104 protein-coding genes and 1 other RNA gene (2 of these 105 running past the window's edge) are annotated in these 114,110 nt (G+C 62.6%); 45 read left to right on the top strand and 60 right to left on the bottom strand.

The genetic code is table 11. From position 1 onward, the window contains the following. The 7 genes from JYG36_RS05790 to JYG36_RS05760 form a co-directional block, all read left to right on the top strand. Window positions 1-1,526 carry the 3' portion of a putative bifunctional diguanylate cyclase/phosphodiesterase gene (locus tag JYG36_RS05790; protein WP_045197401.1) on the top strand. The gene continues 526 nt to the left of window position 1, outside the view, so only the last 1,526 of its 2,052 coding nucleotides appear in the window; its start codon lies off the left edge, out of view; it ends in the stop codon at window positions 1,524-1,526. A gap of 149 nt (window positions 1,527-1,675) precedes the next feature. Further along, window positions 1,676-3,013: an imelysin family protein gene (locus JYG36_RS05785; RefSeq protein WP_093387302.1), complete on the top strand. Its 1,338-nt coding sequence runs from the start codon at window positions 1,676-1,678 to the stop codon at window positions 3,011-3,013. A gap of 220 nt (window positions 3,014-3,233) precedes the next feature. Beyond that, window positions 3,234-4,661 (top strand): di-heme oxidoreductase family protein, encoded by a 1,428-nt coding sequence (locus tag JYG36_RS05780; RefSeq protein WP_045197399.1) that lies wholly within the window; start codon window positions 3,234-3,236, stop codon window positions 4,659-4,661. 15 nt (window positions 4,662-4,676) lie between these two features. Then, on the top strand, window positions 4,677-5,741 hold the full coding sequence (locus tag JYG36_RS05775) for an imelysin family protein (protein ID WP_045197396.1): 1,065 nt from the start codon (window positions 4,677-4,679) through the stop codon (window positions 5,739-5,741). Window positions 5,742-5,743: 2 nt separating this feature from the next. After that, window positions 5,744-6,841 carry a DUF1513 domain-containing protein gene (locus tag JYG36_RS05770; RefSeq protein WP_045197394.1) on the top strand — a complete coding sequence of 366 codons (1,098 nt, stop codon included), beginning with the start codon at window positions 5,744-5,746 and terminating at the stop codon, window positions 6,839-6,841. Between the two features lie 125 nt (window positions 6,842-6,966). After that, entirely contained in the window at window positions 6,967-8,115 is a 1,149-nt protein-coding gene (locus tag JYG36_RS05765) for an efflux RND transporter periplasmic adaptor subunit (RefSeq protein ID WP_093379863.1), read from the top strand. A gap of 13 nt (window positions 8,116-8,128) precedes the next feature. Then, window positions 8,129-11,176: a multidrug efflux RND transporter permease subunit gene (locus tag JYG36_RS05760; protein ID WP_093379860.1), complete on the top strand. Its 3,048-nt coding sequence runs from the start codon at window positions 8,129-8,131 to the stop codon at window positions 11,174-11,176. A gap of 53 nt (window positions 11,177-11,229) precedes the next feature. On the opposite strand, the gene JYG36_RS05755 is transcribed toward JYG36_RS05760, so the two are convergent. The 5 genes from JYG36_RS05755 to colR all read right to left on the bottom strand — a co-directional run bounded on the left by JYG36_RS05755 (window position 11,230) and on the right by colR (window position 14,964). Then, on the bottom strand, window positions 11,230-11,457 hold the full coding sequence (locus JYG36_RS05755) for a hypothetical protein (protein WP_045197388.1): 228 nt from the start codon (window positions 11,455-11,457) through the stop codon (window positions 11,230-11,232). Continuing rightward, the gene (locus JYG36_RS05750; RefSeq protein WP_093379857.1) at window positions 11,457-12,170 is read right to left on the bottom strand and encodes a lipopolysaccharide kinase InaA family protein; all 714 of its coding nucleotides are present in this window, start codon (window positions 12,168-12,170) and stop codon (window positions 11,457-11,459) included. Before JYG36_RS05750 ends, JYG36_RS05755 begins: the two co-directional genes overlap by 1 nt. 7 nt (window positions 12,171-12,177) lie before the next feature. Continuing rightward, the gene (locus JYG36_RS05745; protein ID WP_045197385.1) at window positions 12,178-12,858 is read right to left on the bottom strand and encodes a class I SAM-dependent methyltransferase; all 681 of its coding nucleotides are present in this window, start codon (window positions 12,856-12,858) and stop codon (window positions 12,178-12,180) included. Window positions 12,859-12,995: 137 nt separating this feature from the next. Further along, entirely contained in the window at window positions 12,996-14,291 is a 1,296-nt protein-coding gene (locus tag JYG36_RS05740) for a sensor histidine kinase (protein WP_045197383.1), read from the bottom strand. Then, window positions 14,281-14,964, bottom strand: coding sequence for a two-component system response regulator ColR (gene colR, locus JYG36_RS05735; protein WP_045197381.1), 684 nt, complete (start codon window positions 14,962-14,964; stop codon window positions 14,281-14,283). Before colR ends, JYG36_RS05740 begins: the two co-directional genes overlap by 11 nt. Before the next feature lie 188 nt (window positions 14,965-15,152). Here colR and JYG36_RS05730 point away from each other — a divergent pair, with 188 nt between their 5' ends. Continuing rightward, window positions 15,153-15,881 (top strand): phosphatase PAP2 family protein, encoded by a 729-nt coding sequence (locus tag JYG36_RS05730; protein WP_213603344.1) that lies wholly within the window; start codon window positions 15,153-15,155, stop codon window positions 15,879-15,881. Window positions 15,882-15,943: 62 nt separating this feature from the next. On the opposite strand, the gene groL is transcribed toward JYG36_RS05730, so the two are convergent. From groL to JYG36_RS05705, 5 genes are all read right to left on the bottom strand, one after another. Further along, window positions 15,944-17,596, bottom strand: coding sequence for a chaperonin GroEL (gene groL / locus JYG36_RS05725; protein WP_045197377.1), 1,653 nt, complete (start codon window positions 17,594-17,596; stop codon window positions 15,944-15,946). A 47-nt stretch (window positions 17,597-17,643) separates the two neighbouring features. Next, window positions 17,644-17,937 carry a co-chaperone GroES gene (locus JYG36_RS05720; RefSeq protein ID WP_003260750.1) on the bottom strand — a complete coding sequence of 98 codons (294 nt, stop codon included), beginning with the start codon at window positions 17,935-17,937 and terminating at the stop codon, window positions 17,644-17,646. Window positions 17,938-18,194: 257 nt separating this feature from the next. Then, on the bottom strand, window positions 18,195-18,695 hold the full coding sequence (locus tag JYG36_RS05715) for an FxsA family protein (RefSeq protein WP_045197374.1): 501 nt from the start codon (window positions 18,693-18,695) through the stop codon (window positions 18,195-18,197). Between the two features lie 64 nt (window positions 18,696-18,759). Further along, window positions 18,760-19,491: a HugZ family pyridoxamine 5'-phosphate oxidase gene (locus JYG36_RS05710; protein ID WP_093379850.1), complete on the bottom strand. Its 732-nt coding sequence runs from the start codon at window positions 19,489-19,491 to the stop codon at window positions 18,760-18,762. A 108-nt stretch (window positions 19,492-19,599) separates the two neighbouring features. Beyond that, window positions 19,600-20,607, bottom strand: coding sequence for a DUF481 domain-containing protein (locus JYG36_RS05705; RefSeq protein WP_045197889.1), 1,008 nt, complete (start codon window positions 20,605-20,607; stop codon window positions 19,600-19,602). Between the two features lie 152 nt (window positions 20,608-20,759). Here JYG36_RS05705 and JYG36_RS05700 point away from each other — a divergent pair, with 152 nt between their 5' ends. Both JYG36_RS05700 and JYG36_RS05695 read left to right on the top strand, forming a co-directional pair. Further along, window positions 20,760-21,113, top strand: a complete 354-nt coding sequence (locus JYG36_RS05700) for an MGMT family protein (RefSeq protein WP_213603342.1) — start codon at window positions 20,760-20,762, stop codon at window positions 21,111-21,113. A gap of 43 nt (window positions 21,114-21,156) precedes the next feature. Further along, window positions 21,157-22,698: an AmpG family muropeptide MFS transporter gene (locus JYG36_RS05695; RefSeq protein WP_045197368.1), complete on the top strand. Its 1,542-nt coding sequence runs from the start codon at window positions 21,157-21,159 to the stop codon at window positions 22,696-22,698. 24 nt (window positions 22,699-22,722) lie between these two features. Here JYG36_RS05695 and JYG36_RS05690 read toward each other — a convergent pair whose 3' ends face one another. The 3 genes from JYG36_RS05690 to JYG36_RS05680 form a co-directional block, all read right to left on the bottom strand. Continuing rightward, entirely contained in the window at window positions 22,723-23,973 is a 1,251-nt protein-coding gene (locus JYG36_RS05690) for an MFS transporter (protein WP_213603340.1), read from the bottom strand. 166 nt (window positions 23,974-24,139) lie between these two features. Further along, window positions 24,140-24,982, bottom strand: a complete 843-nt coding sequence (locus JYG36_RS05685) for a mechanosensitive ion channel family protein (RefSeq protein WP_045197365.1) — start codon at window positions 24,980-24,982, stop codon at window positions 24,140-24,142. 116 nt (window positions 24,983-25,098) lie between these two features. After that, the gene (locus JYG36_RS05680; RefSeq protein WP_045197363.1) at window positions 25,099-25,584 is read right to left on the bottom strand and encodes a YajQ family cyclic di-GMP-binding protein; all 486 of its coding nucleotides are present in this window, start codon (window positions 25,582-25,584) and stop codon (window positions 25,099-25,101) included. Window positions 25,585-25,697: 113 nt separating this feature from the next. Between JYG36_RS05680 and JYG36_RS05675 the strand changes: the two genes are divergently transcribed. Genes JYG36_RS05675 through JYG36_RS05665 form a run of 3 tightly spaced genes read left to right on the top strand, consistent with a single transcriptional unit; the run spans window position 25,698 to window position 29,242 of the window. After that, complete coding sequence (locus tag JYG36_RS05675; RefSeq protein ID WP_213603338.1) at window positions 25,698-26,615, top strand: putative 2-dehydropantoate 2-reductase; 918 nt, start codon at window positions 25,698-25,700, stop codon at window positions 26,613-26,615. A 51-nt stretch (window positions 26,616-26,666) separates the two neighbouring features. Beyond that, on the top strand, window positions 26,667-28,679 hold the full coding sequence (locus JYG36_RS05670; RefSeq protein WP_213603336.1) for a sensor histidine kinase: 2,013 nt from the start codon (window positions 26,667-26,669) through the stop codon (window positions 28,677-28,679). Between the two features lie 2 nt (window positions 28,680-28,681). Further along, window positions 28,682-29,242, top strand: a complete 561-nt coding sequence (locus JYG36_RS05665; protein WP_093379841.1) for a cob(I)yrinic acid a,c-diamide adenosyltransferase — start codon at window positions 28,682-28,684, stop codon at window positions 29,240-29,242. 72 nt (window positions 29,243-29,314) lie between these two features. Here the strand turns inward: JYG36_RS05665 and JYG36_RS05660 are convergent, their stop codons facing one another. The 4 genes from JYG36_RS05660 to secA all read right to left on the bottom strand — a co-directional run bounded on the left by JYG36_RS05660 (window position 29,315) and on the right by secA (window position 35,046). Then, a complete protein-coding gene (locus JYG36_RS05660; protein ID WP_195884958.1) occupies window positions 29,315-30,259 on the bottom strand; it encodes a Nudix family hydrolase in 945 nt (314 codons plus the stop codon). After that, window positions 30,256-30,888, bottom strand: coding sequence for a glutathione S-transferase (locus JYG36_RS05655; RefSeq protein WP_093379836.1), 633 nt, complete (start codon window positions 30,886-30,888; stop codon window positions 30,256-30,258). Before JYG36_RS05655 ends, JYG36_RS05660 begins: the two co-directional genes overlap by 4 nt. A gap of 81 nt (window positions 30,889-30,969) precedes the next feature. After that, complete coding sequence (argJ, locus tag JYG36_RS05650; protein ID WP_045197349.1) at window positions 30,970-32,187, bottom strand: bifunctional glutamate N-acetyltransferase/amino-acid acetyltransferase ArgJ; 1,218 nt, start codon at window positions 32,185-32,187, stop codon at window positions 30,970-30,972. A 126-nt stretch (window positions 32,188-32,313) separates the two neighbouring features. After that, entirely contained in the window at window positions 32,314-35,046 is a 2,733-nt protein-coding gene (gene secA, locus JYG36_RS05645; RefSeq protein WP_045197346.1) for a preprotein translocase subunit SecA, read from the bottom strand. A 283-nt stretch (window positions 35,047-35,329) separates the two neighbouring features. Here secA and JYG36_RS05640 point away from each other — a divergent pair, with 283 nt between their 5' ends. Then, a complete protein-coding gene (locus JYG36_RS05640; RefSeq protein ID WP_093379832.1) occupies window positions 35,330-35,797 on the top strand; it encodes a DUF721 domain-containing protein in 468 nt (155 codons plus the stop codon). A gap of 127 nt (window positions 35,798-35,924) precedes the next feature. On the opposite strand, the gene lpxC is transcribed toward JYG36_RS05640, so the two are convergent. The 18 genes from lpxC to rsmI form a co-directional block, all read right to left on the bottom strand. Next, on the bottom strand, window positions 35,925-36,836 hold the full coding sequence (gene lpxC / locus JYG36_RS05635) for a UDP-3-O-acyl-N-acetylglucosamine deacetylase (RefSeq protein ID WP_028943297.1): 912 nt from the start codon (window positions 36,834-36,836) through the stop codon (window positions 35,925-35,927). A gap of 112 nt (window positions 36,837-36,948) precedes the next feature. Further along, window positions 36,949-38,136, bottom strand: a complete 1,188-nt coding sequence (gene ftsZ, locus JYG36_RS05630; protein ID WP_045197340.1) for a cell division protein FtsZ — start codon at window positions 38,134-38,136, stop codon at window positions 36,949-36,951. Between the two features lie 56 nt (window positions 38,137-38,192). Further along, a complete protein-coding gene (ftsA, locus tag JYG36_RS05625) occupies window positions 38,193-39,452 on the bottom strand; it encodes a cell division protein FtsA (protein WP_010220793.1) in 1,260 nt (419 codons plus the stop codon). Between the two features lie 15 nt (window positions 39,453-39,467). Next, window positions 39,468-40,337, bottom strand: coding sequence for a cell division protein FtsQ/DivIB (locus tag JYG36_RS05620; RefSeq protein ID WP_038998876.1), 870 nt, complete (start codon window positions 40,335-40,337; stop codon window positions 39,468-39,470). Between the two features lie 4 nt (window positions 40,338-40,341). Next, on the bottom strand, window positions 40,342-41,301 hold the full coding sequence (locus JYG36_RS05615) for a D-alanine--D-alanine ligase (RefSeq protein ID WP_093379827.1): 960 nt from the start codon (window positions 41,299-41,301) through the stop codon (window positions 40,342-40,344). Further along, complete coding sequence (gene murC, locus JYG36_RS05610; RefSeq protein WP_213603335.1) at window positions 41,298-42,752, bottom strand: UDP-N-acetylmuramate--L-alanine ligase; 1,455 nt, start codon at window positions 42,750-42,752, stop codon at window positions 41,298-41,300. Before murC ends, JYG36_RS05615 begins: the two co-directional genes overlap by 4 nt. After that, window positions 42,745-43,824, bottom strand: coding sequence for an undecaprenyldiphospho-muramoylpentapeptide beta-N-acetylglucosaminyltransferase (gene murG / locus JYG36_RS05605; protein WP_093379822.1), 1,080 nt, complete (start codon window positions 43,822-43,824; stop codon window positions 42,745-42,747). The genes murC and murG overlap by 8 nt, the downstream gene beginning before the upstream one ends. Next, window positions 43,814-45,028, bottom strand: coding sequence for a putative lipid II flippase FtsW (gene ftsW, locus JYG36_RS05600; RefSeq protein ID WP_045197333.1), 1,215 nt, complete (start codon window positions 45,026-45,028; stop codon window positions 43,814-43,816). The genes murG and ftsW overlap by 11 nt, the downstream gene beginning before the upstream one ends. Beyond that, window positions 45,025-46,371, bottom strand: coding sequence for a UDP-N-acetylmuramoyl-L-alanine--D-glutamate ligase (gene murD, locus JYG36_RS05595; protein WP_045197331.1), 1,347 nt, complete (start codon window positions 46,369-46,371; stop codon window positions 45,025-45,027). The genes ftsW and murD overlap by 4 nt, the downstream gene beginning before the upstream one ends. A 6-nt stretch (window positions 46,372-46,377) precedes the next feature. Next, window positions 46,378-47,460 (bottom strand): phospho-N-acetylmuramoyl-pentapeptide-transferase, encoded by a 1,083-nt coding sequence (mraY, locus tag JYG36_RS05590; protein WP_036996790.1) that lies wholly within the window; start codon window positions 47,458-47,460, stop codon window positions 46,378-46,380. Then, window positions 47,460-48,830: a UDP-N-acetylmuramoyl-tripeptide--D-alanyl-D-alanine ligase gene (locus JYG36_RS05585; protein ID WP_213603334.1), complete on the bottom strand. Its 1,371-nt coding sequence runs from the start codon at window positions 48,828-48,830 to the stop codon at window positions 47,460-47,462. The genes mraY and JYG36_RS05585 overlap by 1 nt, the downstream gene beginning before the upstream one ends. After that, window positions 48,823-50,286, bottom strand: a complete 1,464-nt coding sequence (locus JYG36_RS05580; RefSeq protein ID WP_213603333.1) for a UDP-N-acetylmuramoyl-L-alanyl-D-glutamate--2,6-diaminopimelate ligase — start codon at window positions 50,284-50,286, stop codon at window positions 48,823-48,825. Before JYG36_RS05580 ends, JYG36_RS05585 begins: the two co-directional genes overlap by 8 nt. After that, window positions 50,286-52,019: a peptidoglycan D,D-transpeptidase FtsI family protein gene (locus tag JYG36_RS05575; protein WP_176794319.1), complete on the bottom strand. Its 1,734-nt coding sequence runs from the start codon at window positions 52,017-52,019 to the stop codon at window positions 50,286-50,288. Before JYG36_RS05575 ends, JYG36_RS05580 begins: the two co-directional genes overlap by 1 nt. Beyond that, window positions 52,019-52,312 carry a cell division protein FtsL gene (gene ftsL, locus JYG36_RS05570; protein ID WP_045197313.1) on the bottom strand — a complete coding sequence of 98 codons (294 nt, stop codon included), beginning with the start codon at window positions 52,310-52,312 and terminating at the stop codon, window positions 52,019-52,021. Before ftsL ends, JYG36_RS05575 begins: the two co-directional genes overlap by 1 nt. Then, entirely contained in the window at window positions 52,309-53,256 is a 948-nt protein-coding gene (gene rsmH / locus JYG36_RS05565; RefSeq protein ID WP_371128635.1) for a 16S rRNA (cytosine(1402)-N(4))-methyltransferase RsmH, read from the bottom strand. Before rsmH ends, ftsL begins: the two co-directional genes overlap by 4 nt. Further along, complete coding sequence (mraZ, locus tag JYG36_RS05560) at window positions 53,253-53,708, bottom strand: division/cell wall cluster transcriptional repressor MraZ (protein ID WP_010220775.1); 456 nt, start codon at window positions 53,706-53,708, stop codon at window positions 53,253-53,255. The genes rsmH and mraZ overlap by 4 nt, the downstream gene beginning before the upstream one ends. A gap of 309 nt (window positions 53,709-54,017) precedes the next feature. Next, window positions 54,018-54,377, bottom strand: an RNA gene (gene rnpB / locus JYG36_RS05555) — RNase P RNA component class A. Between the two features lie 67 nt (window positions 54,378-54,444). Next, window positions 54,445-55,320 (bottom strand): 16S rRNA (cytidine(1402)-2'-O)-methyltransferase, encoded by an 876-nt coding sequence (gene rsmI, locus JYG36_RS05550; RefSeq protein ID WP_213603332.1) that lies wholly within the window; start codon window positions 55,318-55,320, stop codon window positions 54,445-54,447. Window positions 55,321-55,506: 186 nt separating this feature from the next. On the opposite strand from rsmI, the gene JYG36_RS05545 reads away from it, so the two are divergent. From JYG36_RS05545 to JYG36_RS05525, 5 genes are all read left to right on the top strand, one after another. Next, the gene (locus tag JYG36_RS05545; protein WP_093379809.1) at window positions 55,507-57,327 is read left to right on the top strand and encodes a penicillin-binding protein activator; all 1,821 of its coding nucleotides are present in this window, start codon (window positions 55,507-55,509) and stop codon (window positions 57,325-57,327) included. Next, entirely contained in the window at window positions 57,327-57,698 is a 372-nt protein-coding gene (locus tag JYG36_RS05540; RefSeq protein WP_213603331.1) for a YraN family protein, read from the top strand. Before JYG36_RS05545 ends, JYG36_RS05540 begins: the two co-directional genes overlap by 1 nt. A 134-nt stretch (window positions 57,699-57,832) precedes the next feature. Further along, window positions 57,833-58,426 carry a phosphoheptose isomerase gene (locus tag JYG36_RS05535; protein WP_026001179.1) on the top strand — a complete coding sequence of 198 codons (594 nt, stop codon included), beginning with the start codon at window positions 57,833-57,835 and terminating at the stop codon, window positions 58,424-58,426. Continuing rightward, the gene (locus JYG36_RS05530; protein WP_093379804.1) at window positions 58,423-59,001 is read left to right on the top strand and encodes a BON domain-containing protein; all 579 of its coding nucleotides are present in this window, start codon (window positions 58,423-58,425) and stop codon (window positions 58,999-59,001) included. The genes JYG36_RS05535 and JYG36_RS05530 overlap by 4 nt, the downstream gene beginning before the upstream one ends. Before the next feature lie 54 nt (window positions 59,002-59,055). After that, window positions 59,056-59,274: a YgdI/YgdR family lipoprotein gene (locus tag JYG36_RS05525; RefSeq protein WP_045197295.1), complete on the top strand. Its 219-nt coding sequence runs from the start codon at window positions 59,056-59,058 to the stop codon at window positions 59,272-59,274. A gap of 50 nt (window positions 59,275-59,324) precedes the next feature. Here JYG36_RS05525 and JYG36_RS05520 read toward each other — a convergent pair whose 3' ends face one another. The 7 genes from JYG36_RS05520 to rplM form a co-directional block, all read right to left on the bottom strand. Further along, window positions 59,325-59,753, bottom strand: a complete 429-nt coding sequence (locus JYG36_RS05520; protein ID WP_045197293.1) for a ClpXP protease specificity-enhancing factor — start codon at window positions 59,751-59,753, stop codon at window positions 59,325-59,327. A gap of 17 nt (window positions 59,754-59,770) precedes the next feature. Next, a complete protein-coding gene (locus JYG36_RS05515; protein WP_010220766.1) occupies window positions 59,771-60,388 on the bottom strand; it encodes a glutathione S-transferase N-terminal domain-containing protein in 618 nt (205 codons plus the stop codon). Window positions 60,389-60,506: 118 nt separating this feature from the next. Next, window positions 60,507-61,286 (bottom strand): cytochrome c1, encoded by a 780-nt coding sequence (locus JYG36_RS05510; RefSeq protein WP_010220765.1) that lies wholly within the window; start codon window positions 61,284-61,286, stop codon window positions 60,507-60,509. Beyond that, entirely contained in the window at window positions 61,286-62,497 is a 1,212-nt protein-coding gene (locus JYG36_RS05505) for a cytochrome b (RefSeq protein WP_045197292.1), read from the bottom strand. The genes JYG36_RS05510 and JYG36_RS05505 overlap by 1 nt, the downstream gene beginning before the upstream one ends. Next, window positions 62,497-63,090 carry a ubiquinol-cytochrome c reductase iron-sulfur subunit gene (gene petA, locus JYG36_RS05500; protein WP_010220763.1) on the bottom strand — a complete coding sequence of 198 codons (594 nt, stop codon included), beginning with the start codon at window positions 63,088-63,090 and terminating at the stop codon, window positions 62,497-62,499. Before petA ends, JYG36_RS05505 begins: the two co-directional genes overlap by 1 nt. Before the next feature lie 263 nt (window positions 63,091-63,353). Further along, complete coding sequence (gene rpsI / locus JYG36_RS05495) at window positions 63,354-63,746, bottom strand: 30S ribosomal protein S9 (protein WP_038998850.1); 393 nt, start codon at window positions 63,744-63,746, stop codon at window positions 63,354-63,356. Between the two features lie 14 nt (window positions 63,747-63,760). Beyond that, window positions 63,761-64,189, bottom strand: coding sequence for a 50S ribosomal protein L13 (gene rplM, locus JYG36_RS05490; RefSeq protein WP_010220758.1), 429 nt, complete (start codon window positions 64,187-64,189; stop codon window positions 63,761-63,763). A 252-nt stretch (window positions 64,190-64,441) separates the two neighbouring features. Between rplM and JYG36_RS05485 the strand changes: the two genes are divergently transcribed. Together JYG36_RS05485 and JYG36_RS05480 are read left to right on the top strand one after the other, a co-directional pair. Continuing rightward, a complete protein-coding gene (locus tag JYG36_RS05485; protein WP_045197290.1) occupies window positions 64,442-65,482 on the top strand; it encodes an NADP(H)-dependent aldo-keto reductase in 1,041 nt (346 codons plus the stop codon). 190 nt (window positions 65,483-65,672) lie between these two features. Then, window positions 65,673-66,593: a GlxA family transcriptional regulator gene (locus tag JYG36_RS05480; RefSeq protein ID WP_177329159.1), complete on the top strand. Its 921-nt coding sequence runs from the start codon at window positions 65,673-65,675 to the stop codon at window positions 66,591-66,593. A 137-nt stretch (window positions 66,594-66,730) separates the two neighbouring features. Here the strand turns inward: JYG36_RS05480 and zapE are convergent, their stop codons facing one another. The 3 genes from zapE to JYG36_RS05465 form a co-directional block, all read right to left on the bottom strand. Next, window positions 66,731-67,825 (bottom strand): cell division protein ZapE, encoded by a 1,095-nt coding sequence (gene zapE / locus JYG36_RS05475; RefSeq protein ID WP_045197288.1) that lies wholly within the window; start codon window positions 67,823-67,825, stop codon window positions 66,731-66,733. Between the two features lie 82 nt (window positions 67,826-67,907). Then, entirely contained in the window at window positions 67,908-69,257 is a 1,350-nt protein-coding gene (locus tag JYG36_RS05470) for a tryptophan--tRNA ligase (RefSeq protein WP_045197286.1), read from the bottom strand. Between the two features lie 24 nt (window positions 69,258-69,281). Beyond that, on the bottom strand, window positions 69,282-69,917 hold the full coding sequence (locus tag JYG36_RS05465) for an alpha/beta hydrolase (protein ID WP_045197284.1): 636 nt from the start codon (window positions 69,915-69,917) through the stop codon (window positions 69,282-69,284). A 138-nt stretch (window positions 69,918-70,055) separates the two neighbouring features. Here JYG36_RS05465 and JYG36_RS05460 point away from each other — a divergent pair, with 138 nt between their 5' ends. Then, window positions 70,056-70,490, top strand: coding sequence for a Z-ring associated ZapG family protein (locus JYG36_RS05460; RefSeq protein WP_038998843.1), 435 nt, complete (start codon window positions 70,056-70,058; stop codon window positions 70,488-70,490). Window positions 70,491-70,574: 84 nt separating this feature from the next. Here the strand turns inward: JYG36_RS05460 and mdeB are convergent, their stop codons facing one another. Continuing rightward, window positions 70,575-73,271, bottom strand: a complete 2,697-nt coding sequence (mdeB, locus tag JYG36_RS05455) for an alpha-ketoglutarate dehydrogenase (protein ID WP_176794219.1) — start codon at window positions 73,269-73,271, stop codon at window positions 70,575-70,577. Window positions 73,272-73,307: 36 nt separating this feature from the next. Beyond that, the gene (locus JYG36_RS05450) at window positions 73,308-74,504 is read right to left on the bottom strand and encodes a methionine gamma-lyase (RefSeq protein ID WP_213603330.1); all 1,197 of its coding nucleotides are present in this window, start codon (window positions 74,502-74,504) and stop codon (window positions 73,308-73,310) included. A gap of 128 nt (window positions 74,505-74,632) precedes the next feature. Here JYG36_RS05450 and JYG36_RS05445 point away from each other — a divergent pair, with 128 nt between their 5' ends. Further along, window positions 74,633-75,112, top strand: a complete 480-nt coding sequence (locus tag JYG36_RS05445; protein ID WP_045197280.1) for an Lrp/AsnC family transcriptional regulator — start codon at window positions 74,633-74,635, stop codon at window positions 75,110-75,112. Between the two features lie 275 nt (window positions 75,113-75,387). After that, on the top strand, window positions 75,388-75,522 hold the full coding sequence (locus tag JYG36_RS26740) for a bacteriocin immunity protein (protein WP_502937513.1): 135 nt from the start codon (window positions 75,388-75,390) through the stop codon (window positions 75,520-75,522). A gap of 98 nt (window positions 75,523-75,620) precedes the next feature. On the opposite strand, the gene cysN is transcribed toward JYG36_RS26740, so the two are convergent. The 3 genes from cysN to JYG36_RS05425 form a co-directional block, all read right to left on the bottom strand. Continuing rightward, window positions 75,621-77,522 (bottom strand): sulfate adenylyltransferase subunit CysN, encoded by a 1,902-nt coding sequence (gene cysN, locus JYG36_RS05435; protein ID WP_213603327.1) that lies wholly within the window; start codon window positions 77,520-77,522, stop codon window positions 75,621-75,623. Between the two features lie 14 nt (window positions 77,523-77,536). After that, complete coding sequence (cysD, locus tag JYG36_RS05430) at window positions 77,537-78,454, bottom strand: sulfate adenylyltransferase subunit CysD (protein WP_038998836.1); 918 nt, start codon at window positions 78,452-78,454, stop codon at window positions 77,537-77,539. Between the two features lie 136 nt (window positions 78,455-78,590). Then, window positions 78,591-79,349, bottom strand: a complete 759-nt coding sequence (locus JYG36_RS05425) for a Nif3-like dinuclear metal center hexameric protein (RefSeq protein ID WP_093379772.1) — start codon at window positions 79,347-79,349, stop codon at window positions 78,591-78,593. 229 nt (window positions 79,350-79,578) lie between these two features. On the opposite strand from JYG36_RS05425, the gene algW reads away from it, so the two are divergent. Then, window positions 79,579-80,736: a Do family serine endopeptidase AlgW gene (gene algW, locus JYG36_RS05420; RefSeq protein WP_213603325.1), complete on the top strand. Its 1,158-nt coding sequence runs from the start codon at window positions 79,579-79,581 to the stop codon at window positions 80,734-80,736. 82 nt (window positions 80,737-80,818) lie between these two features. Here algW and JYG36_RS05415 read toward each other — a convergent pair whose 3' ends face one another. The 4 genes from JYG36_RS05415 to JYG36_RS05400 form a co-directional block, all read right to left on the bottom strand. Further along, window positions 80,819-81,583, bottom strand: a complete 765-nt coding sequence (locus tag JYG36_RS05415) for an amino acid ABC transporter ATP-binding protein (protein WP_010220739.1) — start codon at window positions 81,581-81,583, stop codon at window positions 80,819-80,821. Between the two features lie 10 nt (window positions 81,584-81,593). After that, window positions 81,594-82,691, bottom strand: a complete 1,098-nt coding sequence (locus tag JYG36_RS05410; RefSeq protein ID WP_045197269.1) for an amino acid ABC transporter permease — start codon at window positions 82,689-82,691, stop codon at window positions 81,594-81,596. Window positions 82,692-82,701: 10 nt separating this feature from the next. Beyond that, complete coding sequence (locus JYG36_RS05405) at window positions 82,702-83,880, bottom strand: amino acid ABC transporter permease (RefSeq protein WP_045197267.1); 1,179 nt, start codon at window positions 83,878-83,880, stop codon at window positions 82,702-82,704. Window positions 83,881-83,947: 67 nt separating this feature from the next. After that, window positions 83,948-84,976, bottom strand: coding sequence for an amino acid ABC transporter substrate-binding protein (locus JYG36_RS05400; protein ID WP_038998832.1), 1,029 nt, complete (start codon window positions 84,974-84,976; stop codon window positions 83,948-83,950). A gap of 335 nt (window positions 84,977-85,311) precedes the next feature. Between JYG36_RS05400 and JYG36_RS05395 the strand changes: the two genes are divergently transcribed. The 5 genes from JYG36_RS05395 to JYG36_RS05375 all read left to right on the top strand — a co-directional run bounded on the left by JYG36_RS05395 (window position 85,312) and on the right by JYG36_RS05375 (window position 90,442). After that, the gene (locus tag JYG36_RS05395; protein ID WP_213603323.1) at window positions 85,312-85,968 is read left to right on the top strand and encodes an alpha/beta hydrolase; all 657 of its coding nucleotides are present in this window, start codon (window positions 85,312-85,314) and stop codon (window positions 85,966-85,968) included. Between the two features lie 102 nt (window positions 85,969-86,070). Continuing rightward, entirely contained in the window at window positions 86,071-87,504 is a 1,434-nt protein-coding gene (gene rhlB, locus JYG36_RS05390) for an ATP-dependent RNA helicase RhlB (RefSeq protein ID WP_401289051.1), read from the top strand. A gap of 146 nt (window positions 87,505-87,650) precedes the next feature. Then, the gene (locus tag JYG36_RS05385) at window positions 87,651-88,601 is read left to right on the top strand and encodes an ornithine cyclodeaminase family protein (protein WP_045197264.1); all 951 of its coding nucleotides are present in this window, start codon (window positions 87,651-87,653) and stop codon (window positions 88,599-88,601) included. Window positions 88,602-88,611: 10 nt separating this feature from the next. Continuing rightward, complete coding sequence (locus tag JYG36_RS05380) at window positions 88,612-89,742, top strand: NAD(P)/FAD-dependent oxidoreductase (protein WP_213603319.1); 1,131 nt, start codon at window positions 88,612-88,614, stop codon at window positions 89,740-89,742. Window positions 89,743-89,815: 73 nt separating this feature from the next. Next, on the top strand, window positions 89,816-90,442 hold the full coding sequence (locus JYG36_RS05375; RefSeq protein WP_045197259.1) for a helix-turn-helix transcriptional regulator: 627 nt from the start codon (window positions 89,816-89,818) through the stop codon (window positions 90,440-90,442). A gap of 29 nt (window positions 90,443-90,471) precedes the next feature. Here the strand turns inward: JYG36_RS05375 and aotJ are convergent, their stop codons facing one another. From aotJ to moaC, 4 genes are all read right to left on the bottom strand, one after another. Then, window positions 90,472-91,251: an L-arginine-binding protein AotJ gene (aotJ, locus tag JYG36_RS05370; protein ID WP_213603317.1), complete on the bottom strand. Its 780-nt coding sequence runs from the start codon at window positions 91,249-91,251 to the stop codon at window positions 90,472-90,474. Between the two features lie 200 nt (window positions 91,252-91,451). Continuing rightward, window positions 91,452-91,898 carry a molybdopterin synthase catalytic subunit MoaE gene (gene moaE, locus JYG36_RS05365; RefSeq protein WP_213603315.1) on the bottom strand — a complete coding sequence of 149 codons (447 nt, stop codon included), beginning with the start codon at window positions 91,896-91,898 and terminating at the stop codon, window positions 91,452-91,454. Window positions 91,899-91,900: 2 nt separating this feature from the next. Further along, window positions 91,901-92,146 (bottom strand): molybdopterin converting factor subunit 1, encoded by a 246-nt coding sequence (gene moaD, locus JYG36_RS05360; protein ID WP_213603313.1) that lies wholly within the window; start codon window positions 92,144-92,146, stop codon window positions 91,901-91,903. Further along, window positions 92,143-92,619, bottom strand: a complete 477-nt coding sequence (moaC, locus tag JYG36_RS05355; RefSeq protein WP_010220726.1) for a cyclic pyranopterin monophosphate synthase MoaC — start codon at window positions 92,617-92,619, stop codon at window positions 92,143-92,145. The genes moaD and moaC overlap by 4 nt, the downstream gene beginning before the upstream one ends. A gap of 192 nt (window positions 92,620-92,811) precedes the next feature. Here moaC and JYG36_RS05350 point away from each other — a divergent pair, with 192 nt between their 5' ends. Next, window positions 92,812-93,054: a hypothetical protein gene (locus JYG36_RS05350; protein ID WP_213603311.1), complete on the top strand. Its 243-nt coding sequence runs from the start codon at window positions 92,812-92,814 to the stop codon at window positions 93,052-93,054. Between the two features lie 63 nt (window positions 93,055-93,117). Here JYG36_RS05350 and JYG36_RS05345 read toward each other — a convergent pair whose 3' ends face one another. Then, window positions 93,118-94,512, bottom strand: a complete 1,395-nt coding sequence (locus JYG36_RS05345) for a PhoH family protein (protein ID WP_045197246.1) — start codon at window positions 94,510-94,512, stop codon at window positions 93,118-93,120. Between the two features lie 340 nt (window positions 94,513-94,852). Beyond that, the gene (locus JYG36_RS05340; protein ID WP_213603310.1) at window positions 94,853-95,980 is read right to left on the bottom strand and encodes a polysaccharide deacetylase family protein; all 1,128 of its coding nucleotides are present in this window, start codon (window positions 95,978-95,980) and stop codon (window positions 94,853-94,855) included. A 134-nt stretch (window positions 95,981-96,114) separates the two neighbouring features. Here JYG36_RS05340 and yaaA point away from each other — a divergent pair, with 134 nt between their 5' ends. The 14 genes from yaaA to JYG36_RS05270 all read left to right on the top strand — a co-directional run. Continuing rightward, complete coding sequence (gene yaaA, locus JYG36_RS05335) at window positions 96,115-96,894, top strand: peroxide stress protein YaaA (protein ID WP_045197242.1); 780 nt, start codon at window positions 96,115-96,117, stop codon at window positions 96,892-96,894. A gap of 750 nt (window positions 96,895-97,644) precedes the next feature. Further along, window positions 97,645-98,961, top strand: a complete 1,317-nt coding sequence (locus JYG36_RS05330; protein WP_045197240.1) for a nucleotide sugar dehydrogenase — start codon at window positions 97,645-97,647, stop codon at window positions 98,959-98,961. Between the two features lie 63 nt (window positions 98,962-99,024). Next, window positions 99,025-100,515: a glycosyltransferase family 2 protein gene (gene alg8, locus JYG36_RS05325; RefSeq protein WP_195884980.1), complete on the top strand. Its 1,491-nt coding sequence runs from the start codon at window positions 99,025-99,027 to the stop codon at window positions 100,513-100,515. A gap of 37 nt (window positions 100,516-100,552) precedes the next feature. Further along, entirely contained in the window at window positions 100,553-101,719 is a 1,167-nt protein-coding gene (locus tag JYG36_RS05320) for an alginate biosynthesis protein Alg44 (protein WP_093379721.1), read from the top strand. Between the two features lie 12 nt (window positions 101,720-101,731). After that, complete coding sequence (algK, locus tag JYG36_RS05315; RefSeq protein WP_249744401.1) at window positions 101,732-103,228, top strand: alginate biosynthesis TPR repeat lipoprotein AlgK; 1,497 nt, start codon at window positions 101,732-101,734, stop codon at window positions 103,226-103,228. Continuing rightward, a complete protein-coding gene (locus JYG36_RS05310) occupies window positions 103,225-104,706 on the top strand; it encodes an alginate export family protein (protein WP_093379717.1) in 1,482 nt (493 codons plus the stop codon). Before algK ends, JYG36_RS05310 begins: the two co-directional genes overlap by 4 nt. An 18-nt stretch (window positions 104,707-104,724) precedes the next feature. Beyond that, window positions 104,725-106,290: a mannuronan 5-epimerase AlgG gene (gene algG, locus JYG36_RS05305; protein ID WP_195884982.1), complete on the top strand. Its 1,566-nt coding sequence runs from the start codon at window positions 104,725-104,727 to the stop codon at window positions 106,288-106,290. 13 nt (window positions 106,291-106,303) lie between these two features. After that, window positions 106,304-107,713: an alginate O-acetyltransferase gene (locus tag JYG36_RS05300; protein WP_213603309.1), complete on the top strand. Its 1,410-nt coding sequence runs from the start codon at window positions 106,304-106,306 to the stop codon at window positions 107,711-107,713. A gap of 7 nt (window positions 107,714-107,720) precedes the next feature. Next, window positions 107,721-108,830 carry a mannuronate-specific alginate lyase gene (locus JYG36_RS05295; protein ID WP_213603308.1) on the top strand — a complete coding sequence of 370 codons (1,110 nt, stop codon included), beginning with the start codon at window positions 107,721-107,723 and terminating at the stop codon, window positions 108,828-108,830. A 139-nt stretch (window positions 108,831-108,969) separates the two neighbouring features. Then, on the top strand, window positions 108,970-110,427 hold the full coding sequence (locus JYG36_RS05290; protein ID WP_195884985.1) for an MBOAT family O-acyltransferase: 1,458 nt from the start codon (window positions 108,970-108,972) through the stop codon (window positions 110,425-110,427). An 11-nt stretch (window positions 110,428-110,438) separates the two neighbouring features. Next, window positions 110,439-111,596, top strand: coding sequence for an alginate O-acetyltransferase (locus JYG36_RS05285; protein WP_213603307.1), 1,158 nt, complete (start codon window positions 110,439-110,441; stop codon window positions 111,594-111,596). Between the two features lie 13 nt (window positions 111,597-111,609). Beyond that, window positions 111,610-112,266, top strand: coding sequence for an alginate O-acetyltransferase AlgF (locus JYG36_RS05280; RefSeq protein ID WP_045197222.1), 657 nt, complete (start codon window positions 111,610-111,612; stop codon window positions 112,264-112,266). Window positions 112,267-112,299: 33 nt separating this feature from the next. Continuing rightward, on the top strand, window positions 112,300-113,751 hold the full coding sequence (locus tag JYG36_RS05275) for a mannose-1-phosphate guanylyltransferase/mannose-6-phosphate isomerase (protein ID WP_045197221.1): 1,452 nt from the start codon (window positions 112,300-112,302) through the stop codon (window positions 113,749-113,751). 121 nt (window positions 113,752-113,872) lie between these two features. Continuing rightward, a protein-coding gene (locus JYG36_RS05270; protein ID WP_045197219.1) for a hypothetical protein crosses the window boundary here: on the top strand, window positions 113,873-114,110 show its 5' portion. Its footprint extends 227 nt past the window's final position; the window shows 238 of its 465 coding nt (coding positions 1-238); the start codon lies at window positions 113,873-113,875; the stop codon falls past the right edge of the window.

Raw genomic sequence — 114,110 nt, 5'->3', positions numbered from 1 at the left:
ACCTGGTCTATCACTGGATGCTGACCAAGCCGCTGTCGAAGATCATCGAGCACCTCACCCAGATCAACCCCGACCGTCCCAGCCAGCACCAGTTGCCGCTGATCAAGGGCCACGAAAAGAACGAGCTGGGCCTGTGGGTCAATACCGCCAACCAGTTGCTGGCCTCGATCGAGCGCAATACCCACCTGCGCCATGAAGCCGAGAACAGCCTGTTGCGCATGGCCCAGTACGACTTTCTCACCGGCCTGCCGAACCGCCAGCAACTGCAGCAGCAACTGGACAAGATCCTCGTCGACGCCGGGCGCCTGCAACGCCGGGTGGCGGTACTGTGCGTGGGCCTTGACGACTTCAAGGGCATCAACGAGCAGTTCAGCTACCAGGCCGGCGACCAGTTGCTGCTGGCCCTGGCCGACCGCCTGCGCGCCCACAGTGGCCGCCTCGGTGCCCTGGCCCGCCTGGGCGGCGACCAGTTCGCCCTGGTCCAGGCCGATATCGAGCAGCCCTACGAAGCGGCGGAGCTGGCCCAGAGCATTCTCGATGACCTCGAAGCACCGTTCGCCCTCGACCATCAGGAAATCCGCCTGCGCGCGACCATCGGCATCACCCTGTTCCCCGAAGACGGCGACAGCACCGAGAAGCTGCTGCAAAAGGCCGAGCAGACCATGACCCTGGCCAAGGCCCGCTCGCGCAACCGCTACCAGTTCTACATCGCCAGTGTCGACAGCGAGATGCGCCGGCGCCGCGAGCTGGAAAAAGACCTGCGCGAAGCGCTGCCGCGCAACCAGCTGTTCCTGGTCTACCAGCCACAGATCAGCTACCGCGACCATCGCGTGGTCGGTGTCGAGGCGCTGCTGCGCTGGCAGCATCCGGAACTGGGCATGGTCCCGCCGGACCAGTTCATCCCCCTGGCCGAGCAGAACGGCAACATCATCAGCATCGGCGAATGGGTGCTCGACCAGGCTTGCCGGCAACTACGCGACTGGCACGATCAGGGCTTCAGCGAACTGCGCATGGCGGTCAACCTGTCGACCGTGCAACTGCACCACAACGAGTTGCCGCGAGTGGTCAACAACCTGCTGCAGATCTACCGCCTGCCGCCGCGCAGCCTGGAGCTGGAAGTCACCGAGACCGGCCTGATGGAAGACATCAGCACCGCTGCCCAGCACCTGCTGAGCCTGCGCCGATCCGGGGCGCTGATTGCCATTGACGACTTCGGCACCGGCTACTCGTCGCTCAGCTACCTGAAGTCGCTGCCGCTGGACAAGATCAAGATCGACAAGAGCTTCGTCCAGGACCTGCTCGATGACGACGACGATGCCACCATCGTCCGCGCCATCATCCAGCTGGGCAAGAGCCTGGGCATGCAAGTCATTGCCGAAGGGGTCGAGACGGCGGAACAGGAAGCCTACATCATCGCCCAGGGTTGCCATGAAGGTCAGGGCTACCACTACAGCAAACCCTTGCCGGCCCGGGAGCTGACTGCGTTCCTCAAACAGGCCCAGCGCAACCAGGTTTCGATTCTCTAACCCCTGTACGCATTGCTCGAAGCGGTCAACCCACGCATTTGAATATTTACGTGACTGCCCCTTTACACAAAATGCAAATCTTTCGCATTATGTTGCAGTTTTGCGTGCCTCCGGTACGCCTGTCCAACCTCTCGACGCAGGAATTCGCCATGATTCGTATGCCTCTGGCCACCGCCAGTCTGTTGGCCATTGCCATCTCTCTCGCCGGTTGCGGCGACAGCAAGGACAAGGACAAAGCCGCCGCACCGCAAGCCCCGGCCACCACCTCGGCTACCGCCCCTGCTGCCGCTGGCGCCGTCGACGAGGCAGCGGCCAAGGCCGTGGTCAAGCATTACGCCGACATGGTCCACGCCGTCTACAGCGACTCGCTGAGCACCGCCAAGACCCTGCAAACCGCGATCGACGCCTTCCTTGCCAAGCCCAGCGACGAAACCCTGAACGCTGCCAAAGCCGCCTGGGTCGCTGCCCGTGTGCCATACCTGCAGAGCGAAGTGTTCCGCTTCGGCAACACCATCATCGACGACTGGGAAGGCCAGGTGAATGCCTGGCCGCTGGACGAAGGCCTGATCGACTATGTCGACAAGAGCTACGAGCATGCTCTGGGCAACCCTGGCGCGACCGCCAACATCATCGCCAATACCCAGGTTCAGGTCGGCGAAGACAAGGTTGACGTCAAGGACATCACCCCGGAGAAGCTCGCCAGCCTGAACGAGCTGGGCGGCTCCGAAGCCAACGTTGCCACCGGTTACCACGCCATCGAATTCCTGCTCTGGGGCCAGGACCTCAACGGCACCGGCCCGGGCGCCGGCGCCCGTCCTGCCTCCGACTACCTGGAAGGCCAGGGCGCTACCGGCGGCCACAACGAGCGCCGCCGTGCCTACCTCAAAGCCGTGACCCAACTGCTGGTCAACGACCTCGAGGAAATGGTCGGCAACTGGGCACCGAACGTTGCCACCAACTACCGTGCCACCCTCGAAGCCGAGCCAGTGGCCGACGGCCTGCGCAAGATGCTGTTCGGCATGGGCAGCCTGTCGCTGGGCGAACTGGCTGGCGAGCGCATGAAGGTTTCCCTGGAAGCCAATTCGCCTGAAGACGAGCAGGACTGCTTCAGCGACAACACCCACAACTCGCACTTCTATGACGCCAAGGGCATCCGCAACGTCTACCTGGGCGAGTACACCCGCACCGACGGCACCAAGCTGAGCGGCCCGAGCCTGTCGTCGCTGGTGGCCAAGATCGACGCCGCCACCGACACCACCCTCAAGGCCGACCTGCAAGCAACCGAAGCCAAGATTCAGGTGATGGTCGACCATGCCGCCAAAGGCGAGCACTACGACCAGCTGATCGCGGCCGACAACGCTGCCGGCAACCAGATCGTGCGTGACGCCATCGCCGCCCTGGTCAAGCAGACCGGTGCGATCGAACAGGCCGCAAGCAAACTGGGCATCGCCAACCTGGCACCGGACACCGCTGATCACGAGTTCTGATTCAGCGGCGGCTTGATAGAGGCGACCTTCGGGTCGCCTTCTTTATGCGCATCATCGCGGGTCGAGCCCGCTCCCACAGGATTGGTGCAGGCAGGTCCACTGGAGGAGCCGGCTTGCCCCGCGATAGATTTCATCGAGCAAACGCAAATCCCTCTTATTCAATTACCCCGAGCCTGCTAAGCTTGCACGCCGGTTTTTTGCCCAAGCCCCAGGATTATTGATGTCCTCGTTGCTTCCCCGTCTCAGCCCCCTGCTTCTGGTCGCCGTTCTGGCCGGTTGCGACGACGCCCCGCGATTCACCCAGGCCGAGCCCGGTGAAGCGCTGGCCGGTGGCAAGGCGACGGTGAACAAGCGCGACCAGAACGCCTATTCCATGCCTTCGGCCAACCTGCCGCCGAGCCGGCGCCTGGACTTCAGTGTCGGCAACAGCTTTTTCCGCAGCCCCTGGGTGATTGCCCCGTCGACCACCACCGCCCGCGACGGCCTGGGCCCTCTGTTCAATACCAATGCCTGCCAGAACTGCCACATCAAGGACGGCCGCGGCCACCCGCCCGGGCCCAACGCCGCCAACGCGGTGTCGATGCTGGTGCGCCTGTCGATCCCCGATCAGCCGCAGTACGCCAAGGTTATCGAGCAACTGGGCATCGTCCCGGAGCCGGTGTATGGCGGTCAGTTGCAGGACATGGCGGTGCCGGGTGTCGCCCCCGAAGGCAAGGTGCGGGTCGAGTACGATACGCAACAGGTCACCTTCAAGGACGGCACCCAGGTCGAACTGCGCAAGCCGCGCCTGCAGATCACCCAGCTGGGCTACGGGCCGATGCACCCCGATACGCGCTTCTCGGCCCGGGTCGCCCCGCCGATGATCGGCCTGGGTCTGCTCGAGGCCATCCCCGAGGCGGCGCTGCTGGCTAATGCCGACCCCGACGACCGCAACGGCGATGGCATCCGCGGCCGCGCCAACCGGGTCTGGGACGATGCCCAGGGCAAGACCGTGGTCGGCCGCTTCGGCTGGAAGGCCGGGCAGCCGAACCTCAATCAGCAGAACGTCCATGCGTTTTCCGGTGACATGGGCCTGACCACCAGCCTGCGGCCAATGGACGACTGCACCCCGGCGCAGACCGACTGCCTCAACGCCGCCAACGGCAACGGTGCCAACGGCGAGCAGGAAGTCAGCGACAACATCCTGCGCCTGGTGCTGTTCTATACCCGCAACCTGGCAGTGCCGGTGCGCAAGGACGTCGATTCGCCCCAGGTGCTGGCCGGCAAGAACCTGTTCCACCAGGCCGGCTGCCAAGGCTGCCACACGCCACAGTTCACCACCGCCAGCGACGCCGCCGAGCCGGAGCTGGCCAACCAGCTGATCCGCCCCTACAGCGACCTGCTGCTGCATGACATGGGCCCGGGCCTGGCCGACAACCGCAGCGAGTTCGCCGCCAGCGGCCAGGACTGGCGCACCGCGCCGCTGTGGGGTATCGGCCTGAACGAGACCGTCAGCGGTCACACCCAGTTTCTTCACGATGGCCGCGCCCGCAACCTGCTCGAAGCTGTGCTCTGGCACGGTGGCGAAGCCGAAGCGGCCAAACAGTACGTCTTGAGCTTCAACGCCGGGCAACGCACCGCGTTGCTGGCTTTCCTGAATTCACTTTAAGCAAAGGAGCCGGGCATGTTCCGTCCCAAACTGTTGTTCACCAGCCTTGCCGCCCTCGCCCTCGGCGCCTGCTCGCCGCAAGACCCGCAAGCGGTGACCTCGGCGGCGATCGCCAAACAGGTAATCCTGCCGACCTACAGCCGCTGGGTCGAAGCCGACCGCCAGCTGGCCGTCAGCGCCCTGGCCTTCTGTGAAGGCAAGGCGGACCTGGCCACTGCCCGCGCCGATTTTCTCCATGCGCAAAAAGCCTGGGCCGAGTTGCAGCCCCTGTTGATCGGCCCGCTGGCCGAAGGCAACCGTGCCTGGCAGGTGCAGTTCTGGCCCGACAAGAAGAACCTGGTCGGCCGTCAGGTCGAGCAACTGGTCAACGGTGACAAGCCACTCGACGCCGAAACCCTGGGCAAATCCAGTGTCGTCGTGCGCGGCCTGTCGGCCTACGAGTACATCCTCTTCGATAGCAAGCCGGATGCCGCCAACGCCGAACAGAAAGCCCGCTACTGCCCGCTGCTGGTGGCCATCGGCGAGCACCAGAAGGCCCTGGCCGAGGAAATCCTCAAAGGCTGGAACAGCACCGACGGCATGCTCGCGCAGATGACCAAGTTCCCCAACCAGCGCTACGCCGATTCCCACGAGGCCATCGCCGACCTGCTGCGGGCCCAGGTTACCGCCCTGGATACCCTGAAGAAGAAACTCGGCGCGCCCATGGGCCGCCTGAGCAAGGGTATCCCGCAGCCGCTGCAGGCCGAGGCCTGGCGCAGCCACTCCTCGCTGAAAAGCCTGGAAGCCAGCCTCAATGCTGCCCAGACCGTCTGGGTCGGGGTCGACAACAAAGGCCTGCGCGGCCTGCTGGGCAAAGACCAGCAAGCCTTGGCGGACAAGATCGACGCCGCCTACGCCAACGCCTCCAAGCTGCTGGCCGGCAACCAGAAAACCCTCGGCGAGTTGCTCGACGACGAAGCCGGCCGCCAGCAGCTGAACACTATTTACGACAGCCTCAACGCCGTTCACCGCCTGCACGAAGGCGAGCTGGCCAAGGCGCTGGGCATCCAGCTGGGCTTCAACGCCAACGACGGTGACTGATCATGTTGCGACGCCAGGCTCTCAAACTCGGTAGCGTTGTGCTCAGCGCCCTCACCCTCGGCGGCTGGACCCTGTTTCGCAACAAGGCCGGCACGCCGCTGCTGCTCTCGGCGCGTGACGATGGCGACGGCAAGCACTACGCCGTCGGCTACCGCCTGGACGGCACCCAGGTGTTCGCCACCGAGGTGGGCCAGCGTTGCCATGACATCATCAACCATCCCGAACAGCCAATTGCCCTGTTCGTCGCCCGCCGCCCCGGCACCGAGAGCTACCTGATCGACCTGCGCGATGGCCGCTTGCTGCAGACCATCACCTCGCAGCCGAACCGGCATTTCTACGGCCATGCGGTGATCCACAAGAGCGGCGAATGGCTCTACGCCACCGAGAACGACACCACCGACCCTGGCCGTGGCGTACTCGGTGTCTACCGTTTCGACGGCGAGCGCCTGAGCCATGCTGGCGAAATCTCGACCCACGGCATCGGCCCGCACCAGGTGTCGTGGATGCCCGATGGCGAAACCCTGGTGGTGGCCAACGGCGGCATTCGCACCGAGGCCGAAAGCCGGGTGGAGATGAACCTCGATGCCATGCAGCCGAGCCTGGTGCTGATGCAGCGCGACGGCACACTGCTGAGCAAAGAAGTGCTCAGCCAGCAGATGAACAGCGTGCGCCATTTGGCGATTGCCGCCGACGGCACCATCGTCGCCGGCCAGCAGTTCATGGGCGCCAGCCACGAGACTGCCGAGCTGCTGGCGATCAAGCGCCCGGGCCAGGCCTTTGAAGCCTTCCCGGTGCCCGAGCAGCAATTGCAGTCCATGGCCCACTACACCGCCAGCGTCGCCATTCACAACGAGCTGCGCCTGGTGGCCCTGACCGCGCCACGGGCCAACCGGCTGTTTATCTGGGACCTGGACAGCGCTCAGGTACGCCTTGACGCACCGATGCCCGATTGCGCCGGTGTCGGCGCGGTGGCCGACGGTTTTGTCGTGACCTCAGGCCAAGGCCGTTGCCGCCTGTACGATTGCCGCAAGCCCGAACTGATCGGCCAGCCCCTGCAATTGCCGTCCGGGCTCTGGGACAACCACCTGCACCTGGCCTGAAAATAGCCGGGAACACAGGCTTCCCAGGCCCGGTCAACAGAGTAATATTCGGCTACATCGCACGTGGGCAGGATCGCCCGTCGTCGTGCCAAGCGAACAACAATTCGTCTCCAAGGAACTGGACTATGCTGCGCCGCCGCATGCTGATCATGTTGGGTGTTGTCTTGCTGCTCGTGCTGATCCTGGGGGGCTACAAGGCCTTTGCCATCTATCAGCAGATCCAGATGTTCTCGGCCCCCAAGCCGCCGATCAGCGTGGCGGCGACCGAGGCCAGCGAACGTGCCTGGCAGAACCGCCTGCCGGCCGTGGGCAGCCTCAAGGCGCTGCAAGGGGTCGACCTGAGCCTGGAGATCGCCGGCACGGTCAAGGCCCTGCAGTTCGAGTCCGGGCAGAAAGTCAGCAAGGGCCAGTTGTTGTTGCAACTGGACAGCGATGTCGAAACCGCATTGCTGGGGACCGCCCTCGCCGACCTGGGCCTGGCCCAGGTCGACTACAACCGCGGCAGCCAGCTGGTCGGCAGCCAGGCGATTTCCAAGGGTGAGTTCGATCGCTTGAGCGCCCAGTTCAAGCGCAACAAGGCAGTGGTCGATCAACTCAAGGCGGCGCTGGCAAAAAAGAGCATCAATGCGCCCTTCAGCGGCACCATCGGCATCCGCCAGGTGGACGTTGGCGACTACCTGGCCAGCGGCACGGTGATCGCCACCTTGCAAGACCTGAGCAGCCTCTACGTCGATTTCTTCGTCCCCGAGCAATCGATTCCCAAGCTGAGCATTGGCCAGCAAGTGCTGGTCAGCGTCGCCGCCTACCCGCAAGAGCACTTCCCCGGCAGCATCAGCGCGATCAACCCAAAGGTCGAGGACAGCACCCGCAACGTGCAGGTCCGCGCCACCCTGGCCAACCCCGACGGCAAGCTGCTGCCCGGCATGTTCACCAGCCTGCAGGTTTTGCTGCCCGACCCGCAGCCACAGGTGGTGGTGCCGGAAAGCGCGGTGACCTACACCCTGTATGGCAACTCGGTGTATGTCGCCACGGCGAAAAAGCCTGAAGACGGCAAAGTGCCAGACAACGCCGACGCCCAGCCAACCCTGATTGCCGAACGCCGCTTCGTCGAGACCGGCGAGCGCCGCGATGGCCTGGTGATCATCAGCAAGGGGCTCAAGGCCGGCGAAACGGTAGTCACCGCCGGCCAGTTGAAACTCACCCACGGCGCGCCGATCAGCATCAGCCCGGACAAAGCCCTGCAAGCCCCCGACAGCCCGCCGCGCAGCAACTGATCAAGGAACCGTCATGGCCTTTACCGATCCGTTCATCCGCCGCCCGGTGCTGGCCAGCGTGGTCAGCCTGCTGATCGTGCTGCTGGGCTTCCAGGCCTGGAGCAAGTTGCCGATCCGCCAATACCCGCAAATGGAAAACGCCCTGATCACGGTGACCACCGCCTACCCCGGGGCCAACGCCGAAACCATCCAGGGCTACATCACCCAGCCGCTGCAGCAAAGCCTGGCCAGCGCCGAAGGCATCGACTACATGACCTCGGTGAGCCGGCAGAACTTCTCGGTGATTTCGATCTATGCGCGCATCGGCTCGGACAGCGACCGGCTGTTCACCGAGTTGCTGGCCAAGGCCAACGAGGTCAAGAACAAGCTGCCCCAGGACGCCGAAGACCCGGTGCTGAGCAAGGAGGCCGCCGACGCCTCGGCGCTGATGTACGTAAGCTTCTACAGCAGCGAGTTGAGCAACCCGCAGATCACCGATTACCTGTCGCGGGTCATCCAGCCCAAGCTTGCGACCCTGCCGGGCATGGCCGAAGCCGAGATCCTCGGCAACCAGCTGTTCGCCATGCGCCTGTGGATCGACCCGGTAAAGCTTGCCGGCTACGGCCTGAGCGCCAACGACGTGACCCAGGCGGTGCGCGGCTACAACTTCCTTTCGGCGGCCGGCGAGCTCAAGGGCGAGTACATCGTCACCAGTATCAACGCCACCACCGAACTGAAGAGCGCCGAAGCCTTCGCCAATATCCCGCTCAAGACCAGTGGCGACAGCCGGGTGCTGCTCGGCGACGTGGCGCGGGTTGAAATGGGCGCCGAGAACTACGACACCGTGAGCTCCTTCGACGGCACGCCGTCGGTGTACATCGGCATCAAGGCCACCCCCGGGGCCAACCCGCTGGAAGTGATCAAGGAGGTGCGCAAGCTCATGCCCGAGCTTGAAAGCCAGCTACCGCCGAACCTGAAATCCTCGATCGCCTACGACGCCACGCTGTTCATCCAGGCCTCGATCGACGAAGTGGTCAAGACCCTGGTCGAAGCGGTGCTGATCGTCATCGTCGTGGTCTTCCTGTTCCTCGGCGCCTTGCGCTCGGTGCTGATCCCGGTCATTACCATCCCGCTGTCGATGATCGGCGTGCTGTTTTTCATGCAGTTGATGGGCTATTCGCTGAACTTGCTCACCTTGTTGGCCATGGTCCTGGCCATCGGCCTGGTGGTCGATGACGCTATCGTCGTGGTGGAAAACATCCACCGTCATATCGAAGAAGGTAAATCGCCCTACGACGCGGCCCTGGAAGGCGCTCGCGAAATTGCCATGCCGGTGGTGTCGATGACCATCACCCTGGCGGCGGTGTACGCCCCTATCGGCTTTCTGCAGGGGCTCACCGGCGCGCTGTTCAAGGAGTTCGCCCTGACCCTGGCCGGCGCCGTGGTGATTTCCGGGATCGTCGCCCTGACCCTGTCACCGATGATGTGCGCCCTGCTGTTGCGGCACGAGCAGAACCCCAGCGGCCTGGCCCACCGTCTGGATGTACTCTTCGAACGGCTCAAACTGCGCTACCAGAAAACCCTCCATGGCACCCTCAACACCCGGCCGGTGGTGCTGGTGTTCGCGCTGATCGTGCTGTGCCTGATTCCGGTGTTTCTGATGTTCACCAAGAACGAGCTGGCGCCCGATGAAGACCAGGGCATCATCTTCATGATGGCCACCGCCCCACAGCCAACCAACCTCGATTACCTGAACAGCTACACCGACGAGTTCATCAAGATCTTCAAGGACTTCCCCGAGTACTATTCGTCGTTCCAGATCAACGGCTTCAACGGCGTGCAATCGGGCATCGGCGGCTTTTTGCTCAAGCCGTGGAACGAACGCGAGCGCACCCAGATGCAGCTGCTGCCATTGGTACAGGCCAAGCTCGAAGGCATCAGCGGCCTGCAGATCTTCGGCTTCAACCTGCCCTCGCTACCGGGCACCGGTGAAGGCTTGCCGTTCGCCTTCGTGATCAACACCGCCAACGACTACGCCTCGTTGCTGGAGGTGGCCGAACGGGTCAAGGCGCGTGCCCAGGCGTCGGGCAAGTTCGCCTTCCTCGACATCGACCTGGCCTTCGACAAGCCCGAGGTGGTGGTCGATATCGACCGCGCCAAGGCGGCGCAGATGGGCGTGTCCATGGACGCCCTGGGCGGCACCCTGGCGACCCTGCTGGGCGAGGCGGAGATCAACCGCTTCACTATCGACGGGCGCAGCTACAAGGTCATTGCCCAGGTCGAGCGGCCCTACCGCGACAACCCCGACTGGCTGAACAACTACTACGTGAAGAACCAGCAGGGGCAGATGCTGGCGCTGTCGACCCTGATCAGCATCAGCGACCGCGCCCGCCCGCGTCAGCTCAACCAGTTCCAGCAACTGAACTCGGCGATCATCCAGGGCTTCCCGATGGTCAGCATGGGCGAGGCGCTGGATACCGTGCGCACGATTGCCCGTGAGGAAGCGCCGGAGGGCTACGGCTTTGACTATGGCGGCGCGGCGCGTCAGTTCGTTCAGGAAGGCAGCGCCCTGTGGGTAACCTTCGGCCTGGCGCTGGCGATCATCTTCCTGGTACTGGCGGCGCAATTCGAAAGCTTGCGCGACCCGCTGGTGATCCTGGTGACGGTGCCGCTGTCGATCTGCGGGGCGTTGATTCCCCTGTTCCTGGGGATCTCGAGCATGAACATCTATACCCAGGTGGGCCTGGTGACCCTGATCGGGCTGATCAGCAAGCACGGCATCCTGATCGTCGAGTTCGCCAACCAGTTGCGCCAGCAAAAAGGCCTGAGCGCCCGCGAAGCGGTGGAAGAAGCCGCAGCCATCCGCCTGCGCCCGGTGCTGATGACCACTGCGGCGATGGTATTTGGCATGGTGCCGCTGATCCTTGCCACCGGCGCCGGCGCGGTCAGCCGCTTCGACATCGGCACGGTGATCGCCACCGGCATGTCGGTGGGCACCTTGTTCACCCTGTTCGTGCTGCCGTGCATCTATACCTTGCTGGCCAAGGCCGATGCGCCGCAAGCCGCCACGCAAACGGTATGAAATGCAAAGGCCTCGTCGATGACGAGGCCTTTGCCCGAACGCCTTGCAAGGTTTCAGCCGCTGGCGCGTACGCCCTGGCTCAACCCGAACAGCAACAACAGCAGATCGTGATCGGGTTTGGCATCGACCTGGGGCTTGACCACCCGGGGCAACGGACATTGCGCACCGGCGTCGACCTTGCTGACTATTTGCGGGCGTGGCTCTTCCCACGCGGCCACGGCGACAGTTGCCACGCCCAGCGCCATCAGCAGGAACACACCTCGAGCTATTTCTAGTTTCATTACTCTAAACCTTTGACAGCGCTGCCAAACGCCATCTGGTAAAAATAGAGCAGTTTTTGCCACTCTGCGTCAGTGAAAGACGAATGGCGGCGCAATTGTTTAAGGTCATTGGCGGCAGCGCGCTGGCAACTGATGCGCCGGCGGCATTTTTCCAGGTCCAGCAATGCCACCTCGGCCCTGGCTTCGGCGCCCTCGCCGACGACCTTGACGAACACGTGCTTGCCATACAGGCAACCATGCTGCCAGTGACCACGGTGCATACGCACCAGGTTCTGCGCCAGGTCCAGCAGGACCCGCTCGTGCAATGCCGGGTGATAGCGCTCACGGGCGCCGGCAGCGAACCAGCTGTCGATGTCCTCGAAACCTTCCAGCGCCTCGCTGACCAGCAACGCGCGCCACTGGTGCTCGGCATCGCGCTCGACGCCGCAATAGACGATATGCGGCACCCGCACGCCAAGCTGCTCGAAACTGTTCAGGGCCTCGTACTCACGGAGCACGGTGGGCCGGCCGAAGGGGTGCAAAAGGCTGCGGTAGATATGGCCGATCTGACGCTTGGCATAGAACGTATGGCCCGTGTCGTCGCTCAGGCGTTGTACACCACTCTCGCCGCCGCGACGCTGATTGGGCTCCTCGACCCATTCACCCTGCTGCTGCCAGAAATGATCGAACTGATCCTTGTTCGTCGTTGCTGCTGCTGTGCGCTCAAACCCCATGCCCCGCTCACCCCTTACGCAATAGATAGACTCGCCACATGGCATAGAACGGCAAGAAGTCCAATCGTTCCTGAATGCGGAACCCTGCGGCTTCGAATTCTTCTTCAACCGTAGCAGCTGGTAACACAAAACGATTCTGGTAACTGCCCTGCCCGCTTTCGGCGTAACGCCGTTGCTCGAGCTTTTTGCGCCGCCAGGCTTTGAAGTTGCCATCCACCCACAGCGAAACGATCACGCTGTCGCGGGTAACTCGTTGAAATTCCGAGAGTAATGTCTTGCGATGGGCGGCTTCACCGATGTGATGCATCAGCCGCATGCAAAAAATACTGTCGACCGAGTTATCCGGTAAATCGATGGCGAAGGCAGATGTCTGCAAGGTACGTACCCGTTCCACCACATGGGCCGGCTGCGAGGCGCGTGCAGTTTCGAGCATGGCTTCGGAGTTGTCGGCGCCGATGATCACCCGGTTGGGTTTTTCTGCCAGCAACGGCCAGAAACGCCCGGCGCCGCACGGCAGGTCGAGGACCAGCCCGGGCTCGCCAGCCAGCGCCAGGGCGCGACGGGCCAGTTGCTCGTCACGCTGGTGGGACATCCGCCGCGCCAGGCCATCCTGGTGCTTGAGGAAGTATTCCTGGGCGTGCTGCTGGTCGTACTTTTCCGAAAACTCGAGTTTGATAGGGCTACGCATTGTGCATCTCCTGACTCCAATGCACTCACCTTAGGCAGGCAAGCGTTGGCGTCAGGTCATGCTGGTGTGAAAAATTTGTTAGTTTTCACGGTAAAGGTTTCAACAAATTACAAACTTTCACACCGGCCAATGCCCTGTTACCCCTCGAGCGGCCGCTCGGGTGCCAGGCTCAGGTCGACATGGAAGCGGCAGCCATGGGGCACCATAGCGCTAAGGCTGACCGACCAGCCCTGATCGTCACAGATCCGCTGCACCAGCGACAAACCCAGGCCCAGGCCTTCGCCACGCCGTTCGTCGCCGCGCACGAACGGCCGGAACATGGCTTCGCGCTGCTCTTCGGGAATCCCCACGCCACTGTCCTCGACCAGAAACCCGGCAGGCTCCAGGGTCAGGCGGATAAAGCCTTGGTCGGTGTAGTGCGCGGCGTTGCGCAGCAGGTTGCCCATCACCGCCTGCAGAAAGGTGGCGTTGTACAAGGTCGAGGTTGCGGCCTTGGGGTCGTACAGCAAGGTCAGGCCTTTCTGCTCGATGGTGTCGCGCCAGACGCCAATCAGGTCATCGGCGACTTCCTTCATGGTTGCCTGCGAGGCCACTGCGCCTTCGTCGCGCTGGGCACGGGCAAGCATCAGGAAGGTTTTCACCAGTTCCTGCATCTCTTCAGTGGCGCGGGCGATACGTTCGACCTGGGAGCGCGCCCGGGGCTCCATGTTGGGGTTGACCAGCAACAGCTCGCAGGAGCTGGCCAGCACCATCAGCGGCGTGCGCAGCTCGTGGCTGACGTCGCTGGTAAACAGGCGTTCACGGGTCAGAGCATCGCGCAGACGCCCAAGGGTGTCGTCGAAGGCCACCGCCAGCTGGCCGACTTCATCCGCGGCGTAATCTGGTGCCAAAGGTGGTGCCAGGCCGAGCAACTGGTCGCGGTGACGAACCTGGCGCGCCAGGCGGATCACCGGCGCCATAACCCGGCGGGCCAGAACCCAGCCGAGGAACACTGCCAGCGCCAGGCTCAACACGAAGCCGACCACCACGACGGCGAACAGCACCCGCTCGCGTTCTTCGAAATCGCTCTGGTCCTGGAGCAGGACATAGCGCCGGCCATCAACGATTTCGACCATCGCGTGGTAGGACAAGTCTTCGCGAAACACTTCGTGAAAGCCTCGTTCGAGATGGCGCAAATCCTTGGGCAGTTCGAATTCGTCGCGCCCGCCGCTGAAATAGAACAGTTGGTCCGGCCGTGGCCGGTGGCTCCAGTCGCCGACGCTGTCCATGCGCAGCAAGCGCTGCAGATCGCCGCCCAGTACCGCGGAAATCAGCCGCTCTTCGACCAGGTGCACGGTGGCAACAATGCCAAAGGCAAACGCCCCGGCCACCAGTGCGCTCATCAGGGCAAAAGCAATGATGATGCGCTGGGCAAGGCTCTGTCTAAACTCCATCACGGCCCTCGGCCAGACGATAGCCGACGCCGTGGACGGTATGCAGCAGGGGTTTTTCGAAGGGTTTGTCGATCACCTGGCGCAACTGGTGAACATGGCTGCGCAGGCTGTCGCTGTCCGGGCAGTCATCGCCCCACAGCGCCTCTTCGAGCACTTCGCGGCGCAGTACGTGCGGGCTCTTCTGCATCAGCACAGCCAGCAGCTTGAGGCCCACCGGGTTGAGTTTGAGCAGCTTGCCTTCGCGGGTCACTTCCAGGGTGTCCAGGTCGTAGATCAGGTCGCTGATCTGCAAGGTCCGGCGACCGCCGCCCTGGGCCCGGCGCAGTACTGCCTCGATGCGCGCGGCCAGCTCCGACAGCGCGAACGGCTTGAGCAGGTAATCGTCAGCGCCAGAACGAAAACCCTGCAAGCGGTCATCGAGCTGGTCTCGGGCGGTGAGCATGATCACCGGGGTATCACGCCGGGCATCTTCGCGCAGACGCTTGCACAGGGTGTAGCCGTCGATGCCGGGCAGCATGATGTCGAGCACGATCAGGTCGTAGTGCTCGGTAGCGGCCAGGTGCAGGCCGGACAGGCCATCCTGGGCACAATCCACCGTGTAGCCCTTCAGGCCCAGGTAGTCGGCCAGGTTGGCCAGGATATCGCGGTTGTCTTCAACCAGTAGAATTCGCATTGGGGTGTCTCCGGTCCGACGCTTTTGCCTGCTTGGCAGGCGCAGCTTAAGGCCATCAGCGCCGCCAGGCTAGGTCGGCGCGACTTTATTGCAGGTTAACGTTTTTTTCACCGAGCCTTCACGGACAGGTGATGGCGGCTGCCCGAGAATTGCCGGTCGGACTCCCCTTTGACCTGCCTGGACTTGCCATGTCACTACCCGCCTACTCCCGTCCGCTGAATTTCTGGATCGCCCTGGGCATTCCCGCCATTACCGCAATCATATTGATCCTGCTGGAACTGACCTCGCTGGACATGGACCTGGCCAAGCTGGCGTTCGATCCGGTAGCCGGGCAGTTCATCGGCCGGCACAGCTATTTTCTCGAAGATATCCTGCACGACCGGGCCAAACAGGCGGTAATCGCCCTCGGTTTGCTGGCGATTGTCGCCTTCGCCGTGAGTTTCTTCTGGTCGCGGCTGTTCAGCTGGCGGCGGGAACTGGGTTGCCTGGTGCTGGCCATGGGTTTGTCGACCAGCTTTGTCACCCCGGTCAAGGCAGTAACTGCGGTGCAGTGCCCGTGGAGCCTGAGCGAGTTTGGTGGCAAGGAAACCTACAGCGAGCTGCTCAGCCCGCGCCCGGCTACCGACAAGCCCGGACGCTGCTGGCCAGGCGGCCATGCGGCAACCGGTTTTACCCTGTTTGCACTGTTTTTTGTTTTGCGTGATCGGCGCCCGCGCCTGGCCAGGGCCGCGCTGGTATTCGCCTTTGGCCTGGGTACGCTGTTTTCGGTGGGGCGCATGCTGCAGGGCGCGCACTTCTTTTCGCACAACGTATGGACGGCGGTGTTTTGCTGGCTGATCAGCCTTGGCTGTTACTACTGGGTGCTGTACCGCCGGCCGGTTGAGGTCAAGCAGGACGCGCTGGTGCCTGCAAAGTAAAAACGCAGGCATAAAAAAGCCCCGCACAAGGCGGGGCTTTTTATCGAGCGGGTAAGGCTGGCTTACATCATGCCGCCCATGCCACCCATACCACCCATGCCGCCCATGTCTGGCATGCCGCCGCCAGCACCAGCTTCCACTGGAGCGTCAGCAACCATGGCTTCGGTGGTGATCATCAGACCGCCAATCGAAGCTGCAGCTTGCAGGGCCGAACGGGTTACCTTGGCAGGGTCGAGGATACCCATCTCGATCATGTCGCCGTACTCGCCGGTCGCAGCGTTGTAACCGAAGTTGCCGGAACCTTGCTTGACCTTGTCGACAACCACGCTTGGCTCGTCGCCGGCGTTGGCAACGATCTGACGCAGTGGCGCTTCAACAGCGCGACGCAGCAGCTGAATACCGACGTTCTGGTCTTCGTTGTCGCCTTTGAGCTCGGAGATAGCTTGCAGCGAGCGAACCAGGGCAACACCACCGCCAGGCACCACGCCTTCTTCGACGGCTGCACGGGTAGCGTGCAGGGCGTCTTCAACGCGGGCTTTCTTCTCTTTCATTTCGACTTCGGTGCCAGCACCGACCTTGATCACGGCAACACCGCCAGCCAGCTTGGCCAGACGCTCTTGCAGTTTTTCACGGTCGTAGTCCGAGGAAGTCTCGGCAACCTGAGCGCGGATCTGGGTGATGCGCGCTTCGATATCGCCTTGAACACCAGCGCCGTCGACGATGATGGTGTTTTCCTTGGACAGGGTCACACGCTTGGCGTTACCCAGGTGCTCCAGGGTAGCGGATTCCAGGCTCAGGCCGATTTCTTCGGAGATCACGGTACCGCCGGTCAGGACGGCGATGTCCTGCAGCATGGCCTTGCGGCGGTCGCCGAAGCCAGGGGCCTTGACTGCAGCAACCTTGACGATGCCGCGCATGTTGTTGACCACCAGGGTGGCCAGCGCTTCGCCTTCGACGTCTTCAGCCACGATCAGCAGCGGACGGCCGGCCTTGGCAACGGCTTCCAGAACTGGCAGCAGTTCGCGGATGTTGGAGATTTTCTTGTCAACCAGCAGCAGCAGCGGGCCATCCAGCTCGGCGACCATGGTGTCTGGCTTGTTGACGAAGTAAGGGGACAGGTAGCCGCGGTCGAACTGCATGCCTTCTACGACCGACAGTTCGTTTTCCAGGCCCGAGCCTTCTTCGACGGTAATCACGCCTTCTTTACCGACTTTTTCCATGGCTTCGGCGATGATGTCACCGATGGAGTTGTCGGAGTTGGCCGAGATGGTGCCGACCTGAGCGATGGCCTTGGAGTCGGCGCATGGCTTGGACAGGGACTTCAGCTCTTTGACGATGGCGATGGTGGCTTTGTCGATACCACGCTTGAGGTCCATCGGGTTCATGCCGGCAGCAACGGCTTTCAGGCCTTCGCTGACAATGGCCTGAGCCAGAACGGTAGCGGTGGTGGTGCCGTCACCAGCTTCGTCGTTGGCCTTGGAGGCAACGTCTTTCAGCAGCTGGGCGCCCATGTTTTCAAAGGCGTCTTTGAGCTCGATTTCTTTGGCAACCGACACACCGTCTTTGGTGATGGTTGGAGCGCCGAAGCTCTTGGCCAGAACAACGTTACGGCCTTTCGGGCCCAGGGTGGCTTTTACAGCGTCAGCCAGAACGTTGACACCAACGAGCATTTTCTTACGGGCGGAGTCGCCGAATTTTACGTCTTTAGCAGCCATGATCGTTTAATCCTTGAATACTTTGGAGTAACGGGAAACCAGCGGAATCAGCCTTCGATGACAGCGAGAATTTCGTTCTCAGCCATCACCAGCAGGTCTTCGCCGTCAACTTTCACAGTGTTGCTGCCCGAGTAAGGGCCGAAAACCACCTTGTCACCCACTTTCACGGCCAGCGCACGCACTTCACCGTTGTCCAGGATGCGACCGGTACCTACAGCGACGACTTCGCCACGGTTAGGTTTTTCAGCGGCCGAACCTGGCAGAACGATACCGCCAGCGGTTTTCGATTCTTCTTCGCTGCGACGGATAACGACGCGGTCATGCAGAGGACGAAGCTTCATTGTCGATCTCTCCTAATTGTGGTTTTCATCGGCCGGTATCGACACCGGCGGGTTGATGCTTGCGGCGTAGCCGCTCGTAGCCCGCGGGGCGGACCACACATGTAATGTCTGGTGCAAATCACCAGAAACCTTGCGGTGACCCATACATGAGGTCGCCAAGAGCAATTACAAGGCTTGGCTGTGAAAATTTTTAGCGATCGGCGCTGCACAAAGCAAAACGGCCCCGATAGGGGCCGTTGGCAAAGCACAGGTAACCTTTACAAGTCCCGTGGATTGCGCAGGTTAGGCTGAGCAGGATCTTCACGACCGACCACTTCACCTTCGATCACCGTTGGCTGGTGGCCACCGGGCTGGCCCGGCCGCGCCATGAACGGATCATCGCCAAAGGCGCGCTGGCGCATGGCCTGGGCCTCGGCGCGCTCGCGCATCTTGCGCCCGAGCAGGCGACGGGTGAACGGCAGCAGGCAGACCAGGCCGATCACGTCACTGATGAAGCCGGGCAACAGCAGCAGGCCGCCACCGAGCGCCAGCATCAGGCCGTGGAACATGTCCTCGGCCGGCAGCTCGCCGCGCTGCAGGCTCTCGCGGGCACGCAGGGCGGTGGCCAGGCCCGCCACCCGCACCACCAGCACGCCCAGGGCGGAGCCGGCGATGATCAGCAGCAGCGCGGGAAAGAAGCCGATCGCGGTGCTGACCTTGAAAAACACATACAGCTCCAGCACCGGAAAAATCAGAAACAGCAATAGAAAAGCACGCATCAACGGTTCCTCTGCGCAAGATGTCCTTGCAGTAGACCTTTAATGGATGCGATCCCTCGCCATTTCAAGCCTCGGCGGCTTGCCGTTGAGGCCATTGATCGGCGCGGGCCAGAAAAACCAGGGCTTCGCGCACTTGTATCGGCGTATTGCAAGGCGCTGCGAACGGCAACCAGTGCAGGGCCTGGCCAATGCGCAGGTGCATGCCCTCGCTGTCGATGCCGACCATCTGCGCCGCCGCGCCCTGGGGCAGGCCGCTGAGCTGGACGTAGTGCTCGATGGCGTTGGCGTGATCGCTGTTCATGTGCTCGATCATGCTCTGTTCGGCCTTGCCGGCAAAGGGGTTGGCCAGGTTCAGGTGATCGATCCAGTGGATTGCGCCGAAGCCGCCGATGTAGCGATGGCGCACCGGCTTGAGCACCCAGAAGTCGAAATCGTGGGCTTTATGGTAGTTGGCCGATTCGGGGAAGTAACGGTAATAGCGCTCGGCAGCGGCTTCGACTGCCTCGGTCTCGACCAGCTGTTGCGCCTCGGCCAGCACGGTCAGGCGGCCCACCGCCTGGACGTCCTCGGCGTCGCGCTCGCCCACCAGCAACGAGCACTTGGGGTCTTTTTGCAGGTTGTGGGTGTGCTGGGCAATGCGGCTGATCAGGATCAGCGGATTGCCGTCGGCATCCAGGCAATAGGGCACCACCGATCCGAACGGAAAGCCCGGCATCGATTTGGAATGGGTCGACAGCACCCCGCGGTATTCCTTGAGCAGCAGCTCCCGTGCCTGTGTTGCGGCTTTAGCGCTCACTGTATGACTCCCCGCTCGATAATCGTCGTAATGCCGAGCGTGCATGCGCGCACGCCCAGGCTAGTTAACCGACAAAATAATCATTATCGCTCGGTGTTGCCAGCGTGCTTACCAGGCCACACCGAAACCTGCGGTATAGCGGGTCTTGTCCAGGTCGCTGTCGCGGGTGCCGCTGATGATGTCTTTCTCGGCCTTGAGGTTGAGCGAGGCCCACTCGGTAACCTTGTAGCGCAGGCCGACCTCGGCATCCAGAGCGTACTCGGCGACGCCGCCCAGCGGTTTGCCGACTTCGCCGTTGGTGAAGAACTCGACGCGCTTGCCAATCAGGTAGCGGTTGTAGTCCCACTTCATGGCCAGCGAGTAGAAGTTGTCCTTGCCGCCGTCGGCGTATTCATAGTCGGTACGGTTGACCAGCGAACCGAGCGAGAACGCGCCCAGTTCGTCATCCCAGAACTGGTAGCCCGGGCCGGTACCCACGGTGCGCTGGCGGGCGAGGTCTTCGATGTGGTCACGCTTGTATTCCAGACGGCCCTGCCAGAACCACTTCTCGGTGATGAAGCGGTCCAGCGCGTATTCGGCGCTCCAGTTGTTGGTGGTGGTGACCTCGTCCTTGCTTTCGCGGTTGTATTCGCCTTCGGCCTGATGGCGCCAGCGGCCGTGACGGGCGGTGGTCTTGAAGTCGATGTCGTAGTCGTCGCTGTCGGTTTCGGCGCGCTTATAGTCCATGGCCAGGTCGACATTGCCCTTCCACGACAGGTCCTCGACCACAGGCTTTGGCTTCATGATCTGCTGGATGCTGGCCAGTTCGACAGTCTTGGGGGCCTCGCCGTTGGCCAGAACGACCTTGCCGTCTTCGGCAGCCTGCAGCGACTTGGCTTTTTCGCCGCTGTAGGCGTCTTGCTTGACCAGCAACTCCTGATCGCTTTCCAGGGTCTGCACCTGCTTCCAGTCCAGGGCGATGGAGCCGCCATAAGGCGTTTCGAGCAACAGTTTGCCGCCATCGAAAACCTTGATCTTGCCGCTCAGCTTGTCACCGTTTTTCATCCACACGGTGTCGGCAAGGGCGGGGGAACAGGCAGCAGCGAGGGCAACGCACAACAAGGCTCTAGGAAACATAAGCGGCAACGGACTCGGGTTCGCGAAAAAAGTCGGGCATTATCCAGATACCCGCCATCAGAGCAAGGACTGACCTGCCCCATGTCGATGAGTTCAATTCTTATTTGCTCGAACAAACCTGCGCGTGCAGCGCGCAATAAGCGAATCCCGCGATGAACGGGATTCCCGGCGATCCGACCGAAAGCGCCGAAGCCCGACGAATGGCACTCTACCTGGTGCTTGGCCAGGTGCCCGCGGGCAAGGTGATCAGCTACGGCGAACTGGCGCAACTGGCAGGTTTAGGCCGCGCAGCGCGCTGGGTCGGGCGTACCCTCAGCCAGTTGCCCAGCGATACCCAGTTGCCCTGGCACCGGGTGCTGGGCGCCGGCGGACGCCTGAGCCTGGCCCAGGGCACCCCTTCAGGCGATGAACAGCGGGCCCGGCTGCGCGCAGAAGGCATCACCTTGCACAATAATCGTGTGGATATGTTGCGCCATGGCTGGCGCCCGATGGAGCACAGCGGTTAGAGTGCGCGCTTTGTTTTCGTAAACTTGAGGCAGATGTTGGCCCATGCCCCGTAAAACCTGGCGCGCTGCGCTCGCTGCCTATGCCAGCCCGTCGACACTGGTGCTGTTGTTGCTCGGCTTTGCCGCCGGCCTGCCTTACATGCTGGTGTTTTCGACCCTGTCGGTATGGCTGCGCGAGGCCGGCGTGGCCCGTGAAACCATCGGCTATGCCAGCCTGATCGGCCTGGCCTATGCCTTCAAATGGGTGTGGTCGCCGCTGCTCGACCAATGGCGCCTGCCGTTGCTCGGCAAACTCGGGCGCCGCCGCTCCTGGCTGGTGCTGTCGCAAATCCTGGTGGTTATCGGCCTGATCGGCATGGGCTTCTGCGACCCGCAAAAGCACCTGTCCTGGCTGATTGCCCTGGCGGTGCTGGTGGCCTTTGCCTCGGCCACCCAGGACATTGCTGTCGACGCCTACCGCCTGGAAATCGCCGATGACCAGCGCCAGGCCGCGCTGGCCGCCAGCTACATGGCCGGCTACCGGGTTGCCGCGCTGCTGGCTACCGCCGGTGCCTTGTTCTTCGCCGAAGGCTTCGGCTCCACCGGCTTCAGCTACCTGCACAAGGCCTGGACCGGCACCTACGTGCTGTTCGGCGTGATGATGCTGCCGGCGCTGATCACCACCCTGCTGATGCGCGAACCGCCGGTGCCACTGCGCACCCAGCTGTCGGCGGCGCGCTACGGCCTGGCCCACCAGCTGGTGTCGGTGTTCGTGCTGATCATCCTGCTGGTGTCGGTACCGGCTACCTTCACCCAGCTGTACAACACCGATTTCGCCAGCGTGCTGTTCGAAGGCGTGAGCCTGCTCGACTTGCTGCTCGAAGACCGCGCCTTCCTGCGCGCAATCCTCTATATCACCCTCACCGCCCTGTGCCTGTCGTCCATGGGCCGCCGCGGCCTGGCACCGGTGCTGACGCCGGTCAACGACTTCATCACCCGCTATCGCTGGCAGGCCCTGCTGCTGCTCGGGTTGATCGCCACCTACCGGATGTCCGACACGGTGATGGGCGTAATGGCCAACGTGTTCTACATCGACCAGGGCTTCACCAAGGACCAGATCGCCAGCGTCAGCAAGATCTTCGGCCTGATCATGACCCTGGTGGGTGCCGGTTTCGGCGGCTTGCTGATTGTGCGCTTCGGCATCTTGCCGATCCTGTTCATCGGCGGCGTGGCGTCGGCGGCGACCAACATCCTGTTCCTGATGCTCGCCGACATGGGCGCCAACCTGCAGATGCTGATCGTCACCATCTCGCTGGACAACTTCAGCTCGGGCCTGGCCACCTCGGCGTTTGTCGCCTACCTGTCGAGCCTGACCAACCTGAAGTTCTCGGCGACCCAGTACGCCCTGCTCAGCTCGATCATGCTGCTGTTGCCGCGGCTGATCGGCGGCTATTCAGGGGTCATGGTCGAGAAGTTCGGCTACCACGACTTCTTCCTGATCACCGCCCTGCTTGGCGTGCCGACCCTGATCCTGATCGCCCTGCAATGGCGTCAGGAGCGCGGCAAGCCAGAGCCGGTCGAGCACCAGGTTGCAGAACGCCCCTGAACCGCGCTGAGGCTATCGCCGGGATTACTCCGGGATAGCCTCTGGCAGGTTGCTGGAAGCGCTCAGAACGACCCTCAGCGGCCATAGCGCAAGAATCCCTGCAGCGCCCGCCGCCAGGGCGAAGTGCACCAGGCTGGCGCCAGCACCGAGCATCGCCAGCAACGCCCCGCCAAGGCCCAGCAGGGCAATGGTGATCATCCCCAGCATCGCCGACACCAGGCCCTTGCTCTGCTCGCTGGAAAACAGCGTCATGCGGTACAGCACCGCGTTGGCGATGCCCAGGCCCAGAGCGTACACCGACAGGCCGGCCACCAGGCTCAGCACCGAAGGCAGCAGCCAGGTGCCCAGCATCATGCCCAGCAAACCGATCAGAAACGGCCACAGCGCCCGCCGTACCAGGGTAGTCAGCGCGTAGCGATCGGCGATGCGGTTGATGATCAGGTTGCCGAGGATCAACCCGCCGAACACTGGCAATTGCCACAGGGCGTAATCCAGGGTGCTCAGGCCCTCGTCATGGATCAGCAGCACCGGCGACAGGCCGATCCAGCCGATCAGCGGCAAGCCGACCAGGCCCAGGGCGGCACTGCCGGCGACAAAGCGGCGGTTGGCCAATAGTTGCCCGTAGCCGGCCAGCAACGGCAACAAGTGGATCGGCTGGAACGCCAGGCGCGAGCCGTCGCGGCGCTCGACGCCAAGGGTTTCCGGCATGAACCGGTACAGGGCAAACCAGGCCAGCACCGCCGCCGCGCCGAACAGCACGAACAGCCAGCGCCAGGACACCCACTCCAGCAGCAGGGTGCCGACCAATGGCCCGAGCAGCGGCGAGAGCAAGGCAATATTGGCCAGCAAGGCCATCATCCGCACCGCGTCGGCCTCGCTGAACGCCTCGTTGAGCGCCGGGTAGCTGACGGTCACGACAAAGCCCAGGCCGATGCCCTGCAGCAGGCGCAGCAGGTTGAACAACTCGATGCCCTGCACCCAGAAGGTAGCGATGCAGGCCAGGCAGAAGAACGCGCAGCCACCCAGCAGCAGCGGTCGCCGCCCGTAACGGTCGGCCAGCGGGCCGATCAGCCATTGCAGGACAACGCCGCCAAGCAGGTAGAGGTTCAGCGCGTGGGGAATGAATTCGGGGCTGGCGTTCAGGTCACCGACCACCACCGGCATCGCCGGCATTACCACGTCACTGGCGAGGTAAGTGAGCAGTTCGAACAGCGCCAGGGTCATGGCGAAACAAAACGCCCGCAACGGCGTGATGTTGATCAGGGGGGTAAGCATGATAAGACCAGGCAAACAGAAGTAAGCGAGCCTATATGCCAGAAAGCACCGGGCGCAGGTAGCGCGAAGACGTGAACAAGTGTAATGACTGCTGAAAGCATCGCGGGGCAAGCCCGTTCCTGCAGCATTGTGCAGGAGCGGGCTTGCCCCGCGATGGCCTCGGTCGTTACTGCACCGCCGCTTCCTGCACCACGCGGATCACCCGCTGCGGAAAGGGAATGTCGATGCCTTCGGCCTTGAGGCGGTCACGGGCATGCTCGTTGAGCATGAACAGCACGTCCCAGTAGTCGGCGGTGTTGACCCAGATGCGCAACGATACCGTAATCGAGCTGTCGCCCAGGGTCGAAATCACTGCCTGTGGCGCCGGGTCCTGGTGCACCCGCGGGTCCTGGGCCAGTTCCAGCAGCACGTTGCGGGCCTTTTGCAGGTCGGCGTCGTAGTCCACGCCCACATCGAACACCACCTTGCGCGTCGGCTGGCGGTTGGTGTTGGTGATGATGCCGTTGGACAGGCTGCCATTAGGCAGGATCACGGTCTTGTTGTCGCCGGTGCGCAGCACGGTGTGGAAGATCTGGATGCTGTCGACGGTACCCGCAACCCCCTGGGCTTCGATCCAGTCACCGATGCGGAACGGGCGGAACAGCAAAATCAATACGCCACCGGCGAAGTTGGCCAGGCTGCCCTGCAGCGCCAGGCCGATGGCCAGGCCTGCGGCACCGATGGCGGCGACGAAGGAGGTGGTTTCGATGCCGATCATCGAAGCCACGCTGACAATCAGCAGGATCTTCAGGATGATGTTGGCCAGGCTGCTGATGAAGCCTTGCAGGGCCTGGTCGGCATTGCGCAGGGCCAGCAGTTTGCCCAGGCGGAAAGTGACTTTGTTGATCAGCCACCAGCCGATGGCCAGGGTCAGCAGCGCCAGCAACAGGCGGCTGCCGTATTCCATGATCAGCGGAAGCCAGGTTTGCGAAGCCTTGACCAACTGGTCGACCTCAGCGTTGAAATCCATCGTATGTTCTCCTGATGCCGAGCGGCAAAGAGCTGAAAAAGACCTGCCGCAAACGTTTCAGCGGCACCTCGGCCCTCGGACGCCAAAAAGGCGCCAAGGTTCCGGGCTCCGCGACTTCAGTCGCGGAAATTGTTGAACTGCAGGGGCATGCCGAACTCTTTGGCGCGCAGGGCGGCGATCGCTTCTTGCAGGTCGTCGCGCTTCTTGCCGGTGACGCGCACCTGCTCGCCCTGGATGGCGGCCTGGACCTTGAGCTTGGCGTCCTTGATGTGGGCGACGATCTTCTTCGCCAGTTCTTTATCGATACCCTCTTTGAGCACCGCTTCCTGCTTCATGACCTTGCCCGAAGCGAAGGCGTCCTTCACTTCCAGGCACTGCACGTCGATCTTGCGCTTGACCAGGGCCAGCTTGAGGATCTCGATCATCGCTTCGAGCTGGAACTCGGCCTCGGCGGTCAGGTTGACGGTCAGTTCCTTTTCCTTGAACTCGAAGCTGCCCTTGCCCTTGAGGTCATAGCGACGGTCCAGGTCCTTGACCGCGTTTTCCACGGCGTTGGTGACTTCGTGCTTGTCCAGTTCCGATACCACGTCGAACGACGGCATACCTTTTCTCCAAAAAATAAAGGCACCCTCGCGGCTCTGCTGAAAGAGCGCGATGGAGCGCGCAGGGTTTGACGGTTAAAATACCGGATCATTATAACGGTTGCGAAACGCTGATGAGCAGCACCTGGCATATTCTCGGCGCCGGCAGTCTGGGCAGCCTCTGGGCCTGCCGGCTGGCCCGCGCCGGCAAACCGGTCCGGCTGATCCTGCGCGACAAGGCGCGGCTGCAGGCCTATGAAGCCGCAGGCGGCCTGACCCTGGTTGAACAGGGCAAGGCGCAGTTACAGGCGATCCCCGCACAACTGGCCGACGACCACACGCCGATCCACCGCTTGCTGGTGGCCTGCAAGGCCTACGACGCCGAACAGGCGGTGGCGCAACTGGCGCCGCGCCTGGCTAAAGATGCCGAGCTGATCCTGCTGCAGAACGGTCTGGGCAGCCAGGAAGCGGTGGCCAACCGCGTACCCCACGCCCGCTGCGTGTCCGCCTCGAGCACCGAAGGCGCGTTCCGCGAGCAGGACTGGCAGGTGAATTTCGCCGGGCACGGCTTCAACTGGCTGGGCGATCCGGCCAACCCCGGCGCCCCGGACTGGCTCGATGACCTGAGCGAAGCCGGCATTCCCCACCAGTGGACCCCGGACATCCTCACCCGCCTGTGGCGCAAGCTGGCGCTCAATTGTGCGATCAACCCGCTGACCGTGCTGCATGACTGTCGCAATGGCGGCCTGCAGGCGCATCAGTGCGAAGTCGCGACCCTGTGCGCCGAACTTGCCGAGCTGCTGCAATACTGCGGCCAGCCGCAAGCGGCCGAGGGCCTGGTCGATGAAGTGGAACGGGTGATCCATGCCACGGCGGCCAACTACTCTTCCATGTACCAGGATGTTCGCCACGGCCGGCGCACCGAAATCCACTACCTGCTCGGCCATGCCTGCCGCACCGCCAGCCGCCACGGCCGGCAGCTGCCGCACCTGGAACGGCTGTACCGGCGCCTGGTCGAACACCTGAACACGCGCGGATTGCCCAGCGACTGAGCACGGCGCTACCCTGCCCCTTCACCTACAGACCGGGACTACGCCTTTCACATGACTTTGCGCGAACGCCTGGAGAACCTGCCGGTCGGCCAGAAGTTGCTGGCCGCCCTGCTGGTGCTGCTGATCACTATCCTGCTGGTGGCCAACCTGACTTTTATCAGCGCCGCCTACTGGATTTCCCAGGAGAGCATGGCCCCGCAGGCCCTGCAGACCATTGGCCGGCTGGTGTCCAACCCGCAACTGGCACAACAGGCCAGCGATTCGCCGGAGGCCGCCAAGGCCCTGCTCAAGGAACTCGACAGCTACACCCCGCTGCGCGCCGCCGCCCTGTACGGCAGCGACGGCAAGATACTTGCGCAATTGCAGCACGGCGAAGCCCTGCCGTTGCCCAAGCGCTACCGCAACATCGACAACTGGCGCCTGACCGAATTTCGCAGCACGCAACTGGTGAGCCTGCCGCGCGCGGGCGGCCCGCCCGGCCATCTGCTGCTGGTGGCCAGCAGCGAGCTGCCGATGGCCTTCTACACCGGCACCCTGACCGCCAGCCTGGGCATCCTGGTGTTCAGCATCCTGCTGTGGATGATCATCGCCCGGCAGATCAAACGCCTGATCACCCAGCCGATCTACCAGCTTGAAGAACTCTCGCGCCAGGTCACCCGCGAAGAAAACTACGCCCTGCGCGCCAAGCGCGGCAACGATGACGAGATCGGCAGCCTGGCCGACGCCTTCAACACCATGCTCTCGCGCATCGAAGCCCGCGAGCAGCAGCTCAAGCGCACCCGCGACGAATTCCAGGACGCCTACGACCAGGCCCAGGGCCTGGCCGAAGAAACCCGTCATACCAACCGCAAGCTGGAGCTGGAAGTCCAGGTGCGCAGCAAGATCGAGAAAAAACTCACCGGTTTTCAGAACTATCTCAACAGCATCATCGACTCCATGCCCTCGGCGCTGATCGCCCTCGATGAGCAGCTCTATGTCACCCAGTGGAACCAGGAAGCCAGTGCGCTCTCTGGAACGCCGCTAGACGAAGCGCTGAACCAGCCGATCTTCCTTGCCTTCGAACCCCTCAAGCCGTTTTTGCCGCAGCTCAAGGAGAGCGTCGAGAAGCACCGGGTGGCGAAGATCGAGCGGGTAACCTGGACCAAGGACGACGACGCCCGCCACTATGCCCTGACCTTTTACCCGCTGATGGGCGGTGGCGGCCGCGGCGTGGTGATCCGCATCGACGACATCACCCAGCGCCTGTCGCTGGAAGAGATGATGGTGCAGTCGGAGAAGATGCTCTCGGTCGGCGGCCTGGCGGCGGGCATGGCCCACGAGATCAACAACCCGCTGGGCGCCATCCTGCACAACGTGCAGAACATTCGCCGGCGGCTATCGCCGGACCTTGCCAGGAACCTCGAACAGGCCGACGAGATCGGCATCGACCTGCCGACCGTCAACCGCTACCTGCAAAGCCGCGAAGTGCCGCAGTTGCTCGACGGCATCCAGCAGGCCGGCGCCCGCGCGGCAAAAATAGTGACCCACATGCTCAGCTTCAGCCGGCGCAGCAACCGCCAGTTGGCGCCTTGCGATTTGCCAGCGCTGATCGACCAGGCGGTGGAAATTGCCGGCAACGACTTTGACCTGACCATCGGCTTCGACTTCAAGGGCCAGGCCATCGTCCGCCAGTTCGACCCCAACCTGGGCCCGGTGCCGTGCACCGCCAACGAACTGGAACAGGTGTTGCTCAACCTGCTGAAAAACGCCGCCCAGGCCATTCACCTGCGCCACGACGACAGTGAGCCCGGGCGCATCACCCTGCGCACCCGGCTCAACCCGCCGTGGGCGGAGATCCAGGTCGAGGACAACGGCATCGGCATGCCCGAAGCGGTGCGCAAACGCACCTTCGAGCCGTTCTTCACCACCAAGGAAATCGGCCAGGGCACGGGCCTGGGCCTGTCGGTGTCGTATTTCATCATCACCAACAATCACAAGGGGCAGATGGAAGTGCAATCGGCACCGGGCCAGGGTACTTGCTTCACCTTGCGCCTGCCGCTTGCCCCAAGCAAAACGGAGTCTTGAGCATGGGTTTTCGTTTGTCGAAGATTTACACCCGCACCGGCGACAAAGGTGAAACCGGGCTGGGCGATGGCCGCCGCGTGCCAAAGGACCATCCGCGAATCGAAGCGATTGGCGAGGTCGACAGCCTCAACAGCCAGTTGGGCCTGTTACTGGCCGGGTTGGCCGAACAGCGGCTGGATGAGCTCACTGAGGTACTCGCACCTTGTCAGCACCGGCTGTTCGATCTGGGCGGGGAACTGGCGATGCCGGCGTATCAAGCACTGAACAGCGCTGAAGTGGAGCGCCTGGAGGCGGCGATCGACCGCTGGAACGAAGAGCTGGGGCCGCTGGAGAACTTCATTCTGCCCAGTGGTTCGGCGCTGATCGCCCAGGCCCACGTGTGCCGCAGCCTGGCCCGCAGTGCCGAGCGGCGCTGCCAGCAGTTGAACAGCATCGAGCCGCTGGCCGGGGTGGGCCTGGCGTATATCAATCGGTTGTCGGATTTGCTGTTTGTCGCGGCACGCTTGATAGCACGGCGTCAGGGAGTGGCCGAGGTGTTGTGGCAGGCTGCGGCCAAACCCTGAGGGCCTCATCGCGGGTCAAGCCCGCTCCTACAGGTGGCGATCCTGTAGGAGCGGACTTGCCCCGCGATCAATTCAGAGCTCAGGCCAGAACGCGCGGATCCCCGCCACACCCTGAGCGCCATGCTGCCAGGCCTTTTCCTGCTCGGCAGCGCCCACGCCACCAAGCAGATATACAGGCTTGCTGAAGCCTTCGATCAGTTGCTGCGCCTGCTCCCAGCCCAATGGCACGGCATCCGGATGGGTCTGGGTCGCCTGCACCGGTGACAGGGTGACGAAATCCACGCCCATCTGCTCGGCCAGTGCCAGTTCTTCAGCGTTATGACACGACGCCGCCAGCCAGCGCTGCCTGGGGAACGGCCGGCCTTTGCTGGCGTACTTGCGCAGCTGCTCAGAGGTCAGGTGCCAACCGGCCGCCGGGAAGTCGCCCAGCCATTCCAGCGGGCCCTTGAGCATCAACTGCGCCTTGCCCGCGCACAGACCGACCGCATCTACCGCGACATCGCGGTATTTGGGGTCGTACATGTTCGGCGCACGTAGTTGTACCAGCTTGATTCCGTCGGCAATGGCCTTCTGGATGCCTCGCAACATCTGCGGGACTTCCAGCCCCTCGGGAGTAATCAGGTATTGCCCCGGCAAACGCGCGGCGGCAACGATTGGCTGGTTGGCTTCAGGGAAGTCGTAGTCCGGCAACTCCCGCGCAGTCACCCAGGCCAGCGGCTGGCCTTCGGCGCCATGGGGTTCGCCGCTAAAGCCGTTAACGTCCCAGACATCCAGCAGTACCTGTTTGTCCGGGTAATCGTGCTTGACCTTGATCAGCGGCCGCGCCGCAGTGACAACGATGCCCAGCTCTTCATGAAGCTCACGAGCCAGGGCCACTTCGACCGCTTCGCCGTCTTCGACCTTGCCACCGGGAAATTCCCACAGGCCGCCCTGGTGCTGGCTGTCAGCGCGGCGGGCAATCAGGATGCGTCCGTCGGTGCCGCGGATGACCGCGGCGGCTACATGCACACGTTTCACCCTTCACGCTCCGCCAGGCCAGCTTGTTGCCAGGCCTGGAAGGCTGGCCACTGGTAGATGGTCTCGATATAGGCCGCCGCATCTGCCGGCACTTCGACCCGGTAGGTGCGCAGGCGCACGGCGATCGGGGCAAAGAAGGCGTCGGCCAGGCTCAGGCTGCCGAACAGGTAAGGGCCAGCCTCTTTGGCTGCCAGGCGGCATTCGGACCACAGCGCGACGATGCGGTCGATATCGACCTGCACGTCCAGCGGCATGCTTTCCAGCGCTTGATCGCGAGACAGGTCGAACGGCATGTTGCCACGCAGGGCGAAGAAGCCGCTGTGCATCTGTGCGCAAGCCGAACGGGCCTGGGCACGGGCAGCGACGTCGGTAGGCCAGAGGTTGGCTTGCGGGTGACGCTCGGCCAGGTATTCGGCAATCGCCAGGGAGTCGGCAATCACCCCGTGCTCGCTTTTGAGCAGCGGTACCTTGGCAGTGGGCGAATGCTCGAGCAGGCGCTGGCGGGTGTCAGGCTGGTTGAGCTTGATCAGGGTTTCATCGTAAGTAGCACCGGCCAGCTCAAGGGCCAGGGCGGCGCGCAGCGACCAGGAGGAGTACAGCTTGTCGCCGATGATCAGGTGGTAGCTCATGGTTCGGCTCCATCAGGGGCTTTTCGCGGGTCAAGCCCGCTCCTACAGGTTTGGTAGGAGCGGGCTTGCCCGGCGATGAGGTTAAGTACGGTATTCAGCGTTGATTTTCACGTACTCGTGGGACAGGTCGGTGGTCCAGATGGTTTCGCTGCACTGGCCACGGCCCAGCTCGATACGGATGGTGATTTCTTCACGGGCCATGACTGCCGAGCCCTGGGCTTCGGTGTAGCTGGCGCTGCGCCCGCCCTGGCTGGCGATGCACACATCACCCAGGTAGACGTCGATCAGGCTGACGTCCAGGTCCGGTACACCGGCCCGGCCGACCGCGGCGAGGATCCGGCCCCAGTTCGGGTCGGAGGCGAACAGTGCGGTCTTGATCAGCGGCGAGTGAGCCACGGCATAGCCGACGTCCAGGCACTCCTGATGGTTGCCGCCGCCGTTGACTTCAACAGTGACGAATTTGGTCGCACCTTCGCCGTCGCGGACGATGGCCTGGGCGACTTCCATGCACACTTCGAACACGGCTTTTTTCAGCGCTTCGAACAGCGGGCCACTGGCTTCGCTGACTTCGGCGACATCGGCCTTGCCGGTGGCAATCAGCATGCAGCAGTCGTTGGTGGAGGTATCGCCGTCGATGGTAATTCGGTTGAACGACTTGTTGGCGCCGTCGAGGATCAGGTCCTTGAGCACCGCCGGGGCCACCTTGGCGTCGGTGGCGATGTAACCGAGCATGGTCGCCATGTTCGGGCGGATCATGCCCGCGCCTTTGCTGATGCCGGTGACGGTGATGGTCACGCCGTCATGCTGGAACTGGCGGCTGGCGCCTTTAGGCAGGGTGTCGGTGGTCATGATGCCGGTGGCGGCAGCGGCCCAGTTGTTTTCCGACAAGTCATCGATGGCTGCCTGCAGGGCGCCTTCGATCTTCTCGACCGGCAGCGGCTCGCCGATCACGCCGGTGGAGAATGGCAGCACGGCACTGGCGTCGACGCCAGTCAGCTCGGCCAGCTTGGCGCAGGTGCGCTCGGCCGCAGCCAGGCCTGGCGCGCCGGTGCCGGCGTTGGCGTTGCCGGTGTTGGTCAGCAGGTAGCGCACGGTACCCTGTACGCGCTGTTTGGCGAGGATCACCGGGGCGGCGCAAAAGGCGTTCAGGGTAAACACGCCGGCGACGCTGGAGCCTTCGGCGCAGCGCATTACCACCACGTCCTTGCGCCCGGGGCGCTTGATGCCCGCAGAGGCGATGCCGAGTTCGAAACCTGGAACCGGGTGCAACGTTGGCAAAGGACCAAGACCAACAGCCATGAAAGCGCTCCTAGAAAAAAGGCACCGGGACGAGATTACCGGCGCTTGAGATGGAACAACGCCGCGACGGTCAGGACCAGTCGCGGCGCGGTGTTCAGATGTCAGCGAGGTACTACGGCGTGATGATCAGTCGATCTTGCCGTGGCACTGCTTGAACTTCTTGCCCGAACCGCACCAGCATGGCTCGTTGCGGCCCAGCTTCTGCTCGTTGCGCACAGGCGCGGCGGCCACGGCAACGTCAGCACCGTCTTCCTGCGGTTCAGCTTCAAGGCCCGGGGCCTCGGCGTGCTGGAACTGCATGCGCGCAGCCAGCTCTTCGGCTTCGCGGCGCAGACGGGCCTCTTCCTCGACCGGATCTTCGCGGCGCACCTGAACGTGCGAGAGCACGCGGATGGTGTCGCGCTTGATCGAATCGAGCAGCTCCTGGAACAGGTTGAACGACTCGCGCTTGTACTCCTGCTTCGGGTTCTTCTGCGCATAGCCGCGCAGGTGGATACCGTGGCGCAGATGGTCCATGGTCGACAGGTGGTCTTTCCACAGGTCGTCGAGCACACGCAGCAGGATCTGCTTCTCGAAGGTACGCAGGGCTTCGGCGCTGGCCTGCTCTTCCTTCTCGTTGTAGGCCGCCAGCAGCTCGGTCATGAGCTTGGCACGCAGGGTTTCTTCGTACAGGTGGTCGTCTTCGTCGAGCCATTGCTGAATCGGCAGCTTGACCCCGAAATCGCTGGCCAGGGCCGCTTCCAGGCCGGCCACGTCCCACTGCTCGGGCAGCGATTGCGGCGGAATGTGCTGGGCGACGGTGACGTCGAGCACTTCCTGGCGGAAGTCGGCGATGGTGTCGCCAATGTTGTCGGCTGCCAGCAGGCTGTTACGCATGTGGTAGATGACTTTACGCTGTTCGTTGGCGACGTCGTCGAATTCGAGCAACTGCTTGCGAATGTCGAAGTTGCGGCCTTCGACCTTGCGCTGGGCTTTTTCGATGGCGTTGGTGACCATGCGGTGTTCGATGGCTTCACCGGACTGCATGCCCAGGGCCTTCATGAAGTTCTTCACCCGGTCAGAGGCGAAGATACGCATCAGGCTGTCTTCCAGCGACAGGTAGAAACGGCTCGAACCCGGGTCGCCCTGACGACCGGAACGGCCACGCAGCTGGTTGTCGATACGGCGCGATTCGTGACGCTCGGAAGCAATCACGTGCAGGCCACCGGACTCGATCACCTGCTGGTGACGCTTCTGCCAGTCGGCCTTGATCTGCGCGACCTGCTCGGCGGTCGGGCTGTCCATGGCGGCGACTTCGACTTCCCAGTTACCGCCCAGGAGGATGTCGGTACCGCGACCGGCCATGTTGGTGGCGATGGTCAGCGCACCCGGGCGACCGGCCTGGGCAATGATCTCGGCTTCTTTTTCGTGGTACTTGGCGTTCAGGACCTTGTGATCGATGCCTTCCTTCTGCAGCAGGTTGGACATGTGCTCGGAGGTTTCGATGGTCGCGGTGCCCACCAGGACCGGACGGCCCTGGGTCATGCTTTCCTTGATGTCGGCGATGATCGCCTGGTACTTCTCGTCGGCGGTCAGGTACACCAGGTCGTTGAAGTCCTTACGGGCCAACGGCTTGTTCGGCGGGATCACCATCACGTTGAGGCCGTAGATCGACTGGAACTCGAACGCTTCGGTGTCGGCGGTACCGGTCATGCCCGACAGTTTGTTGTACAGGCGGAAGTAGTTCTGGAAGGTGGTCGAGGCCAGGGTCTGGCTCTCGGCCTGAATGTTCAGGTTCTCTTTCGCTTCGATCGCCTGGTGCAGGCCTTCGGACAGACGACGGCCCGGCATGGTACGCCCGGTGTGTTCGTCGATCAGCAGGATCTGGCCGTCCTGGACGATGTACTCGATGTTGCGATGGAACAGCTTGTGCGCGCGCAGGCCGGCGTAGACGTGGGTCAGCAGGCCCAGGTTGTGCGCCGAGTAGAGGCTCTCGCCCTCGGCCAGCAGGCCGACCTGGGTGAGCATCTCTTCGATGAACTGGTGGCCGGCTTCGTTGAGTTCAACCTGACGGCTCTTCTCGTCGATGCTGTAGTGGCCTTCCTGGGTAACCTGGCCCTCGACTTCCTCGATGTGCTGCTTGAGGCGCGGGATCAGCTTGTTGATCTCGATGTACAGCTTGGAGCTGTCTTCGGCCTGGCCGGAGATGATCAGCGGGGTACGGGCTTCATCGATGAGAATGGAGTCGACTTCGTCGATCACGGCGAAATTCAGCTCGCGCTGGAATTTCTCTTCCATGCTGAAGGCCATGTTGTCGCGCAGGTAGTCGAAACCGAATTCGTTGTTGGTGCCGTAGGTGATGTCGGCGGCGTAGGCAATGCGCTTCTCTTCCGGCGGCTGGAACGGTGTGACGACACCGACGGTCAGGCCGAGGAATTCGTACAGCGGACGCATCCAGTTGGCGTCGCGGCGGGCCAGGTAGTCGTTCACCGTGACCACGTGCACACCTTTGCCCGACAAGGCATTGAGGTACACGCCCAGGGTTGCGACCAAGGTCTTGCCTTCACCGGTACGCATTTCTGCGATCATGCCTTCGTGCAAGGTCATGCCGCCGATCAGCTGCACATCGAAGTGACGCATGCCCATGACCCGCTTGCCCGCTTCACGGGCGACCGCGAAGGCTTCAGGCAACAGCTGGTCGAGGGTCTCGCCTTTGGCCAGGCGCTCTTTGAACGCTGCGGTCTTGGCGCGCAGCTGCTCGTCCGAGAGGGCCACCATCTGCTCTTCGAAGGCATTGACGATCTGTACCGTCTTGAGCATGCGTTTGACTTCACGCTCGTTCTTGCTTCCAAAAAGTTTTTTTAACAAAGGCGCAAACATATCGGCAGGATCTTCCACACGTGGGGATGGAGGGCGGCCCCGTAAGTCGCCCGTGCAGCCCTAATGGCCGCATGCGAACGAGCATTCTACCCGGAAACGATGGTGAGGAAAGTGGCGGATTTCCACGATGCTGGCACAGCGCTTTGACGGGGCATGGTTAAAATAAGGCCTTTTTCGCCAACTTCAAGCCATTGCAACATGAAGTTTTACCCTCGCAGCGCAAACAGGGCCTGCCTGTGGCGATCTGCTAAGATGGCAGCTCTGTAACTTCAGGTGTCCCTTCATGGCTTTTCGCCCCTCGCCAGCCCGCGCTCCCGCTGTCCTTCTGCGCGAAGCCCGGCCGCTCAAAGCCCTGTTCAGCCAGGCCCAGCGCCTGGCGCAACTGCAGAAGCTGCTCGACAGCCAGCTGCAGCCGGCGGCCCGCGAACATTGCCACCTCGCTTCCTGGCGCGAGGGCACGCTGTTGTTGATCGTCACCGACGGCCACTGGGCCACCCGCCTGCGTTACCAGCAAAAACGCCTGCAACGCCAGTTGCAGACCCTGGAAGCCTTTGCCAGCCTGACGCGGATTGTGTTCAAGGTACAGCCACCGACCACCCAGAGCCGCGCGGCCGGGCACACCGCCGACCTGTCGAGCCGGGCGGCCGAAAGTATTCAGGCGACGGCTGAAGGCATCAGCGATCCGAAGCTGCGGGCGGCGCTGGAGCGGTTGGCCAGCCATGCGCGGGATAAGGATGCGGCGGACTCTTGAGGGTATGACTCGACTTGCCCCCGATGCGCCTGCTATCGCGGGGCATGCCCGCTCCTACAGGGGCAACAGGCATAAAAAAGGCCACCCGAAGGTGGCCGAAAAAAACTAAAGAAGAGAGTGTTCGTACTTACACTGCCGCAACCGGACGCATGTAAGAGATCGGTGCCGTGCTGGCATCTTCGAAAGTCACCACTTCCCAGGCGTCTGTTTCCTCGATCAGCTTGCGCAGCAGCTGGTTGTTCAGCGCGTGTCCGGACTTGTAGCCCTTGAACTCGCCGATCAGGCTGTTGCCCAGCAGGTAGAGGTCGCCGATGGCGTCGAGGATCTTGTGCTTGACGAATTCGTCTTCGTAGCGAAGACCGTCTTCGTTGAGCACGCCGTCCTTGTCGACCACGATGGCGTTTTCCACACTGCCACCGAGTGCGAGGTTGTGCTTGCGCAGGTACTCGATGTCACTCATGAACCCGAAGGTACGGGCGCGGCTGACTTCCTTCACAAACGAGGTGCTGGAAAAGTCCACGCTGGCGCTTTGGGTCCGGTTGCGGAACACCGGGTGATCGAAATCGATCTCGAAACTCACCTTGAACCCGTCGAATGGCAGGAAAGTAGCGCGCTTGTCGCCGTCTTCCACTGTCACTTCGCGCAGGATGCGGATGAACTTCTTGGCTGCGTCCTGTTCTTCCAGGCCGGCAGATTGAATCAGGAATACAAAGGGCCCAGCGCTACCGTCCATGATCGGCACTTCGGACGCGGAGAGCTCGACGTAGGCGTTATCGATGCCCAGGCCAGCCATGGCCGAGAGCAAGTGCTCAACCGTGTCTACCTTGGTATCGCCGTTGACCAGTGTCGTCGACATGGTGGTCTCGCCGACGTTGGCCGCGCGGGCGGGAATTTCCACCACGGGGTCGAGGTCGGCACGGCGAAATACGATGCCGGTATCCACAGGTGCAGGTTTGAGGGTCAGGTAAACCTTTTCCCCGGAGTGCAGGCCGACACCTGTGGCACGGATAATATTCTTCAGGGTGCGTTGTTTAATCATGGCATTGGCCGCTTCAGCGCAAATTGCGAACTGGTATCAACAAAGGCTGAGGATAATACCAGACCCGGCCTTTGCTGAACACCAATCACCCTTATACCCCTGATAAATTTCATTAATCGGCCTGACGACGCAGGAATGCCGGGATGTCCAGGTAGTCCAGATCGTCTTGCGGATTAAGTTTTGCAGCAGCCGCAGCACCGGCGTGGGCCTGGTTGCGCATCACGGTCGGACGCTCCAGGTCACGGTAGTTAACCGACGACTCGTTGCGTACAGGGGCCGGAGCCGGGGTCTGCGCCGCAGCGGTCTGCATGGTGTTGTCGATAACCTTGACCGGCTTCTCGATTTTCGCACCCAGGCCAGTGGCAACCACGGTAACGTGCAGCTCGTCGCGCATGTCCGGATCGATAACGGTACCGACCTTGACCATGGCGTGATCGGATGCGAAGGCCTCGATGATGCTACCGACGTCCGAGTACTCACCCAGCGACAGGTCAGGACCTGCGGTGATGTTCACCAGGATGCCGCGAGCGCCCTGCAGGTTGACGTCTTCGAGCAGCGGGTTGCGGATGGCTGCCTCGGTCGCTTCACGTGCACGGTTAGGACCGCTGGCACAGCCGGTACCCATCATGGCCATGCCCATCTCGCTCATCACGGTACGCACGTCGGCGAAGTCGACGTTGATCATGCCCGGGCGCTTGATGATGTCGGAGATACCGCGAACGGCACCGGCCAGTACGTCGTCAGCCTTGGCAAACGCCGACAGCAGGCTGGCGTCCTTGCCGAGGATGGTCAGCAGCTTCTCGTTGGGGATGGTGATCAGCGAGTCGACGCTGTCAGCCAGTGCACGGATGCCCTCGTCGGCAATCTGCATGCGCTTGCGGCCTTCGAACGGGAACGGCCGGGTCACCACGGCAACGGTGAGGATGCCCAGTTCCTTGGCCACTTCGGCGATGATTGGCGCCGCACCGGTACCGGTACCGCCGCCCATGCCGGTGGTGATGAACACCATGTTGGTGCCTTGCAGCACTTCAGCGATGCGCTCACGGTCTTCCAGCGCGGCCTGGCGGCCGACTTCCGGATTGGCACCGGCACCCAGGCCCTTGGTCACGCCGGTACCCAGTTGCAGGATGGTGCGCGCGCCGATGTTTTTCAGCGCTTGAGCATCGGTGTTGGCGCAGATGAATTCGACGCCTTCGATGTTGCTCTTGACCATGTGATTGACGGCGTTGCCACCGCCGCCACCGACGCCGATCACTTTGATGACCGGACTTTGCGGGACGTTGTCTACGAGCTCGAACATTTTCCCTCTCCTTACAGTTCTCTAGTTTTTGCGCCTACTACTACTGCTTTGAAACTTTAAAAGTTGCCCTGGACCCAGCGTTTGAAGCGTTCGAACGCTGGAGCCTTCGGTTCATCGCCATAGCCGTTGTTGCTGCTGCTGATACCGGTCAGGGTCAAGCCGTCGGACTGCTTCTGCAGGCCGTAGGTCAAAAGGCCCACACCGGTGGAATAAATCGGGTTGCGCACCACATCGCTAAGGCCGCGAACACTGTGCGGCACGCCCAGGCGTACCGGCATGTGGAAGATTTCCTCGGCAAGTTCTACCGCGCCTTCCATTTTCGAGGTACCGCCGGTCAGGACGATGCCCGCCGGTACCAGGTCTTCGTAGCCGCTGCGACGCAGTTCGGCCTGGATCAGGGTGAAGAGCTCGTCGTAACGCGGCTCGACCACTTCGGCCAGGGCCTGGCGCGACAGTTCGCGCGGCGGACGGTCGCCGACGCTCGGCACCTTGATGGTTTCACCGGCGCCGGCCAGCTTGGCCAGGGCGCAGGCGTAACGGATCTTGATCTCTTCGGCGTATTGGGTCGGGGTACGCAGGGCCATGGCGATGTCGTTGGTCACCTGGTCGCCGGCAATCGGGATCACCGCGGTGTGACGGATTGCGCCTTCAGTGAAGATGGCGATGTCGGTGGTGCCGCCACCGATGTCGACCAGGCACACGCCGAGCTCTTTCTCGTCATCGGTCAGCACCGAGTAAGCCGAGGCCAGTTGCTCGAGGATGATGTCGTCGATTTCCAGGCCGCAGCGACGCACGCACTTTTCGATGTTCTGCGCGGCATTGACGGCGCAGGTGACCACGTGGACCTTGGCTTCCAGACGCACGCCGGACATCCCCAGTGGCTCGCGCACGCCTTCCTGGTTGTCGATCACGTAGTCCTGCGGCAGGGTGTGCAGGACCCGCTGGTCGGCCGGAATGGCCACGGCCTGGGCGGCGTCGAGCACGCGCTCAAGGTCGGCGGCGCTGACTTCACGGTCGCGGATGGCGACGATGCCGTGGGAGTTCAGGCTGCGGATGTGATTGCCGGCAACACCGACGAACGCCGAGTGGATCCGGCAGCCAGCCATCAGCTGGGCCTCTTCGACCGCACGCTGGATCGACTGCACGGTGGACTCGATATTGACCACCACGCCCTTCTTCAGCCCGCGCGATGGGTGGGTGCCGATACCGACGATTTCCAGGGTGCCGTCGGCGGCGACTTCGCCCACCAGTGCCACGACCTTGGAGGTGCCGATATCCAGCCCGACGATCATTTTGCCGCTATGCGCATTTGCCATGGGTCCTGCCTCTCTCTAATTCTTCGCAACGGCGGGTTGGGCCGTCGTCGGTGCATTCGGTTCCCGCCAGCCAACAGCCAGGCCATTGGCATAACGCAGATCGATGCGGGCGATGTTCGTGATCTGTTCTTTGAGTGTCTTGTCGTAAATGGCAATGAAGCGGCGCATCTTTTCCACCAGATGATCGCGTCCCAGCAGCAGTTCGATACCTGGCCCGGCGCTACCGGCACCGGTGGTCAGGAACCAGCTGCCGCGCTCGCGCAACTCCAGCCGGGCAATCGAAAAGCCCATCGGCCGCAACATCTGGCTCAGGACCTGATATTGCTGCATTACTTTTTGCTGCGCCCGCTGCGGCCCGAACAGCTGCGGCAGGTGCTCGTAGTTGGCCAGTTCACGCGGGGTAAAGGCCTGGCCCTGGTTATTGAGCAAGGCTTCGTCACCCCAGCGCGCGACCGGCAACTGTTCTTCCAGGCGGATCACCACTTCATCCGGCCACACCCGGCGCACTTCGGCGTGGGCGATCCAGGGCATCTGCTCCAGTTCCGCGCGCATGCTCGCCAGGTCGACGGTGAAGAAGCTCGCCGCTACGTAGGGGGCGATCCGCTGCTGCACCGCCTGCTGGCTGATGTAGCTGAGGTCGCCCTGTACGGCGATCTTGGTAATCGGCCGATCGGCGTACGGCATCAGGCGCTGGGCACCTTCGTAGGCGCCAAAACCTGCGACGACCAGCAGCACCGGCCACAGCAGGCGCTTGAACACGCTGAAGTTGGCCTTGGGAAGGCGCGCCGACAGTGGCTCCTTGGCCACCATCCGGCTGGCACCACGCGGCACCGGCTTGTTACGGCCGGGGGCGGGTTGCTGATGACGTAACATCGCGCCTTGCATGGGCTTAACCTCGCGCCGGGGCGCTTGCCGCCAGGATCGCCAGCACCAACTGCTGGAAGTCCAGGCCGGCCGCGCGTGCCGCCATCGGGACCAGGCTGTGATCAGTCATGCCTGGTGCGGTGTTGACCTCGAGCAGCCAGAAACGCCCCTGCTCGTCCTGCATCACGTCCAGGCGGCCCCAGCCGGCGATGCCGATGGCGTCGCAGGCACGGGCAGTCAGGTCGATCAGCTCTTGTTCCTTGGCCGCGTCCAGGCCGCACGGGATGCGGTACTGGGTATCGTTGGCAATGTACTTGGCGTCGTAGTCATAGAAGGTGTGCGGCGTGCCCAGGGCAATCGGCGGCAACACCTGGCCACGCAGGGTCGCGACGGTGAACTCCGGACCATGAATCCATTGTTCGACCAACACTTGCGAATCGTAGGTAGCGGCGTCCTTCCAGGCGGCGATCAATTCGTCGACACCCTGCACTTTCGCCATACCGATACTGGAACCTTCATGGGCCGGTTTGACGATCAAAGGGAAGCCCAGTTCCGCACCTGCAGAAATACAGTCGGCTTCGCTGCTCAGCACGGCGTGACGAGGGGTCGGAATCCCCAGGCTGTGCCAGACCTGCTTGGTCCGCAGCTTGTCCATGGCCAGTGCCGAAGCGAGGATGCCGCTGCCGGTATAAGGGATGCCCAGGCACTCCAGCAAGCCCTGCATGCTGCCGTCTTCACCGCCACGGCCGTGGAGGATGATGAAGGCGCGGTCGATCTTCTCGCTCAGCAGGCGCTGCAGCAGATCGTCACCGACATCGATGGCGACCACGTCGACACCGGCGCTGGTCAGCGCCTGGATGACTGCGGCGCCGGATTTCAGCGAAACCTCGCGCTCGGCGCTCTTGCCGCCGTACAGCACGGCAACGCGGCCGAAGGCTTTCGGGTCGATGGTCGAGTGCAAAGTGGCGTATGCGTTATCAGTCATTTCGACTTCCCCTGACTGGCAACAGCACCAGCGAACAACGGACTCTTGAGTAATTGCGGGGCCAGGCCACCGATGTCACCGGCACCCTGGCACAGCAGGATGTCGCCAGCGCGCAGCAGCGGCTTGACCAGCGGCGCCAGCTCGATGCCGCGCTCGATGTAGATCGGGTCGAGCTGGCCGCGCTGGCGGATGCTGTGGCACAGCTGACGGCTGTCGGCACCGGGGATCGGCTCTTCGCCGGCCGGATAGACTTCCATCAGCAACAGTACGTTGGCGTCGGCCAGGACCTGGACGAAATCGTCGTAGAGGTCGCGGGTGCGGCTGTAACGGTGCGGCTGGTAAACCATCACCAGGCGCCGCTCAGGCCAGCCACCGCGCACGGCCTTGATCACCGCCGCGACTTCGGTCGGGTGGTGGCCGTAGTCGTCGACCAGCATCACGCTGCCGCCCTCTACCGGCAGTTCGCCGTAGACCTGGAAGCGCCGCCCTACCCCCTGGAACCCCGAAAGGCCCTGGACAATGGCTTCATCGCTGATGCCCTCGTCGGTGGCAATGGCGATGGTCGCCAGGGCGTTGAGCACGTTGTGATTGCCCGGCATGTTGACCGACACGTCCAGCGGCTCGCGATCGCGGCGCAGCACGGTGAAGTGGGTCTGCATGCCCGACTGGCGGACACTGATCGCACGCACGTCGGCTTCTTCGCTGAAGCCATAGGTGACCGCCGGACGCTTGACCTGCGGGAGGATCTCGCGCACCACCGGATCGTCCAGGCACATCACCGCCAGCCCGTAGAACGGCAGGTTGTGGAGGAACTCGACGAAGGTTTTCTTCAGTTTGTTGAAGTCGCCTTCGTAGGTCGCCATATGGTCGGCGTCGATGTTGGTGACCACCGCCACCAGCGGCTGCAGGTGCAGGAAGCTGGCGTCGCTTTCATCGGCTTCGGCGATCAGGTAGCGGCTGGTGCCGAGCTGGGCATTGGTGCCGGCTGCATTGAGGCGGCCACCGATGACGAAGGTCGGGTCCAGGCCACCGGCGGCGAACACCGAGGCCAGCAGGCTGGTGGTGGTGGTCTTGCCATGGGTACCGGCAACGGCGATGCCGTGGCGGTAACGCATCAGCTCGGCGAGCATCTCGGCCCGCGGCACCACCGGAATGCGCCGCTCAAGGGCGGTGGCGACTTCCGGGTTGGCGGTGTTGATGGCGCTCGAGACCACCAGCACATCGGCGCTGGCGGCGTTCTCGGCACGGTGACCGATGAAGATCTGCGCACCGAAGGATTCCAGACGCTCGGTGACCGGCGAGGTCTTGAGGTCGGAGCCCGACACCTGGTAACCCAGGTTCAGCAGCACTTCGGCAATACCGCACATGCCCACGCCGCCGATACCGACGAAGTGGATGCGACGGATACGGCGCATTTCCGGTTGTGGCATGGCTTTTTGATTCTCAACCATGGGCCACCTCCAGACAGATATCGACCACGGTGCGGGTGGCAGCGGGCTTGGCCAGGCGCCGGGCAGTGGCGGCCATGGTGGTGAGTTTTTCCGGTTGCATCAGCACCTCGTTCAGGCGTTCAGCGAGTTGCGCTGCGCCAGTTGTCGCTTGTGGCATCAGGAAGGCAGCGCCTTCACGGGCCAGATAATGGGCGTTGTGGGTCTGGTGGTCGTCGATGGCATGGGGCAAGGGCACCAGCATCGAGGGCAAGCCGGCCGCAGCCAGCTCGCTGACAGTCAGCGCACCCGCGCGGCAGACCACCAGATCAGCCCAGCCATAGGCATGGGCCATGTCCTTGATGAACGGCTCTACCTGAGCCTCGACACCCGCCTGGCGATAACGCTCGGCGGTAATCTGGTCGTGCTGCTTGCCAGCCTGGTGGAACACCTCGGGACGAATCTCCTGAGGCACCTGGGCCAGGGCCTGGGGCAGCAGCTTGTTCAGCGGTTCGGCACCCAGGCTTCCGCCGAGTACCAGCAAGCGAGGCCTGCGCGCGCCCAGGGGCTCGCGCAGGGTTTCCATGAACAGTTCGCTGCGCACCGGGTTTCCGGTGGTGCGCAGTTTGTCCGACGCCGCGAAGGTGTCGGGGAAAGCTTCGCAGACTCGGCCAGCCAAGGGCACCAGCAGCCGATTGGCGGTACCGGCGCGGGCGTTCTGCTCGTGAATCACCACCGGCACGCCGCAGAGCTTGGCGGCTACGCCACCGGGGCCGGTCACGTAGCCACCGAAGCCGACCACGCACACCGGCTTGAGCTGACGAATGATCCGCCGCGCCTGCAGCACCGCCTTGACCAGGGTGAACGGCGCCTTGAGCAACGACAGCTTGCTCTTGCCGCGCAGGCCGGTGACCTGGATCAGGTGCAATTGCAGGCCTGCCTGGGGCACCAGCTCGTTCTCGATACCGCGAGGGGTGCCCAGCCAGTGCACGCTGAAGCCGCGCGCCTGGAACTCACGGGCGCAGGCCAGCGCCGGGAACACGTGGCCCCCGGTGCCGCCGGCCATGATCAATACGTTCTTGCCGTTAGCGGCCATGATTCGGCTCCTCGGCAAAATCGCTTTCATCGAATTCGTGTTCTTCACTGCCCAGGTGCGTGCGGCTCTCCCACTCGATCCGCAGCAGCAAGCCGACGCAGGCGCAGCAGATCACCAGCGAGCTACCGCCGTAACTGAGGAACGGCAGGGTCAGGCCCTTGGTCGGCAGCAGGCCGACGTTCACGCCGATGTTGATCAGGAACTGACCAATCCACAGGAAGGCCAGGCCGAAAGCCATGTAGGCGGCAAAGAACTGCTTGGCTTTTTCAGCCCACAGGCCGATGTACAGCGCGCGCACAGTGACAAACACAAACAGCGCCACGGTGACCAGCGAGCCGACCACGCCCAGTTCTTCGGCAAGCACCGAGAAGACGAAGTCGGTGTGCGCTTCGGGCAGGTAGAACTGCTTCTGCACGCTGTTGCCCAGGCCGACACCCAGCCACTCGCCGCGACCGAAGGCGATCAGCGCCTGGGTCAGCTGGTAGCCGGAGCCGAACTGATCCGACCAGGGGTCGGTAAAGGTAATCAAACGTGCCATCCGGTAGGGCTGGGCCTGGACCAGGATGAACACCGCCGCCACCGCCAGCACCACCATCAAGCTGAAACGGAACAGACCGACGCCACCAAGGAACAGCATCGCTGCCGCCGCGCCCATCATGACCACCGTGGCACCGAAGTCCGGCTCCATCAGCAGCAGGCCGGCCATTGGCAACAGCACGATGAACGGCTTGAAGAAGCCCATCCAGCTTTCGCGCACTTCCTGCTGGCGACGCACCAGGTAACCGGCCAGGTAAATGACCACGAAGACCTTGGCGATTTCCGAGGGCTGGACGTTGAAGAAGCTGAAGCCGATCCAGCGCATCGAGCCGTTCACTTCGCGGCCGATGCCCGGCACCAGTACCAGCACCAGCAGGCCGAAGGCGCCGACCAGCATGGTGAAGCCCATCTTCTGCCAGGTGGCGATCGGCACCATCATGGTGACGATGCAGGCAAAGACGCCGATGGCCACGTACACCAGGTGGCGAAACATGTGATACAGCGGGTTGCCCGACTGCGCCGCGGCGACTTCCGAGGACGCCGAGGTGATCATCACCAGGCCGAGGCCGAGCAGCGCCAGGCAACCGGCGAGCATGGCGAAATCGAGGTCGATGCCGCGACCGCTGATCAGCGGCGATGGATAAGGCTTGATGATGCCGAAGATCATGCCAGCCCTCCTGCGGCCTGGGCGAACAGGCGCCCACGCTCTTCGAAGTTTTTGAACATGTCCAGGCTCGCGCAGGCCGGCGACAACAGCACGGCATCGCCAGGCTGGGCCAGTTCGGCGCATTGCTGCACGGCTTCATCGAGGGTGTTCACCCGGATCTGCGGCACGTCGTCGCCCAGGGCTTGCGCCAGGCGCTCGGCATCGCGGCCAAGCAGCACAACGGCGCGGCAGTTGGCTGCAACCGGTGCGCGCAGGGCGCTGAAGTCGGCACCTTTGCCATCGCCGCCGGCGACCAGCACCAGCTTGCCGTCGATATCGGCGCCCAGGCCTTCGATCGCCGCCAGGGCGGCACCGACGTTGGTCGCCTTGGAGTCGTCATACCAGTTCACGCCGTTACGCTCGCGGATCCACTGGCAACGGTGGGCAAGGCCTGCGAAGGTGCGCAGGCTGGAGAGCATGGCGTCCATCGGCAAACCGACCGCATGGCCCAGGGCCAGGGCCGCCAGGGCGTTGGACTGGTTGTGGGCGCCGCGAATCTTCAGCTCGCGCACCGGCATCAGATTCTGGAATTCGAACGCCAGGTACTTCTCGCCGCTCTCTTCGCGCAGACCGAAGGCTTTGAAGTCGGGGGCGTTCAGACCAAAGGTCCATACCGGTTGGCCTTCAGACAACAGAGGCCGGCTCAGGGCATCCTGGCGGTTGACCACCACCTGGCGCGCACCACGGAAGATCCGGTGCTTGGCCAGATGATAGGCCGGCAGGCCGCTGTAGCGGTCCATGTGGTCTTCGCTGACGTTGAGCACGGTGGCCACTTCGGCGTTGAGCTGGTCGGTGGTCTCCAACTGAAAGCTCGACAGCTCCATCACGTACAGCTCGACGTCGTCGCTGAGCAAATCCAGCGCCGGGGTACCGAGGTTGCCGCCGACCGCCACACGTTTGCCTGCCGCGGCGGCCATTTCGCCAACCAGGGTGGTGACGGTGCTTTTGGCGTTGGAGCCGCTGATGGCAATGATCGGCGCCTTGGCGTTGCGGGCGAACAGTTCGATATCGCCCGACAGCTTCACGCCGCGGGCAGCGGCCTGTTGCAGGGCCGGGGTGGCAAGGGCCAGGCCGGGGCTGACATACAGCTCGTCGGCGCGGCAGAGAAACTCGACGTCCAGCTCGCCACAGCGCACTTCCACCTGCGGGAAATCACGGCGCAGGGTGTCCAGTTCCGGCGGGTTGTCACGGGTGTCGGCAACCGCAAAGGCAATGCCCCGGTTCGCCAGGAAGCGAACCAGGGACATGCCGCTCTTGCCGAGGCCGACAACGATGCGGAAGTGGTCAGAAGCGATCAAGGACACGCGTTTCTACCTCAGTTTCAGGGTGGCAAGGCCGATCAGCACCAGAATCACGGTGATGATCCAGAAGCGGACGATCACCCGAGGCTCGGGCCAACCCTTGAGTTCAAAGTGGTGGTGGATCGGCGCCATGCGGAACACGCGCTTGCCGGTCAACTTGAAGGAGGCCACCTGAATCACCACCGACAGGGTCTCCATGACGAACACACCGCCCATGATGAACAGGACGATTTCCTGGCGCACGATCACCGCGATCGTGCCCAGTGCGGCGCCCAGTGCCAGGGCACCGACGTCGCCCATGAACACCTGGGCCGGATAGGTGTTGAACCACAAAAAGCCCAGGCCGGCACCGATCAGCGCGCCACAGAACACGATCAGTTCGCCTGCGCCCGGTACATAAGGGATCAGCAGGTATTCAGCGAATTTCACGTTACCCGACAGGTAGCAGAAGATGCCCAGGGCGCCGCCGACCATGACTGTTGGCATGATCGCCAGGCCATCGAGGCCGTCGGTGAGGTTCACCGCGTTGCTGGAGCCAACGATGACGAAGTAGGTCAGGACGACGAAACCGATACCCAACGGGATGGTGACATCCTTGAGCATCGGCACGATCAGGGTGGTTTCGACGCTGGTCGGCGCGGTCATGTAAAGGAAGATCGCCGCGCCCAGGCCGAACACCGACTGCCAGAAATACTTCCAGCGACTCGGCAGGCCGCGCGAGTTCTTCTCGATCACCTTGCGGTAGTCATCGACCCAGCCGATAGCGCCGAACAGCAGGGTGACGATCAGCACCACCCAGACATAACGGTTGGTCAGGTCGGCCCACAGCAGGGTGCTGATGCCGATGGCCGACAGGATCAGTGCGCCACCCATGGTCGGGGTGCCGGATTTGGACAGGTGCGATTGCGGGCCGTCGTTACGAACGGCTTGACCGATCTGGCGAATCTGCAGGGTACGAATCATCCATGGGCCCAGCCACAGGGCCAGCGACAACGCGGTCAGTACACCCAGAATCCCGCGCAGGGACAGGTACTGAAAGACCGCGAAGCCTTTGTAGAACTGTTGCAGATACTCAGCCAGCAGCAGCAGCATTAATGTTTCTCCCCGCTGGAACCGCACAAAGCCGCCACGACGTTCTCCATCGCAGCGCTGCGCGAACCCTTGATCAAAATAGTGGTGTTGGTGGCCTGTTCGGCGGCGCGAACGGCGTCGATCAGGTCAGCTTGATTAGCGAAATGTCGGGCATTGGTGCCGAACGCAGCTACCGCGTGGGCCATGTTGGTGCCCACCGCATAGAGTGCCGAAACCTTGTCTTTGGCGTACTCGCCTACCTGCCGATGCCCTTCCTCAGCCCACTGGCCCAATTCGCCGATATCCCCGAGCACCAGGACGGTGCGGCCGGAAAAGCCGGCGAGTATATCAACGGCAGCGCACATCGAGGTGGGGTTTGCGTTGTAAGTGTCATCAATCACCCGCACACCGTTGGCCGTCATCTGCACCACAGTGCGGCCCTTGACCGGTTGCACGGCATTGAGGCCCTGGACGATACCGTCCAGGGTCAGACCAAAGGCATGCGCGGCAGCCGCGGCCGCCAGTGCGTTGGCCACGTTGTGGGTGCCCAGCAGGTTGAGCTGGACCCGCGCCACGCCCAGCGGGCTGTGCAGGTCGAACGACGGGCAACCGCGCGGGTCGTGGGCGATGTTGGCAGCGTGGAAATCGGCGTCGGCGTTGTTCAGGGCGAAGGTCAGCAGCGGGCGATTGCCGGCGCGCTTTTTCCAGATGGCGAAGGCCTTGTCATCAAGGTTCAATACGGCCACGCCATCCTGACCCAGACCTTCGAGGATCTCGCCCTTGGCTTCGACAATCTTCTCTGGCCCGCCGAACTCGCCGACATGAGCAGTTCCGGCATTGTTGATCAACGCGACCTGTGGCTTGGTCAGGCCGACGGTGTAGGCAATTTCGCCGATGCGCGAGGCGCCCAGCTCGATCACCGCCGCGGTGTGTTCCGGAGCCAGTTCGAGCAGGGTCAGCGGTGCGCCAAAATCGTTGTTGAGGTTGCCACGGGTGGCCAGCACCGGGCCACGGGTGCGCAGGATGCTGGCAAGCATCTCCTTGACCGTGGTCTTGCCGCTGGAGCCGGTAATGGCGGCGACCGGCTTGTCGAAAGCGGCGCGGTTCAACGCGCCGAGCTGGCCCAGGGCCAGGCGGGTATCGGCAACCACCAACTGCGCCAGGCTGCTGCCCGGCACTTCGCGCTGCACCAGGGCGGCGACCGCGCCTTTGCCAGCAACGTCGTTCAAGTAATCATGGCCGTCAAAACGCGGCCCGGCCAGGGCAACGAAAAGCTGCCCGGCGGTGATGGCACGGCTGTCGATGCTGACGCCATTGAAGGTTGCATCCTGACCGTGCAGGCGGCCGTTGAGCGGCGCCGCCAGCTGGCTGAGGGACAATGGCTTAAGCATGGGCAGCCTCCCACACGGCCAGGGCCTTCTCGGCTTCAACCAGGTCGGAGAAGTCGTGGCGCTCGCCGTTGATTTCCTGATAGTCCTCATGCCCCTTGCCGGCCAGGACGATGACATCGTCAACGCCGGCGCTGGCAATCAGCTGAGCGATGGCGTCACCGCGGCCGGCAACGAATTCGACCGCATCGGCCTGGGCAAAACCCGGGCGGATGTCGGCGAAGATCTGCTGCGGGTCTTCAGTGCGCGGGTTGTCGTCGGTAACCAGCACGCGGTCAGCCAGGCGCTCGGCAACTTCGGCCATCAGCGGCCGCTTGCCGCGATCGCGATCGCCGCCGCAACCGAACAGGCACAGCAACTGGCCCTTGGCGTGCGGGCGCAACGCTTGCAGCACCTGCTCCAGGGCATCGGGGGTATGCGCGTAATCGACCACCACCAGCGGCTTGCTGCCGCCGCCCAGGCGCTGCATGCGCCCGACCGGGCCTTCCAGCGCCGGGGTGACCTTGAGAATTTCGTCCAGCGGGTAATCCAGCGCCAGCAAGGTGCCGACCGCCGCGAGCATGTTGCTCAGGTTGAAGCGCCCGAGCAGGCGGCTGCGCAGCGCGTGCTCACCCTGGGCGGTGACGATCACGGCGCGCACGCCATCATCATCGAAATGCGCTTCGCGGCAGTACAGCGACGCGGCCGGATCCTGGAGGCTGTAGCTGATCAGGCGCGACTCGCCCTGCCCGGCTGCCAGGCGCCGGCCAAAATCGTCATCGAGGTTGACCACCCGGCAACGCAGGTTCGGCCAGGCGAACAGGCGCGCCTTGGCGTCTTCGTAAGCCTGCATGCTGCCGTGGTAGTCGAGGTGATCACGGGACAGGTTGGTCATCACCGCAATATCGAATGCCAGAGCCGCGACCCGGCCCTGGTCCAGGGCATGGGAAGAGACTTCCATGGCCACGGCCTTGGCCCCGGCCTTTTTCAGGTCACTCAGGGTTGCCTGCACGGCGATCGGGTCCGGCGTGGTCAGACGACCGCTTTGCAGGGCGCCATAGAAACCGGTCCCGAGGGTGCCGATCAGGCCACAGTGCTGGCCGAGCTGGTCCAGCGCCTGAGCTACCAGCTGGGTGACGCTGGTCTTGCCGTTGGTGCCGGTGACGCCGACCAGGTCGAGCAGGCGGCTCGGCTCGCCGTAGAAACGCCCGGCGATGTCCGACAGTTGCGCGGCCAGGCCCTTGACCGGGATCAACGGCACCTCGGCGATCGGCAGCACGGTAGCGCCTTCGGCTTCATAGGCGACCGCCGCCGCACCGCGCTTGAGCGCGTCGGCAATGTGTTCACGGCCATCCATGCGCGTACCCGGCACCGCCAGGAACAGGTCGCCCGGGCGCACGTTGCGGCTGTCCAGGGTCAGTTCGCGGATCGACGGATCGCGGCTGGCCTGGGTAAAAAGCTTGCTCAATGGCATTGTCATCAACCGCGTCCTCCCTTGACCGGTGCAGCGTTGACTTGCTGCGTAGGTGTTGCCGGCGGCAGGTTGTCCGGCGGAATGTTCATCAGGCGCAGGGTGCCGGACATGACTTTGCTGAACACCGGCGCCGATACCAGGCCACCGAAGTAGCCGCCCTTGCTCGGCTCATCGATGACCACGACCACGGCATAGCGCGGGTCGCTCATCGGCCCGAAGCCGGCGAACAGCGAACGGTACGAGTTCTCGGTGTAACCCTTGGAACCGATAGTGGCTTTACGCGCGGTGCCCGACTTGCCACCCACGTGGTAGAACGGCACCTGGGCGCGGAACACCCCGCGCGGCGCCTCGATAACCTGCTGGACCATGCCCTGGATGGTCTCGGCGACTTCCTTGGGCACGACCTGGGTAGACTCCGGCGCCTTGTCGACCTTGAGGATGCTCAGCGGCACCATCTTGCCGTCGTTGGCCAGCGCGGCGTAGGCATGCACCAGTTGCAGCGCGGTCACCGACAGGCCGTAGCCGTAGGACAGGGTCGCGGTCTCGGCCTTGCGCCACTCGCGGTGGTTGGGCAGGTTGCCGACGCGCTCGCCCGGGAAGCCCAGGCCGGTGTACTGGCCAAGCCCCAGCTGGGACATGACCCGGTAGATCGATTCGCCACCGATATCGAAGGCGATCTTGCTCATGCCGACGTTACTGGAGTTGATCAGGATGCCGGTCAGGTCAAGGATCGGCCCTTCGCTGCGCGATACGTCGCGAATGGTGTAGCGGCCCAGTTGCAGGGTGCCCGGGTAGACCTCGACCTTGTCGGTCGGCTTCCAGCGCCCGCTCTGCAGGGCCGCGCTCATGGACAGCGGCTTGACCGTCGAACCTGGCTCGAACACGTCGATGATCGCCCGGTTACGCATGGCCGCCGGGAACATGCTGCGACGGTTGTTGGGGTTGTAGGTCGGCTGGTTGACCATGGCCAGCACTTCGCCGGTCTTGACGTCGAGGATCACCAGGCTGCCGGCCTTGGCTTCCTGTTCGGCAATGGCGTTGCGCAACTCGCGGGTGGCCAGGTATTGCAGGCGCAGGTCGATCGACAACGCCAAGGTCTTTCCGGCCTTGGCGTTTTTGGTTACCTGGATGTCCTTGATCAGCCGGCCGCGCCGGTCCTTGATCACCTGTCGCTTGCCGGGCACGCCGGCCAGCCATTCATCGTAGGCCAGCTCCACGCCTTCGCGGCCATGGTCGTCGAGGTCGGTAAAGCCGACCATGTGCGCGGCGACATCGCCGGCCGGGTAGAAACGACGGAATTCCTCGATGCCATAGACACCGGGGACTTTAAGATCGAGCACCACCTGGCCCTGCTCCGGGGTCAGGCCGCGGACCAGGTAGATGAACTCCTTGCTGGCCTGCTGTTCCAGGCGCGCTGCCAGTTGCTGCGGGTTCTGCTTGAGCGCGGCAGCCAGGGCCGGCCAGCGGTCCTTGGCAGCCTGCATTTCTTTCGGGTTGGCCCACAGGGTGGTCACCGGGGTACTGACGGCCAGCGGCTCGCCATTACGGTCGGTGATCAGCCCGCGGTGCGCAGGAATAGGAATATGTCGCAGGCTGCGGGCATCGCCCTGGCCCTTGAGGAAGTCACGGTCGACCACCTGCAGGTCGATGATGCGCCAGGCAATCGCGCCGACCATCAGTGCCAGCAGGGCGATGACCACGCGGAACCGCCATGGGTAGAGTGCGCCTTCAAGTTTCATCATGGCGCCACCATCCGTACTTCGTCAGCGGCCGGAATACGCATTTTCAGCTGTTCGCTGGCAAGGTTCTCGATACGGCTGTGGGCCGTCCAGGTGCTCTGCTCGAGAATCAGTCGGCCCCACTCGGCCTGGGCCTTGTCGCGCTCGCTGAGTTCGCCGTACAGGGTGTTGAGCAACTGACGGTTCCAGTGCGCGCTGTAGGACACCGCCACCGAAGAAACGAGCACGCCAATGAACAGCAGAAGCATCAGGAAGCTTCCGCCTGGCAAAGGCTTGGCGAACAAACGGCTCACCGCAGTTTCTCGGCGACGCGCATGACCGCGCTACGCGAACGTGGGTTGGCCTTGAGCTCGGCTTCGGAAGCGAACTGGGCCTTGCCGTGGACCTTGATCTTCGGCTCGAAGTGCTTGTGCTGGACCGGCAGGTTGCGCGGCAGGTTGTCGGCCTCACCCTTGACCAGCTTGCGCATGAACAGTTTGACGATGCGGTCTTCCAGCGAATGGAAGCTGATCACCACCAGGCGCCCGCCGACTTCCAGCGCTTCGAGCGCAGCCTCAAGGCCGGCCTCAAGGTCACCGAGTTCGTTGTTGACGTGGATGCGCAGGCCCTGGAAGGCACGGGTTGCCGGGTTCTTGCCCTTTTCCCAGGCCGGGTTGGCAACCTTGAGCACTTCGGCAAGGTCAGCGGTGCGGGTAAACGGAGTTTCTTCACGGCGCAGCACCACGGCACGGGCCATGCGCTTGGCAAAGCGCTCTTCGCCGTATTCCTTGAACACCCGGGCGATTTCTTCTTCCGGCGCAGTGGCGATGAACTCGGCAGCGCTGACGCCGCGAGTCGGGTCCATGCGCATGTCCAGCGGGCCGTCGTTGAGGAAGCTGAAGCCGCGCTCAGGATCGTCCAGCTGTGGCGACGAGACGCCCAGGTCGAGCAGGATGCCGCTGACCTTGCCGGCCAGGCCGCGCTCGGCAACTTCGGCGCCCAGCTCGGCAAAACTGCGCTGCACAATGACAAAGCGGCCGTCTTCGGCCGCCAGCGCTTGCCCGGTGGCAATCGCTTGTGGGTCCTTGTCAAAACCCAGCAGCCGGCCCTGCGGCCCGAGCTTGCTGAGGACTAACCGGCTATGCCCGCCGCGCCCGAAGGTGCCATCCAGATAGCAGCCATCGGCGCGTACGGCGAGAGCCTCGACGGCTTCGTCAAGCAGTACGGTGATGTGGTTAAAGCCGCTATCTATAGTCACAGGATCAAATCACGCAGTTCATCAGGCATGGCGCCCGGTTGTTGGATAGCTGCGAGGTCGGCTGCCGAAACCGCGTTCCAGGCATCCTCGTCCCACAGCTGAAATTTGTTCAGTTGCCCCACCAGCATTGCCTTCTTGTCGAGCTTGGCGTACTCGCGCAAACGCGGCGGCACCAGGAAACGCCCACTGCCATCAAGCTCAAGATCCACCGCGTTGCCGATCAGCAAACGCTGCAGGCGGCGGTTCTCTTCACGCAATGACGGCAAGGCGCGCAACTTGGCTTCAATCAGCTCCCACTCATCGAGCGGGTACACACATAAACAGGGATCAACCGCATCGATGGTCACGATCAACTGCCCGGAACTACGCGAATCGAGCTCGTCACGGTACCGGCTCGGCATTGCGAGACGGCCCTTTGCGTCGAGGTTGATGGCGTTGGCTCCGCGGAACACGGCTGCGATTCCCCACAATGTTAGCGTTTTTGTGTCAGAAAACCCACTTCATGCCACTTTCTGCCACTTGCGCACACTATAGGAATCCGCCTACCACACCGTCAAGGCACGCTTATAAGGAAATCCCTTACAGATCGGAGATTTAGCGCGCACAGAGAAGATAGAAGGACAATTCGGAAGGGATTTTGACGAAAAAACTCAAACCCACTCAGACGGATAGAGAGCGAAGTTAAAGTAATTTATTAAGAGTAAGATTTTTTCGGTATTACCAGCACGCATCTGCTATCGATTCAAGCAGGAGGGGAAGAGGTGGAGAGTCGATCTGTAAGCCGGGTTCTGTCGAGGACAGTCATTCCTCTACGACGGCCATCACTGGACGCCTTTAGCAACCTACCCGGTTCCAACGCGGGCCGCGCCATATGGAACCCTATTTGGTCTTGCTCCGAGTGGGGTTTACCTAGCCATGAACTGTTGCCAGTCATGCGGTGCGCTCTTACCGCACCTTTTCACCCTTACCGGCACCGAAGTGCTTAGGCGGTTATTTTCTGTGGCACTTTCCGTAGGCTCGCGCCCCCCAGGCATTACCTGGCACTCTGCCCTATGGAGCCCGGACTTTCCTCCCCCCTCTATTGCGGAACAATAGAAGGCAGCGACTGTCCAATCGACTCTCCGCCGCAAAGGTTAACGGTAGCGGGCGCCAAGAACAAGCGATAAAACTGATAATAGCACTATAACATCAGTGGGCTTTCTGTTTTTCCAGTGCCGCCTGGTACAGCAGGTTCTTGCGCACCCCGGTGATTTCCGCCGCCAGCGCAGCGGCGCGCTTGAGCGGCATTTCCGCCAGCAGCAGGTCGAGAATACGCATTGCCTCGCTGCTGACCGCCTGCTCATCTTCCGGCGCGGTATAGCCCGCCACCAGCACCACACACTCGCCACGCTGCTGATTGCTGTCAGCCTCGACGAAGGCGCGCAGCTCGGCCAGCGGCAAACCCTTGAGGGTCTCGAAGGTTTTGGTCAGCTCGCGGGCCAGCAACGCCGGGCGCTCGCCACCGAATACCTCTTCCATGTCCTGCAAGCACTCGAGAATCCGGTGTGGTGCTTCGTAGAAGATCAACGTGCGCGGCTCTTCCTTTACCTGACTCAGGCGCGCGCGACGTCCTACAGCCTTGGCTGGCAGGAAGCCTTCGAAGATGAACCGGTCCGACGGCAGGCCAGCGGCCGACAGCGCCGCGATCAGCGCGCAGGCACCGGGCACCGGCACCACGGCGATGCCGGCGGCGCGGGCCTGGCGTACCAGGTGATAGCCAGGATCGGAAATCAGCGGCGTACCGGCGTCGGAAATCAGCGCGACATTGTCGCCCGCCAGCAAACGGGTGATAAAACGACTGCCCTCATCACGCTCGTTGTGCTCGTGGCAGGCCGCCAGCGGCGTGTTGATACCAAAGTGTTGCATCAGACGAATGGAGTGACGGGTGTCTTCGGCGGCGATCAGCGCCACATCACTGAGTATTTTCAGTGCCCGGGCACTCATGTCATCCAGGTTGCCGATCGGTGTGGCCACCACATAAAGCGTGCCCGAAGTGGATTGGGAAGCCCCTGGAACATCAGTCACTGCACACACCTGTCGTCATGATCAAAGCGCCATTGTAGCCCGAGAGTCGGCAACATTGGGCAATCAGGATTGCCGCAAAGCGGCGTTCCAGCACCTATATTGAAGGATTAACGCCAGCAAGATCGCGCCCCGGCCAGCGCTTGGGTACAATTGCCAGTTAATTTGATCGAGTAACAGGACCCTTACATGATCGCTTGCCTGCGGCTGTTCACAGCCCTTTGCCTCGCCGCCCTGCTGGCAGCCTGCGCCAGCTCGCCCTCGTCGAGCCTCGGCGAACTGCCGCGCACACCGGATGCCAGCATCGAGCAACTGCTTGAACAGGCCACCACCAGCAAGACGCCGGAGCAAGCTGCACTGTTGCGCCTGAGCGCCGCCGACCTGGCCTACAAGCAAAAGGACAATGCCCGCGCCGCGCGCATCCTCGAGCAGGTGCCGCTGGAGCAGCTCAAACCGGCCCAGCAGATCTTCGCCAGCACCCTGGCGGCAGAACTGGCCATGAGCCGCAACCAGCCGAAAATGGCCCTGACCGCCTTGAGCCACCCAAGCCTGGCGCGCCTCAACGAGCTGCCGGAAGATCAACAGATCCGTACCCGCAGCGTGCATGCCGCAGTGCTGGAAGCCAACGGCCAGCCACTGGCCGCCGCCCAGGAGCGCGCGCAACTGACGCCGCTGCTCAAGGGCGATGCTGCCAACGCCAACAACGACGCGATCTGGAACCTGGTGGCCGCCACCCCGCGCGATCAGCTCAATAACCTCAGCAGCGGCACCGACACCATGGCCGGCTGGGCCAGCCTGGCCCTGGCGGTAAAAGGCGCCGGCACCGTCGAGCAGCAACAAGCCGCCATCGACGCCTGGCGCGCCCAGCACGCCGATCACCCGGCCGCCGCCCAGCTGCCACCGTCGCTGATCAAGCTGATGGAGCTGACCAGCCAGCCGCTGACCAAAATCGCCCTGCTGCTGCCACAGGAAGGCCAGCTGGCCGGCGTTGCCCGCGCCCTGCGTGACGGTTTCATGGCCGCGCACTTCCAGGCCCAGCAAGCCGGCCAGAAGCCGCCGACCATCGAAGTCTTCGACAGCTCGCGACTGACCTCGCTGGACGACTTCTACCGCCAGGCCCAGGCCTCTGGCGTGCAACTGGTGGTTGGCCCGCTGGAAAAACCGCTGGTGAAAAAGCTCGCCGCCTACCCGCAATTGCCGATCACCACCCTCGCCCTGAACTACAGCGACGCCGGCCAGAAAGGCCCGGAGCAGCTGTATCAGTTCGGCCTCGCCGCCGAAGACGAAGCCCGTGAAGTGTCGCGCCGCGCCCGCGCCGACGGCATGGTGCGCGCCGTCGCCCTGGTGCCGAAAGGCGAATGGGGCGACCGCGTGCTCAAGGCCTTCCGCCAGGACTGGGAAGCCAACGGTGGCAGCCTGCTGGCCGCCCAGCACATCGACCAGCCGGTAGCCCTGGCCCAGCAGATCGCCGAGCTGTTCCAGCTGCGCCAGAGCGAAGGCCGCGCCAAGAGCCTGCAAAGCACCGTCGGCGGCGCCGTATCGGCCCAGCCGTCGCGCCGCCAGGACATCGACTTCATCTTCCTTGCCGCCACCCCGCAGCAAGGCCAGCAGATCAAGCCGACCCTGAACTTCCAGTACGCTGGCGACGTACCGGTGTATGCCACCTCGCACGTTTACAGCGCCAGCGGCGACGTCAACCAGTACCGCGACCTCACCGGCGTGCGCTTTTGCGATACTCCATGGCTGCTCGACAGCGGCAACCCGTTGCGCCAGCAGGTAGAACGTCAGTGGCCACAAGCGGCCGGCAGCCTCGGCCGCCTGTACGCCATGGGCATCGACGCCTTCAGCCTGGCACCACGCCTGGGCCAGCTGCGCGCGCTGCCGGAAAACCGCATTGACGGCCTGTCCGGCAGCCTGAGCATGAACGAGAACCAGCGCATCGAGCGGCAACTGCCGTGGGCCGAGTTCACCGGCGGCCAAATCAAACGCCTGCCCGACACCCCACGCTGATGCCCGACAGTTCGCGCCAACAGGCCGGCCAGGCCGCCGAACGGCAAGCCCTTGAATACCTTCAAGGGCAAGGCCTGCGGCTGCTGGTGCAGAACTGGCGATGCAAACGCGGCGAGCTTGATCTGGTCATGCTCGACAGCGATACAGTAGTATTCGTCGAAGTCCGCTACCGGCTGCACGCGGATTTTGGCGGTGCGCTCGCCAGTATCGACGGGCGCAAGCAGGACAAACTGGTGCTAGCCGCCGAGTCTTTTCTGCAAAAGGAAACACGCTGGGCCAACCACCCCTGCCGTTTCGATGTCATCGCCTTGCAAGGCAGAGGCCATTCGGGCCCACCGCTGGACTGGCTGAAAAATGCCTTCGAGTGCTGAACCCGCCACTGCCCTGCGCCATTACCCCTACAACTTTTTTGCTCTTTGCTTCACGGGCTGCACAGTCATGTGCCGGGACCTTTTTTGTATACTCCCGACGCGCCCGGCCAGCCGCCCTACTTAAGGTCACACTGATGGACATGCAATCCCGAATTCGCCAGCTTTTTCAGGCCAGCATCAACACCAAGCAACAGGCGATGGAAGTCCTTGCACCACACATCGAGCAAGCCAGTCAGGTCATGGTCAATGCGCTGCTCAACGAGGGCAAGATGCTTGCCTGCGGCAACGGCGGCTCGGCCGGCGATGCCCAGCACTTTTCTTCCGAACTGCTCAACCGCTTCGAGCGTGAGCGCCCGAGCCTGCCGGCCATCGCCCTGACCACCGACAGCTCGACCATCACCTCGATCGCCAACGACTACAGCTACAACGAAATATTCTCCAAGCAGATCCGCGCCCTGGGCCAGCCCGGCGATGTGCTGCTGGCGATTTCGACCAGCGGTAACTCGGCGAACATTATTCAGGCGATCCAGGCCGCACATGATCGCGAAATGATTGTCGTAGCTCTGACCGGGCGCGATGGCGGCGGCATGGCCTCGCTGCTGCTGCCTGAAGACGTCGAGATTCGCGTACCGGCCAACGTCACCGCACGTATCCAGGAAGTCCACCTGCTGGCGATCCACTGCCTCTGCGACCTGATCGACAGCCAACTGTTCGGGAGTGAAGAATGACCCCTAACCGCCTCGGCCTGATGGCCCTGACCCTGTGCCTGAGCCTCACCGGTTGCAGCTCGGTGCTCACCGCCACCCGCGACAAGCCGATCGAGGACGACCGCGGCACCCGCACCTTCGGCAGCAAGATCGATGACTCGCTGATCGAAACCAAAGTCGCGGTGAACGTCGCCAAGGCCAGCCCTGACCTGGACAAGAACTCGCACATTGTCGTCAGCAGCTTCAACGGCATCGTCCTGCTCGCCGGGCAAACCCCGCGCGTCGACCTCAAGGGCCTGGCCGAACAGGCTGCCGGCCAGGTCCAGCGGGTGAAAAAGGTGCATAACGAGCTGCAGGTGCTGCCGCCCTCCTCGATCCTGGCGCGCAACAACGACGCCTGGCTGACCACCAAGATCAAGACCCAGATGCTCACCGACAGCAACATTCCCGGTTCGCGCATCAAGGTCATCACCGAAAACGGCATCGTCTACATGCTCGGCCTGCTGACCCAGCAGGAAGCCTCGCGCGCCACCAACCTGGTGCAGGGCGTGTCGGGCGTGCAGAAGATCGTCAAGCTGTTCGAATACATCGACTGATAAACCCATCGCGGGGCAAGCGCCCCGCGATCCAACCATCCTTAGGAAGTCCCCATGAAAAACGGCCTGCTGCCAACCTTGCTGATTGGCGCCTTCGCCACCCTGGCCGGCTGCTCCACCCCAACCCAGATCACCCTCAACGACGGCCGCGAATTCCAGGCAGTCGACGCGCCGCACTACGACCGCGCAGCCGGCTTCTACGAGTTCAAGCAGCTCGATGGCAAGGTGATCAAGGTCAACAAGGACCAGGTCCGCACCATCACCGACCTGTAATCCAGGCCGGCAGACACAAAAAAGGCGATCCATGCGGATCGCCTTTTTTGTTACTTGACCACCTTCAAGCTCGGACGCCCGCTTGGCCGCGGCGGCTGGCCGCCGGCAGGCGGACCGTCGTCATCCGGCTCGACGCTGTCGTCTTCTTCATCTTCATCATCGAGCAGCGGCGGCTCGAGTTCGAAGACCATACCCTGGCCGTTTTCCCGGGCATAAATACCGAGGATGGCACCGGCAGGCACGAACAGGGTGTGAGCAACGCCGCCAAAGCGGCCCTCGAAGCTCACAGCCTCGTTATCCATGTGCAGGTGACGTACGGCACTGGGTGAGATGTTGAGGACGATCTGGCCGTCACTGGCGAAGCTCTGGGGTACCTGGACGGCCGGGTATTCGGCGTTGACCAGCATATGCGGTGTGCAGTCGTTGTCCACGATCCACTCATAGAGTGCACGTACCAAATAGGGGCGACTGGAGTTCATCGACAGCTCCTTAAAACCTAGCGCATTTCACGTTCAGCAGCGGACAGGCTTGCCTGGAAGGCTTCGCGGGCAAACTGTCGCTCCATGTAGTCGAGCAACGGCTTGGCCGGCCGCGGCAGTTCGATACCCAACACCGGCAAACGCCAGAGTATGGGCAATAGACAACAATCGACCAGACTTTGCTCCTCACTCAAGAAACAAGGCTTGTCGGCAAACAACGGCGACACTCCGGTCAGGCTCTCGCGCAGCTCCTTGCGCGCCTGTACCCGTGCCGGCTCCTTGCTGCGCGGGTCGAGTATCAGGTCGACCAGCGCACACCAGTCGCGCTGGATACGGTGGATCAGCAGGCGACTGTTGGCCCGCGCCACCGGATACACCGGCAACAATGGCGGGTGCGGGTAACGTTCATCGAGGTATTCCATCACCACGGTCGACTCGTACAACGCCAGGTCGCGATCGACCAGGGTTGGCACGCTGCCATAGGGGTTCACTTCAACCAGCTTGGGCGGAAGGCGACCAGGATCGACGTTGATGATCTCGACACTGACACCCTTCTCGGCGAGAACGATGCGCACCCGATGAGAATAATGGTCAGCGGGGTCGGAGTAGCAGGCTAACCGGTTGGTCACGCCCATAGTGGTCCTCCTCGCGTATGAATTTATAAATGCTGCAAATGCAAACGCGCCCTGCGAGCGCCCCTGTGATTCCAGAGGCGCCCCAGGGCGCGTTCAACTACCAGAAACTACTGCGTGATCAGTGCACGTCCTTCCAGTATTCGCGCTTGAGCAGATAAGCGAATACGAAGAAGAAGGCCAGATACAGCAGCACATAGGTACCGATGCGCTGGCTTTCCAGTTTGACCGGGTTAGCCGAGTAGGCCAGGAAGGTCACCAGGTTCTTGACCTTCTCGTCGAACTGCTCTGGCGTCAGGGTACCGGATTTCGGCTCCACGGTCAGCTGGTCGCATGCTTCATGAGTCAAAGGCGAGCCGGTCAGCGGGTCGTATTGCTTCTTGCCATCGACCACGGTCTGCACTTGCTTGCAGCCAATCACCTGGTTGCCCTGCAGGCCAACCAGCACGTTAGGCATGCCGACGTTGGGGAAAACCTTGTTGTTCACCCCGTACGGACGCGACTTGTCCTCATAGAAACTACGCAGGTAGCTGTACAGCCAGTCGGTACCACGGACCCGGGCAACCAGGGTCAGGTCAGGCGGCGCAGCACCGAACCAGGTCTTGGCATCTTCAGGCTTCATGCCGATCTTCATGTGGTCGCCAATCTTGGCGCCGGTGAACACCAGCTTCTCGAGCATCAGCTCGTGAGGAATGCCCAGGTCGTCAGCCACGCGCTCGTAACGCTGGAACTTGGCGCTATGGCAACCCATGCAATAGTTGGCGAAGGTGCGTGCGCCGTCCTGCATGGCGGCCTTGTCGGTCAGGTCGATATCGACCTTGTCCAGCTCCAGGCCGTGTTCGGCGGCGAAGGTGAACGCGGGCATCACTGCCAGAATCAATACTGCAAATAGCTTTTTCATCAGCCAGTCACCCTTTCCGGAACCGGTTTGGTCTTCTCGAGCCGGGTGTAGAACGGCATCAGAAGGAAGTAGGCGAAATACAGGAAGGTGCATACCTGCGACAGCAGCGTACGGCCCGGGGTAGGCGCCAGAACGCCGAGCACACCGAGGATCACGAACGAGATGCAGAACACCAGCAGCCAGACCTTGCTCATCCAGCCCTTGTAGCGCATGGACTTGACCGGGCTGCGATCCAGCCACGGCAGGACGAACAGCACGGCGATCGCGGCGCCCATGGCAATTACACCGAGCAGCTTGTCCGGAACGGCGCGCAAGATCGCGTAGAACGGAGTGAAGTACCAGACCGGGGCAATGTGCTCAGGGGTCTTGAAGGCGTTGGCCTGTTCGAAGTTCGGTTTTTCCAGGAAGTAACCGCCCATTTCCGGGAAGAAAAACACGATGGCGCAGAACACGAAGAGGAACACGACGACGCCGACGATATCCTTCACGGTGTAGTAAGGGTGGAACGCGATACCGTCCAGCGGCACGCCGTTCTCATCCTTGTGCTTCTTGATGTCGACACCGTCCGGGTTGTTCGAACCGACTTCGTGCAGCGCCAGGATATGCAGCACCACCAGGCCGAGAATGACGATCGGCAGGGCCACCACGTGCAGGGCGAAGAAGCGGTTCAGGGTGATGCCGGAGATCAGGTAGTCACCGCGGATCCACTGGGTCAGGTCGTCGCCGATCACCGGAATGGCGCCGAACAGCGAGATGATCACCTGGGCACCCCAGTAGGACATCTGGCCCCATGGCAGCAGGTAGCCCATGAACGCTTCGGCCATCAGCGCCAGGTAGATCAGCATGCCGAACACCCAGACCAGTTCGCGAGGCTTCTGGTACGAGCCGTACAGCAGGCCGCGGAACATGTGCAGGTAGACGACGATGAAGAACGCCGAGGCGCCGGTGGAGTGCAGGTAGCGCAGGATCCAGCCGTATTCGACGTCACGCATGATGTATTCGACCGAGGCGAACGCCTCTTCGGCCGAAGGGGTGAAGCTCATGGTCAGCCACACGCCGGTGACGATCTGGTTGACCAGGACCAGCAGGGCCAGGGAGCCGAAGAAATAGAAGAAGTTGAAGTTCTTCGGTGCGTAATACTTGCTGAGATGGTCTTCCCACATCTTGGTCGCGGGGAAGCGGGCGTCAACCCAATCCATGAACTTACTCATCACGCGTTCTCCTGATCGACGCCGACGACAATGATGTCGTCCGACTCATAAGAGTGCGGCGGCACTGGCAGATTGAGCGGCGCCGGCTGGGATTTGTAGACGCGGCCAGCCAGGTCGTAGTGGGAGCCGTGGCACGGGCAGAAGTAGCCACCGACCCACTTCGGACCCAGGTCGACAGGTGCCACTTCCGGACGGAAGGTCGGCGAGCAGCCCAGGTGGGTGCACAGGCCGACCAGCACGAGGATTTCCGGCTTGATCGAGCGGTTCGACGGATCGACGTAAGTGGGTTGAACCGAAGCCTTGGACTCTGGGTCGGAGAGGTCGCCGGTGATCTTCTTGAGGTTACCGAGGATCTCCTCGGTACGACGGACGATGAACACCGGTTGGCCGCGCCACTCAGCAATCATCTGCTGACCAGGCTCTACCTTGGCGATATTGACCTTCACCGGTGCACCCGCGGCTTTCGCCTTGGCACTGGGGAACCATGACCCTACGAACGGGACCGCAGCCCCCACCGCTCCTGCAGCACCCACCACGGACGTGGCTGCTACGAGGAAGCGACGCCGGCCTGCATTGACGCCGTCATTGCTCATTCAGTCCTCTCCCATCAGCTTTATGGCCTGTTGCAACAGGCATCTACTAAGTAATTTCTGAACTGCTAAAAATTTGCCGCATGGTAATGAAAAGACCCTTCTCTGACAAGGTGATTAGCCTTGTGCCACCCCGCTATCCCTTGTAACTCTTGACTTGCGTCTATGCGGCAAGTTGTCACAGTAAACAACAGCATAGTTATTCAAGACATAAAAAAAGCCCGGTTCCACCAGGAACCGGGCTTTTTTTGAACGCCGAAGCGAAATTAACGCTTGGAGTACTGAGGACGCTTACGTGCTTTACGCAGACCCACTTTCTTACGCTCGACTTCACGGGCGTCGCGGGTGACGTAGCCAGCTTTGCGCAGAGCGCCACGCAGGGTTTCGTCGTAGTCCATCAGTGCACGGGTGATACCGTGACGGATTGCACCGGCCTGGCCGCTGACACCACCACCGATAACGGTGACGTAGATGTCGAACTTTTCGGTGGTCTCGGTCAGTTCCAGCGGCTGGCGTACTACCATGCGCGCGGTTTCACGACCGAAGAACACGTCCAGAGAACGGTTGTTGATGGAGATGTTACCGGTACCTGGACGCAGGAAAACGCGAGCGGTTGCGGTCTTGCGACGGCCAGTGCCGTAATTTTGAGTCGCCGACATAATGAACTATTCCGTTAAATCTTCAGTTCTTGGGGCTGCTGAGCAGTATGAGGGTGAGTAGCGCCCGCATAGACTTTCAGCTTACGGTACATGTCGCGACCCAGTGGGTTCTTAGGCAGCATGCCTTTAACCGCGGTCTCGATCACGCGCTCTGGGGCCTTGGCGATCAACTTCTCGAAGTTGATTTCCTTGATACCGCCCGGGAAGCCGGAGTGGGAGTAGTACATTTTGTCCGAAGTCTTGGCACCAGTGACACGAACCTGCTCGGCGTTGATGACGACGATGTAGTCGCCGGTGTCAACGTGAGGAGTGTACTCTGGCTTGTGCTTGCCACGCAGACGGCTCGCGATCTCAGTGGCCAGACGACCCAGGGTCTTGCCAGCAGCGTCAACGACGAACCAGTCGCGCTTTACTGTTTCCGGTTTAGCAGTAAAAGTTTTCATTCTTTATAGCCTCAGGGGCCGCCCAGCGAAAATAAGACGGCAGATCTTACTGGATAGTGCGCACCTTGACAAGTCAAGGACACAGCCGCACACGGACGCTATCGGGGGCTCGGGTCAGCGCGTCCAATATTCGGCAGGGTTCTTCTATGGAGCGGGGCATCACTCCCGCTGCACGGAGAGGGGCTGAATTATCCAGATTGCGAAAAAAAATTCAACCTGCTTTTATGCTTCTTTTAGACAGGAAGCAGTCGAATGGACTATCGCCAGCTGGGCCGAACCGACCTCAACGTCAGCGCCCTGTGCCTTGGCAGCATGACCTGGGGCGAGCAGAACGACCAGACCCAGGCCTTCGCCCAGATTGAACGGGCCAAGGCCGCCGGGATCAATTTCATCGATACCGCCGAGATGTACCCCGTCCCTCCCCGCCCGGAAACCTACGCCGCCACCGAGCGCATGATCGGTAACGGGTTCAAGCAGCGCGGCGATCGCGCCCAGTGGATCCTGGCCAGCAAGGTGGCCGGCCCCGGCAACGGCATCAACCATATCCGCGACGGCCTGCTCAAGCACAACCGCCAGCACATCGTCGCCGCCCTGGACGACAGCCTCAAGCGCCTGCAGACCGACTGGATCGACCTCTACCAGTTGCACTGGCCAGAGCGCAGCACCAACTTCTTCGGCAAGCTGGGTTACCAGCATGCGCCGCAAGACCTGTTCACCCCGCTGGAAGAAACCCTCGAAGTGCTCGACGAGCAGGTCAAGGCCGGCAAGATCCGCCACATCGGCCTGTCCAACGAAACCCCGTGGGGCACCATGAAGTTCCTGCAGCTGGCCGAAAGCCGCGGCTGGAGCCGCGCGGTGTCGATCCAGAACCCCTACAACCTGCTCAACCGCAGCTTCGAAGTGGGCCTGGCGGAAATCGCCATCCGCGAACAGTGCGGCCTGCTGGCCTACTCGCCCCTGGCTTTCGGCATGCTCTCGGGCAAGTACGAAAACGGCGCACGCCCGGCTGCGGGCCGCCTGACCCTGTTCAGCCGCTTCTCGCGCTACTCCAACCCGCAAACCGTGGCTGCCTGCAGCCGCTACGTGAAGCTGGCCCGCGACCATGGCCTGGACCCGGCGCAAATGGCCCTGGCCTTCGTCACCCGCCAGCCGTTCGTGACCAGCAACATCATCGGTGCCACCACCCTCGAGCAACTGGACAGCAACCTGGCAAGCGCCGACCTCAAGCTCAGCGACGAGCTGCTGGCGGCCATCGAGGCCATCCATCAGGACCAGCCCAACCCCGCGCCCTGAGACGCAATCCCGGTTCCCATCAACAAGGTGGGAACCGAGGGTAGACACAATCGCCAAAAAATAAGACGATCCAGCCGGTGATTGACCACTCTACCCTATAAGAATAAAGAAAATGATGTTTACCCAACCCACGGCGTCCTTGCGGCGCGTCAGTATCCTGGCCATCGACAATGTCTTCGCATCGACCCTGATGCAGGCCAAGGATTTCTTCCATCTCGCCAGCCTGCGCTACAGCAAGCAGTTGGGCCTGGGCCTGCAGCCGATGTTCGAAACCCGCCTGGTGAGCCCTGACGGCCAGCCTGTGCGCAGCTTCAGCGAAGTGATGCTGCCGGTCGACAGCGGCCTGGAGCAGGCCGACATCATCATCCTGCCGGCGTTCTGGGACGATTTCGATGCCCTCTGCCAGCGCTACCCGCAAGTATTGCCCTGGCTACGCGAGCAACACGCCCGCGGCGCCGTGCTCTGCGGCGAGGCCAGCGGCGTGTTCTGGCTGGCCGAAGCCGGGTTGCTCGACGGCAAGGAGGCGACCACCTACTGGCGCTTCTTCAGCCAGTTCGAAGAGCGCTTCCCCAAGGTCAGCCTCAACCAGGACAAGCACCTGACCGACGCCGACAACCTCTATTGCGCCGGCGGCACCACCTCGGCCTGCGACCTGTACATCTACCTGATCGAGCGTTTCTGCGGGGCAAACGTCGCGCAAGCGGTGGCCCGTGACATCCTCTACGAAGTACAGCGCAACTACACCCCGGGGCGCATGGGCTTTGGCGGGCAGAAACTGCACCAGGACCTGATCATCCTGCAGATCCAGCACTGGCTCGAAGAGCATTTCGCCGACAAGTTCCGCTTCGAGGACGTGGCCCGCAACCACGGCATGAGCATCCGCAACTTCATGCGCCGCTTCCAGAGCGCCACCGGCGACAAGCCGCTGCACTACCTGCAACGGCTGCGGATCGAAACGGCCAAGGGCTTGCTGTCGGGCACACGCAAAAGCATCAAGACCATCAGCTATGAAGTTGGTTATGACGATGCGAGTTTCTTTGCCCGGTTGTTCAGGCAGCACACAGAGTTGTCGCCGAATCAGTATCGGCAGCAGTTTATGCAGGAGGCCTGAAAGGCCTCCTCAGCTTCAAGCCTCAAGCTTCAAGCGGCAAGCAAGAGCAAGAGCAAGAGCAAGAGCAGGATCAAAAGCAGCACGCGGTCGGCTCTTGATCCTGCTTGCAGCTTGAAGCTTGCAACTTGCAGCTGCTTTTAAGGCTTATGCGCCCGCGACAGGAATTCGTGGGACTGCATTTCCAGCAGGCGGCTCAGGGTGCGCTGGAACTCGAAGGTCAGCCGACCACCGGTGTACAGGTCCTTGAGTTCAACCTCGGCCGAGATGATCAGCTTGACGTTGCGGTCATAGAACTCGTCGACCATGTTGATGAAGCGTCGGGCGATGTCGTCGGTGGCGACGCTCATCTGCTCGACGCCGCTGAGCAGCACGGCATGGAAGATCTTGCCCAGTTCGATGTAGTCGTTCTGGCTGCGCGGGCCGTCGCACAGTTCGCGGAATTCGAACCAGGCCACGTCGTCACAGGTACGCAGGGCGCGGATTTCGCGGTTCTCGATCACCAGCACATCGTTCTCGACCGCCTGGGTGCACTCCGGGGTCAGTGCCTTGAAGCTTTTGCGCAGGCTTTCGTGGGCCGCTTCGTCGAGCGGGAAGTGGAACAGCTCGGCTTGTTCCAGGTGCCGCAGGCGATAGTCGACGCCGCTGTCGACGTTGACGATCTCGGTGTTCTGCTTGATCAGGGCAATCGCCGGCAGGAAGCGTGCGCGCTGCAGGCCGTCCTTGTACAGGCCGTCAGGGACGATGTTGGAGGTGGCCACCAGGGTCACGCCGTTCTTGAACAGCTCCTCCATCAGGGTGCCGAGGATCATCGCATCGGTAATGTCGGAGACGAAGAACTCGTCGAAGCAGATCACCCGGGCCTCGTCGGAGAAGCGCTTGGCGATGATGGTCAGCGGGTTCTTCTCGCCCTTGAGGGTTTTCATTTCCTCGTGGACGCGCTTCATGAAGCGGTGGAAGTGCGTGCGCACCTTCTGCTTGAACGGCAGCGCTTCAAAGAAGGTATCGACCAGGTAGGTCTTGCCGCGGCCTACCCCACCCCAGAAGTACAAGCCCTTGACCGGTGCCTGGTCCTTCTTGCCGAACAACTTGCCGAACACACCCGGCTTGTTGTTCTGCGCCGCGATCAGATCGTCGTACAGGCGCTGCAGATGACGCACTGCAGTTTCCTGCGCCGCGTCATGGAAGAATTCGGGACGTTTCAGATCTGCTTGATATCGTTCTAGGGGCGTCATAATTCGTTAGCAAGGTAACAAAAACGGGCCGTCACTGTAGCGACGGCCCGGGATAATGGCAATCAGACTTCCGATAAGCCGTTCAGTCCTGCTGGGGCACCAGGGCCGCGCGCAGGGTTTCGATGGCGCTGTCGCGGGCGGCGCCGTCGGCAAACTGCGGGCCGTCGCCAACGCACTCACCTTCCAGCCACAGGCTGAAGCCCAGGCCTTCGTGGCGCACGTCAAGCTCGCCGCCCTGTTGCAATTGCTTGCTCACAGCACCTGCGGTCTTGCCGTCGGCGAAGTTGCGCGACAACAGCAGTTGCTCGCCATCGGCCGCCAGCAGGCGGAAGCGGAAGCTGCCGTCGTCTTCGCGGAAGCTGACAAAGCGCGCGGTCTTGGCCGCCTTCTTCTTGACCTGGGCAGTGGCCTGCTCGACGTTACGGAACGAGCGCAGGCCGACCGCTTCGCGCAGCTCCTCAAGGAACGGCGTGGCCACCTTGCGGGCTTTTTGCGCGCCGGCCAGGAGGATGTCCTCAAGGTCGGCCGGGCGGCTGATCAACTGGTGATAACGCTCGCGCGGCTCGCTCAGCTGGCCATCGAGCAACTGGAACAGGCGCTGCTTGGCTTCGCCCCAGCCCAGGCCCTGGAGCAGTTCGCTGCGAAACTCATCGGCCTGGGAGGCAGTGGCGAAGGCCTGGAACAGGGTGAACAGGTGCGCGTTGTCCGGATCCTTGGCTTCGCCCGGGGCGCGGGAGTCGGTGACGATGCGCGAGATGGCATCCTTCATGTCCTTGGCGCTGGTGAACAACGGGATGGTGTTGTCGTAGCTCTTGGACATCTTGCGCCCGTCCAGGCCCGGCAGGGTGGCGACGCTTTCTTCGATCAGCGCTTCGGGCATGGCGAAGAATTCCTTGCCTTGGCCGAACAGGTGGTTGAAGCGCTGGCCGATGTCGCGGGCCATTTCCACGTGCTGGATCTGGTCACGGCCGACTGGCACCTTGTTGGCGTTGAACATCAGGATGTCGGCGGCCATCAGTACCGGGTAGCTGTACAGGCCCATGCTGATGCCGGCATCCGGGTCTTCGCCGTTCTCGACGTTCTTGTCCACCGACGCCTTGTAGGCGTGCGCGCGGTTGAGCAGGCCCTTGGCCGCAACGCAGGTCAGCAGCCAGGTCAGCTCGGGAATCTCGGGGATGTCGGACTGACGATAGAAAGTCACTCGCTCCGGGTCCAGGCCACCGGCCAGCCAGGTCGCGGCGATTTCCAGGCGCGAGCGCTGGATGCGCTGCGGGTCGTCGCATTTGATCAGGGCGTGGTAGTCGGCCAGAAAATAGAACGAGTCGACACCCGGCTCACGGCTGGCGAGGATCGCCGGGCGGATGGCACCGGCGTAGTTGCCCAGGTGAGGCGTGCCCGTGGTGGTGATACCGGTAAGGATGCGCGTAGTCATGGGTAATCGCTTATCAGGCTTGTATCAGTTCGAAAGGCGTGGCAGCACCAGTTCCTTGAGGTCGGTGAGCTTGCCATGGAAAAAGTGTCCGCATTCTGCCACTTTCAGCAGCTCATGGGGGCGTGGCAGTGCGCCGGACCAAGCGTAGACGATCTGCGGATCGATCACTTCGTCGGTTTGCGGCTGGATCACGCTCAGCGCGCAGCCTTGTGGCAAGGTGTCGTGATCCTGCAGGCGCATCACCGCTGGCGCAACCATGAACAGGTGCTTCAATTCGATACCGTTTGCTTCCAGACGCCCGCCGAGGCTGGCCGCAACAAAGCCGCCGAATGAAAAACCCATCAGGGTCAGGGGCAGTCGCGGATGTTGTTCCAGCAGCCAGGTCGCTGCCGCCTGAGCATCGTCCACTTCGCCGCTGCCCATGTCATGGTTACCGGCGCTGGCACCGACACCACGGTAGTTGAATCGCAAGGTGATGTAACCGGCATCGCGGGCGGTGCGCTGCAGCATCGACACCACCTTGTTGGTCATGGTCCCGCCCTGCACCGGGTTAGGGTGACACAGCAACACCACGCCACGGGCGTCGGCAACATCAAGGTACAAGGCTTCCAGTTGGCCGACCGGGCCATCGATGAATACGGGGGTTTCGCGGATAAGCAAGGATAAACTCCGTGACCTCGGAAAGGGTCGACTCGTCTAGCTGAATGATTCTGTCTGAGATATTTGCGATCGTTCGCGGTATACAGCGCAGGTCCGAGCCGTTAACGTAAAGCAAAGCCGTTTATAGAGGAAGGACTCGTGGAACTCTCGCTCTTAGTTTGGTTGTTGCCGACCCTGGCCCTCGTCGTGGGTGTCGTCGTTGGTTTCCTGGTCGCCCGCCTGCTGCCCAATGCCGCACCGAGCAGCACCCAGCGTCAGCTGGATGATATCCAGGAACGTTTCGACAGCTACCAGAATGAGGTGGTTACTCACTTCAACAGTACGGCTGCGCTGGTCAAAAAGCTGACCCAAAGTTACCAGGACGTCCAGGATCACCTGGCCGAGGGCGCCAACCGCCTGGCCCTGGACGAACTCACCCGCCAGCGCCTGCTGGCCGCCCTGCACTCCGAAGCCGTGCAGCCTGCGCGTGATCGCCTGACCCCGCCGAAGGACACCGAGGTGCCGCGCGACTACGCACCGAAAGCGCCCAACGCACCGGGCATGCTCGATGAGCATTACGGGCTCAAGCGTTAAAAATACAAACCCCGCCAACTGGCGGGGTTTTTTATTATGGCTGCTGTTGCAGCCTGCAGGAGCGGGCTTGCCCCGTGATGAGCCTCAGCAATACCAGGGCGCCTCCCCCTCCCGGTAGCCATACTTCTCCCGCGCCTCATCCAGCACCCGCCGCTCAACTCCACCCTGGCGCACCAGGCTGTGCAGGCTTGCCAGAACAATGCTGAAGCGATCGACCTCGAAGAAACGCCGCAACTGCTGGCGGGTATCGCTTCGGCCAAAGCCATCAGTGCCAAGCGTCACATAAGGTGCCTGTACATATTCAGCAATCAATTGTGGCCAGGCCCTCACGTAATCGGTTGCGGCAATCACCGGCGCGTCACCGTCCAGGCAGCGCTGCACATGGCTCAGATCAGCACTGCCCTGCCCCAACCGGCCGGCGCGATCTACATCCCGCGCCTCGCGCGCCAGCTCGCTGAAGCTGGTGACACTGAACACTTCACTGGCAACCTGCCAGTCGCTGGCCAGCAGTTCACTGGCAGCAATCACCTCGCGCAAAATCGCCCCGGAGCCCAGCAGGCGCACCCGCCCCTGGGCAGCCGGCAGCTGCTGTTCGACATAACGGTACATGCCGCGCAAAACCTCTTCATGCACCTGCGCCGGCAGGGACGGCTGTGGATAGTTTTCGTTCATCACCGCGACATAATGAAATTCATCGCACTGTTCAGTGAGCATGCGCCGCGCCGCGTACTCGAGGATCACCGCCAGCTCGCCAGCAAAGCACGGCTCCCAGGCCCGGCAGTTGGGCACCATCGAGGCCATCACCAGGCTTGAACCGTCCTGGTGCTGCAGCCCCTCTCCGCCCAGCGTGGTGCGCCCGGCAGTGGCGCCCAGCAGCAGGCCACGGGCGCGCTGGTCGGCGGCGGCCCAGATCAGGTCACCGACGCGTTGAAAGCCGAACATCGAGTAATAGATGTACACCGGCAGCATCGGTTCGCCATGCACCGCGTAGGACGTTGCCGCCGCCACCCAGGAAGAAATCGCCCCGGCTTCGGTAATACCTTCCTCCAGCAACTGGCCATCGCGCGCTTCCTTGTAGGACAGCAACGACCCTGCGTCTTCCGGCTCGTAGCATTGCCCCTGGGGCGAGTAGATTCCGATCTGCCGGAACAGGCTGGCCATGCCGAAGGTGCGCGCCTCGTCGGCGACTATCGGCACCACCCGCGGCCCCAGCTGCGGCGCCTTGAGCCAGGCGCTGAGCATGCGCACGGCGGCCATGGTGGTGGACATTTCCTTGCCGTCGGCCTGCAGGGCGAAGCCGCCCATGGCCTCCAGCGCTGGCACCGGCACCGGGCGTACGTCGCTGCGCCGAGCAGGCAGCGGCCCACCCAGAGCTTCCCGCCGCTCGCGCAGGTAGCGCATTTCTGCGCTGTCTTGGTCCGGTCGATAGAACTGCAACTGTTCGACCTGCGCGTCCGACAGCGGCAAATGAAAACGATCACGAAAGGCCAGCAAGGCCTGCACGTCGAGCTTCTTGGCCTGGTGCGCGGTCATTCGCGATTCACCGGCGGCGCTCATGCCGTAGCCCTTCTTGGTCTTGGCCAGAATCACCGTTGGCCGGCCCTTGCAGGCCTTGGCGGCGGCGAAGGCGGCGTACAGTTTGCGAAAATCGTGGCCACCGCGTTTCAACGCATTGATCTCAGCCGAGCTCATGTGCTCCACCAGCTTTTGCAAGGCCGGTTGCTGGTTGAAAAAGTGCTCGAGGTTGTAGGCGCCATCTTTGGCCCCAAGGTTCTGGAACTGTCCGTCCGGGGTCGCTGCCAACTGGCGCAACAGAACGTGCTCGGTGTCACGGGCGAACAATGCGTCCCACTCCGAGCCCCAGAGCACCTTGATCACGTTCCAGCCGGCGCCACTGAACAGCGCCTCCAGTTCCTGGATGATCTGGCCGTTACCGCGCACCGGGCCGTCCAGGCGCTGCAGGTTGCAGTTGACCACGAAGGTCAGGTTGTCCAGTTGCTCGCGGGCGGCCAGGGTCAGGCCGGCAATCGACTCCGGCTCGTCCATCTCGCCATCGCCAAACACCCCCCAGACGTGCCGGGCACTGGTATCGAGCAACTGGCGGTTGTGCAGGTAGCGCATGAACCGCGCCTGGTAGATCGCGTTGAGTGGGCCGATGCCCATGGAGCCTGTCGGAAACTGCCAGAAGTCCGGCATCAGCCACGGATGTGGGTAGGAGCACAGGCCCTTGCCAGCCACTTCCTGGCGATAGCTGGCCAGTTGCTCTTCGCTCAAACGTCCCTCCAAGAAGGCCCGGGCATAAATGCCCGGCGCCGAATGCGGCTGGAAGAACACCAGGTCAGCGCTGCGTTGCTCGCCACCGGCCTCACCGCGAAAAAAGTGCTGGAAACCGACTTCGAAAATCTCTGCGGCCGAGGCATAACTGGCGATGTGCCCGCCGAGGTCGCCATAAGCGTGGTTGGCCCTCATGACCATGGCCAGGGCGTTCCAGCGCAGGATGCTGGTGATGCGCTCATCGAGCTCCAGATCACCCGGATAGACGCCCTGCTGCTCCACCGACAAGCTATTGCGATAGGCCGAAAAGGCCTGGGCCCCGCGCTCCAGGCCCAACTCGCGGGCATGGGTTTGCAGTTGCTGCAGCAGAAACCGCGCACGCTCCGGGCCGCAGTGCAGCAGGGTCGAATCCAGTGCGTCCAGCCATTCGGCGGTTTCCCCCGGATCGCTGTCCTGCTGTGGATCGCCCGGGCGCCGCGGCACACCTTCGCCAGGCACAAGGTTCATCATTGCCACCATTGCATTGACCTCGTCCGTGAAAGGTTAGGCGCAGGCCTTGAGCGCTTGTTGAATATCCGCCAGCAGGTCGTCGATGTCCTCCAGGCCCACCGACAGGCGTACCAGCCCTTCGGAAATGCCGTACTGCGCACGCTCCTCTGGGGTATAGCTGGAGTGGGTCATGCTTGCCGGGTGTTGGGCCAGCGATTCGGCATCGCCAAGGCTGACGGCACGGCTGAACAACTGCAGGGCATTCATGAAACGCCTGCCGGCAGTGATGCCGCCCTTGAGTTCAAAGGCGATCATGCCGCCCGGCAAACGCATCTGCCGCTGGGCCAGCTCATATTGAGCAAAGCCGGGCAGGCCGGGGTAATTGAGCATTTCAACTTCCGGCTGTTGCTCGAGGTATTCGGCAATGGCCTGGGCATTGCTGCAGTGGCGCTCCATGCGCAAGTTCAGGGTTTTCATCCCGCGCATCAGCAAGGCGGCGTCATGGGGCGACATCACTGCACCGGTCATGTCCTTCAAGCCTTCCAGGCGAATCCTGTCCACCAGCGCCTTGCGCCCCACCACCAGGCCGGCAGTGATATCGCCATGGCCACTGAGGTACTTGGTCGCCGAATGCACCACCAGGTCGGCGCCCAGCTCCAGGGGTCGCTGCAGGTACGGCGTGCAGTAGGTGTTGTCGACCACCACGCTGATATCGTGCTGGTGCGCAAGCGCGGCCACGCCAGCGATATCGGTCATCTGCATATTGGGGTTGGCCGGGGTTTCGAAATAAATAACCCGGGTATTGCCGTTGATCGCCGCGGCGACAGCCTGCAGGTCGCTCATGTCGACATGCCGGACCTTGACCCCGAACTCGCCGATACCATGGTGTAAAAAGGCAAAGGTGCAGCCGTACAGGGTGCGCCCCACCAGCACCTCGTCGCCGGGGCGCAGCAGGGTCCACAGGGTCGCGGTAATCGCGCCCATCCCCGAGGCCAGCGCCAGGCCAGCTTCGCCGCCTTCGAGCGAGGCCATGCGTTGTTCCAGCAAGGCCAGGGTAGGGTTGGAAATCCGGCTGTAGAAATGTCCGGCCTGTTCACCGGCGAAGCAGGCAGCGCCGTACTCGACGGTCGGAAAAGCAAAGGTCGCGGTCTGGTAGATCGGTGGCACCAGGGCACCACTGTGTTCCAGTGGATCGTAACCGTGGTGAATGGCGCGGGTGGCAAAACCTGAATTGTTATTGGAGCCGCTCATGGCAAACAGCCTCTAGTGGTTTGTTATAAGCTTATGCCACTGAGGTGCTGATTTTTTTCCAAATGTAGCCGTCCTTGCGGAAGGTTATTGACATAAAAACAACGATTTCAGACCACGGAGGGTAAAACATGCCTACAACCATCGATCGCACCGATCGAGCGTTGCTCGCGGCCTTGCAAGACAACGCGCGCTTGACGGTTTCCGAGCTGGCCGACCAGGTCGCACTGACCACCTCGCCGTGCTGGCGACGGATCAAGCTACTGGAAGAAGCCGGCTACATCATCGGCTACCAGGCCATCCTCTCGCCCAAGTCGCTGGGCTTTGGCGTAACCGCTTTCGTCAGCATCATGATGGACTCGCACAGCAAGGAAATGGCCCGCGCCTTCGAGCAGCGACTGATGGAAATCCCCGAAATCGTCGCCTGCCACAACATCTCCGGGCGTTATGACTTCCTGCTGGAAATCCTTGCCCGCGACCTTGAGTCATTCGGTGAGTTTGCCCGCGAAGTGCTGCAGACCTTGCCCGGGGTGAAAGAGATTTACTCGAGCTTCTCGTTCAAGGCAGTGAAGGAGAAGCGGGTGATTCCGGTGTCGGAAAAGCACATCTGAATTCAAATCCCGTTCCTACAATGTGGGAGCGGGCTTGCCCCGCGATTTTCCCACTGCATCGCCCTGTAGGAAGCAAATTTCTCGCTGCTCAGAAAATCCTGACTCCAACTCCCACCCCGCGCGCCATTTTCAGAAACGGTCAAGAATCGCCGTTCTTATGAAATGCGCCATATCGTACCAACGAGCGAGGGCGGTGCACTGTATGACCTGGACAACCTGCCGGGGCCGCTGGCACCGAGCTCTATCAGGACACCTTGCTTGAGCACTTCATCGCAGTGACGCAACATCCAGAGGGCTCGGACCTGATTTTTTACCCGGCTGGCGATCAGGAACCAACGCCGCAGAAGATTATGAAGCAGATCCTGGAGTGGCGAGTAGCCAACGGCAGGCCTGGACTGAAGGTGGGCTGAATGAGGGCCCATCGCGGGGCAAGCCCGCTCCTACCGTGCGGTGAATTCGACCAACAAAAAGCCCCACCGAAGTGGGGCTTTTTGTTCAGCGCCAGCGCTTAGATCGCGCCACGCTTGCGCAGCAGCTCCAGCACCTGCTTGACGCCGTCTTCCAGGCTGACGTTCTGGGTGTCGATCACCAGGTCCGCATCCAGCGGTACGTCATACGGGAAGCTCTCGCCCGGGATGTTGTCGCCGCCGGCGGCATACAGGCCCTGCGGGTCACGCTCGCGGCACGCCAGAGGCGAAGCCTGGACGTAGACCGTGAGCAGGCGTTCCTTGCCGATCAGCACCTTGGCCTGTTCGCGGCCTTCGGCGTCCGGGGCGACGAAGGCGGCCAGGGTCAGCAGGCCGGCTTCGTTGAACTGACGCGCAACGTGCGCGGCACGGCGCCAGTTCTCGGTGCGCCCGGCGCGGTCCTGCGGCAAGCCTTTGTTCAGGTCGTGGCGCAGGTTCTGGCCATCGAGCACATACACCGCACGGCCCATGTCGAACAGCTTGCGCTCCACGGCATAGGCCAGGGTGCTCTTGCCCGCGCCCGAGAGGCCGCTGAACAGCACGGTGGCTGGCTGCTGACCGAAACGCAGGGCACGTTCTGCGGTGTCCACGTGGGCCAGTTTGCCGTGCTGGCCAACGCTGCCATGGGGCACAACCGGTGGCGCGATGATCATGCCGGCGCCAACGGTGCCGTTGGTCAGGCGGTCGATGACAATAAAGGCACCGGTGGTGCGGTTGCTGTCATAGCCGTCCAGCGCGATCGGCGCATCGAGGCTGACCTTGACCTTGCCGATCTCGTTGAGCTGCAGGGCACTGGCGGCGCCCTGCTCCAGGGTGTTGACATCGACCTTGTGGGCGATGCTGGCAATCGAGCCCGGCACATAGCTGGTGGCGCGCTTGATGTCGTATTTTTTGCCCGGCAGCATCGGCTCTTCAGCCATCCATACCAGCATGGCGTCGAACTGGTCGGTCACCGGCGGGACGTTGTCGGCGTGCACCAGCAGGTCGCCACGGGAGATGTCGATCTCGTCTTCCATGGTCAGGGTCACGGCCTGGCCGGGGCCGGCGTTTTCCAGCTCGCCTTCGAAGGTGACGATGGACTTGACCCGGCTGCTCTTGCCCGACGGTAGCACGACGATTTCATCGCCCTTGTGCACCACGCCGCTGGCCAGGGTACCGGCGAAGCCGCGGAAGTTCAGGTTCGGCCGGTTGACGTACTGCACCGGGAAGCGCAGGTCGGTGAAGTTGCGGTCGGCCGCGACTTCGACGGTTTCGAGGATTTCCATCAACGCCGGGCCCGTGTACCAAGGCGAACGCTCGCTGCGGTTGACCACGTTGTCGCCCTTGAGCGCCGACATCGGCACGAAGTGCAGGCTGCTCGGGCTCATGTTGATGGCTTCGGCGAACTTCAGGTAGTCGGCCTTGATGCTCTCGAACACGCCCTCGTCAAAGCCTTTGAGGTCCATCTTGTTGACCGCGACGACGATGTGCTTGATGCCCAGCAACGAGGCAATGTAGCTGTGCCGGCGGGTCTGGGTCTGCACACCGTAGCGGGCATCGACCAGGATGATCGCCAGGTCGCAGGTCGACGCACCGGTGGCCATGTTGCGGGTGTACTGCTCGTGGCCCGGGGTGTCGGCGATGATGAATTTGCGCTTGGCGGTGGAGAAGTAGCGGTAGGCCACATCGATGGTGATGCCTTGCTCGCGCTCGGCCTGCAGGCCGTCGACCAGCAGCGCCAGGTCGATGTCGTCACCGGTGGTGCCGACTTTCTTCGAGTCGCGGGTGATGGCTTCCAGATGGTCTTCGTAGATCATCTTCGAGTCGTGCAGCAGGCGCCCGATCAGCGTGCTCTTGCCGTCGTCGACGTTACCGCAGGTAAGGAAGCGCAGCAGCTCTTTACGTTCGTGCTGGGCCAGGTAAGCGAGGATGTCCTCGCTGATCAGATCAGATTGATGCGACATGAAGAGACCCTAACTTAGAAATAGCCCTGACGTTTTTTGTCTTCCATGGAGCCGGCGCCATCGTGGTCGATGACCCGGCCCTGGCGCTCGGAAGTGCGCGTCAGGAGCATTTCCTGAATGATGTCGGTGAGGCTTTCGGCCTCCGACTCCACCGCGCCCGTCAACGGGTAGCAGCCAAGGGTACGGAAACGCACCTTCTTCTTGACGATACGGGCCTTTTCTTCCTCCGAGAGGTGCTCGAGGATGCGCGCGTCGTCGATCATGATCAGGGTGCCGTTCTTCTCGATCACTTCACGCTCGGCGGCGAAGTACAGCGGCACGATCGGGATGCCTTCGAGGTAGATGTACTGCCAGATGTCCAGTTCGGTCCAGTTCGACAGCGGGAACACGCGAATCGATTCGCCCTTGTTGACCTTGCCGTTGTAGACGTTCCACAGCTCCGGACGCTGGTTCTTCGGGTCCCAGCGGTGCTTGCTGTCACGGAACGAGTAGACCCGCTCCTTGGCCCGCGACTTCTCTTCGTCGCGGCGTGCGCCACCGAAGGCGGCATCGAAGCCGTACTTGTCGAGCGCCTGCTTGAGGCCCTCGGTCTTCATGATGTCGGTGTGCTTGGCACTGCCGTGGGTGAACGGGTTGATGCCCTGGGCGACGCCGTCCGGGTTGACGTGGGTGATCAGCTCCAGGCCCATTTCCTCGACCATCTTGTCGCGGAAGCTGTACATCTCCTGGAATTTCCACTGGGTGTCGACGTGCATCACCGGAAACGGCAGCTTGCCCGGGAAGAAGGCCTTGCGCGCCAGGTGCAGCATCACGGCCGAGTCCTTGCCAATCGAGTACAGCATCACCGGGTTATCGAACTCGGCGGCCACCTCACGAATGATGTGGATGCTTTCCGCCTCCAACTGTTTCAAATGCGTCAGTTTGTCGACCATGGCTACTCACGGAAATACGATCTTATGGACGGCCAGCGGGCCGTGTTCGAGCGGGCCACTTTATCACAGCGCCCGATTCTATTTAGGCAGCCAACTAGAACGAAACAGTATAAGAATATGCCCTGCCGTTTTAGCTTTATATAGGGTTCGGGCAGTCGATGAACAGGTGTTCCAGGGCAAACCGTCGGGCCAGGTAATCGCCCAGCGCCTGCACGCCGTAACGCTCGGTGGCGTGGTGGCCGGCGGCGATGAAGCTGATGCCGTTCTCGCGGGCGCTGTGGAAGGTCTGCTCGGAGGCTTCGCCGCTCAGGTACAGGTCGACACCGGCAGCAATCGCCTGGTCGATATAGCCCTGGCCGCCGCCGGTACACCAGCCGACCCGGCGGATGATCTGCTCGCCTTCGATCAACAGCGGCTCACGGCCCATCACCTCCTGCACCTTGCGGGCAAAATCGCGCGCCGACATGGGTTCGGCGAGCGAGCCGACCAATCCGACAATGCGCGGGTTCTGCGGGTCCAGCGGGCCTTCGACAGTGATGTCGAGCTGGCGCGCCAGCTGCACGTTGTTGCCCACTTCCGCGTGCAGGTCCAGCGGCAGGTGGTAGGACAACAGGCTCAGGTCGTTTTTCAGCAGGGTTTTCAGCCGGCGCTGCTTCATGCCGGTGATGCACGGATTCTCGCCCTTCCAGAAATAGCCGTGGTGCACCAGTACCAGGTCGGCGTCGGCTTCGACTGCAGCGTCGAGCAACGCCTGGCTTGCGGTCACGCCACTGACGATGCGGGTCACTTGCGGGCGGCCCTCGACCTGCAGGCCGTTGGGGCAGTAGTCCTGGATTTTGGCGCTACCGAGGTAGCGTTCGGCTTCCTCGACCAGGGTACTCAAGGCAACAGCCATGGAAAGACTCCTCAATTTCGCAGTTCAGCGCGGCCCAAGGCCCCGTATAATGAGCGGCATTATGGGCCGTCGCCGGGTTTGGGGAAACCGACGGCAGTTGCCTGGGGGCTGGCATTGTTGGTTTTCGTGACGATTTAACAGTTCCTGCACAAGCCGCAGCGCAGTATGATCGCGCGCGTTTACGCTCCCAGCTGTCATCGGCCCTCTGCCAACTCCCAGGATTCGTTCAATGTTCAAGGCTTTGCGTTACTTTGGCTGGCCGCTGCTGGTCGGCGTGCTGATCGCCCTGTTGGTCATCCAGCGCTTTCCGCAGTGGGTCGGCCTGCCCAGCCAGGACGTCAACCTGCAGCAAGCCCCGCAAACCACGCGGATCATGCAGGGGCCGGTGTCCTACGCCGACGCCGTGAGCATCGCCGCCCCCGCGGTGGCCAACCTGTACACCACCAAGGTGGTCAACAAGACCGCCCACCCGCTGTTCGAAGACCCGCAGTTCCGCCGCTTCTTTGGCGACAACCTGCCCAAGCAGCGCCGCTGGGAGTCGAGCCTGGGGTCGGCAGTGATCATGAGCCCGGAAGGCTACCTGCTGACCAACAACCACGTGACCTCCGGTGCCGACCAGATCGTGGTGGCGCTCAAGGACGGCCGCGAAACCCTGGCACGGGTGATCGGCAGCGACCCGGAAACCGACCTCGCGGTGCTGAAGATCGACCTGAAGAACCTGCCGTCGATCACCATCGGCCGCTCCGACAACATCCATATCGGCGACGTCGCCCTGGCCATCGGCAACCCCTTCGGTGTCGGCCAGACCGTGACCATGGGCATCATCAGCGCCACCGGCCGCAACCAGCTGGGCCTGAACAACTACGAAGACTTCATCCAGACCGACGCCGCAATCAACCCGGGCAACTCCGGTGGCGCGCTGGTCGACGCCAACGGCAACCTCACCGGCATCAACACGGCGATCTTCTCCAAGTCCGGCGGCTCGCAAGGCATCGGCTTTGCCATCCCGACCAAGCTGGCTCTGGAGGTGATGAAGTCGATCATCGAGCACGGCCAGGTGATTCGGGGCTGGCTGGGGATCGAGGTGCAGCCGCTGAGCCAGGAACTGGCCGAGTCGTTCGGCATGCAGGGACGCCCGGGCATTGTCGTGGCAGGGATTTTCCGTGATGGCCCGGCACAGAAGGCCGGCCTGGAGCTGGGTGACGTGATCCTCAGCATCAACGGCGAACCGGCCGGCGATGGCCGCCGCTCGATGAACCAGGTGGCGCGGATCAAGCCCAATGACAAGGTGGCGATTCAGGTGATGCGTAACGGCAAGGAATTGAAGCTGACTGCTGAAATCGGCTTGCGTCCACCGCCGGCACCGGCAACCAAAGAAGAAAACTGATGGGTTAACAGCATCGCGGGGCAAGCCCGCTCCCACAGGTTTTGTGGTTTACCTGTGGGAGCGGGCTTGCCCCGCGATGGGGTCAGTGCAGAATCTGGCTCAAGAACAGCTTGGTCCGCTCATTCTGCGGCCGGTCGAAGAAGTCGTCCGGCGCCGCCTGCTCTACAATCTCGCCTTTATCCATGAAGATCACCCGGTTCGCCACGGTGCGGGCAAAGCCCATTTCGTGGGTCACGCAGAGCATGGTCATGCCGTCTTCGGCAAGGCCAACCATGGTATCGAGCACTTCCTTGACCATCTCAGGGTCGAGCGCCGAGGTCGGTTCGTCGAACAGCATGATCTTCGGCTTCATGCACAGCGCCCGGGCAATCGCTACCCGTTGTTGCTGGCCACCCGATAGCTGCCCGGGAAACTTGTTGGCCTGCTCCGGAATTCGCACCCGCTCCAGATAGTGCATGGCAATTTCCTCGGCCTTGCGCTTGGGCATCTTGCGCACCCACATCGGCGCCAGGGTGCAGTTCTGCAGGATGGTCAGGTGCGGGAACAGGTTGAAGTGCTGGAACACCATGCCGACTTCGCGGCGGATCGCTTCGATCTGCTTGAGGTCGTTGGTCAGCTCCACGCCATCGACGACGATGCGCCCTTGCTGGTGCTCCTCAAGACGGTTGAGGCAGCGGATGGTGGTCGACTTGCCCGAGCCCGACGGCCCGCACAGCACGATACGCTCGCCCTGGCGCACGTTCAGGTTGATGTCCTTGAGCACGTGGAACTGGCCGTACCACTTGTTCACGCCCTGCATCTGAATAATGCCTTCAGGGCTCACAGGCTGTTTGATCGCTTCACTCATGGGAACACTCCTAACGCTTGTGGCCTGTGTCCAGCTTGCGCTCCAGATGCATGGAGTAGCGGGACATACCGAAACAGAAAATCCAGAAAACCAGGGCGGCAAATACATAGCCCTCGGTCGCCATGCCCAGCCAGGTCGGGTCGGCAGCTGCCTGCTTGACGCTGTTGAGCAGGTCGAAGAGGCCGATGATGATTACAAGGCTGGTGTCCTTGAACAGGGCAATGAAGGTGTTGACGATGCCGGGGATTACCAGCTTCAGGGCTTGCGGCAGAATCACCAGGCCCATCGAGCGCCAGTAGCCCAGGCCCATCGCCGCAGCGGCTTCGTACTGGCCCTTGGGAATAGCCTGCAGGCCGCCACGTACCACTTCGGCGATGTACGCCGACTGGAACAGGATCACCCCGATCATGGCCCGCAGCAGCTTGTCGAAGCTCATGCCCTCAGGCAGGAACAACGGCAGCATCACCGAGGACATGAACAGCACGGTAATCAGCGGCACGCCGCGCCAGAACTCGATGAAGGTCACGCAGACCACCTTCACCGCCGGCATGTTCGAACGCCGCCCCAGCGCCAGCAGGATGCCCAGCGGCAAGGCCCCGACGATGCCCACGGTGGCGATCACCAGGGTCAGCATCAGCCCGCCCCACTGGTTGGTCGGTACCGTGGCCAGGCCCAGGTAGCCGCCGTGCAGCAGGGTGTAGGCGATGATCGGGTACAGCACCAGAAAGCCCAGGCCGTAAACCGCCTTGCGCGGGAAGCGCGAGATGAACAACGGCGCGGCGCCGATGACCGCCAGCCAGACGGTCAAATCGACACGCCAGCGCAGCTCGCTCGGGTAGTAACCGTACATGAACTGGCCGAAGCGCTGCTGGATGAACACCCAGCAGGCGCCCTCCTTGGTGCAGTCGGCGCGGGTGGTGCCCACCCAGTTGGCGTCGAAGATCGACCACTGCAGCAGCGGCGGCACGATCAGCCACACCAGGTACACGGCAAACAGCGTCAGCAGGGTGTTGAGCCAGCTGGAGAACAGGTTGGCGCGCATCCAGGCCATTACGCCGACGGCTTTGACCGGTGGCGGCATATCAGGTTTGAAAACATGGGTACTCATGCGCTTGTCCTCACCGCTCGATCAGCGCAATGCGCTTGTTGTACCAGTTCATCAGCAGGGAAATGCTGATGCTGATGGCCAGATAGACGCTCATGGTGATGGCGATCACCTCGATGGCCTGGCCGGTCTGGTTAAGCACGGTACCGGCGAACAGCGAGACCATTTCCGGGTAGCCGATACCGGCCGCCAGCGAAGAGTTCTTCGCCAGGTTCAGGTACTGGCTGGTCAGCGGCGGGATGATCACCCGCAGCGCCTGGGGAATGATCACCTTGCGCAGCGTCGGCCCTTCGCGCAGGCCCAGGGAGCGAGCCGCCTCGGTCTGGCCGTAGCTCACCGAACGGATGCCGGAACGCACGATTTCGGCGATGAACGCTGCGGTATAGATGGTCAGTGCCAGGGTCAGCGCCAGCAGTTCCGGGATCAATACCCAGCCGCCGACGAAGTTGAAGCCCTTGAGCTGCGGCATCTCCCAGTGCACCGGCGCGCCGAACAGCAGCACGCACAACGCCGGAATGCCGAAGAACAGGAACAGGCCGACCCAGAATTTGTGGAACGGCTCGCCGGTGGCCTCAAAGCGCCGGTTGGCCAGGCGCACCATTACCACAATGGCAAGGATTGCCAGTGCGACGGCGACGACGAATGGCCAGAATCCATCGGCCATGGCAGCACCGGGCATGTTCAGGCCCCGGTTGCTGATGAAGAAGGTGTCGTTGAGATTGATGCTACCCCGCGGTCCCGGCAGGGTCAGGAACACCGCGAAGTACCAGAACAGGATCTGCAGCAGCGGTGGGATGTTACGGAAAGTCTCGACATACACAGTGGCCAGCTTGCTGATCATCCAGTTCGGTGACAGTCGTGCCACACCGATGATGAAGCCCAGCAGGGTCGCGAGAATGATGCCGATGAAGGTTACCAGCAGGGTGTTGAGCAGGCCGATAACGAACACCCGCGCATAACTGTCCTGTTCGGTATAGGGGATCAGGTGCTGGGCGATGCCGAAACCGGCACTGCGTTCGAGAAAGTCGAAGCCCGAAGTGATCCCGCGGTGTTGCAGGTTGGTCTGGGTATTGTGAAACAGGTACCAGCCCAGACCGACCACCGCGACCACGGTGATAATCTGGAACAGCCACGCACGCACACGTGGATCGCTCAGGGATAGTCCCTTGGGTGCGCCGATATTATTTTGCATGTAATGCCCCGCAAGGAAGGGAACCGAACAGCCTGCGGCGGCCGGATGCCGCCGCAGGCCGCAACCGTCAGCGCACCGGTGGCGCGTACTGGATGCCGCCGTTGTTCCACAGGGCGTTCAGACCGCGGTCGATTTGCAGTGGGGTTTCCTTGCCCAGGTTTTTCTCGAAGACTTCGCCGTAGTTGCCGACCTGCTTGACGATCTGCACTACCCAGTCCTTCGGCAGTTTCAGGTCTTTGCCGTACTCGCCGTCGGCGCCGAGCATGCGGGCCACGTCAGGGTTCTTGGTGGCCTTGGCTTCGGCTTCGACGTTTTTCGAGCTGATGCCCATCTCTTCGGCGTTGAGCATGGCGAACAGGGTCCACTTGACGATGCTGAACCACTCTTCATCGCCTTTGCGCACCACCGGGCCCAGCGGCTCCTTGGAGATGGTCTCGGGCAGCACCACGTAATCGGCCGGGGCGGCCAGCTTGGAGCGTTGTGCGTAGAGCTGCGATTTGTCCGAGGTGAGCACGTCGCAACGGCCGGATTCCAGCGATTTGGCGCTCTCGTCGGAGGTGTCGAAGGTGATCGGGGTGTATTTCAGGCCGTTGGCGCGAAAGTAGTCGGAGACGTTGAGTTCGGTGGTGGTACCGGCCTGGATGCAGATGGTTGCACCGTCCAGTTCCTTGGCGCTGGAAACGCCGAGCTTCTTGTTGACCAGAAAACCGATGCCGTCGTAGTAGGTAACACCGGCGAACACCAGGCCCATGCCGGCGTCGCGCGAGCTGGTCCAGGTGGTATTGCGCGACAGCACGTCGACTTCGCCCGATTGCAGCGCGGTGAAGCGCTCCTTGGCGTTGAGCTGGCTGAACTTGACCTTCTTGGCGTCGCCGAACACCGCAGCGGCGACCGCGCGGCAGACGTCGGCGTCGATACCGACGATGTTGCCCTTGGCATCCGGTACCGAGAAGCCCGGCAAGCCGTCACTGACGCCACATTGAACGAATCCCTTCTTCTGTACTGCGTCCAGGGTCGCACCTGCCTGTGCGAAACCGCTGATACCCAACGCGGTAGCAGCGGTAACCACTGCCAGTGTGGATTTCAACATCTTCATTCAAACCTCCAGTTTTGCTCTTGTTGTGTGAGCCGGGATTGCACCGCACCCTTATGAGGCGCATCCGACCCGTGTTGGCTTGTTTTTGGGTCAATTGGCGCAATGCGCTGTTCTGTGACAGCCTTGGGGACCGCTAACGGGTGTTACCGTCCAAAACGTGTAACCTCGCATCTGGAGTTTCATAGCAAAGCGCGTACCACACTGAAGGGCTAAAGCGTTTCAGTTAACGTCAATAGGAAAACTTGCAACCTTGCGACAGGTTTTTCCCGGATTTACCCGACGCGCCTTCATTTCATGCACGCAAACAAGAGCCCGCGCACACTTTCGGAGCAGTCATGACCCACCCGCTGATTCTCGAACCACAAAAAACCGCAGACGCCTGTGTGATCTGGTTGCACGGCCTGGGGGCCGATCGTTACGACTTCATGCCGGTGGCTGAGGCCCTGCAGGAAGTTCTGCTGACCACCCGCTTCGTCATGCCCCAGGCACCCACCCGTCCGGTGACCATCAACGGCGGCTATGCAATGCCCAGCTGGTACGACATCAAGGCCATGAGCCCGGCGCGTGCCATCGATGAAGACCAGTTGCACGAATCGGCGGAACAGGTGATCGAACTGATCAAGGCCGAGCAGGCCAAGGGTGTGGCCCTGTCGCGGATCATCCTCGCCGGCTTTTCCCAGGGCGGCGCCGTGGTGCTGCACACTGCCTATATAAAGTGGCAAGAAGCCCTGGGCGGCGTACTGGCGCTTTCGACCTATGCCCCGACTTTCACCGAGGCACGCGAACTGAGCGCCTGCCAGCAACGCACCCCGGCCCTGTGCCTGCACGGTGTGTACGACCCGGTTGTGCTACCGGCCATGGGGCGCAGCGCCTACGAGCACCTGAAGAACTGGGGCGTCAGCGCCAAGTGGGCCGAGTACCCGATGAAGCACGAAGTGCTGCAGGAAGAAATTCGCGATATCGCCGACTGGCTGGCCGAGCGCCTGCGCTAAAAGAAGCGTTCCCTGTAGTTGTCAGTGCAATCCACTACGCCGCGCCCGATTCTTGCATTACACTGCCCGGCGTACATTCCTTAACCAATTGATGAGATGACCGTGCTCAAAGCACTCAAGAAGATGTTCGGCAAGAGCGAGGTTGAGCAACTCGCCACCGAAACCGCTGCCCCCGTGAAGCAGCCGCCCGCAGTACCCCAGGCCCCTGCCCCGTCGGCACCGCTCAAGACCGAAGCCGTGGACCCTGCCCCGGCACGCGCCGAAAAACCGGCCGAGGCCAAGCCGCGCCGTGAGCGCAAGCCAAAGCCCGCCGCCTCCACCTGGAAGCTCGAAGACTTCGCCGTCGAGCCGCAGGAAGGCAAGACCCGCTTTCATGACTTCAAGCTCTCACCCGAGCTGATGCATGCGATCCACGACCTAGGGTTCCCGTACTGCACGCCAATCCAGGCCCAGGTGCTGGGCTACACCCTGCGTGGCAAAGACGCCATTGGCCGGGCCCAGACCGGTACCGGCAAGACCGCAGCCTTCCTGATTTCGATCATCACCCAGTTGCAGCAGACCCCGCCGCCGAAAGAGCGCTACATGGGCGAGCCACGGGCGCTGATCATCGCCCCGACCCGCGAGCTGGTGGTGCAGATCGCCAAGGACGCCGCGGCGCTGACCAAGTACACCGGCCTCAACGTCATGACGTTCGTCGGCGGCATGGACTTCGACAAGCAGCTCAAGGCCCTCGAAGCCCGCCACTGCGACATCCTGGTCGCCACCCCGGGCCGCCTGCTGGACTTCAACCAGCGCGGTGAAGCACACCTGGACATGGTCGAGGTGCTGGTGCTGGACGAAGCCGACCGCATGCTCGACATGGGCTTCATCCCCCAGGTGCGGCAGATCATCCGCCAGACCCCGCCCAAGAGCGAGCGCCAGACCCTGCTGTTCTCGGCAACCTTCACCGAAGACGTGATGAACCTGGCCAAGCAGTGGACCACCGACCCTGCCATCGTCGAGATCGAGCCCGAGAACGTCGCCAGCGAGACCGTCGAGCAGCACGTCTATGCCGTGGCCGGCAGCGACAAGTACAAGCTGCTGTACAACCTGGTGACCGAGAACAAGTGGGAACGGGTGATGGTCTTTGCCAACCGCAAGGACGAAGTACGACGCATCGAAGAGCGCCTGGTGCGCGATGGCGTCAACGCCGCCCAGCTGTCGGGCGACGTGCCGCAGCACAAGCGGATCAAGACCCTCGAGAGTTTTCGCGAAGGGCGCATCACCGTGCTGGTCGCCACTGACGTGGCTGGCCGCGGTATCCACATCGACGGCATCAGCCACGTGATCAACTTCACCCTGCCGGAAGACCCGGACGACTACGTGCACCGCATTGGTCGTACCGGTCGTGCCGGCACCAGCGGCGTGTCGATCAGCTTCGCCGGTGAGGATGACTCCTACCAGCTGCCAGCCATCGAAGAACTGCTGGGGCGCAAGATCAGCTGCGAGATGCCACCGACCGAGTTGCTCAAGCCGGTACCGCGCAAGCATCACTGAGTGCAGTAACACCAATCGCGGGGCAAGCCCGCTCCTACACCACCCTGTAGGAGCGGGCTTGCCCCGCGATGCTTTTTACACCTCGGCATATTGCCCAAATAAACTAAAAGTCCATAATAGACAAAATAGTTCATTTGGAGCTTCGCATGTCTGCGCCTCTCGTCATCGATCAACAGCACGCTCGCCAACTGCTCGCCCAGGTGGATGTTCCGCAGATCCTGCGCAACCTGTTCCGTGACCTGGCGGCCGGGCAAGCGGTGCAACCGCCCCAGCAACTGGTGGAATTCCCGGCCGGCAAAGGCGACTTCATCAACTACGGTGGCGTGCTGGCCGAACAGCGCGTGTACGGGGTCAAGACCTCGCCCTATATCGTCCGCGAGCAGGGACCGCTGGTCACCGCCTGGACCCTGCTGATGTCCATGGACAGCGGCCAGCCGCTGCTGCTGTGCGATGCCGGTGAACTGACCACCGCGCGCACCGCCGCCACTACCGCCGTTGCCGTCGATGCCCTGGCAGCCAGCGAGGCCCGGCGCCTGACCATCATCGGCAGCGGCCCGATTGCCCGCGCCCACCTGCATTACGCCCGCAGCCTGCGTCCATGGCAGGACATCCGCCTGTACTCGCCAAGCCTGGGCCGGCAATCGACCGAACAGCGTCAGGCCCTGAGTAATCTCGACCCGCGCCTGGTGCTCAGCGAAAGCCTGGAGCAGGCGGTGCTGGATGCCGACGTGATCATGCTCTGCACCTCCTGCGCCACGCCGGTGCTCGACCCGCGCCAATTGAGCAAGCCCGCGCTGATCACCTCCATCAGCACCAATGCGGTGCGTGCCCACGAAGTGCCGCCAGCGACCTTAAGCGAGATGGACGTTTACTGCGACTACCGCGTAACCACCCCGGGCAGCGCCGGCGAGATGCGCATCGCCGCCGAACAACATGGCTGGCAAGCCGATGCGATCGTCGGCGATCTGGCGCAATTGATCAGTGGTGCGGCGCACAAGCCGGGCTACCAGCGCCACGCTTTTTTCCGCTCCATCGGCCTGGGCCTGGAAGACATCGCCCTGGCCAACGCCCTGTACCGCCTGCAACGCGCCGACTGAGGAAACCTTCATGCAACAGGCTGATTTCATCATCATCGGCGCCGGTATTGCCGGTGCCTCCACCGGTTTCTGGCTGGCCGGCCACGGCCGGGTACTGCTGCTTGAGCGCGAGTCGCAGCCGGGCTACCACTCCACCGGCCGCTCGGCAGCGCTGTACACCGCCGCCTATGGCACCCCGCAAGTGCGCGCACTGACCCTGGCCAGCCGGGCGTTTTTCGACCAGCCGCCAGCGGGTTTTACCGAGCACCCGCTGCTCAGCCCGCGCGGGGAAATGACCGTCGATCTCAATGGCGACCCTGAAGAGCTGCAGCGTCAGTACCAGAGCGCCAAGGCCTGCGTGCCAGAGGTCGAGCTGCTCAGCGCCGAGCAAGCCTGTACGCGCCTGCCGGTGCTGCGCCGCGACAAGGTGCATGGCGCCCTGTACGACCCGAGTGCCAGCGACATCGACACCGACGCCCTGCACCAGGGTTACCTGCGCGGCATTCGTCGCCAGCAGGGTGAAGTGCACAGCGACTGCGAAGTACAACACCTGAGCCGCGACGCCGACGGCCTCTGGCACGTGCAGACCAGCCGCGGCACCTTCAGCGCCCCGGTACTGATCAACGCCGCCGGGGCCTGGGCCGACAAAGTCGGCGAACTGGCCGGCGCCCAACCCCTGGGCCTGCAGCCAAAGCGACGCGCCGCGTTCATCTTCGCCGGCCCCGAAGGCATCGACAGCCATGCCTGGCCGATGCTGGTCAGCCTCGATGAGTCGTTCTACATGAAGCCTGACGCCGGCATGCTGCTCGGCTCACCGGCCAATGCCGACCCGGTCGAGCCCCACGACGTGCAGGCCGAAGAGCTGGACATCGCCATGGGCATCTACCAGATCGAAGAAGCCACCACCCTGAGCATTCGTCGCCCGACCCGTACCTGGGCCGGCTTGCGCAGCTTCGTCGCTGACGGCGACCTGGTGGCCGGCTTCGATCCGCAGGTGCCCGGGCTGTTCTGGGTGGCCGCGCAAGGCGGCTATGGTATCCAGACCTCGCCGGCCATGGGCCAGGCCAGCGCCGCCCTGGTGCGCGGTGAAGACTTGCCTGACACCCTCAAGGGCTTTGGCCTCAACGCTGCGATGCTGTCGCCGCACCGCCTGCAAGGGTGACGCCCGGCCGCGATTGCGGCACACTCCCAGCGCCCTGTCGCAAGGGCGCTGACACCGCCTGGAGCCCGTCCGAATGCCCACACCCCAAGCCGATCCCGTCCTGCACAACTACCGGGCCATCGCCGACGCCATCGCCACCCTGTTCTTCCCCCACGCCGAAGTGGTGCTGCACGATTTGCGCAGCCAGAAGATCGACTACATTGCCAACAACCTGTCCAAGCGCGAGATTGGCGATGATGCGGCGCTGGAGGACATGTTCGAGGAAGGTACTGACGAGACCAACATCGGACCGTACGAAAAGCTCAACTGGGACGGTCAGAAGATCCGCTCGCTGAGCACCGTGCTGCGCGACCCGGCCGGCAAGCCGCTGGCGGTGCTGTGCATCAACCTGAATATTTCCCTGTTCGAAAACGCCAAGGCGGCGCTCGACCTGTTCTTGTCGCCGAGCAAGCTGATCCCGCAGCCCGATGCGCTGTTTCGCGATGACTGGCAGGAGCGCATCAACACCTTCCTCAACAGCTGGCTGCGCCAACGTCAACTGAGCCTCAACCTGCTCAGCCGCGACCATAAGCGCGAACTGGTACTGGCCCTGCACGCCGAGGGCGCGTTCAAGGGCAAGAGTGCCGCCAACTATGTGGCCAATGTGCTGGGGATGGGACGGGCGACGGTGTACAAGCACCTGAAGGAACTCAAGGCCTGATCACGCTCAGGCCTTGAGTAAAGCGGCGATCAGTCGCCGTAGATATCAGACTTGAAGTACTTGGCCTGGATCTTCTGGTATTCGCCGTTGGCGCGAATGGCGTCGATGGCCTGGTTCAGCTCGGTCACCAGTTGTGTGTTGCCCTTGCGCACCGCGATACCCGCGCCTTCACCCACATAGCTCGGGTCTTTCAGCTCTGGGCCGACGAAAGCGTAGCCTTTGCCCTTCTCGGTATTCAGAAAACCCTGCTCCAGCGGAATGGTGTCGGCGAAAACGCCGTCCAGACGCCCGGAAACCAGGTCCATGAAGATCTCTTCGTTACTGGTGTAGCGCACCACCTCGATACCCTTGGGGGCCAGCACCTCGGTGACGTAACGGTCAGTGGTAGTTGCCCGCTGCACACCGATGCGCTTGCCCTTGAGGCTGGCGAACTGGTCGTCGACCTGGCTGCCTTCCTTCATCGCCAGGCGCGCGGAGGTGAAGTAGTACTTGTGGGTGAAGTCCACCGAGCGCTTGCGCTCTTCGGTGATGGTGATCGACGACAGCGCCGCATCGATCTTCTTGACCTTCAGCGACGGGATCAAGCCGTCATACTCCTGCTCGGTCCACTGGCATTTGACCTGCATCTGCGCGCACAGGGCATTGCCGATGTCGTAGTCGAAGCCGCTGATATTGCCGTCAGGGGTCTTGAATGCGAACGGCGGGTACGCGGCTTCGATGCCAATGCGCAATGTCTTCTCGGCGGCAAACAGACTGCTGCTGGCCATCAGGCTCAGGGCCAGGCCGCTGATCAGGGTGAACTTGTTCATGACGGGGCTCTCTCGCTCGTTGTTGGAGGTGTGGTGCCAGACAGAGGGAAAGGGGCAGGCGCGGGTCGGCCTGGAATTATTTTGTACTTATAATTCCATACTGGACTTTTTGGTATGAAAATTCAACAAGCAAAAGCATCGCGGGGCAAGCCCGCTCCTACCTTGATCCCTGTAGGAGCGGGCTTGCCCCGCGATCAGATTTACCAGCGCCCTGCTGCCTCTTCATCACTCTGCTTGCCCTCGACCCAGCGCGGGCCGTCGCCGGTCTGTTCCTTCTTCCAGAACGGCGCGCGGGTTTTCAGGTAGTCCATGATGAAATTGCAGGCATCGAATGCGACCTGACGATGGGCACTGGCAACACCGACAAAAACGATCGGTTCACCGGGCTCCAGGCCGCCGATGCGGTGCAGCACCTCGACCTTGAGCAGCGGCCAGCGCTGCTGGGCTTCAACCACGATCTTGGCCAGGGCCTTTTCGGTCATGCCCGGATAATGCTCGAGGAACATCCCCGCCACGTCCTGGCCATCATTGAAGTCGCGCACGTAGCCGACAAAACCGACCACCGCCCCGACACCGACGTTGGCCGCGTGCATCGCATTGACTTCAGCCCCCGGGTCAAAGGGCTCGCTCTGGACTCGAACGCTCATGCTCAGCCTCCAGTCACGGGCGGAAAGAACGCCACTTCGTCACCGTCTTCAAGCGGCTCGTCCAGCTTGCACAGCTCTTCATTGCGCGCGCACATCAGGTTCTGTTCGCGCAGCACATCATGCTTGTCACCTTTTGCAACCAGCGCCTTGCGTACGTCATCCAGGGTAGCGAACGAACCCTCGAGCTTCTCGGCATCAACCCCCAGAACTTCCCGATAACGGGCGAAATACATCACCTTGATGCTCATTTCACTTCATCCGCCTGGTAATGGCCGCTCTTGCCGCCGAGTTTTTCCAGTACACGCACGCCGTCGATGATCATGCCGCGGTCGACCGCCTTGCACATGTCATAGATGGTCAGGGCCGCGACGCTGGCAGCGGTCAGCGCTTCCATTTCTACCCCGGTCTGCCCGGCCAGCTTGCAACGGGCGACGATATAGACAGTGTCGTTGCCTTCGGCGCTGAGCTCGACCTTGACGCTGGTCAGCAGCAACGGGTGGCACAACGGAATCAGGTCACTGGTCTTCTTCGCCGCCTGGATACCGGCAATGCGCGCCACGGCAAACACGTCACCCTTGGGGTGTTCGCCTTCGACGATCATCTGCAGGGTTTGCGGGAGCATGCGCACCCGCGCTTCGGCCACCGCCTCACGCGACGTCACGGCTTTATCAGTGACGTCGACCATGTTGGCGCGACCTTGGGAATCGAGATGGGTCAGCACAGCGTTACTCCTGTTTCAGGACAGTCGATTGTAAACCCTTGAGTCAGACCTTAGCGACAAGCGCGGACACTGCCTGGGGCTTTAAACATGCGATATCCATCTACTACACACTGATGCGTCTGCAGGTAGAAGCTGCCAATGTAACAACCTTGCACGCACCCTAACCTGATGCCAGGAGGCACCGATATAGTCATGAACGCGAAAGACTACGAAAAAATGCAACCCGTCTTTGCTCCCTACATTGGCAAGACATTCAGCAAGGAGTTAGCCGACGAGATCTGCAAAAATGCGGGTGGAGGTGAAGTCAGCGAGATTCGGCCGGGAGTCATTGGTTATACCGGGCAGAGCCCTTACCTGCTGATTCTCGACAAGGACGACAGCATAGTGAGCGTAATTTTCACCGGTTGGGGTGCTATTGGCCGCGGTTGGAAATGAAATTACCAGCAATGAAAAAGCCCGCATCGGCTGATGCGGGCTTTTTGCAACCTCCGTACCGGGTTACAGGTGCGATTCGGCGTATTCGGCCAGAATCGAGCGCGGTACGCCCTGCAGGGTGATGTGCACGCCGTTGGGGAAGTCCTTGAAGCGCTCGGTCAGGTAGGTCAGGCCGGAGCTGGTGGCGGACAGGTAAGGGGTGTCGATCTGCGCCAGGTTGCCCAGGCAGATCACTTTGGAACCGGCGCCGGCACGGGTGATGATGGTTTTCATCTGGTGCGGGGTGAGGTTCTGGCATTCATCGATCAGGATCAGGCTCTGCTGGAAGCTGCGACCGCGAATGTAGTTCAGCGATTTGAACTGCAGCGGCACCCGCTCAAGGATGTACTCGACGCTGCCATGGGTGTTTTCGTCATCCATGTGCAGGGCTTCGAGGTTGTCGGTGATTGCCCCGAGCCAGGGCTCCATTTTTTCTGCTTCAGTGCCCGGCAGGAAGCCGATCTCCTGGTCCAGCCCCTGCACGCTTCGGGTGGCGATGATGCGCCGGTAGCGCTTGCTGACCATGGTCTGCTCGATGGCGGCGGCCAGGGCCAGGATGGTCTTGCCGGAACCGGCCGCGCCGGTCAGGTTGACCAGGTGAATGTCCGGGTCGAGCAAGGCGAACAGCGCCAGGCTCTGGTGGATGTCACGCGGCTTGAGGCCCCAGGCTTCCTGGTGCAGCAGCGGCTCCTGGTGCAGGTCGAGCAGCACCAGCTCGCCATCCTTGATGCCCTTGATCCAGCCGACGAAGCCCTGCTCGTCAATGATGAACTCGTTGATGTGCACGGCCGGCAGGTTGTCGATCATCTGCACCCGGTGCCAGGTGCGGCCATGGTCCTGGCGGGTCTCGACCTTGCTGACGCGGTCCCAGAACGAGCCGGTGACGCTGTGGTAACCCTTGGACAGCAGGGAGACGTCGTCCACCAGCTGGTCGGTGCTGTAGTCCTCGGCCGCGATCCCGCAGGCGCGGGCCTTGAGGCGCATGTTGATGTCTTTGGTCACCAGCACCACGTCCAGTTCCTTGCGCCGGCTACGCAGCTCGAGCAACTGGTTGATGATGATGTTGTCGTTGAGGTTCTCCGGCAGCAGGCGGTTGGGCTCGTTGCGAGGGCTCATGAGAATCGACAGGAAGCCCTTGGGGCCGCTCTTGCCGCGCTGGATCGGCACGCCCTGCTCGACATCGGCCGGCGAGGCATCGCCCAGGGTCTGGTCGATCAGGCGGATGGCCTGGCGACATTCGGCGGCAATCGTATGTTTGCCCGTCTTGAGTTTGTCGAGCTCCTCCAGCACCGTCATCGGGATGGCGACGTGGTGCTCCTCGAAGTTGAGCAAAGCGTTGGGATCGTGAATCAGTACATTGGTATCGAGCACATAAAGGATTGGCTGGTTGGAGGAAGTGCTGCGTCCTTGATCATCCATACTCGGTCACCTTTGTGGGAGCCAGACGACGCAATACCTGAGCGGTGCTGCGCCGCGAAGTGGCCGCCGGTTCTCCCCTGGTCCGCGTCGTTACGGGTAGGGAGCTGCGAACAAAGAATGGGCCGTAGGACGCCACCTGTGCTGCAGGGTTCGGCGGTCTGTCTTCGTAATACCGCAAAACCCATGACCGGAAAAAGCGTTTTTACGTTTTTTTGAAGTTTATTTTTCGATCTGCCAATTAGCCCTTGGCGCAGGGGCAAAGCACCGCTACAGTCATAAATCCAGTCATGTGAAATGCCTGCGATCTTTCCTTCCCGCCTCTTAGCGAAACTTTACACTTTCAACGCTTTTCGCCGAAATTACGGCAATCTTCCCAGCCAATTCCACTCTGAGCCGTTTGCTTGAGCAACCAGGCCACTGCCTCCTGCGCCTTGGGCTGGGCGTCGTGAAACTGGATCAGCCCCTTGCGCCACAGCAGCATCAAGGTCAGCACCCGCTGGGCCGCCTGTTCGCTGTTCAACGCGCCCTGATCCTGGGCGTCGATATCCCACAACACCACCTGCAAATGCTGGCCGGCGAAGAATGCCTGGCTGTCGGCACGGCGCTGGCCATAAGGCGGCCGGAACAACGGCACATACTGCTGCGGCAAGTCGCCCTGCACCCGCGCCTGGCTGCGCAGCACCGAGTCCTGCCAGCCCTGCCACTGCCCGTGGGAGCGGTACTGCCAGCCTTGCAAGCCCACGCACTGGCCCTGGTAGAGCGCCCGCAGGTCGCCAAGCGAGGTCTTGTCGCGCCGGTTCTGCAGGCTGTTGCCCAGCACAAAAAAGGTCGCCGACAGCCGTTGCCGGCGCAGGAACTCGGCCAGGCCGTCGGTACTGCCGCCCGCCAAGGATGGGCCGCCATCGAAGGTCAGCATGAATAGCCGGTCGTTGAGCTCGTCGCCATTGCGCTCAAGGTCGGAGAAGCGCTCGATTTCGCTGGCGGTCTGCGGGAACAGCGCGGCCTTGCGCAGCAGCTCGTCCAGGTAGCGCTCGTGAAAGGCCCGGCTGGGCTCGGCCCAGCTCGCGTAGAACGAGTCGGCGGCGACTTCGAAGGTTGCCGTCTGCTTGCGAAAATCGCCCAGGTCGTCGATGGCATAACAGAACGAGGCATCCTGCTCGCAGCTCTTCTGCGCCAGGTCGTAGTTGCGCCATAAGCGCTGCCACAGGCGCTGGCGCAGCGTGTTGATCGACAGCAGATTGACCTGGCGCAGGTTCAGCCGCGCCGCCAGGGCGCTCTGGTCGAGCATTTCGCTTTCAGCCAGCACCCGGGCAAACCCGAGGATTTCGGCGCGCGAGGCGACATCGAACAGCGCCGGGCTGTCGAGCTGCTCTGGCCAGTGGTTGCGGTCGAAAGTGGCGACCGGGGCTGGCGCGGCCTGGGCCGTGACGCTGAACAGGCCAGCCAGTAAAACAAGGGCAATGCGCACGATCGGGCTCTCCGTTTTCCTCGCCGCGCACTATAGCGCCAAGTGTCGGGATGGTCTGTGGCTATTGCCTTGATAGCTGGAGATCGCCGCCCCCGCCCCGTAGAATCGGCGCCACGAATAAAGGAGCCGACCTGATGCTGACGGTGATTTCCCCCGCCAAGACCCTCGACTACGACACCCCGCCGGTAACCCAGCGCTACACCCAGCCGCAGTACCTGGATGATTCCCAGGAACTGATCGTGCAGTTGCGCGAGCTGTCGCCGGCGCAGATCAGCGAGCTGATGCACCTCTCCGACAAGCTCGCCGGGCTCAACGCCGCGCGCTTCGGCAGCTGGACGCCAGCCTTCACCCCGGACAACGCCAAGCAGGCGCTGCTGGCGTTCAAGGGCGACGTGTATACCGGGCTCGACGCGCAAAGCCTCAGCGAAGACGACTTCAGCTACGCCCAGGAGCACCTGCGCATGCTCTCCGGGCTGTACGGCCTGCTGCGCCCGCTGGACCTGATGCAGCCTTACCGCCTGGAGATGGGCACCAAGCTTGCCAACGCCCGCGGCAAGGACCTGTATGCCTTCTGGGGCACGCGCATCAGCGAGTGGCTGAACCAGGCCCTGGCCGAGCAAGGCGACGACCTGCTGCTGAACCTGGCCAGCAACGAGTACTTCAGCGCGGTCAAGCGCAATGCCCTCAAAGCGCGGGTGATCAACACCGAGTTCCGCGACTTCAAGAACGGCCAGTACAAGATCATCAGCTTCTACGCCAAAAAAGCCCGCGGCATGATGAGCCGCTTCGTGATCCAGGAACGCATCAACGATCCCGAGCAGCTCAAGCAGTTCGATGTGCAGGGCTACTACTACAGTGCCGAGCTGTCGAAGGCCGACAACCTGGTGTTCCTGCGCGATCACGCGGACGAGTAAAAGCTATCGCGGGGCGGGGCGATGCGGCCCGACTTGTCCCGCGATAAATACGCCACAATCCTGGCGCCAAAAAACCACCCTTCTAGCTTTATCGCAAAACGCCATAAGACCGTTCGTAATTTTTTGACGAATTTTGAAAAAAATTTTCCGGTACTGGCATAAAAACATCCCACCTCGAGTTCGTCCTTTATAGACAGGGACGAAACTGACAAGTGCTATCAAAGTGAAAGTATGGCCATCAGATAAAATATTAAAAAATCTTTCACGGCCCCTGAACCGCCCCCGGAACTTATCCCTTCAGCCATCGCTCATACCACCCGTAACGATTCTCGAGCGTTATGTGAGAGATGACCTACAGCATTGATTGGAGCGCACAGTCATTGTGCATCCAGACAACTTTGACTTGAGTGTCGGTCACCCGACCCACAGTTGAACCCAGGAGAAACGCGCCCCTACAAATCGTCCTTGTGGTTGATTTCAAAGGATTTTATTCACTTGAAAGAACAAGCACTGCAGTTTCGGGTAACCGATCTGCAATAAAGACGGCTGCATAACAGGGCACGCCCATAATTATTGGCCTTTGGCTGCCAACTTTAAGTGCAACGACTTTTGCACTTGATATTTATATGCCTGCACACGGTGAAGTGACATCTTTCTGCCACGCCTCCGTGTGCCCGATAACTGCTGGTTAATCAACCCGGTCTGGCTCTATTTATTGAGCCGGCGTGATAAACACATGAGGTGAATGCGATGCGTATCAGCATCTTTGGTTTGGGTTATGTGGGTGCAGTCTGTGCTGGCTGCCTGTCGGCACGTGGCCATGAAGTGATTGGCGTCGATGTATCCACCACCAAGATCGACCTGATCAACCAAGGCAAATCGCCGATTGTCGAACCGGGGCTCGAAGCCCTGTTGCAACAGGGTATCGACAATGGCCGCCTGCGTGGCACCACCGATTTTGCCGCGGCAATTCGCGACAGCGACCTGTCGATGATCTGCGTCGGCACGCCAAGCAAGAAGAACGGCGACCTGGGCCTGGAATACATCGAGTCGGTGTGCCGCGAAATCGGCTTCGTACTGCGGGAAAAATCCAGCCGCCACACCATCGTGGTACGCAGCACCGTGCTGCCGGGCACGGTGAAGAACGTGGTGATCCCGATCCTCGAAGACTGCTCGGGGAAAAAAGCCGGCGTCGACTTCGGCGTAGCGGTCAACCCGGAATTCCTGCGCGAAAGCACCGCGATCAAGGACTACGACCAGCCACCCATGACCGTCATCGGCGAACTGGACAAGACCAGTGGTGACCTTCTGCAATCGCTGTACGAAGAACTCGACGCGCCGATCATCCGCAAGGACATCGAAGTGGCCGAGATGATCAAGTACACCTGCAACGTCTGGCACGCCACCAAAGTTACCTTCGCCAACGAGATCGGCAACATTGCCAAGGCGGTCGGCGTCGATGGTCGTGACGTGATGGATGTGGTCTGCCAGGACAAGGCCCTGAACCTTTCGCAGTACTACATGCGCCCGGGCTTTGCCTTCGGCGGTTCGTGCCTGCCCAAGGACGTACGCGCGCTGACCTATCGCGCCGGCAGCCTGGACGTCAAGGCGCCACTGCTCAACTCGCTGATGACCAGCAACGAGTCGCAGGTACAGAACGCCTTCGACATCATCGAAAGCCACGACAAGCGCAAGGTCGCCCTGCTCGGCCTGAGCTTCAAGGCCGGTACCGACGACCTGCGCGAAAGCCCGCTGGTGGAGCTTGCCGAACGCCTGATCGGCAAGGGCTACGAGCTGAACATCTACGACAGCAACGTCGAGTATGCGCGGGTCAACGGCGCCAACAAGGAATACATCGAGTCGAAAATCCCTCACGTGTCGTCGCTGCTCAATGCTGACTTCGAGCAGGTGATCAACCACGCCGACGTCATCGTGCTGGGCAACCGCGACGAGAAGTTTCGCGCCCTGGCCCAGCAGGCGCCCGCCGGCAAGCAGGTCATCGACCTGGTCGGTTTCATGAGCAAGGCCTCCTGCCCGAGCAGCCGTACCGAAGGTATCTGCTGGTAACCCGCAGGTTGCGCGGGGCCGCCCGGCCCCGCGCGCCATCAACGCCCCTTCCATTCGATACGGATGCAGAACATGCACAGGCTCAAGCACGGCCTGCTACAGGTCGCCGGTTGGCTGTTCTACGTGAGCCTGCTCATGTTGATCGCCCTGGCCTTGCCCAACTCCATTTTCGACCCCGACTCGAAGGACTTCATTTTCCTGGTCGGCGCCGTCGGCATCTGGCGCTATTCCATGGGTGCCACGCACTTTGTCCGCGGCATGCTGTTTCTCTACCTGGTCTACCCCTACCTGCGGCGCAAGGTGCGCAAGCTCGGTAGCGCGGCCGACCCGTCTCATGTGTACCTGATGGTCACCAGTTTTCGCATCGATGCCCTGACCACCGCCCAGGTCTACAGCTCGGTGATCCGCGAAGCGATCGACTGCGGCTACCCGACCACTGTGGTCTGTTCGCTGGTGGAAATGTCCGACGAACTGCTGGTGAAAAGCCTGTGGGAGAAATACAACCCGCCGCAGCGCGTAACCCTCGACTTCGTGCGCATTGCCGGTACCGGCAAGCGCGACGGACTGGCCTACGGCTTTCGGGCCATCTCCCGCCACCTGCCGGATGAAAACGCCGTGGTCGCGGTGATCGATGGCGACACCGTGCTCGGCGAAGGCGTGGTGCGCAAGACCGTGCCCTGGTTCAAGCTGTTCGGCAATGTCGGCGGCCTGACCACCAACGAATTCTGTGAAGTACGTGGCGGCTACATCATGAGCGAGTGGCACAAGCTGCGCTTCGCCCAGCGCCACATCAACATGTGCTCGATGGCCCTGTCCAAGCGCGTGCTGACCATGACCGGACGCATGTCGGTGTTCCGCGCCGCCGTGGTGACCAACCCCGAGTTCATCGCCGACGTCGAGAACGACTCGCTGCAGCACTGGCGCCTGGGCCGCTTCAAGTTCCTCACCGGCGACGACAAGTCGAGCTGGTTCAGCCTCATGCGCCTGGGCTACGACACCTTCTACGTGCCGGACGCGGCGATCAACACGGTCGAGCACCCGCCGGAAAAGAGCTTCATCAAGGCCAGCCGCAAACTGATGTACCGCTGGTACGGCAACAACCTGCGGCAGAACTCCCGCGCCCTGGGCCTGGGCATCCGCCGCCTGGGCCTGTTCACCAGCGTGGTGCTGTTCGACCAGCGCGTGTCGATGTGGACCAGCCTGCTGGGCCTGACCGTCGCGGTGATCGCCAGCCTCAAGTTCGGCCCGGCGTTCCTGCTGGTGTACCTGCTGTGGATCGGCATCACCCGGCTGATCCTGACCCTGATGCTGTTGTGCTCGGGCCACAACATCGGCCCGGCCTACCCGCTGATTCTTTATTACAACCAGATCGTCGGCGCGATCATGAAGATCTACGTGTTCTTCCGCCTCGACAAGCAGTCCTGGACCCGCCAGCCCACTGCCCTCAAGCGCGACCTCGCCAGCTTTCAACAATGGTTCAACACCTGGTCCTCCCGGACCATGACCTTCTCGGCGGCCAGCATCTTCATTGCTGTGCTGTTCATGGTCGTGTGAGCCGGAACCCGATTGGATTAAACAGGAACAAATCGCCATGAATACCGCCGTGAACGTCAATGTCGTGCATGAGTCCGAAGCCCAGCGCCAGCACGCCCGGGTACGCATCCCGGCCAAGCTGCGCTACCTGGGGGAGAACCGCGAAACCCTCGAAGTGAAGGTCGACGACCTTTCCGCCGGCGGCCTGAGCTTCCATGCCAAGCACCCGTTGAAAGTCGGCGAAGTGCTGCGCGGGCGCTTGCAGTTCACCGTCGACAAGCTCGGCCTGGCCATGGACATCGAGTTCCAGGTGCGCTCCTTCGACCCCTCCAGCGGCCGCGCCGGCGTGCAGTTCCAGAACCTCGAACCCCGCGACATCGCCACCCTGCGCCACATCATCACCTCGCACCTGTCGGGCGAACTGATCACCATCGGCGACGTACTCAGTACCCTGCAGCGTGACAACTTCACCAAGGCGCGCAAACAGAAAGACGCCAGCGGCGGGATGAGCGCCTTCGGCCGCTTGCGGGCGGTGACCTTCAGCCTCGGCGTGTTCGTGGTTGGCGTTGCCGCCTTCGGCTTTATCGCCAAGTCGGTGTACGGCCTGTACTTCGTCAGCCATGCCCAGGCCGGGGTGGTCAGCGTACCGACCAGCAACGTCACCATGCCCCGCGACGGCACCGTGCAGGGACTGGTGGAGAGCGGCGGCCAGGTAGTCAAGGGCGCGCCATTGGCCTCGTTCAGCACCAGCATGCTGGACATGCTCAAAGGCCACCTGGATGACCAGCAACTGGAGCCGGCCAAGGTCGAGGAGCTGTTCGGCAAACAGATGAGCGGCACCCTGACCAGCCCCTGCGATTGCGTGGTCGCCCGCCAGCTGGTGGATGACGGCCAGTATGCAAGCAAGGGCCAGGTGATCTTCCAGCTGGTCCCGCGCACCACCATTCCCACGGTCGAAGCGCGCTTCAGCTACCGCCAGTTCGACGACGTCAAACCAGGCTCGCGCGTGCACTTCACCGTCGCTGGCGAAGAGCAGACCCGTACCGGGCAGATCGTCAGCAGTAGCAGCCTGAACAGCGAAGACCTGTCCTCGGACATCCGCGTGCAGATCAAGCCGGACGAATCGCTGCCCAGCGAACTGGCCGGCCGCCCGGTGGCGGTAGACAGCAATCGAGGCCCGTCGCTGGACTGGCTGATCGATAAAGCCGTGGCCCGTGGGCTCTAAGAGGATCTGCCCATGAATATGCTCAACACCCCAACTGTGGGAGCGGGCTTGCCCCGCGATGAAGCCCCTCAATTCCCCAAAGCGTTGTGCTCGATCGCGGGGCAAGCCCGCTCCCACAGTGGCACCCTTCTCGGCCTGGCCCTGGCCATCAGCCTGGCCGGTTGTGCCGGCCTGCCCGACCAGCGCCTGGCCAATGAAGCGCTCAAGCGCGGCGACACCGCCCTGGCCGAACAGAACTACCGCCAGCTCGCCGACCTCGGTTACAGCGAAGCCCAGGTGGGCCTCGCCGATATCCAGGTGGAAACCCGCGACCCGGCCAAGCTCAAGGAGGCCGAAGCCACCTACCGCGCCGCCGCTGATATCTCGCCGCGCGCCCAGGCCCGCCTCGGCCGTTTGCTGGCGGCCAAGCCGGACGCCAGCGAAGCCGAGCGCCAGGAAGCCGAAACCCTATTGAAAAAAGCCTTCGCCAATGGCGAGGGCAACACCCTGATCCCGCTGGCGATGCTCTACCTGCAATACCCGCAGAGCTTCCCCGGCACCAACGCCCAGCAGCAGATCGACACGTGGCGCAGCGCCGGCTACCCCGAAGCCGGCCTGGCCCAGATCCTGCTGTACCGCACCCAGGACAGCTACGACCAGCACCTGGACGAGGTCGAGCGCATCTGCAAAGCGGCGCTGAGCAGCACTGACATCTGCTACGTGGAACTGGCCACCGTCTACCAGAAGCGCGCCCAGCCCGAGCAGCAAGCGGCGCTGCTCGAGCAAGTCAAAAGCGCCTACCAGCGCGGTGCAATCCCGGCCACCCGGGTCGACAGCGTGGCCCGCGTCCTGGCCGACCGCAGCCTCGGCCAGACTGACGAGAAAACCGCCCAGGCCCTGCTTGAGCAGGTGGCGCCGGTCAACCCCGGTTCCTGGGTCAGCCTGGCGCAGTTGCTCTACGACTTCCCGGAGCTTGGCGACACCGACAAGCTGATGGAATACATCGACAAGGGCCGCGCCGCCGAACAACCGCGCGCCGAACTGCTGCTAGGCCGCCTGTACTACGAAGGCAAGACCGTGCCGGCCGATGCGCAGCAGGCCGAAACTCATTTGCTCAGCGCCGCCAACGCCGGCGAAGTCAGCGCCCATTACTACCTGGGCCAGCTGTATCGCCGCGGTTACCTGGGCAGCGTTGACCCGCAAAAGGCCGTCGATCATCTGCTCAGCGCTGCCCGCGGCGGCCAGCTCAGCGCCGACTACGCCCTGGCCCAGTTGTTCAGCGAAGGCCACGGCATTCGCCAGGACCTGGTCAACGCCTGGGTGTTCAGCCAACTGGCGCAAGCCAACCCCAGCGATCAGTCGCGCGAGCTGGCCGCCCAGCTCGACCAGCAACTCACTCCCGCGCAAAAAGCCCAGGCCCATCGCCTGCTGCAGCAAGAGCGCCAGGCCCGTGGCGCCATGGGCCCGGGTGCCGATGCCCTGGCCCTGCAGGCCCAAGCGCAACCCGAACAAGGCGAGGACTCCCTATGACACTCAATCCGTGGATGAAAGCAGGCGTAGGCCTGGGCTTCGCCCTGCTCTGGTCGTGCCCGACCCTGGCGGCAATGACCGCTGAAAAGAACTTCGGCCTGGACGTGAAGATCACCGGCCAGTCCGAAGACGACCGCGACCTGGGTACCCGCTCCGGCGGCGACGTCAACGGCCTGGGCCTGGACCTGCGCCCCTGGGTGTACGGCGAGCGCGGCAACTGGAGCGCCTTTGCCATGGGCCAGGCGGTGGCCGCCAGCGACATCATCGAGACCGACACCCTGCGCCAGTCCGGCGATGAGGCCGAGTCCGACAGCGGCCGCGCCCATGGCCGCGAAGCCGATAAAAGCTACCTGGCCATGCGCGAGTTCTGGGTCGGCTACAGCGGCCTGACCGCCTACCCCGGCGAGCAACTGCGCTTTGGCCGCCAACGCCTGCGCAACGACGACGGCATGTGGCGCGACACCAACATCGAAGCGCTGAACTGGACCTTCGACACCACCCTGCTGCGCGCCAACCTGGGCGTGGCCGAGCGCTTCAGCGAGTACCGTACCGACCTCACCGAGCTGGCGCCGGAAGACAAGGACCGCCTGCACATTTACGGCGACGTTGCCACGCAGTGGACGCCCGGGCACTGGGTCGGCCTGCGCGCCCACCACACCCACGACGACGGCAAGCTGAAAAATCCCGGCGAAACCGTCGACGCCCTGGACAAGACCCGCACCGGCGACCTCACCTGGCTGGGACTGGAAGCCAACAGCGACGCCTATAACTGGCGCAACCAGAACCGCGTCAACTACTGGGGCAGCCTGACCTGGCTGAGCGGCGATCGCGACAGCCTCAACACCACCACGGTCAACGGCGAGCAAGTGGCCAGCGGCAAGCAGAGCGGCGACGTCAATGCCTGGGCCACCGACCTCGGTATCCGCCTGCGCCTCGATCCCAACTGGCAGGTCGGCGCCGCTTATGCCCGCGGCAGCGGCGGCGGTGGTAGCGACGGTTCAGGCAACTACGAGCAAACCGGCCTTGAGAGCAACCGCTCCAACTTCACCGGCACCCGCTCGCGCGTACACCGCTTCGGCGAGGCCTTCCGTGGCGAGCTGGGCAATGTCCAGGCGGCGACCCTGTTCACCTCCTGGCAACTGCGCGACGACTACGACGCCAGCCTGATCTACCACAAGTTCTGGCGCGTCGATGGCGACCAGAACATCGGCAGCAGCGGCATCAACGCCGTGGTCGAGGACAACGGCATCAACCGGCCGCTGATCCAGGGCGAGAAAGACCTCGGCCAGGAGATGGACCTGGTGGTCACCAAGTACTTCAAGCAGGGCCTGTTGCCCGCCGCGCTGAGCCAGTCGATCGACGAGCCGTCGGCACTGGTGCGCTTTCGTGGCGGCGTGTTCAAGCCCGGTGATGCCTATGGCAAGGAAGCGGACTCCTACATGCACCGCGCTTTCGTCGACGTGATCTGGCGCTTCTGACGCCTGGGGTGCAATCAAATGAGCCTTCAACCGAACAAGCTCCACGCCTTATTGGCCGGCACCCTGCTGCTGGCCAGCAGCATCGCCCTGGCCAACGGCCAGGCGCCGACGCCGGTGGCCAAGGAGCTGCAGCAGGCCAAGACCTACACGGTCAGCAGCGCGCCGATCGAGCCGCTGCAGATCCCGGCGCCGACCCTGCCCGACCTGTCCGGCTATAGCGCGCAAGCGGTGCAGAAAAAGATCGACCGCTCGCACAAGGGCAAGGTCTCGGTGCGGCGCATGCTCCAGGAAAACAGCCTCAAGGAGTTCATCGGCGGCGACAACAAGATGGCCGAATGGGTGGCGCGCCAGCATGGCATTCCCCAGGCGATCTTCATCGACGACGGCCATGTGAACTTCACCGAGCTGAGCAAGCAGGTGCCCGCCCAGTACCTGCGCGAAACCGCACCGGGCGTGTACCTGGCGCGCCTGCCGATTGTGGTCGGGCAAAAAGGCGTGCTCGAGATCGACGCCAAGGTCAAGGAACTGCGCCTGTCCCAGGAGGGTGGCGCGTTCATCGTCAACGACGGCAAATTGTTCGTCAGCGACACCCGGGTGACTGGCTGGCGCGAGAAAGACAACGGCCCGGCGACCTTCCGCTCGCCGAAGGAATTCCGCCCGTTCCTGCTGTCGTGGGGCGGCACCGAGACCTACATCGTCAACAGCAAGATGGCCAGCTTCGGCTATGCCAAGAGCAAGTCCTACGGCGTGAGCATTTCTCAGTACACACCGAACATGGCCAAGCAGATGGGCCGCCCGGAACCCACCGGCTGGATCATCGGCTCCGAGTTCAGCGACATGTGGTACGGCTTCTACTGCTACGAAACCAGCGACTTCGTGGTCAAGGACAGCACCTACCGCGACAACATCGTCTACGGCATCGACCCCCACGACCGCTCGCACCGATTGATCATCGCCGGCAACACCGTGTACGGGACCAAGAAGAAGCACGGCATCATCGTTTCACGCGAGGTCAACGACAGCTGGATCATCAACAACAAGAGCTACGACAACAAGCTCTCGGGCGTGGTCATCGACCGTAACAGCGTCAACAACCTGATCGCCTACAACGAGATCTACCGCAACCACACGGACGGCATCACCCTGTACGAGAGCGGTGACAACCTGATCTGGGGCAACAAGCTGATCAGTAACCGCCGCCACGGCATTCGCGTGCGCAACAGCGTCAACATCCGCCTGTACGAGAACGTCGCCATGGCCAACGGCCTGGTAGGCGTCTACGGGCACATCAAGGACTTGTCCGAGACCGACCGCGACATCGCCCTCGACCCGTTCGACACCAAGGTCTCGCTAATCGTCGTCGGCGGTGAGCTGGCGGCCAACGGCAGCGGCCCGCTGTCGATCGATTCGCCGCTGAGCGTGGAGCTGTACCGGGTGTCGATGCTGGCGCCGAGCAAGGCCAGCGGCATCAGTTTTTCCGGAGTACTGGGCGATCGCCAGGACGAGATTCTCGACCTGATGGTGCGCCAGGGCAAAGCCGTGCTGATCGATCCGGTCGAGCGCCAGACCGAAATGCTGGACTGAGGAAGCCAATCCTATGCAACCACAACTGACCAAGCTGCTGAGCCTTTGCGGCCTCGCCACTGCCCTGCTGGCCATCAGCGCCGGCGCCTCGGCCGAACAGGTCCAGGCACCGGACTTCACCGCCGAGCCGTGCTGCCAACTGTGCCCGCAGGCCCACGACGCCAGCCGCTACACCACCCGCTACCAGCAGAACTTCACCACCCTGGTGCAAGCCCAGGGCGACTGGCTGTTCCGCACCCGCGAAGACCTGCGCACCGAATTCGACACCACCCCGGCCGGCTACCGGCGCCTGCAGCAGTTGCACGATGCGTTCAAGGCCAAGGGCGTGGAACTGGTGATCGTCTACCAGCCGACCCGCGGCCTGGTGAACCGCAACATGCTCAAGCCGGCCGAAAAGGCCGCGTTCAATTACGCCAAGGCGCTGCACAACTACCAGGCCATGCTCGGGCGCTTCAGCCAGATGGGCTACACCGTGCCCGACCTGTCGCCGCTGACCAACGAACAACTGGCTGCGGCTGACCAGGGCAAGGACTTCTACTTCCGTGGCGACCAGCACTGGACCCCGTACGGCGCCGAGCGCGCGGCAAAAATCGTCGCCGACAGCGTGCACAAGATGCCGGCCTTCGCCGACGTACCCAAGCGTGAGTTCGAGAGCCACAAGTCCGGGCGCATGGGCAAGACCGGCACCCTGCACAACGTCGCCGGGCAGCTGTGCGGCACCAGCTATGCGGTGCAGTACATGGACCAGTTCGTCACCGAGCCCAAGGGCGAGAGCGGCAGCGACGACCTGTTCGGCGACTCCGGCAACCCGCAGATCACCCTGGTCGGCACCAGCCACAGCGGCAAGAACTACAACTTCTCGGGCTTCCTTGAGCAGTACATCGGCGCCGACGTGCTCAACGTCGCCTTCCCCGGCGGCGGCCTGGAAGGCTCGATGATCCAGTACCTGGGTAGCGAAGACTTCCAGAACAACCCGCCGAAGATCCTCATCTGGGAATTCTCGCCGCTGTACCGCCTCGACCAGGAAACCATCTGGCGACAGATGCTCGCCCTGGTCGACAACGGCTGCGAAGGCAAGCCTGCGCAGATGAGCGCCAGCACCGCGCTCAAGCCGGGCAAGAACGAGCTGATGGTCAACGGCCGTAACGGCGTGATCAAGGACCTGACCAATGGCCGCCACCAATTGGATATCCAGTTCGAAGACAAGTCAGTCAAGACCCTGCAAGCCACCCTCTGGTACATGAACGGCCGCCACGAAGACCTGAAGATCGAAAAGCCGGAAACCGCCGACACCGATGGCCGCTTTGCCTTCGAGCTGCGCGAGGATGAGGACTGGGCCGCCCAGACCCTGCTCGCCGTCGAAGTCCAGGGGCCGCAAAGCGGCAGCCAGAAAGTCGAAGCCACGCTGTGCAAACGAAAGTGAGGCGCCTATGAAAAATTTCAGCACATCCCCTGTAGCAGCGCTCGCACTGGCGCTGGCCCTGTTCGGCCCGGCCGCGCACGCTGCCGGGCTGGTCCCTCCCCAGGGCTATTACGCCGGGATCGAAAAACTCAAGACCGGCGACAGTGACTTCAAATGCGCAGCCATCCCCACGCCCTACACCGACAAGCTGCAGTTTCGCAGCAAGTACGAAGGCTCGGACAAGGCCCGCGCAACCCTGAACAAAGCCTCGGAAAAGGCCTTCCGCGACTCCACCGCGAGCATCACCACCCTCGAGCGCGGGGTCAGCAAACAGGTCATGCAGTACATGCGCGATGGCCGCCCGCAGCAGCTCGATTGCACCCTGGAGTGGCTGAGCAGTTGGGCCAGCGCCAATGCGCTGATGTCCACCGACTACAACCACACCGGCAAGTCGATGCGCAAATGGGCGCTGGGCAGCCTCAGCTCGGCCTGGCTGCGCCTGAAGTTCTCCAACTCCCAGCCGCTGGCGGCGCACCAACAACAGGCCGAACTGATCGAGAAATGGTTCGGGCGCCTGGCCGACCAGGTGATCAAGGACTGGAGCGACCTGCCGCTGGAGAAGATCAACAACCACTCGTACTGGGCGGCCTGGTCGGTGATGGCTACCGCCGTCGCCACCGACCGCCGCGACCTGTTCGACTGGTCGATCAAGGAATACCGCGTGGCCGCCAACCAGGTCGACGCCCAGGGCTTCTTGCCCAACGAGCTCAAGCGCAAGCAGCGCGCCCTGGCCTACCACAACTACGCCCTGCCGCCGCTGGCGATGATCGCCAGCTTCGCCCAGGCCAATGGTGTCGATGTGCGCCCGGAAAACAACGGCGCGCTCAAGCGCCTGGGTGAGCGGGTGCTGTCGGGCTCGAAAGACCCGAGCCCGTTCAAGGCAAAGAACGGCGAGAAGCAGGACATGGACGACCTCAAGATCGACAGCAAATACGCCTGGCTCGAGCCCTGGTGCAGCCTCTACAGCTGCAACAGCGACGTGCTCGGGCGCAAGCACGACATGCAGCCGTTCAAGAGCTTCCGCCTGGGCGGCGACCTGACCCGGGTCTATGACCCGCAGGCCGAACAGAAAAAATGAGCTAGGACCTATCGCGGGTCAAGCCCGCTCCCACAGGAGCGCGGCGAACCCGCAATGCTTTAAACACTGCCCCCCGCGTTCCGACATGGGGGGTTTGGGGGGCTGCTGCCCCGGTTGCTAACGACAAGGAGAGATCGGGATGGTGTTTTCATCCAACGTGTTTCTGTTCCTGTTCCTGCCGATCTTTCTCGGCTTGTACTACCTGAGCGGGCAACGCTATCGCAACGCCCTGTTGCTGCTGGCCAGCTACGTGTTCTATGCCTGGTGGCGGGTGGACTTCCTGGCGCTGTTTGCCGGGGTCACCCTGTGGAACTACTGGATCGGCCTGAAAGTCGGCGCCGCCGGCGTGCGCAGCAAGCCGGCCCAGCGCTGGCTGCTGCTGGGGGTTGCGGTCGACCTGGGCATCCTCGGCTACTTCAAGTACGCCAACTTCGGCGTCGACAGCATCAACGCGATCATGACCTCGTTCGGCCTTGAGCCGTTCATCCTCACCCATGTGCTGCTGCCGATCGGTATCTCGTTCTACATCTTCGAGTCGATCAGCTACATCATCGACGTGTACCGCGGCGACACCCCGGCGACCCGCAACCTGATCGACTTCGCCGCCTTCGTGGCGATATTCCCGCACCTGATCGCCGGCCCTGTGCTGCGCTTCAAGGACCTGGCCGACCAGTTCAACCACCGCACCCACACCCTCGACAAGTTCTCCGAAGGCTGCACGCGCTTCATGCAGGGCTTCATCAAGAAGGTGTTCATCGCCGACACCCTGGCGGTGGTCGCCGACCATTGCTTCGCCCTGCAGAACCCGAGCACCGGCGACGCCTGGCTCGGCGCCCTGGCCTACACCGCGCAGCTGTACTTCGACTTCTCCGGCTACAGCGACATGGCCATCGGCCTGGGCCTGATGATGGGCTTTCGCTTCATGGAGAACTTCAAGCAGCCGTACATCAGCCAGTCGATCACCGAGTTCTGGCGGCGCTGGCATATCAGCCTGTCGACCTGGCTGCGCGACTACCTGTACATCACCCTGGGCGGCAACCGCGGCGGCACCTTCGCCACCTACCGCAACCTGTTCCTGACCATGTTGCTGGGCGGCCTGTGGCACGGCGCCAACTTCACCTACATCGTCTGGGGTGCCTGGCATGGCATGTGGCTGGCGATCGAGCGGGCCCTGGGCATCAACGCCGCGCCGCAGCGATTCAACCTGGTGCGCTGGGCCTTCACCTTCCTGCTGGTGGTGATGGGCTGGGTGATCTTCCGCGCCGAAAACCTGCACGTCGCCGCACGCATGTACGGCGCCATGTTCAGCTTCGGTGACTGGCAACTGTCGGAGCTCAACCGCGCCAGCCTCACCGGCCTGCAAGTGGCAACCCTGGTGCTGGCCTACGTGACTCTGGCGTACTTCGGCCTGCGCGACTTCTATCGCAACGCCAGGCCCGCGCCCAAGGCCAGCCCGGTGGCCGTGCATGCCGACGGCAGCCTGAGCCTGGACTGGGGCCTGTACGCCACCCGCGCGTTGGTGCTGCTGCTGTTCGTGGCCTCGATCCTCAAGCTCTCGGCGCAAAGCTACTCGCCGTTCCTCTACTTCCAGTTCTGAGCGAGCCGACCATGACCCGACATTTACGCAAACTCTACGCCCTGCTGTTCCTCGCCCTGTTGCTGGGCCTGGGCCTGTGGTCGCTGGGCGGCCTGGGCAGCTTCCAGCGCACTGCGCAGATGAGCGCCCTCGACGGCAAACTGGCCAAGGCCGCCGAAACCCACTACGACGAGCAGTTCCCGCTCAAGCGCATCGGCACCAACCTGTGGGCGGCGCTGGACTTCAAACTGTTCAACGAAGGCCGCCCGGGCGTGGTGCTGGGCCGCGAGCACTGGCTGTTCAGTGACGAGGAGTTCAAGCCGGTGGCCAACAGCGACCAGTACGAACAAGAGAACCTGGCGCTGATCCGCGGTGTGCGCGACACCCTGCAGCAACACGGCGTGCAACTGGTGCTGGCGATTGTGCCGGCCAAGGCGCGGCTGTATCCGGAGTATGTCGGCGAACAGACCCCGGCCAGCCTGCACACCGACCTGTACAACGAGTTCCACGCCCAGGCCCGCCAGGCCGGCGTGTTCGCCCCCGACCTGCTGGCGCCGCTGCAAGAGGCCAAAGCCCGTGGCCAGGTGTTCCTGCGCACCGACACCCACTGGACGCCGATGGGCGCCGAAGTGGTTGCCCAGCACCTGGCCGCCGCCGTGGCGCGCCAGACCCTGCTCAACGGCGAGCCCCAGCAGTTCGTCACCGAACAACGCCAGAGCGCGCCATACAAGGGCGATTTGACCAACTTCCTGCCGCTCGACCCGCTGTTCAGCAACCTGCTGCCGCCGCCGGACAGCCTGCAAAAACGCAGCACCCGCCCGGCCGAGGCTGAAGGTGAAAGCGGCGATGCATTGTTCGCCGACAGTGAAATCCCGGTGGCGCTGATCGGCACCAGCTACAGCGCCAACCCCAACTGGAACTTCCTCGGAGCCCTGCAGCAAGCGCTGCGCAGCGACGTGGTCAATTACGCCGAAGACGGCCATGGCCCAATGCTGCCGATGCTCAAGTACCTGCAAACCGACGCCTTCAAGAACAGCGCGCCGCAAGTGCTGATCTGGGAGTTCCCGGAACGTTATCTGCCAATGAAAAACGACCTCAGCGCATTCGATCCGCAGTGGATCGCGCAGCTGAAAAAAACCCGCAATGCCAATCAAGACCTGGCCCTGTCGTCCCATCGGACGGAAAACTGAAGAGGAAACGCACATGACCTTGCATACCCAAAAGCTGCGCATCGCCAAAGCCTGCGCCCTGGCCGCCGGCCTCAGCCTGCTCTCGCTGCAAGCCCTGGCCGGCGCCGACGCCGCGCTGTATGGCCCGACCGCGCCGAAAGGCTCGACCTTCGTGCGCATCTACAACGCCGGCGCCCAGCCAGTGAGCGCCAGCGTTGGCAACACCCAGATCAGCGAAGTGGCAGCCCAGGGCAGCAGTGACTTCAGCTTCATGCCCCAGGGCGATTACAGCGCCAAGGTCGGCAGCCAGAGCCTGCCGGTCAAGCTCGCCGCCGATCACTACTACACCCTGGTCAACAACGCCTCGGGCCAGCCGCAACTGGTCGAGGAGCCACCGTTCAAGAACAAGCAGAAATCCCTGGTGCGGGTACAGAACCTCAGTAGCCAGGCCCTGACCCTGAAGACCGCCGACGGCAAGACCGAAGTGGTCAAGCCGGTGGCCGCCAAGGCCCGTGGCGAGCGCGAGATCAACCCAGTCAAGGTCAGCCTGGCGCTGTATGAAGGCGATAAAAAAGTCAGCGATCTGAAGCCTGTGGCTCTGGAGCGCGGCGAAGCAGCGGTGCTGTACGTGACCGGTTCCGGCAGCAGCCTGTCGCCGGTCTGGGTCAAGCGCCCGGTATCCACCCGTTAACCACCTGCCTATTTCTATTTTTGGAGAACACCCATGATTCCAGTCATTCTGTCCGGTGGTAGCGGTTCGCGTCTGTGGCCGCTGTCGCGCAAGCAGTTTCCCAAGCAGTTCCTGGCCCTGACCGGTGAACACACCCTGTTCCAGCAAACCCTCTCGCGCCTGGTGTTCGACGGCATGGACGCGCCCATCGTGGTCTGCAACAAAGACCACAAGTTCATCGTCAGCGAGCAGCTGCAAAGCCTCAAACTTCAAACCCAGGGCATCCTCATGGAACCCTTCGGGCGCAACACCGCGCCGGCAGTGGCACTGACCGCGATGAAGCTGGTCAACGAAGGCCGTGACGAGCTGATGCTGGTGCTCCCGGCCGATCATGTGATCGACGACCAGAAAGCCCTGCAACGGGCCCTGGCCCTGGCCACCGTGGCCGCCGAGCGCGGCGAGATGGTGCTGTTCGGGGTGCCGGCGACCAAGCCGGAAACCGGCTACGGCTACATCAAGTCGAGCCAGGACGTGCTGCTGCCCGAAGGCGTCAGCCGGGTGGCGCAGTTCGTCGAGAAGCCGGATGAAAAACGCGCCGCCGAGTTCGTCCGGGCCGGTGGCTACTTCTGGAACAGCGGCATGTTCCTGTTCCGCGCCAGCCGCTTCCTCGAAGAGCTGAAAAAGCACGACGCCGATATCTACGACACCTGTCTGCTGACCCTGGAGCGCAGCGAGGAAGACGGCGATAACCTGAGCATCGACGAAGCCACCTTCGCCTGCTGCCCGGACAACTCCATCGACTACGCGGTGATGGAAAAGACCCAGCGCGCCTGCGTGGTGCCGCTGTCGGCGGGCTGGAGCGATGTCGGCTGCTGGTCGTCGCTGTGGGATGTGCATGAAAAAGACCACAACGGCAACGTCACCAAGGGCGACGTGGTGGTCCAGGACAGCCACAACTGCATGATCCACGGCAACGGCAAGCTGGTATCGGTGATCGGCCTTGAGAACATCGTCGTGGTCGAGACCAAGGACGCCATGATGATTGCCCACAAGGACAAGGTCCAGGGCGTCAAGCAACTGGTCAACACCCTCAACGAACAAGGCCGCAGCGAAACCCAGAACCACTGCGAGGTGTACCGACCGTGGGGCTCGTACGACTCGGTGGACATGGGCGGGCGTTTCCAGGTCAAGCACATCACCGTCAAGCCCGGTGCCAGCCTGTCGCTGCAGATGCACCACCACCGCGCCGAGCACTGGATCGTGGTGTCCGGCACTGCCGAGGTGACCTGCGACGAGAACGTGTTCCTGCTCACCGAAAACCAGTCCACCTACATCCCGATCGCTTCGGTGCACCGCCTGCGTAACCCGGGCAAGATCCCCCTGGAGATCATCGAAGTGCAGTCGGGCAGCTACCTGGGCGAGGACGATATCGAGCGCTTTGAAGATATCTACGGACGCTCGACGCCGATCGAGCGCGGGATCTCGATCAAGACCATCGCGCAGTAAAACCCCAATCGCGGGGCAAGTCGAGGCGTCGCACCGCCGCTCCTACACATTGTGGGAGCGGGCTTGCCCCGCGATGCTTTTTGGTTAGGATGAAAGCCCCCCCACCCACAAGGTTCGCTCCATGTTCATCGGCGCCCTGCTCATCCTCACCTGGCTGGTCCTGCTGCTGCGCTACCCGGCCAAAGCCCTGCCGATTTCGCTGGCGGCACTGTTCGGCCTGGGCCTGGTGGCGTTGTGGGTGGTCTGGCTGGACAACCGCGAAGCCAGGCAACTGGCCCACCTGGAGCTGCGCCTGACCTACGCCCCGGAGCAATGCCCGGCCGATCGCCCGCTGCAGGTGCACATCAACAACGGCAACC

Origin of the sequence: Pseudomonas sp. SORT22, assembly GCF_018417635.1 — a bacterium.
Classification (GTDB): domain Bacteria; phylum Pseudomonadota; class Gammaproteobacteria; order Pseudomonadales; family Pseudomonadaceae; genus Aquipseudomonas.
Note: the sequence above shows the minus strand (reverse complement) of the source record. Positions and strands in the feature narration are given on the sequence as shown.

Bases quoted from the DNA above. Each gene is read 5' to 3' on its own strand.
- JYG36_RS05785 (WP_093387302.1), top strand. From the start codon at position 1,676: ATGATTCGTATGCCTCTGGCCACCGCCAGTCTGTTGGCCATTGCCATC.
- JYG36_RS05780 (WP_045197399.1), top strand. From the start codon at position 3,234: ATGTCCTCGTTGCTTCCCCGTCTCAGCCCCCTGCTTCTGGTCGCCGTT.
- JYG36_RS05775 (WP_045197396.1), top strand. From the start codon at position 4,677: ATGTTCCGTCCCAAACTGTTGTTCACCAGCCTTGCCGCCCTCGCCCTC.
- JYG36_RS05770 (WP_045197394.1), top strand. From the start codon at position 5,744: ATGTTGCGACGCCAGGCTCTCAAACTCGGTAGCGTTGTGCTCAGCGCC.
- JYG36_RS05765 (WP_093379863.1), top strand. From the start codon at position 6,967: ATGCTGCGCCGCCGCATGCTGATCATGTTGGGTGTTGTCTTGCTGCTC.
- JYG36_RS05760 (WP_093379860.1), top strand. From the start codon at position 8,129: ATGGCCTTTACCGATCCGTTCATCCGCCGCCCGGTGCTGGCCAGCGTG.
- JYG36_RS05755 (WP_045197388.1), bottom strand. From the start codon at position 11,457: ATGAAACTAGAAATAGCTCGAGGTGTGTTCCTGCTGATGGCGCTGGGC.
- JYG36_RS05750 (WP_093379857.1), bottom strand. From the start codon at position 12,170: ATGGGGTTTGAGCGCACAGCAGCAGCAACGACGAACAAGGATCAGTTC.
- JYG36_RS05745 (WP_045197385.1), bottom strand. From the start codon at position 12,858: ATGCGTAGCCCTATCAAACTCGAGTTTTCGGAAAAGTACGACCAGCAG.
- JYG36_RS05740 (WP_045197383.1), bottom strand. From the start codon at position 14,291: ATGGAGTTTAGACAGAGCCTTGCCCAGCGCATCATCATTGCTTTTGCC.
- colR (WP_045197381.1), bottom strand. From the start codon at position 14,964: ATGCGAATTCTACTGGTTGAAGACAACCGCGATATCCTGGCCAACCTG.
- JYG36_RS05730 (WP_213603344.1), top strand. From the start codon at position 15,153: ATGTCACTACCCGCCTACTCCCGTCCGCTGAATTTCTGGATCGCCCTG.
- groL (WP_045197377.1), bottom strand. From the start codon at position 17,596: ATGGCTGCTAAAGACGTAAAATTCGGCGACTCCGCCCGTAAGAAAATG.
- JYG36_RS05720 (WP_003260750.1), bottom strand. From the start codon at position 17,937: ATGAAGCTTCGTCCTCTGCATGACCGCGTCGTTATCCGTCGCAGCGAA.
- JYG36_RS05715 (WP_045197374.1), bottom strand. From the start codon at position 18,695: ATGCGTGCTTTTCTATTGCTGTTTCTGATTTTTCCGGTGCTGGAGCTG.
- JYG36_RS05705 (WP_045197889.1), bottom strand. From the start codon at position 20,607: ATGTTTCCTAGAGCCTTGTTGTGCGTTGCCCTCGCTGCTGCCTGTTCC.
- JYG36_RS05700 (WP_213603342.1), top strand. From the start codon at position 20,760: ATGAACGGGATTCCCGGCGATCCGACCGAAAGCGCCGAAGCCCGACGA.
- JYG36_RS05695 (WP_045197368.1), top strand. From the start codon at position 21,157: ATGCCCCGTAAAACCTGGCGCGCTGCGCTCGCTGCCTATGCCAGCCCG.
- JYG36_RS05690 (WP_213603340.1), bottom strand. From the start codon at position 23,973: ATGCTTACCCCCCTGATCAACATCACGCCGTTGCGGGCGTTTTGTTTC.
- JYG36_RS05685 (WP_045197365.1), bottom strand. From the start codon at position 24,982: ATGGATTTCAACGCTGAGGTCGACCAGTTGGTCAAGGCTTCGCAAACC.
- JYG36_RS05680 (WP_045197363.1), bottom strand. From the start codon at position 25,584: ATGCCGTCGTTCGACGTGGTATCGGAACTGGACAAGCACGAAGTCACC.
- JYG36_RS05675 (WP_213603338.1), top strand. From the start codon at position 25,698: ATGAGCAGCACCTGGCATATTCTCGGCGCCGGCAGTCTGGGCAGCCTC.
- JYG36_RS05670 (WP_213603336.1), top strand. From the start codon at position 26,667: ATGACTTTGCGCGAACGCCTGGAGAACCTGCCGGTCGGCCAGAAGTTG.
- JYG36_RS05665 (WP_093379841.1), top strand. From the start codon at position 28,682: ATGGGTTTTCGTTTGTCGAAGATTTACACCCGCACCGGCGACAAAGGT.
- JYG36_RS05655 (WP_093379836.1), bottom strand. From the start codon at position 30,888: ATGAGCTACCACCTGATCATCGGCGACAAGCTGTACTCCTCCTGGTCG.
- argJ (WP_045197349.1), bottom strand. From the start codon at position 32,187: ATGGCTGTTGGTCTTGGTCCTTTGCCAACGTTGCACCCGGTTCCAGGT.
- secA (WP_045197346.1), bottom strand. From the start codon at position 35,046: ATGTTTGCGCCTTTGTTAAAAAAACTTTTTGGAAGCAAGAACGAGCGT.
- JYG36_RS05640 (WP_093379832.1), top strand. From the start codon at position 35,330: ATGGCTTTTCGCCCCTCGCCAGCCCGCGCTCCCGCTGTCCTTCTGCGC.
- lpxC (WP_028943297.1), bottom strand. From the start codon at position 36,836: ATGATTAAACAACGCACCCTGAAGAATATTATCCGTGCCACAGGTGTC.
- ftsZ (WP_045197340.1), bottom strand. From the start codon at position 38,136: ATGTTCGAGCTCGTAGACAACGTCCCGCAAAGTCCGGTCATCAAAGTG.
- ftsA (WP_010220793.1), bottom strand. From the start codon at position 39,452: ATGGCAAATGCGCATAGCGGCAAAATGATCGTCGGGCTGGATATCGGC.
- JYG36_RS05620 (WP_038998876.1), bottom strand. From the start codon at position 40,337: ATGCAAGGCGCGATGTTACGTCATCAGCAACCCGCCCCCGGCCGTAAC.
- JYG36_RS05615 (WP_093379827.1), bottom strand. From the start codon at position 41,301: ATGACTGATAACGCATACGCCACTTTGCACTCGACCATCGACCCGAAA.
- murC (WP_213603335.1), bottom strand. From the start codon at position 42,752: ATGGTTGAGAATCAAAAAGCCATGCCACAACCGGAAATGCGCCGTATC.
- murG (WP_093379822.1), bottom strand. From the start codon at position 43,824: ATGGCCGCTAACGGCAAGAACGTATTGATCATGGCCGGCGGCACCGGG.
- ftsW (WP_045197333.1), bottom strand. From the start codon at position 45,028: ATGATCTTCGGCATCATCAAGCCTTATCCATCGCCGCTGATCAGCGGT.
- mraY (WP_036996790.1), bottom strand. From the start codon at position 47,460: ATGCTGCTGCTGCTGGCTGAGTATCTGCAACAGTTCTACAAAGGCTTC.
- JYG36_RS05585 (WP_213603334.1), bottom strand. From the start codon at position 48,830: ATGCTTAAGCCATTGTCCCTCAGCCAGCTGGCGGCGCCGCTCAACGGC.
- JYG36_RS05580 (WP_213603333.1), bottom strand. From the start codon at position 50,286: ATGACAATGCCATTGAGCAAGCTTTTTACCCAGGCCAGCCGCGATCCG.
- JYG36_RS05575 (WP_176794319.1), bottom strand. From the start codon at position 52,019: ATGAAACTTGAAGGCGCACTCTACCCATGGCGGTTCCGCGTGGTCATC.
- JYG36_RS05545 (WP_093379809.1), top strand. From the start codon at position 55,507: ATGATCGCTTGCCTGCGGCTGTTCACAGCCCTTTGCCTCGCCGCCCTG.
- JYG36_RS05540 (WP_213603331.1), top strand. From the start codon at position 57,327: ATGCCCGACAGTTCGCGCCAACAGGCCGGCCAGGCCGCCGAACGGCAA.
- JYG36_RS05535 (WP_026001179.1), top strand. From the start codon at position 57,833: ATGGACATGCAATCCCGAATTCGCCAGCTTTTTCAGGCCAGCATCAAC.
- JYG36_RS05530 (WP_093379804.1), top strand. From the start codon at position 58,423: ATGACCCCTAACCGCCTCGGCCTGATGGCCCTGACCCTGTGCCTGAGC.
- JYG36_RS05525 (WP_045197295.1), top strand. From the start codon at position 59,056: ATGAAAAACGGCCTGCTGCCAACCTTGCTGATTGGCGCCTTCGCCACC.
- JYG36_RS05520 (WP_045197293.1), bottom strand. From the start codon at position 59,753: ATGAACTCCAGTCGCCCCTATTTGGTACGTGCACTCTATGAGTGGATC.
- JYG36_RS05515 (WP_010220766.1), bottom strand. From the start codon at position 60,388: ATGGGCGTGACCAACCGGTTAGCCTGCTACTCCGACCCCGCTGACCAT.
- JYG36_RS05510 (WP_010220765.1), bottom strand. From the start codon at position 61,286: ATGAAAAAGCTATTTGCAGTATTGATTCTGGCAGTGATGCCCGCGTTC.
- JYG36_RS05505 (WP_045197292.1), bottom strand. From the start codon at position 62,497: ATGAGTAAGTTCATGGATTGGGTTGACGCCCGCTTCCCCGCGACCAAG.
- petA (WP_010220763.1), bottom strand. From the start codon at position 63,090: ATGAGCAATGACGGCGTCAATGCAGGCCGGCGTCGCTTCCTCGTAGCA.
- rpsI (WP_038998850.1), bottom strand. From the start codon at position 63,746: ATGTCGGCGACTCAAAATTACGGCACTGGCCGTCGCAAGACCGCAACC.
- rplM (WP_010220758.1), bottom strand. From the start codon at position 64,189: ATGAAAACTTTTACTGCTAAACCGGAAACAGTAAAGCGCGACTGGTTC.
- JYG36_RS05485 (WP_045197290.1), top strand. From the start codon at position 64,442: ATGGACTATCGCCAGCTGGGCCGAACCGACCTCAACGTCAGCGCCCTG.
- JYG36_RS05480 (WP_177329159.1), top strand. From the start codon at position 65,673: ATGCAGGCCAAGGATTTCTTCCATCTCGCCAGCCTGCGCTACAGCAAG.
- zapE (WP_045197288.1), bottom strand. From the start codon at position 67,825: ATGACGCCCCTAGAACGATATCAAGCAGATCTGAAACGTCCCGAATTC.
- JYG36_RS05470 (WP_045197286.1), bottom strand. From the start codon at position 69,257: ATGACTACGCGCATCCTTACCGGTATCACCACCACGGGCACGCCTCAC.
- mdeB (WP_176794219.1), bottom strand. From the start codon at position 73,271: ATGAACCTTGTGCCTGGCGAAGGTGTGCCGCGGCGCCCGGGCGATCCA.
- JYG36_RS05450 (WP_213603330.1), bottom strand. From the start codon at position 74,504: ATGAGCGGCTCCAATAACAATTCAGGTTTTGCCACCCGCGCCATTCAC.
- JYG36_RS05445 (WP_045197280.1), top strand. From the start codon at position 74,633: ATGCCTACAACCATCGATCGCACCGATCGAGCGTTGCTCGCGGCCTTG.
- cysN (WP_213603327.1), bottom strand. From the start codon at position 77,522: ATGTCGCATCAATCTGATCTGATCAGCGAGGACATCCTCGCTTACCTG.
- cysD (WP_038998836.1), bottom strand. From the start codon at position 78,454: ATGGTCGACAAACTGACGCATTTGAAACAGTTGGAGGCGGAAAGCATC.
- JYG36_RS05425 (WP_093379772.1), bottom strand. From the start codon at position 79,349: ATGGCTGTTGCCTTGAGTACCCTGGTCGAGGAAGCCGAACGCTACCTC.
- algW (WP_213603325.1), top strand. From the start codon at position 79,579: ATGTTCAAGGCTTTGCGTTACTTTGGCTGGCCGCTGCTGGTCGGCGTG.
- JYG36_RS05415 (WP_010220739.1), bottom strand. From the start codon at position 81,583: ATGAGTGAAGCGATCAAACAGCCTGTGAGCCCTGAAGGCATTATTCAG.
- JYG36_RS05410 (WP_045197269.1), bottom strand. From the start codon at position 82,691: ATGAGTACCCATGTTTTCAAACCTGATATGCCGCCACCGGTCAAAGCC.
- JYG36_RS05405 (WP_045197267.1), bottom strand. From the start codon at position 83,880: ATGCAAAATAATATCGGCGCACCCAAGGGACTATCCCTGAGCGATCCA.
- JYG36_RS05400 (WP_038998832.1), bottom strand. From the start codon at position 84,976: ATGAAGATGTTGAAATCCACACTGGCAGTGGTTACCGCTGCTACCGCG.
- JYG36_RS05395 (WP_213603323.1), top strand. From the start codon at position 85,312: ATGACCCACCCGCTGATTCTCGAACCACAAAAAACCGCAGACGCCTGT.
- JYG36_RS05385 (WP_045197264.1), top strand. From the start codon at position 87,651: ATGTCTGCGCCTCTCGTCATCGATCAACAGCACGCTCGCCAACTGCTC.
- JYG36_RS05380 (WP_213603319.1), top strand. From the start codon at position 88,612: ATGCAACAGGCTGATTTCATCATCATCGGCGCCGGTATTGCCGGTGCC.
- JYG36_RS05375 (WP_045197259.1), top strand. From the start codon at position 89,816: ATGCCCACACCCCAAGCCGATCCCGTCCTGCACAACTACCGGGCCATC.
- aotJ (WP_213603317.1), bottom strand. From the start codon at position 91,251: ATGAACAAGTTCACCCTGATCAGCGGCCTGGCCCTGAGCCTGATGGCC.
- moaE (WP_213603315.1), bottom strand. From the start codon at position 91,898: ATGAGCGTTCGAGTCCAGAGCGAGCCCTTTGACCCGGGGGCTGAAGTC.
- moaD (WP_213603313.1), bottom strand. From the start codon at position 92,146: ATGAGCATCAAGGTGATGTATTTCGCCCGTTATCGGGAAGTTCTGGGG.
- JYG36_RS05350 (WP_213603311.1), top strand. From the start codon at position 92,812: ATGAACGCGAAAGACTACGAAAAAATGCAACCCGTCTTTGCTCCCTAC.
- JYG36_RS05345 (WP_045197246.1), bottom strand. From the start codon at position 94,512: ATGGATGATCAAGGACGCAGCACTTCCTCCAACCAGCCAATCCTTTAT.
- yaaA (WP_045197242.1), top strand. From the start codon at position 96,115: ATGCTGACGGTGATTTCCCCCGCCAAGACCCTCGACTACGACACCCCG.
- JYG36_RS05330 (WP_045197240.1), top strand. From the start codon at position 97,645: ATGCGTATCAGCATCTTTGGTTTGGGTTATGTGGGTGCAGTCTGTGCT.
- alg8 (WP_195884980.1), top strand. From the start codon at position 99,025: ATGCAGAACATGCACAGGCTCAAGCACGGCCTGCTACAGGTCGCCGGT.
- JYG36_RS05320 (WP_093379721.1), top strand. From the start codon at position 100,553: ATGAATACCGCCGTGAACGTCAATGTCGTGCATGAGTCCGAAGCCCAG.
- algK (WP_249744401.1), top strand. From the start codon at position 101,732: ATGAATATGCTCAACACCCCAACTGTGGGAGCGGGCTTGCCCCGCGAT.
- JYG36_RS05310 (WP_093379717.1), top strand. From the start codon at position 103,225: ATGACACTCAATCCGTGGATGAAAGCAGGCGTAGGCCTGGGCTTCGCC.
- algG (WP_195884982.1), top strand. From the start codon at position 104,725: ATGAGCCTTCAACCGAACAAGCTCCACGCCTTATTGGCCGGCACCCTG.
- JYG36_RS05300 (WP_213603309.1), top strand. From the start codon at position 106,304: ATGCAACCACAACTGACCAAGCTGCTGAGCCTTTGCGGCCTCGCCACT.
- JYG36_RS05295 (WP_213603308.1), top strand. From the start codon at position 107,721: ATGAAAAATTTCAGCACATCCCCTGTAGCAGCGCTCGCACTGGCGCTG.
- JYG36_RS05290 (WP_195884985.1), top strand. From the start codon at position 108,970: ATGGTGTTTTCATCCAACGTGTTTCTGTTCCTGTTCCTGCCGATCTTT.
- JYG36_RS05285 (WP_213603307.1), top strand. From the start codon at position 110,439: ATGACCCGACATTTACGCAAACTCTACGCCCTGCTGTTCCTCGCCCTG.
- JYG36_RS05280 (WP_045197222.1), top strand. From the start codon at position 111,610: ATGACCTTGCATACCCAAAAGCTGCGCATCGCCAAAGCCTGCGCCCTG.
- JYG36_RS05275 (WP_045197221.1), top strand. From the start codon at position 112,300: ATGATTCCAGTCATTCTGTCCGGTGGTAGCGGTTCGCGTCTGTGGCCG.